The sequence below is a fragment of the Pauljensenia sp. UMB6358 genome (assembly GCF_030216865.1).
Classification (GTDB): Bacteria; Actinomycetota; Actinomycetes; order Actinomycetales; family Actinomycetaceae; genus Pauljensenia; species Pauljensenia turicensis_A.
In genome coordinates this window covers 1-115,343 of record NZ_JASOMS010000006.1, presented here as the reverse complement: position 1 = coordinate 115,343, position 115,343 = coordinate 1, and the positions used below count along the sequence as shown (strand labels likewise).

Below are 115,343 nucleotides of genomic sequence, written 5' to 3'. Positions count from 1 at the left end.
GAATACCCTCTGGCCGTTGCCCGTGAGCGCGCCCTGACCGGTGCTTGGTATGAGATCTTCCCGCGTTCAGCCGGTGCGTTCCAGCGTGAAGATGGATCGTGGGTGTCGGGAACTCTAAAGCAGGCTTCCTACGAGCTCGACCGCATTGCTGAAATGGGCTTCGATGTCGTCTATCTGACACCTATTCACCCGATCGGCACGACAAATCGTAAGGGTAAGAACAATACACTGGTCGCCTACGAGGGCGATCCGGGTTCTCCCTACGGCATTGGGTCTCCCGATGGTGGACACGATGCGATTCACCCCGAGCTGGGCGATTTCAATGATTTCGACGATTTCGTTGAGCGCGCGTTAGAGCTTGGACTTGAAGTCGCCCTCGACTTCGCGTTGCAGTGCTCCCCCGATCACCCGTGGGTCACCGAACACCCCGAATGGTTCACAACCCGCGCCGACGGTTCGATTGCATTCGCGGAGAATCCGCCGAAGAAGTACCAGGACATCTATCCGCTGAACTTCGACAACGACTATGACGGCATCTACGAGGCCATTCGTGATGTCCTCGAAGTGTGGATTGAGCACGGCGTGACGATCTTCCGCGTTGATAACCCGCACACGAAGCCGGTGCGTTTCTGGCAGGAAATCATCGCTGACGTTCACGATACGCACCCGGAGATTGTTTTCCTCGCTGAGGCATTTACTCGCCCCGCGATGATGCGCACTTTGGGCGCAGTCGGATTCGATCAGTCCTACACGTACTTTGCCTGGCGTACTGAAAAGCAGGAGATCGAAGAGTATCTGACCGAGGTTTCGACGCAAACCGCTCACCTGATGCGTCCGAGCTTTTGGCCGACCACTCACGATATTTTGACCCCGCAGATGACGACGGGCGGTACCGCGATCTTTGCGATTCGTGCAATGCTCGCCGCTCTTGGCGCTCCGAACTGGGGGATTTACTCGGGCTACGAGTTCGTTGAGAATGTTCAGCGTCCCGGCTTTGAAGAGCAGAACGATAACGAGAAGTATGAGTTCCGCCCGCGTAACTGGGAAGATGCTGAGCCTCTTGGCATTACGCGCTTGTTCACCCTGTTGAATGCTGCTCGCGCGAAGCACCCTGCCCTGCGTCAGCTTCACCAGCTTCGGATTCACCCGACCTCTCACCCAGAGATCATGTGTTTCTCCAAGCAGGTTTCCGGAGTATTCACCGAGTCCGGGAACACGGACACGGTGATCTGCATCGTGTCGCTCAATCCTCATGAAGGTGTGTCAGGCACCGTGCACATTGATCTGAACGACCTGGGAATTCAAACCGCCGGTGGTCATTTCCGCGTTGTCGACGAGCTTGATGGCACCACCTACACCTGGGGATCCGAAGGCTGGGTTGATCTTTCCCCCGTTACTCGTCTTGGTCATGTGTTCTCTGTTGAGCCCACAACTGACCTCGAACCTTGGACCAACCGACACTGACATCGAGAAAGGACGGCTCTCACGGTGTCTTATGGCGAATTTTAGTGTCGCCCATCTCACAAAGATGCCGATGACGTGCGAGAATGTGGACATGACTAATGACTTGACCCCCATCCCCGTGGATCTAGCGACGCTCGATGCCGTTGGCAACGGCGCTCACTACAATCCTCACTCTGTCCTCGGCGCACATATTGGTGATTCATCAGTCACCATCCGCTCCGTTCATCACCTTGCTGATGCAGTCGACATTGTCACCGCAACCGCAGCGTACCCCGCGACCCATGAACACGCCGGCGTGTGGGTTGGCGTCCTTCCCGGTGAAGAAGTCCCCGACTATCGCGTTCGCGTCACCTACGGTGATCAGATCACGACTCTCGACGACCCCTACCACTACCTGCCAACGCTCGGCGAGATGGACACCTACCTCATCTCCGAAGGCCGTCATGAGCAGCTCTGGAAGGTTCTTGGCGCGCACGTTAAGCACTACAGCGGCGACATGGGCGACGTCGACGGTGTTGCCTTCGCCGTGTGGGCACCGAACGCACGCGCTGTCCGCGTTGTCGGCGACTTCAACTTCTGGGACGGCACCGCAACCGCGATGCGTTCCCTTGGCTCGTCCGGCGTCTGGGAAATCTTCGTCCCCGGCGTCAAGGTAGGCGCACGCTACAAGTTCGAAATCCAAGGTCCCGGTGGCAACTGGTTCCAGAAGGCTGACCCCCTGGCACGCGCCACCGAAATACCGCCGGCAACCGCCTCCGTCGTCACCGACTACTACCACGAGTGGACCGACGAAAAGTGGATGACTGACCGCGCCGAGCGCAACGTCCATGAAGGCCCGATGTCGATTTACGAGGTCCATGCTGGATCGTGGAAGCAGGGTCTGGGCTACCGCGGACTGGCTGACGAGCTTGTCCCCTACGTCAAGGAAATGGGCTTCACGCACGTTGAGTTCATGCCTCTGGCGGAGCACCCCTTCGGCGGGTCGTGGGGCTACCAGGTGACCTCGTACTACGCACCCACCTCGCGTTTCGGCACACCCGACGATTTCCGCTACCTTGTCGACGAATTCCACAAGGCCGGAATTGGCGTCATTCTCGACTGGGTTCCCGCCCACTTCCCAAAGGACGACTGGGCGCTTGCTCGTTTCGACGGCACTCCCCTGTATGAGGATCCGGATCCGTTGCGTGGCGAGCATCCTGACTGGGGAACCTACGTCTTCAACTTCGGTCGTCGCGAGGTCCGCAACTTCCTGGTTGCGAACGCCCTATACTGGCTCGAAGACTTCCACATTGACGGTCTGCGCGTCGACGCTGTCGCCTCGATGCTCTACCTCGACTACTCGCGTAAGGACGGCCAGTGGCGTCCAAACCAGTACGGTGGCCGCGAGAACCTTGAAGCGATTGAATTCCTGCAGGAAGCCAACGCGACTGCCTACCGCACGCATCCTGGCATTGTCATGGTCGCGGAAGAATCAACCGCATGGCCGGGCGTGACCGCACCGACCAGTGGTGGTGGCCTGGGCTTTGGCATGAAGTGGAACATGGGCTGGATGAACGACACCCTCCACTACATGGCAGAAGACCCGGTGAACAGGCGCTGGCACCACGGCGAACTCACATTCTCGCTGGTCTACGCATTCTCTGAGAACTACGTGCTACCGATCTCCCACGATGAAGTTGTTCACGGCAAGGGCACCGTCGTCGAGAAGATGCCCGGTGACGACTGGCAGCGTTTCGCTGGCACCAAGGCGCTGTACGCCTACCAGTGGTCGCATCCCGGCAAGCAACTCCTGTTCATGGGTCAAGAGATCGCCCAGCGCCAGGAATGGAACGAGTCCTACTCGCTCGACTGGTGGATCACCGACTTCGAAGGCCACGCTGGCGTTCAAGCGCTGGTCTCCCGACTCAACCACCTGTACGCCCACAATCCTGCTTTCTGGGATGACGACTACACGGGCTTCGAGTGGATCGATGCGTCCGACGGGGATCACAACCTCATCACCTACCTGCGTAAGGGCAAGCGCGAAGGCACCGAACAGCCGGTCGTCGTCTGCGCAGCAAACTTCGCTGGTAACCCGCATGAGGGCTACCGAGTGGGACTGCCCTTCGGCGGTGAATGGACTGAAATCCTCAACACCGACTCCGAAGAATTCGCAGGCTCCGGCGTGACCAACCCAGGTGTGATCATCGCAGAACCGATCCCGTGGAACGGCCGCCCGTTCTCAGTCGAGCTGCGTATTCCGCCGCTCGGTGGACTCTGGCTGGCACCCGTCACGCCTGACACAAAGCACTGACACCTTCAGGGCGGACTCATTCATCGAACGAATGTCGATAGAATGAGTCCGCGTTTTGTGTTGCCCCCGCAAGGGCAGACACACATGCACCGCGCGCCATCAACCGATGCTCCCCATCCGTCAAAGGAGACTACACAGTGAACACCTCGACCTCGCACCTGTCGTGGCCCGCAGATGAGGACCTCCTTGCCGGGCTCCACGCATGGATGCAGGACCGCCGTTGGTTTCCACTGAAAGGTGACGCAGCACCGACACTTGATGAACTCAGCATCCACGCCGATGTTGCATTGGGCGACACGATTCGTGATCTGTTGATCAGCGCGAAACGCCCCGACGCTCTCGACGAGGCCCCCGTTCTGATCCACGTCCCCTTGGCCCTAGCACCCGCTTCAGACCTTGATTCCTTTGCTGTCGCCGGCGAAATCCTCGGATCGCATGGTTTCGTCATGGAAAGTACCCCCGAGGTCGCATTCATTGACGGTCCGCACCATCCAGATTTCTGGCGGGCGTGGGCGAGGCTTGCCCACACCCAGGGATCGTTCCTTGACGATGAGGGCATCGCTGCGATCGAAAGACGCGCCAATAGCGGACGAGTCATGACCGGTGAGCAGTCGAATACGAACGTCGTCATGCGTAGCGGTGAAGGTGATCCTTATGCTGATGACATCGTCATCAAGCTTTTCCGCGTCCTCGCCGCAGGTCGCAACCCCGATGTCGAGGTGTCTGTTGCATTGGCAAAGGACGGGTGGGATCGCGTCCGCACACCCGTCGCATGGTCCACACTCACTTGGAACGACGCTCTAACGGGCGAAACCATCCTGACCGACTCCGCGGTAGCCTGCACCTTCATTCCAGCCGCTGACGACGGTTTTGAACTCTTCTGCGACTATGCCACCCGTGACAACCCAGCGAATGGAACAGTTCGTAGCTCCGCAAGAGCACTAGCATTCACTCTCGGTCAAACGACCGCCCAGATGCACTCCCATATGGCCGCCTCCCTGGGTACATCCGCCCCTGTTCCCCCATCAGAGCTTGCCCACTCCCTGCGATCGCGCGCCTCGTGGGCGCTGGCAGAAGTCGCCTTCCTTGCAGAACGCATCCAGAATTTCGAAGAGAAAGTCGACCGCGTCTACGCGCGCCTCGAGGCTCTCGATCGCCTCGATGAAGCAACACGCATCCACGGCGACTACCACCTGGGGCAGGTCCTCCACGAAAAGGATCTTCCCACAGGCGTAGAACCACGCTGGTTTGTTCTCGACTTCGAAGGCGAGCCCCTGCGTCCGCTTGCCGAACGCTCAATGCCTGACCAACCCATGCGCGATGTTGCCGGCATGCTCCGTTCCTTCGACTACGCGGCAGCCGTCGGAAAAGCCACCGACGAAACATGGCGAACCGACATGCGCACCGCTTTCATCGATGGATACCGCGATTCATTCGGTGACATGAACGAGGCAGACAAAGAACGTAAGCGTGCACTGATCGTGGCCCTCGAACTCGACAAGGCTCTCTACGAAGCCGTGTACGAAGCACGAAACCGCCCCGACTGGATTGACATTCCAGTACGAGCCATCGAAGCTCTCATCACTGAAGACTAAAAGCGCCATCCCTGCGTCAACCACTGCGGGGCGGGCATCACCACGATGCCCGCCCCGCAGAGTCTAAGAAAATCTTACTTTCTACGTCGCTCACACAAGCACGAGCGTCGACAAAATCATGCGCGCCTTCATGACGTCGGGAGAGTTACCGGCGACGCGGAACAGATCCAGCAAGCGCAACCGCGCTGCATCCTTTGCTTCCGTGTCATCGGCCGTCGCAATGATCTTCAGCAACAGGTCAAACGCACCTTCATGATCACCGGACGCAAAGAGAGCATCAGCATGGGCCGCCGGATCAGACGCATCAGCTGAAGCACTCCGCGCAGCAACACGCACACGCGCCAAGTGAGCCTTCGCGGCCTCGTCCTTCGGATTCAGATCCAGGACCTTCTCCCACAAAGCGATCGCTTCATCCAGCTGTCCTGCTTCTTCGGCGCCAAGAGGAGCCTCGTGTGCAGGCGGAATCGGAGTAGCCGTATCCTCTTCGGACACCGCAATACGACCGTTAATCCCCATCTGAGCGCCAGCATCCAACACCTGATCAATGATCGGGCGCACCTGATCCTTCGGCGCAATTCCCTGGAACAACGGAAGCGGACGCTGATTCATCAACGCCATAACGGCGGGTACACCCTGAATCTGGAACGCCTGCGCAATGTGAGGCGACGCATCAACATCGCCAGTCGCCAACTGGAAACGACCCGCATAGTCGCGAGCAAGATCCTCCATCGAAGCAACAAACGGCTTCGACTCCAATTGTGACGACGAATACATGACAATGATCACCGGAACGGTCGCTGAATTCGCCATCAGATCTTGGAAGTTCTCTTCACTGACCTGCACAACCAGTGGCACATTCAACCCCACCTGAGCCTCAGGTGAGCCCGTTTCCTGGCCAGAAACCTGAGCGGAAGCTAAAGCCCCCAGCTCCACTGCCCCATGGGAGTCAGCAGGCATCATGCTCGATTCATTCGGCATTGTTCCTCCAATGCATTTCATACATACGTCGGCGGTAGTACCAATCAAGCGCCCCTCGAAGTGTGAGAACTCTAGTTACCGGGGTTCGTTGATTCGTCCATCGTCACGGATTCAAGAACACGTTCAGCGCCGATAATACGCGCGACACCGCCTTGTTCGCTCGACGGAATGTTCATCATCACGGTCGCCACGTAGGTTGCAACCGCAGTGCCCTTGACCGAATCATCATCTCCTGCGTTCATGGTTGCCGTCTGGCCCCCCAGTCGCATCGTCGAGCCGGCAACCGTACGAGAGTACGTCAACGTGTACGAGAATGTCGTAGCGACAAGAGCCGAACCATCTTCCAGTACAACGCCCGTCACCGGGTTCTCCGTCAGTCTTGCCGACGCAGTCACATTACCGGCAGCTGCCAGCGAGGAATTCAACGACGATGCCGCATCAAGGTACTTGGACGTGAACTCGTCCGAAGCGAAGTGTTCATTCGAAGACAAAGATGCGTTCAGCATGTCCACATACGCTTGCGCAGCGTCACCGGGTGTCATGACAAACCCCTCGGTGTCATTCGTTACGTATGCCGACCCCTTCGTCACCGCAGGGGTGGTCAGCGAAGTTCCCCCGAGCATACGCGCCCACGCAACCAGCGAGTATTTGCTACGAGCATCGTTCTGCACGAGCATCTCGATGACGGGCAACTGCGACGTGTCGGCTTGGCGGATATTCACGATGGCACGAGGCCACTGCAACGAGTTTGTCACTGCTGTCGTCTGAGGAGTCAGGTCAAGCTGGGTAACAGCCTCACCGGACGCAACAGAGTAAGCGTATTGGGCTTTACGCATACGAGCTGCGCCACCGGAAATACGGCCGTCAAAGACGTCACCATTGAGCGCTTCATCAGCACTGTTCAACGTTTCTTGAACCTCTGCCAGCGCTGACGAAATCCGCTCTTGATCAAGGTTCGGCGAAACGGAGGCCGACTGGTTGGTGTCAGAAACAGTCAGTTCTCCCCCGCCACATCCAGCCAGGCCAAGCGTCGCTACAAGAGCAGTCGAAAAGACGAGAGTGCGTCGTTTCATTGCAATCTCCTTCGTCAATTCTTCTTCAACCAGCGAGACATGAGCTTCGTCCACGAGTCACTTCCGCTACGGGAAGCAGACGAGGATTCTTCAGACTCTGATCCCGCAGACTCATCAGAATCGGTCTGGTGCACAATCGGAATCAGGCCGGTGTGGAACTCGCGTCCATCAATCACGATCTTCTCTTCGCCCTTCTCACGGGCTTCGCGCAGTGCGCGACGGCTTGGAAGTGTGACGCCGGGGCGGATGCTCGACAGATCGATGATGCCGGTATCGGTTGAGACCTTCTCGGGCGGATCCTGGTCTTCGGTGCCCGCCCATTCACCGTGGCGACCAGCCACCGGCTTCACAGTCTCTTCTGCTTCGGGGACTTCTTCTGAGGTGTTGTCTTCGCCCCCAGCTGAATCTTCAGATTCAGCTTGAGCAACCTGCTCACTGTCGCCGGAAACAGGGTCACCATCGATGGTCACATCATCGAAAGTGGTTGCGTCACTGGTTTCTTCAGTGGTTTCGCCGCCGTTTAGTCGGTCATCCGTCGCCCATTCGTCGATTGCCTGAGCTACTGCCTCTTCAGAATCGCTGACCTTGTCTGTAGCTTCAGTATCTGCGACTTGGAGGGCGTCATCAGAAGTGTCCTGTTGCGCAGACTCTTCGTTTTCCTCGGTGGAAGCGTCCTGAATAGAAGCTTCTTCGGCCTTCTTTGCATCGGCTAGGGCGCTCACCGCATTAACGTCAATTGCTTGAGTCTCGGTCGAGTCAGCGCTACGACGCTCTTCCAGCGCCTTCGCGCGCTCAGCACGATGACGAAGAAGCTGGTAACGGCTCAGGAATGCCACACCTGCGATCAACGCAAACAAGATCGCAAGAATAAAGGAAACAATCGCAAGAGTATTCACACTACGGGTTGCCCACGTCAGTGTCAGGGTCGTATCAGAAGCACCCGACGTAGAGACTGCCAGCACCGAAAGACCAGCGGAAACATCATCTAAAGACACGGATACCGTGCCCTCACCCGTCACGGAGTGCAACCACATATCAGACTTGGATGCGTCGGCAACCAACTGAGCAGGCTCAGTCCCCACCTGAGATTGAGTAGCACCAGACTGTGCACCAGACTGTGCACCTGACTGAGCACCGGAGTGCGCCGTATCCGAGCCAGACTGAGCACCAGACTGTGCACTCGACTGACCGGTATCACCAGCAACGCCTTCGTGCTGATTCACCTTCAGGACACTACGATCCGAGGTCAGACCAACAACTTCGGTGTAGGGATCGTTCCCGATCCAACCGAGGACGTCACCGGGAGTGCCGACACCCAGTGTCAGCTCAGCGCCCGATTTTGACGTCGCCGTCACGACAACGTTCTTGTCAAGCAACGGCAGAACGCGGTCACGCGTCATGATGATCGCCGTTGGCGACTCAATAGACGACGACAGTTCCTTTGGTGGCTGAAAAATGGTCAGAGCAAGGACACCAATGATCACAAAAACCAGTGCGATCGCGCCAGCGGTGGTAGCAGCGGCGTACGCCTTGATTCGGTTCACGCGTTGCCTCCTCGGTTATGAAGTAAAGACTCTAACCGTTCAACGATACGAGGAAACGCACGAACAGGCACATGAAATTCACTATCTCGTGACAAATAACATGAGATTAAAGGGCACTTCCCTACTCCTATGCCACTTCCTAGTTCGGACGCAGTCCCCTGTTCCAACAATCCGTGTGCCAATGACGCCTACCATCGAGTCCCTGTGGCAGACCATAGGGAGCTTCTTCTGGCCATGCAACAACGTGTGCTGCCCCAACACGCACCGGGCGCAAACACCCCGGGCATGTATATTCCTTCGAAGATGACGAGACGCGACGAACCTGATAATCACTACCATCAGGCCCAGTTTCCGTATGAGGCATCGACGAAAGCCGTGTCATATCAAGCTCACGGTGAGGCTCACTCCATCGCCGTTTCATTGAACGCCGTGCCATGGCCCTACTTCTCCATTCGCTTCGTCATCATGGCGATAGATGTCAGCGCGCGTTCGACGACATCAGAACAGACGTGACTCAGGATCATCGAAGCCACGCATAGCGTCATAATCGAGCACAACACAGCGGATGCCACGATCCTCGGCCAGAGTACGAGCCTGCTTCGAAATCTCCTGGGCGGCAAAAATGCCCGACACATTCTTCAGCAACGGATCGCGCGACAAAAGCGAAAGGTAGCGAGTCAACTGCTCAACACCATCGATACCGCCACGACGTTTCACTTCAATAGCAACGTGCTCACCCTGCGGATTCTTCACCATCAAATCAACGGGGCCGATCGGAGTTTCAAACTCACGGCGAACGAAAGTCCAGCCTTCACCCAAGACTTCAGGAACCTGCTCTGCCAGCAACTCCTGAAGATGTGTCTCAACACCGTCCTTCACAAGACCGGGGTCTTCGCCCAAATCAACATTCACATCCGAGACGATGTCGTGAATCGAGATGACAAGACGGTCATCTTTCTTATCTGCTTGGACAGTCCACACTTCAGTAACGCCGTCGACTTCCTCATCACTTTCAGGCACTTCCACAGTGACCGTGCACGGGGCATTCATCCAATTCAGAGGCTTATATGATCCACCATCCGAGTGGATCAAAATTGAACCATCCGCCTTGAGCATGATGACGCGCGTGGCGGGGTCAAGGTGGGCTGACAGACGACCGGAATAATCAACGGTGCACGTTGCAATGAGGACTCGCACGCCCCAGAGCCTAACAGGTGAAGGCACTCGATCTTTACTATCAACGCCTCAGACGTGGCAAGATGCTCAAATTTCAAAGCTGAGAAGCAGGAAGCAGACAACCGAGTAGCAGTGTATGAAAGGAACTCAGACCTGAGGCGGACCGGATTCAACCCACGAGACAAGCGCATTGTATGTTTCCTTTGACAATGCGATCTCATAGCGCTTCTCGTTGGAGAGCAGGCGAATCTCAACAAGTTCGCCATCTTTAGAATGCGGGTTCGCCGCAGAGATCTGAAGTCCTCGACGCTTCACGGAATACACGGGCTTATTCGTCAAGCCAACCAAGCGATACCACGACAGCGATTCAACGTCGTAGAGTCCCAGTCCCGCGGTCCATCCCGAGTGCTGATCGGGACGTGAGAATGACCGGAATGCGCCAAGCTTGTTTTCCAAGTGACGCGCACGCACGTTAATGATCAGCAAGACAGGCAGACCAATAACCACAACACATACCACGAGCCACAGCACAATGGCGAAAAGCGAAGTCATAAAGCACCTCCGATCAAAAGTATGAAAGTGCCCCCGCTCGGATTCGCCCGAACGGGGGCTCCTTATCAGGAAATCGTACCGTGATCAGCGACCACGGTCACAAAATCAGAGTCAATGGACGCAAATCCGCTGTCAACGGTGAACGTCTGGACACCTTCCTTGGTCGTCACCAGCACAGTGCCTGCATTCAGCATGGCAAGCATGGGCTGACGACCCGGAAGAATACCCAGCTGTCCATCAACCACGGGGATCTGGACGGACGTACCAACGCCGTGCCAGAGACGTCCCTCGTGGGAGACAATTTCGACTTGGAGTACCTTGTCGGCCATCAGGCGTCCTCGCCGAGCTCGCGCCAGCGGCGCTCGAGGTCCTCGATGCCGCCGATGTTGAAGAACGCCTGCTCCGGAACCTTGTCGTAGTAGCCCTCGGCGATGCGCTTGAAGGCCTCGATGGTCTCCGACAGCGGGACCGTCGAACCGGGGACGCCCGTGAACTTCTCCGCCATATAGGTGTTCTGGGAGAGGAACTGCTCGATGCGCCGGGCGCGCGAGACCGTGACCTTGTCCTCCTCGGAGAGCTCGTCGACGCCGAGGATCGCGATGATGTCCTGGAGCTCCTTGTTCTTCTGGAGGATCGCCTTGACGTGCGTCGCCGTGTCGTAGTGCTCACGACCCACGAGGGCCGGATCGAGGATTCGCGAGGTCGAGGCGAGCGGATCCACGGCCGGGTAGATGCCCTTCGAGGCGATCTCTCGGGAGAGCTCCGTCGTCGCGTCGAGGTGCGCGAAGGTCGTGGCCGGGGCCGGGTCGGTGTAGTCGTCGGCAGGCACGTAAATGGCCTGCAACGACGTAATCGAGTGACCGCCCGCCGAGGTGATGCGCTCCTGCAACTGGCCCATCTCATCCGCGAGGTTCGGCTGGTAGCCGACCGCCGAGGGCATGCGCCCGAGGAGGGTGGAGACCTCGGAGCCCGCCTGGGTGAAGCGGAAGATGTTGTCGATGAACAGAAGCACGTCCTGGTGCTGCACGTCGCGGAAGTACTCAGCCATCGTCAGACCGGTGAGTGCGATACGCAGACGCGTCCCCGGCGGCTCGTCCATCTGGCCGAACACGAGGGCGGTCTTGTCGAAGACGCCGGCCTCGCCCATCTCGCGGATGAGGTCGTTGCCCTCTCGGGTGCGCTCGCCGACGCCCGCGAAGACGGACACGCCGCCGTGGTCCTGCGCGACTCGCTGGATCATCTCCTGGATGAGGACGGTCTTGCCGACGCCCGCGCCGCCGAACAGGCCGATCTTGCCACCCTGGACGTAGGGGGTCAGAAGGTCGATAACCTTGATGCCCGTTTCGAACATCTTGGTTCGGGCTTCAAGCTGATCGAATGCCGGAGGCTGGCGGTGAATTGGCCAACGCTCAGTGATTTCGAGTTGCTCGCCTTCCTTCAGATTCAGCGGTTCGCCGGTCACGTTGAACACGTGGCCCTTGGTGATATCGCCGACGGGAACCGAGATCGGTGCACCCGTGTCAGTGACAACAGCACCACGAACTAGGCCATCGGTCGGCTTCAGCGCGATGGTACGAACAAGGTTGTCACCGAGGTGCTGCGCGACCTCGAGGGTCATGGTGAAGGATCCTTCACCCTCGCCCTGTCCGGCAAGGTCAACATCAACCTTCAGTGCGTTGTACAGCGGAGGAATGCTGTCTGGCGGGAACTCGACGTCAACGACGGGGCCGACGACGCGAGCGACGCGACCTTCCGCTTTGTGTTCTTCCTGGCTCATAGTTCTTCTCCGTGTTCTGGGGCTCAGCCCGCGACCAATGCGTCGGCCCCGCCCACGATCTCACTGATCTCCTGGGTGATGTCCGCCTGACGGGCCGAGTTGGCCAGGCGCGTGTACTTGGTGATGAGCTCTTCAGCGTTATCGGTTGCGGTGTGCATTGCGCGCTGACGCGACGCAAGCTCAGAGGCAGCCGACTGCAGGAGCACATTATGAATACGACCTTCCACATACAGCGGAAGGATCGCATCGAGTACGGCTTCCGGAGATGGGATAAATTCGTATTCGGGGAACGTCGATGATGGATCGTCGTAGTAACCGCGTTCTTCCCCGCGTTCTTGGTCCGATTCGGGAGCATCAACAACAGAAAGCGGAAGCATCTGTCGGACCTCGGGAACCTGACTCATCACGGACACGAAACGCGTGTATACCAGGTGAACTTCTGAAACACCCGTCATCAGAGTACCGTCCAAGAAACGGGAGAGAAGTTCGGTTGCGATCTCACGAGTTGTTTCAAGAGTCGGCGAATCAGATTCGCCTTCCCATGAACGTTCGATGGCGACTCCACGGAATCGGAAATACGAGCGTGCACGACGACCGAAGGTATAGATGATGGGTTCTTTGCCCTCGTCCTTCAGGCGAGTAATCAGACGTTCCGATTCACGAAGAATCGTCGCCGCATAGGCACCCGCCATGCCACGGTCGGAAGCAATGACAAGAACAGCCACGCGAGGAGTATTGTGACGTTCACGCGTCAGTGCGTGATCCAAATCCGTGTGGATCGCGACTGCTGCAACTGCCTGCGTCAATGCCTTTTCGTACGGGCCAAGGCCCGAAGCCGCGCGACGCGCAGCACCGATCCTTGACGCTGCGATCATTTCCATCGCGCGGAAGACCTTCGCCAGCGTTTGCGTTGAGGCAATCCGCTGCTTGTAGATCCTCTGCTGACCACCCATGGATCAGGCCTTCTCGTTCGAGGGACGCTGACGGGTGATTTCTTCGCGAGTCTGAGCTGCTTCCACCTCGGAGTCATCCAGATTGGCAACGCCTCGACCGGCGCTGACCCACTGATCATGGAATGCCTTCACCTGGGATTCCAGTTCAGCTTCTGTTTCGCTTTCCAACAGACCGGTTGATTCGATCGTGCCCAGAACTGAAGAGTTCACGCGCAGGTGATCCAGCAGGGAGCGCTCGAAGGAAAGAACCGCGTCGACCTCAAGATCATCCAAGTAGCCATGCGTACCAGTCCAGATCGAAGCGACCTGCTCTGCAGTCGAATACGGCGATGCTTGCGGTTGCTTCAGAAGCTCCATCAGACGCTCACCGCGAGTCAGCTGCTGGCGGGTTGCTGGATCAAGGTCGGAAGCGAACATGGCGAATGCAGCCATCGAACGATACTGAGCGAGTGTCAGCTTCAGCGTGCCAGCAACCTTCTTCATTGCCTTCACCTGCGCGTCGCCACCAACTCGAGAAACCGAGATACCGACGTCAACGGCCGGGCGCTGATTCGAGTTGAACAGATCGGACTGCAGGAAGATCTGACCATCGGTAATCGAAATGACGTTGGTCGGAATGTAGGCAGACACGTCGTTTGCCTTGGTTTCAATGATCGGAAGCCCCGTCATTGAACCCGCACCGAGCTCATCGGAGAGCTTCGCACAACGTTCAAGGAGACGAGAGTGCAAGTAGAAAACGTCACCGGGGTATGCCTCACGCCCTGGCGGACGACGCAGAAGAAGGGAAACCGCTCGGTAGGCTTCAGCCTGCTTGGAGAGGTCATCGAAGATGATCAGAACGTGCTTGCCCTGATACATCCAGTGCTGGCCAAGTGCAGAACCCGTGTAGGGGGCCATGTACTTGTAGCCTGCGGGGTCGGAAGCCGGGGAGGCAACGATGGTCGTGTATTCGAGTGCACCGGCATCTTCCAGAGTTGAACGCACAGAAGCGATCGTCGAGCCCTTCTGACCGATAGCAACGTAGATGCATCGCACCTGCTTGTTCGGATCGCCGGATTTCCAGTTTTCGCGCTGGTTCAGGATCGTGTCCAGAGCAATCGCGGTCTTACCGGTCTTGCGGTCACCGATGATCAGCTGTCGCTGTCCGCGACCAATCGGGATCATTGAGTCGATTGCCTTCAGGCCGGTCTGCAACGGTTCGTGAACCGACTTACGCATCATGACACCGGGGGCCTGCAGTTCGAGTGCGCGTCGGCCATCAACATCGGTGATCTCGCCCAAGCCATCGATCGGGCGACCCAGCGGGTCAACCGTACGCCCAAGGTAGCCATCACCAACCGGGACAGAAAGAACTTCACCCGTTCGGTGAACAACTTGGCCTTCTTCGATGCCACCGAAGTCACCGAGGATAACGGCACCGATTTCGCGTTGTTCAAGGTTCATTGCCAGGCCAAGTGTGCCATCGGAGAAGCGGAGAAGCTCATTGGCCATTGTGCCCGGCAAGCCTTCGATGTGAGCGATACCGTCGGCGGTCTCGGTGACGTGGCCAACCTCTTCGGTGGCTACTTCACTGGGACGGTAGGACTGCATGAAGGAGTCCAATGCGCCACGGATCTCCTCGGGACTGATAGACAGGTCAGTCATGAGTAATTCCTTCTGTAAACGTTTCTAATCGGTAGTGGTGGCTGTTAGGAAGCCAGAGCCTGTTTCATATCTGAGATACGAGTCGAGAGGCTGGCATCGATCGATGTTGTCTGTGCACGTATTTTGAAGCCACCGACAAGACCGGGAACGACCGAGATAGCAAGCGAAATCTCTGAGTTGAAGCGCTTTTCCAAGAGCGAACGCAAGCGAGAAACCTGCTCTGGCGACATTTCGACCGCGCTTTGAACTGTGACAAGCCGCCTGTTTTGGATGACAGCTGACCATTCGGCGAAGCGCCGAAGGTTCACCAGAAGGCGCCCACGACGAGAACGACCGACGGCACGACGTAGCAAACGCATCGTCCACACTGAAAGCTTCGATTCAAAAATCGCGGTGGCTAGATCACCACGTTCATGGGATGTGCCTAGCGAAGCATCGGAAAGCTTCAAGCGGAGTTCACGGTTGCCTTCAAGGAAATGGCGTACTTCAAAGAGCTCGGATTCGACTCTATCGAGGCTCGAAGCACGATTCGCATCTGAAAGAACTGCGAGGATACCAAGGACCTCCGTGGCATCGGCAAAACTATCGAGATTCGACCAGTGTTCACGCACCATCATTTGAAGAACGCTGAGTGAAGCGTCCGTTGTAAGGTGCGAGCTCAGCAAAGTGCGAACCAGCTGGGCTTTGTCGTCACCACTACGTGATGGATCAGTGAATGCACGAATAACCCGCGGTTCTTTCTTCACGAGGTCAGTGATGGAGAAGAAGTCCTCTCCCACTGCACGCGCGTCGACACCGCTCTGGGCTAGTGCGTCTTCGAGTTGCGTTGCATATGCAACGCGAGAGAGTCGACCGAGTTCACTCATCGATTCGTACGCTCGCTTTCACGGAGAGTATCCGCCTCAAGATCGTCAAGGAAACGATCGACGACACGGCTGGTCAGTGCGGTGTCGCTCAGATGTTCACCAACGATCTTTTCTGCCAACTCGGTTGCCAGAAGACCAACGTCAGAGCGCAGGGAGATCTCAGCTGCCTGCTTTTCAGCAAGAATCTGACGTTGCGCGTTCTCGAGGATACGGGTTGCTTCGTTCTGTGCTTCCACCCGCGCGTCAGCAATGATGCCCTGTGCTTCTTGGGAAGCCTTTTCACGAATCTCGTGAGCCTCGATATTCGCCTGCTTCAGCACGTCTTCACGATCGCGTGTTACACGCGCCTGGTCTTCCTTTGCCTTTTCGGCAAAAGCAAGGCCCTCTTCGATCTTCGCTTGGCGTTCGTCCATTGCAGCGTAAAGACGCGGAAGAGCAAACTTACCAACGAGGAGGAGGACGATGAGTAGAACAAACGCCGACCAGAAGATCTCGTAGAGTGGAGGAAGAATGACGGCGAGGCCACCTACTTCCTCACTCGCGGCGATTACCTGGTGCATAGCGATGGTCACTTAACGATGAGCGGAAGAACGAAGCCGATGAGACCGAGTGCCTCGACCATGCCGGCGCCGATAATCATATTGGTGAACAGACGGCCACCAACCTCAGGCTGACGAGCGGTGGATTCCTGGGTCTTTCCGACCAGGAGACCAATGCCGATGCCAGGGCCAAGGGTTGCAAGACCGTAGCCGATGTAGGCAAATGCTGCGGTTGTCATAGTGTTCTTCCTTTTGTATTGGACGCCAAGAGGCGCGGTTGGGCTCAGTGAGCTTCGATGGACAGTTTGATGTAAACGGCGGAAAGGATCGTGAAGATGTACGCCTGAAGGAACGCAACGAAAACCTCGAAGGCCGTCATGACAAACATTGCTGCGCCGGTCAGCACGCCGAGGGAGCTCATTGCGTTGAGCTCGTGCAGAAGGATTGCGGTACCGAAGTAGGTCATACCCAAGAGCAGGTGACCAGCAATCATGTTCGCCAAAAGTCGCAACATCAGTGTGGATGGGCGAACAATGAACGTCGAGAGGAACTCAATCGGCGTGATCAGCAGGTACATTGCCTTCGGCAATCCCGGCGGGAAAAGCTGGGACTTAAAGTAGTGGCCAATGCCTTGGGCCTTGATACCGCTTCCGACGAAGGTCACGTAAGAGATGATGGCGAACACCATCGGAACAGCAACGACCGAGGATGCTGCAATGTTGATGCCGGGAATAACGCCGGCAAGGTTCATGGCCAAGACGCCAAAAAATGCAAACCCGATGAATCCTGCGAAGCGACGACCGTTCTTGTTCCCAAGCATTTCAAGCGCAACATTTGCGCGAATAAAATCGGCGAGGAATTCAACGGCCATCTGACCGCGACCTGGAACGAGCTTCGGCTTACGGGCAACACCGACCAGTGCAAGGCAGAGAACAAGCGCCATGATCACGCGGGCAAGAGTCAAGCGTGAGAACTCAAAAAGAGTTCCTTCCCCGAAAATTGCGCTCGGGAAAAAATCCTCAAGTCCGGGTTGATGGGGGTGCTGTGTAAAAGCGGGAATTGCCGTAACAACGATAACGATGACGAGAATGACAAGAAGCGTCCAATACCAGACCGGTTTTGCGGTGCTTGCTCGACGGCTCGTCGAGGGCGATGACGTGGACAGGGTGTCCTCCCGGGTAGGTTACTCGACTTTGACAGGCATTTTCACCGTTGATGAAGCGGTCTGACCATCGTATCAGCAGCGTGAGCTTTGATTCATCTTTAAACATGAACTCACCAGATTGGTATGGCTCACGTTTTCCAAATGGGAACGAACGAGCGTTCAGAGGAGCAGTTCACACACGCAGTCGAAAGCCAGTCACGAGGTTCTTTCTGAGCCTCGTGAACCTTCGCACAACTAGTCGACGTTGAACTGGCGCATTCGCACCAGCGCCACCAACTCGAACAATTGGGAGCCGACGATCGCGATCAAAGCGCAGGTAGCGGGAAAACGCACCGGCTGGGCAAAAGCGGTCGGTAGATAGACGAACAGAGCGATTGCGCCGATGCGACCGATGTACGAAAAGGCAATCCACGCCAGAGGATTGCGGGCGGGCTGGGCGAGCTCCAGAAGCGACCTCACATGAATGCCAATAACTGACGCGATCACGCCGATAGCAAGGAGGATTGAGAGGATTTGCGCTCCCCCCGCGTACCCCAGCGCCCCTACAAGGAGGATCGCCACCACTGCGGTCACGATTTCAAGACGCGCAAGCTTTGCCACGGTCGAAGCAAAGAAAGCGGGACGAGAATCGTCTACTCCTTCGTTTTCCTTCGGTTCGTGATTGTGGGAGGAAGTCGTCATTACAGGGTAGTTCTCTCAAAAGTGGGCGACGGGTATTCAGCGTGCGCTGTAGCGGGCACTAGGGAATTCGCGCAGTGTCAGCCCGACAGCAACAGCCAAGAATGGGCTGGTAATCAGCAGAATGATCTTCCAGTCGACCACAAGCAGACAGACTGCGGGAATACACACTAGGGCTGTCCACATCCACATGATCGCGACGACCGTACGGTGCGAGTGTCCTCGCATGATCAGACGATCATGGAAGTGGGATCGGTCGGCGTGGAATGGGCTCTTGCCTCGAAGCATTCGCCTGATCGACGTGACAATCAAGTCAAGAATCGGGATGAAAATGACCGACAAGGGCAGAACAATCGGGAGCACCCCGACGAAAACCTGTTGCGTTCCCAGCAGTGATGGGTTAATTTGCCCAGTCATGATGATGCCGGCTGCAGCCAAAACAAGACCGAGTGTCTCCGCTCCCCCGCCCATCATGATTGACGATGGGTGGAAGTTGAACCAGAGGAAGCCGACACATACGCCTACCAGCGTGATCGTAATCAACGAGGCCGTCGTCGCATACGATGTTGCGCCGACGATGCGGGTCACCGAATAGGAATAGACGAAGAATGCCGCCGCCCCGATAGCGATAATCCCCGCTGCTAGCCCATCAAGACCATCAATGAAATTGACGGCGTTAATGATGCCGACGACAAGGAACACTGTCACGATCAAAGACAGGCGCGATGACCCGATGGTGATGCCGAAGATCGGGAAAGATACCAGCTGAACACCGTTAAACGCCATGATTCCGGTGATCAGAATCTGCCCGGACAGTTTCGCCATCCAGTCCAGTTCGATGACATCGTCGATAACTCCAAGGATGCACATTCCGAGAGTGGCAAAAAGGACTGCCCAGGGAATACTGGTTGCATACAGGGGACTCATGTAGGGAATCCTCGACGCCAATAAAAGCGTCACGACAAGACCGACCGTCATCGCGATTCCACCAAGGCGAGGAATCGGGTCCTTCTGGATATCGCGGGAACGCAGCTTGGGAACAATCCCCCACGCAATGCACGCACACCTGACAATGGGAGTCATCAAAACGGTGACTCCCATGGCGACGAGCATGAGCAGAAGATAGACCTTCATCGGTCGGGGGTTCCAGGCCTTTCAGTGTGAACCGGTTGCGATCACTTTGATGTGTTCGCGGGTTCGATGGTGGTTCCAGCGGTAAGCGATAACTGTTCTAAGGATAGTGTGCCCAGACGGATTGCCCGTACCCCACCCTTCGTGAAGTCGAGGATTGTTGAGGGTGTCGAGCCGGGAGTCGGGCCACCGTCAACGTAGAGCGGAACCTGCGTCCCAAAGTAGTCCACTGCTTCGCCAACGCTTGTTGCCGGTGGATTTCCTGTGGTGTTTGCGCTGGTCAAAGCCAGTGGGCCGACCGTATCCAACAGCGTGCGGATGCGGGGCTCGTTCGGCATACGCACGCCGATTGTTCCCCCGGTTTCACCCAGATCCCAGCCAAGATCGGGGCGTGCCCGCAGGATCAGAGTCAATCCGCCCGGCCAGTATTCATCTGTCAACCGGTATGCAGCCTCGGGGATATCGACGCAAAGAGTTTCGATTGATTCGCGACCCGGAACGACAACGGGCGGCGGCATTTGGCGACCTCGTCCCTTGGCTGCAAGAACGCGAGCCACTGCGTCAGGATTACTCGCATCGCACCCGATTCCGTACACGGTGTCTGTCGGGATGATGATCAGCTGACCGCTTTTGACAGCGGTTGTCGCTTCCTTCAGGTCTGAGCTATCCCATGTGGGGGTGCAAGAAATGATTCGCGTAGTCACATCGGCATTGTGCCACGTCTGGTAACAAGATAGCGATCACGACCCGTCAGATCGGGCATGGTCTGAGGGTGCGTGAAGCCTGCCCGTTGTGCAGCGGTACGCATCAGTTCTGATTGACTCGGCGAGTGTTCAACAATCACCCAACCGCCGGGCTTCAGCAAGGTGGCGCTGCGCGCGAGGATCGCAGATGGAATCTGCATGCCACTCTCTCCCAGCCCGTAGAGTGCCATATCCGGGTCTCGCTGGGCTTCTGCCTGCGTCGGAGCCTCGTTAAAAGGAACGTAAGGCGGGTTCGAGACAACAATGTCGACACTGCCGTCAAGGTCAGCCAAAGTGGCCGGGTCAGTTGCGTCACCGTTCACGAGGCCAATGCGCCCGCCACCGTATTTTTCACAATTTTCCCTGGCGCATTGGAATGCCACCGGCGACAGTTCGACGGCGAAAACATCGCTTTTGGGGATTTCGTGTGCGAGCGAGCAGGCGATTGCACCAGATCCGGTACACAGATCGACGAGGCGCACGCTGTCACGAGTTTTCAGGATCTCGCGCGCCTGATCGATCGCCTGGCCCGCAACGACTTCGGTTTCTGGACGGCACACGAAGACACCTGGCATTGCACGCAACGTCAGACCACGGAAGAACATGCGCTCAGTGATGTGTTGCAGTGGAACACGTTTCATTCGTCGTTCAACCCCATCAATAAAGCGATGAACGATCGCTGGGGCGATGGGCTCACGGATTAACCACAGTGATTCCACATCCGCCGCCCATTCCAGAAGTTCGCGCGCCTCGGAAGCTGGAGCGGCCTCGTCGATCTGTGAAAGCTGGGCGCGTGCGAAGGCAAGAGCGTCGCGGACGGTGGAAATCTCGGCAGTCATTGGACGATCGGTGAAATGGTCGCGAGAGACTCTCAGGCGCTGGCAGAGGCGAGTCGCTCGGCTTCATCGGCTTCGATCAGCGAAGCGATGACGGGCTCAAGTTCGCCGGCAAGCACGCGATCAAGATTGTGCGCTTTGTAGCCGGTGCGGTGTTCAGCGATGCGGTTTTCTGGGAAGTTGTAGGTGCGTACGCGCTCGGAACGATCAACGGTGCGAACCTGGCTGAGGCGCTGGGCCGATGCTTCAGCTTCGCGCTTCGCACGAGCTTCGGCTGCCAAACGGGACGCCAAGACGCGCAGGGCTGCTTCCTTGTTCTGTAGCTGCGATTTTTCGTTCTGCATCGAGACCACGATGCCCGACGGAATGTGGGTGATGCGGACAGCGGAATCCGTGGTGTTCACCGACTGGCCACCGGGACCCGAGGAACGGTAGACGTCAATGCGCAGGTCGTTCGGGTCGATGACAATCTCAGTGTCATCTTCAATTTCGGGCATGACGAAGACGCCGACTGCGGAGGTGTGAATACGACCCTGCGACTCGGTGACGGGCACGCGTTGCACGCGGTGAACTCCGCCCTCGAACTTTAAGTGAGCCCACACGCCTTCTTCTGGGGTCACGGTTCCCTTGGCGCGAATTGCCAGCGTGATATCTTTGTAGCCACCGAGTTCAGTGTCCGTTGAAGAGAGTTCTTGGACGCTCCAGCCCTTCGATTCGGCGTAGCGCGCGTACATGCGAGCGAGGTCGGATGCGAAAAGAGCGGATTCTTCACCGCCCTCCCCTGCTTTAATTTCGAGGATGACGTCGAGGGCATCCTCACTGTCGCGCGGTGCGAGGATTTTCAGTAGCGCGTCGTAGGCGTCTTGCGCCTCATTTTCGAGGCCTGGAATCTCGTCAGCGAACGATGGATCTTCCGTGGCCAGTTCACGGGCAGCCTCAAGGTCATCTCGGGTGCTCGAGAGTCGATCAGCAGCAGCCTTGATGCGAGACAGCTCAGCGAAACGCCTTCCCACGCGACGCATCTTCGCAGGGTTGGACAGAGTATCCGGCGCCGACATCTCCTGTTCGACGCTTTCGTACTCGCTCAAGAGTGCTTCAAGGGCACTCAGACCTTCACTGGTCTCGTTATCGACTGTCATGGACTTCCTTTAAAGCTGAGTGGCCAGATACGCCTCGGCGCCGGGCGCTTAACGCTCCCGGCGCCGATCAAAACGCAACGTACGCTTGCCTCATTTGGAGGGGCGAACACGCTTTCCGTAACGTGCCTCGAACTTAGCGACGCGACCGCCGGTGTCGAGGATCTTCTGCTTGCCGGTGTAGAACGGGTGGCAAGCGGAGCAGACGTCCACGCGCATCTCACCGGTGGTGAGGGTGGAACGGGTGTGGAAGCTGTTACCGCACGTGCAAGTCACGAGGGTATCCACGTATTCGGGGTGGATGTCCTTCTTCATGGAGTATCTCCTGGGTTCGTTGGTGCCCCGGGTCCGGATCCGCAGATCTTCCCACATCTGGTGGCAAGTATCCTTCCGCCTTGGAGTATCCAATTGGAGTATCCAATTGGAGTATCCAAACGGTGGCGAACCGGTGAACCGATGGCCGACGGCGTCAATTGTGCCACTTTCGGCGCTCTTACGTCTATGTGGCAGGGCCCTCATATGCGTGAAACGCGCGACCTTTTGACGCGCGTTTCACGTCAGGGGGTTCTCAGTCAGCACTGGGAGTGGTCTTTTGGACCATCATCAGGAACTCAGCGTTCGACTGGGTTTCCTTGAGCTTTTCAAGGATCAGTTCCAGACCGGACTGCTGATCCAGCGTGCCAATCACGCGACGAAGCTTCCACATGATGCGAAGTTCTTCAGGCTGGAACAGCATTTCTTCACGGCGGGTACCGGACGCATTGACGTCGATCGCTGGGAAGATACGACGGTCTGCCAGCTGACGCGACAGACGCAGTTCCATATTGCCGGTGCCCTTAAACTCTTCGAAAATGACCTCGTCCATCTTCGAACCGGTCTCAACCAGAGCCGACGCGATGATGGTAAGCGAGCCGCCTTCCTTGAGATTACGGGCGCCACCGAAGAACTTCTTCGGCGGGTACAGGGCGGATGCGTCAACGCCACCCGACAGGATACGGCCGGAAGCCGGTGCGGCTAGGTTGTAGGCGCGCGACAGTCGCGTGATCGAGTCAAGAAGAACGACAACATCCTGGCCGAGTTCAACCAGACGCTTTGCGCGCTCTATGGCAAGTTCGGCGACGATCGTGTGATCCGATGCGGGGCGGTCGAAGGTCGAGGCAATGACCTCCCCCTTGACGATCGAACGCATATCCGTCACTTCTTCCGGACGTTCGTCAACCAGGACGACCATCAGGTGAACCTCGGGATTGTTGATCTCGATAGCCTTCGCGATCTGCTGGATGACCATCGTCTTACCGGCCTTCGGTGGCGAAACGATCAGGCCACGCTGGCCTTTACCGATCGGAGCGACCAAGTCGATAACGCGTGGCGTGTATGCCTTTGCGGACGTTTCGAGGCGTAGTTGCTCATTCGGGTAAACCGGGGTGAGCTTGGAGAACTCGCGACGAGCCTGCGCTTCCTCGATCGACATGCCGTTCACGGAGTCAACGCGAACCAGAGCGTTGTACTTCTGACGCTGCCGTTCACCTTCACGGGGCTGCCGAACGGCACCTGCAACGGCATCGCCCGCACGCAGACCCCAACGGCGAACGTTGCCAAGGGTGACATACACATCGTTCGGACCGGGAAGATAACCAGAAGTGCGAACAAATGCGTGATTGTCCTGAATATCCAAGATGCCAGCGATCGGAGCAAACTGTTCGTCTTCGCGCACCTGTTCTTCGCGGTCGCCACGATCATTGCGGTCACGGTTACGACGATTATAGCGATCGTTGCGGTTGTTGCGATCACGGCGACGGTTGTTGCGATCACGGCGGTTACGACCGCGCTCTTCGCCTTCTTCCCCTTCGGGAAGCTCAATGGCGTCCAGGGACGGAGCCTTGACGGAAGCGTTTTCTTCCGCTTCGGGCTTCTCACCGCCCTTCTTGGGAGCCGGCAGTTCAATAGTCGCCGGTTCGGTTGGTCCGGCGGTCGCGACGCGACGACGACGTGACTTGCGCTGGGGCTGTTCAGCGTCGTCATTCTTCGTTCCCTGATCCGGGGTTCCCTGGTCCTGGGCAGGTGCCTGGGTAGCAGGCGCAACCTGCTCATGTGAAACTTCAGCGGTAGCCGCACGACGCGTACCACGGGCACGGCGCGTGGGGGCCTCGTCAGATGAAGCGGAAGCCTTCTTAGCTGGCGCAGACGAGGAAGAAAGAGCTTCGATCAGGTCGGCCTTACGCATCTTTGACGTACCCTTGAGACCTTGGCTGGAAGCTAGCGCCTGGAGTTCAGCCAGCTTCATGCCCCGCAATGCAGACTGTGTCTTGGGGGCGGCTTGTTCGTTTGTCACGAATGAATCCTCACTGGATATGGAATGCTCTTTTCGAGCAAATGGGGATCTCCCTTTAAAACGGGAGGAATACGTTGCGATAACGCTGATCGCGTGACGTAAGGGATGAGCCACCAAAACGTGGCGGGCCGTAAGACCCGCTTCAAGTGTACCAACCGTTTGTCTCTATAGGCACCACAACGTTAAAGTCGCGCGTTTGTGCGCATAAAGTCACACGAGACTGAAAGAAAACAAAGAAAACAGAACTGAAGGATAATCAGTAGAGCTTCGCCAGTCGCCCGCGAGTAATCGCCGCACCTTTGCTTGGCACGTCAAGAGCCATGACCTTCCAGCCCGCTGATCTGGCGTCCGCGCAGATTTCGTCCGGCACCGTCTCCACGGCCAGAACCGTCGGTCCAGCACCAGAAACTGTGGCCGCGATGCCGGCATTGCGCAACCAATCCACCAGCGCAAGCGAAGGCTCCATGGCTTCGCGTCGGTATTCCTGGTGCAAAACATCCGCCGTGGCATCCATCAGCAGATCATGGAACGAGGCCTGCCCCACCGAACGAGCCTGTCCTGAAAGGAGCGCAGAAAGAAGAGCGGCTCGGGCAACATTGAAGCGCGCATCTGTATGGGCGACCACTTGCGGAAGAGCGGAACGGGCCTTTTCGGTTGCCAATTTAAAGTCAGGTATAAAGACGACGGGGGCAATGGCGTGAGGAACCGAGAGTGAAACTGCACCCGGCCGGCCGTTATCGACCCACGCGATGGTTGCTCCACCAGCGATTGCTGGCGCAACGTTGTCGGGGTGTCCTTCCAATTCGGTACCGATCATGAGGACTTCTTCGTCCGTCAGGACATCCTCGCGCCCGATAAGCGCGCGAGCAAGAAGAATTCCCGCAACGATCGCACTGGCCGATGAACCCATTCCGCGCGAATGAGGGATGCGGTTTGTGCAACGCATTTTCACGCCAACCTGCGGTGCGCCCGCACGATCGAGCGCTAAGCGCATCGCTTGGACGACAAGATTGTCTTCACCGGTTGCAACATTCCCTGCGCCCTCACCTTCAACGGTGACGCTTGTGTGGACTCCGGAGGTTGCGTGAACTGCAACTTCGTCCCAAAGGTTCAGCGCCAGCCCCAGCGAATCGAATCCTGGGCCAAGGTTCGCGCTGGTTGCGGGGACGCAGACGGCAACGAATTCTTCGGTGATTCTCATGTCACTCCCCTTCGACGCGAATCGCGCTGGTGACTTCACGAACCGCGGGCGAGTGCGACAGGGCGTGTGCGACTGCCGCCAGATCCGCTTCGCGGGCAAGGTGGGTTGTCGCCACGATCACGCAGGCACCCGGCTCCTTGTCGTCGCGCTGATGCACAGACTGGATGGAGACGCCGTGGCGAGCGAATATTCCGGCAACATCGGAAAGTACACCAAGGCGATCCTCTACCTGCATACGAATCTGGTAGCGAGTGAAGGCCATGCCCGGGTCAAGAATCGGCAGGTGAGCGTAGACGGACTCACGGGGTGCGTGTCCGCCGAATGCGCGGTGGTGGGCAGCAGCGACGAGGTCCGAAAGAACAGCGGACGCGGTGGGAGCACCACCTGCACCCTGACCGTAGAACATCAGACGGCCTGCTGCTTCACCTTCGATGAGGATGGCGTTGAATGCTCCATCGACACTGGCCAGAGGCGAATCGAGCGGGACGAGCGCGGGGTGGACGCGCATGGCAACGCCGTCTTTACCGTCTTCTCCAACACAACGCTCAGCGATGGCAAGAAGCTTGATCGTACGACCGAAGAAGGCAGCTTCTTCCATATCTTCTGCCGTGATCTTGGTGATGCCCTCAACGGCAACGTCATCGATTCCGACGCGCGTATGGAAAGCCAACGAGGCCAGAATTGAACACTTTGCCGCCGCATCGAAACCGTCAACATCTGAGCTGGGATCGGCTTCGGCAAAACCGAGCTCCTGGGCTTGATTCAACGCTTCCTCATAGGACAGGCCGCGCGACGCCATCGCATCGAGGATGAAATTGGTCGTGCCATTGACGATGCCCATCACCTTGGTGATGCGGTCACCCGCAAGCGATTCGCGCAGGCCGTAAACGACGGGAACTGCGCCCGCAACCGAGGCCTCGTAGTAGAGGTCTGCGCCGGTTTCAGCCGCAGCGGCATACAGCTCTGGACCGTGAGTAGCAAGAAGGGCCTTGTTGCCGGTCACCACGGAAATGCCCTGTTTGAGTGCTCGGATGACATAGGTTCGGGCTGGCTCAATACCGCCGATCAATTCAACGACAATGTCGTGGCCATCGATGGCTTCTTCGGGATGGGTCGTCAGAAGTGCAGGATCCACATCGTAGTCACGAGGCGCATCAAGCCTGCGGACCGCTACCTTGTTCACGCGTATACGCGCACCTGAACGAGCTTCAAAATCGTCGGCCTGCTCTGTGAGCATTCGGATAACCTGTGATCCGACGGTACCTGCACCGAGAACACCGACTTTCAGTTCGGGGCTACGCTCTTCCACCGAGAAACTCCTTGACCACTCACGCACGTGTTTGCGCTGTTGGTAATGAGCATAGGCATAGATAGGACTCAATACATACGCGCGTCCATTTCTTTGAGAGAGAACAATAGTCGAGCGCAACCTCGTGCTTAAAGAACATCACACCCACACTTAGGACTAACGTCCCCCTCGAAAATGTTTATTGTTAACAATTGTGCACGTTGTGATAACCCGCACCTGTGACAAATGACCTCTGTATGGAAACCCTAACTATGTAGGTACACAATTGTTACAAGGTACCTACCGGTACACATTCGAGAATCATCTAATGCAGTGCGGTACAACGATCGGCCGCAAGCATTTATTGAGAAGAGGAACGATGACAGAGCAGACCGCTCCCAGCATCCCCACACAAGAGGCTTGGACCGATTTCAAAACTGGAAATTGGGACAAAGAAATCGACGTCCGCGACTTCATCCAGCGTAACTACACGCCGTACGAGGGCGATGCCTCCTTCCTCGCAGGTCCCACCGAAAAGACCCTCCGCGTCTGGGACACCCTCGAAAAGGAGTACCTTTCCGAGGAACGCAAGGTCCGCATCCTCGACGTCGACACCCACACCCCCGCCGACATCGACGCCTTCAAGCCCGGTTTCATCTCCTCCGACGACGACGTTATCGTCGGCCTGCAGACGGACGCCCCCCTCAAGCGCGCGATGATGCCCAACGGTGGCTGGCGCATGGTCGAGACCGCCATCAAGGAGGCCGGTAAGGAGGTCGACCCCGAGGTCAAGAAGATCTTCACCCAGTACCGCAAGACCCACAATGACGCGGTCTTCGACATCTACACGCCGCGGATCCGAGCCGCCCGCTCCTCGCACATCATCACTGGCCTGCCGGACGCCTACGGTCGCGGTCGCATCATCGGCGACTACCGCCGCGTCGCCCTCTACGGCGTCGATCAGCTCATCGAGTGGAAGCAACAGGACAAGGACCGCTACGCAGACCAGCCTTTCTCCGAGCACTGGGCACGCTACCGCGAGGAGCACTCCGAGCAGATCAAGGCGCTCAAGAAGCTGAAGAAGATGGCGGCCGACTACGGCTTCGACATCTCCGGGCCCGCGAAAACCGCGAAGGAAGCGGTCCAGTGGACCTACTTCGGCTACCTCGCCTCTGTGAAGTCGCAGGACGGCGCCGCGATGTCGATCGGTCGCCTCTCCGCCTTCTTCGACGTCTACTTCGAGCGCGACCTCGCCGCCGGTCTCATCACCGAATCCGACGCACAGGAGATCATCGACGCCCTCGTCATCAAGCTCCGCATCACGCGCTTCCTTCGCACGATTGATTACGACCAGATCTTCTCGGGAGACCCCTACTGGGCAACCTGGTCAGACGCAGGCTTCGGCGACGACGGTCGCACGCTGGTCACCAAGACCTCATTCCGCCTGTTGCAGACCCTGCGTAACCTAGGCCCCGCCCCCGAACCGAATATCACGATCTTCTGGGACGAAAACCTGCCCAAGGGCTACAAGGAATTCTGCGCAGCGATCTCGATCGAAACCTCGTCCATCCAATATGAGTCCGACCCGCAGATCCGCCAACACTGGGGCGACGACGCCGCCATCGCATGTTGCGTCTCCCCGATGAAGGTCGGCAAGCAGATGCAGTTCTTCGGCGCACGCGTCAACGCTGCAAAGGCCCTGCTCTACGCCATCAACGGTGGTCGCGACGAAATGAGTGGCAAGCAGGTCGTTGAAGGCTACGAGCCCATCACCGGCGACGAACCACTGAAGTTCGACGAGGTCTGGGCCAAGTACGAAGAGATGCTCGACTGGGTTGTCGGCACCTACGTTGAAGCCCTCAACATTATCCACTACTGCCACGACCGCTACGCATACGAAGCAGTCGAGATGGCACTGCACGATTCCGAAATCATCCGCACCATGGGGTGCGGTATCGCAGGCCTGTCGATCGTTGCTGACTCGCTGGCAGCCATCAAGTACGCAAAGGTCACGCCGATCCGCGACGAAACCGGACTGGTTGTCGACTACACAACCGAAGGCGAATTCCCGACCTACGGCAACGATGACGACCGCGCCGATGAGATCGCCGCAACCGTCGTCCACACCGTCATGGACAAGATCCGTCAGATCCCGATGTACCGCGACGCAATCCCGACGCAGTCCGTCCTGACGATCACCTCGAACGTCGTCTACGGCAAGGCAACCGGCGCATTTCCATCCGGTCACCGCGCAGGCACCCCGTTCGCACCGGGCGCAAACCCGGAGAACGGCATCGACACCCACGGCATGGTTGCTTCCATGCTGTCGGTCGGTAAGCTCGACTACAACGATGCGCTCGACGGTATCTCGCTGACGAACACCATCACCCCGTCCGGCCTTGGCCGTACAAAGGCCGAGCAGATCGACAACCTTGTCGGAATCCTCGATGCAGGCTTCGTCCCGGACGATACCTGTGAAATGATTTCCAGTAACTAATCATTCTTACCGGGAGCGGGGCACTACCAAGCCCCGCTCCCGAGACCAGACAACACCCATAAGGAGAAAATCATCATGGCAACCAAGACCTACGAAGAGCGCCTCGCAGACATGAAGGCAGCCCGTGAAGAGCGCGGCGAGTCCGACGGCCTGTACCACGCCAACATCAACGTTCTTGATCGTTCCACCCTGGAAGACGCAATCGAGCACCCCGAGAAGTACCCGAACCTGACCGTTCGCGTTTCCGGCTACGCCGTTAACTTCGTGAAGCTCACCCGCGAGCAGCAGCTTGACGTTCTCTCGCGTACCTTCCACCACTCGGCCTGATATCCGCTTTACGCTGGCGTAAAACAGATTCAGCACCTTCCGGTTCGGGGCGCGGGGTTCTTCCTGCGCCCCGAATTGCGTCGACGCCCTTAACAATTGCGCACTCACAATGAACAGAGCATGAACGTGCGCCTCGTTCCCTTTCATTCACGATCAGGACACCATGACTGAGCTTTCCCACACCGCCCCCGTAGGCGATGGATCTTCAATCGTTCCCACCGGACCCATTGATTCCCACTCGAAGCTCCGCGATCAAGACTTCCAAGCACCGACCGGTCGCGTGGGCGGTCAAGGAGTCGCAGGCCTGGGTGAGCTGAGCGAGATGGAACGCACGGAGCGCCTGCACAAGATGCATGACGGCACGCTGGGATCCGTTCACTCGTGGGAGCTTGTGACCGCTGTCGATGGTCCGGGAACGCGTCTGACGATTTTCCTTAACGGATGCGGGCTCCGCTGCCTGTACTGCCACAATCCCGACACGTTCTTCATGAAGAATGGAACGCCCGTTGAGATCGACGAGATCCTCGGCCGTATCCATCGCTACCGTAAGATTTTCCGCACGACGGGTGGCGGTATCACCCTGTCCGGTGGCGAAGCCATGATGCAGCCGGAGTTTGTTCGTCGTATCTTGGCCGGAGCGAAAGCAATGGGGGTTCACACCTGTTTGGATACGTCGGGGTTCCTTGGCGCGAACTGCGATGACGCGATGCTCGACGATCTGGATTTGGTTCTGCTGGACGTGAAGTCCGGTATCCCTGAGCTCTATAAGAAGGTCACGACCGGCGACCTTCAGCCGACCGTTGACTTCGGTGATCGCCTGGCGGCGCGTGGCACGACACGCGTGTGGATTCGTTTTGTCTTGGTGCCGGGATTAACTGATGACAAGGACAATATCGAAGCGATAGGAAACATCATCACGAGGTGGCGCAATGTCATCGACCGCGTTGAGGTCCTCCCCTTCCATCAGATGGGTCAGGATAAGTGGGATTCACTGGGCTTGGATTATCAGTTGCGTGACACAAAGCCACCCTCGCCTGAGGCGACCGAGGAAGTTCGTGATTACTTCCGCTTACTGGGCTTCGAGGTTCACTGACGCTCAGTCGCTGTTCGTCCTATCGACGAGGCCCCACTTGAGTCTCTTTACTCTATGCGCCACGCACTTTGCGGGTATTTTTTCGTGAAAGGGGCGGGTGCTATCAATGAGTAGCACCCGCCCCCCACGTTTATTCAGGTCGGAAGTCTCACCGGTCTTGGCACATTCGCCACGAGACGTCACGGGGTCTGACGCGATCGGCTAAGCGCCCCCAGTGAAACCAGAAGACCGAGTCAGTTGGTTGCAACAAAAGCGTCGAGCTCACCCAGCAGGCGTGCACGCTCTGCGTCGGAAACCCAAGCGATTTCAAGAGAATTACGTGCCAGCTGAACAAGCATGTCCTTGGTGAAGCCTGCCTGGTCGGCAAGAGCGTAGAAATTGTCGGCAACGTAGCCACCGAAGTAGGCCGGGTCATCAGAGTTGATGGTGACCTTCACGCCACGTTCAAGGAGAGTCTTCACTTCCTTGTCCTTCATATCGTGGTTGTTCGCGGTGACGAACGAGTTCGATAGCGGGCAGGAGGTCAAGCCAATGCCCCTATCTGCGACCAGCTGAACCAGCGCATCGTCTTCCACGATGTTCGTGCCATGGTCAAGGCGCTCGGCACCGAGCTCAGTCAGCGCACGACGGATATTGTCGATAGAGCCAACCTGATCAATGTCGCAGTGCATCGTGACATGCAGACCGTTGTCCTTCGCCATCGCGAAGACCTCGGCGAACTTCTCCGGTGGATTATCGCGCTCGTCAGAATCTAGGCCAACGGCGAAGAACTTGTCCTTGTGTGGCAGTGCTGCTTCAAGGGTTTCTCGCGCGGATTCTGCGCTCATATCACGCAGGAAGCAGAGAATCAGGTCAGCGGAGAGTCCGTCTTCGCGTGCCTTCTCAACAGCCTTGTAGTAGCCGTTGATGACAGTTTCAATCGCAATACCACGCGTGGTGTGAGCCTGGGGATCGAAGAAGCACTCAGCGCGACGAACACCGTTCGCCTTGGCTCGCGCAAAGTAAGCGGAGGCCAGAGCCTCGAAGTCCTCTTCATCCTGCAGGACATTCATCGCCGGGTAATAGACGGCGAGGAACGAGGTCAGGTCGGTGAAGTTGTAGCTGGCCTGAACTTCCTCGATGGTCGACTGACCGATATCGACGCCGTGCTTGGTAGCAAGAGCAAGCTTAAGATCGGGTTCAAGCGTGCCCTCAAGGTGGAGATGCAGTTCTGCCTTGGGCAGGCCAGCAACGAATTCACGCGTGACGGTGGTGGTCACGATTCCTCCTTGGTAAAAGTTGTGCGACGAAAGTGTCACCCGCCCATTGTGTCACGACCGAATGACGAACATCTAGCCACTGAACAAATCGGTAGAGTGCCAGTTCGTGCCTCGTCAATTTCCTTCCCCACTTTGTCACTTTTCGCAACTAAGCTTGATTGCATAAGCGTGCTAGTCCACGCATTCACCAACCGTCAGGAGCACCCATGCCTACCCGTCACGCGTCCGGTTACGAAATCTTTCTTTCTTCTGGAGAATATGAGGCTCGGATTGTTACCGTCGGCGCCGGACTCGCCTCACTCACGTACGCAGGGCGCGACTTAGTCGTCGCCCATGACGCGGATGAAATTCCCGAAGGCTACTTGGGGAAAACGCTGATGCCCTGGCCGAACCGTATTGCTGGAGGAACATACACATGGGAAGACATCACCTACACGGTTGACGTGAATGAACCTGCAACCGGCTCAGCATTGCACGGTCTGATGACCTGGGTTGACTGGACGATTATTCACGCTGATTCTGACTCAGCAACACTGGGAGCATTCATCGCTCCCCGCTATGGCTACCCGTGGCCGATTGAAGCGTGGGTAACCTACGCGCTCAGCGCCTGCCGTGGTCTGACCGTCACTCTAGTGGCAAAAAACGTCGGCTCCACACCCGCCCCATATGGTGTTTCGTCCCACCCCTACCTGTCACTCGATGGCAAGAAGAATGATGGATACGAGGTTACGATTCCAGCCTCTGAAATCATCCGGGTCGATCAGAACATGGTTCCTGTTGAAATGGTCCCGGTAGATGATCTTGAGCGTGATTTCCGCACTCCGCGCCTACTTGGCTCACAATCTGTTGACCATGCTTTCACCGGTTTGCCCGAAGGTGAATGGACCGTTCAACTGCGTGATCCAGAAACCGGATTGACGGTTCAATTGAAGGCTGACACCCCGTGGGTTCAGGCGTTCACTGCTGATTCCATGGGACGAACCGGCATCGCTGTTGAGCCAATGACCTGCCCCCCGAATGCCTTTAATTCAGGCAAGGATCTCATTGTGCTTGCCCCTGGCCAATCCCACACGATGACCTTCACGATCATCGGTTCGATCGAAAGCTGAGGCTTTAACCCATACACGTACTGCTGGCCGACGGTATTCACTGTCGGTCAGCAGTACATACGCTCGAGTTACAGGCGTCCAAGCGTCGCGCTTAAGAGTGTCGCTCCCACGGCTCCAGCCGTCGACGAGCGAAGAACATTCGCGCCAAGACCAACCAAAGACGCCCCAGCGTCTTGAAGCCAGTTCACTTCTTCGCTCTTCATTCCGCCTTCTGGGCCAACCACCAGCGTCAAACTTGACGCTGTGGTGAATGACGTGGGATCACTGGCAATGATTGAGCTCAGCGATTCGGTTGCTTCCTCGTGGCAAATTAAAACTTTGCCCCCGGCTTCTCTCTTTGCCTCAACCCATGTGGCGAGCGCTTTTGAGTTGACAACGTCGCCGACGCTGGGGATCCACGCTCGCCGCGCCTGCTTAGCGGCCGCACGAACGACGGATTCCCACTTCGCTTTACCTTTTGAGGCTTTTGAACCGTTCCACCGGACAACCGAATACTCAGATTGCCAGGGAATCACTTGATCAATCCCGATTTCGGTGCAGGCTTCAATTGCCTGTTCGTCTCGTCCAGCCTTTGCAAGCCCCTGAACAAGAATCAGTTGGGGCGTCGCCTGAGGTTCGATCACACGCTGATCGACACGAAGATCAAGACCTTTCTTCGAGGTGGAGAGAACCTCGCACGTGAGCCTCGTTCCGTGGCCATCTATCAGGTCGATCCACTCACCTACTCCGATGCGCCGAACGATGGCCGCGTGATGGCCTTCAGTTCCTTCAAGCGAGACTGTCTCGCCTGCATCCAACTCGCAGGGGACTAGGTCGCCCTCGTAAATGAAAACGGGACGTGTCATTGGCCGGTGAACGCTTCGCGGATCTTGTCGAACATTGACGAGGGACGACGGTCAGGTTCGATACGCGTCTCTTTGCGAAGATTCGCAAGCTGCTCAAGAAGGTCACGCGAACGATCATCAAGCTTCTTCGGGATCTCAACATTCACGTGGACGTGCAAGTCACCGCGACCAGAACGCTGCAAACGACTGACGCCCAAGTTCTTCAGTTCAATATCAGCATTCGGCTGAGTACCAGCCGGGATCTCGACGTGTTGCGCACCGTCGAACGTATCGAGGTCAAACTTCGTGCCCAAGGCCGCCGTTGTCATCGGGATCGTGATCCACGTGTGCAAGTCATCGCCTTGGCGGACGAAAACATCATCCGCTTTCTCGTTGATCTCAAGATAGAGATCACCATTCGGGCCGCCACCGGGGCCAACTTCAGCCTCGGAACCAACCCTGATACGAGTTCCTTCGTCTACACCGGCGGGAATATCAACCGTAATCGTACGACGCGAACGAACACGCCCCTGACCGGCACATTCATGGCAGGGCGATGCAATAATCGTGCCATACCCCTGACAGGTCGGACAGGCTCCACGCGACTGCATACGACCAAACATCGTGTTCTGGACGCGCGTCACCGAGCCCGTTCCATTACACGTCCCGCACCGTGTGGGCTCAGTATCCGGAGCACACATCGAACCATGGCACGAATCGCACAGAATATATGTTCCGTATGAAACTTCCTTCTTCGCGCCGAAAACAGCGTCCTGCAAGGAAATCTCCACGCCGATCAGCTGGTCGGAACCACGACGAACGCGAGGCGCAGGCCCGGAAGCTTGACCGGAGAAACCAGAGAACATCGCATCAAAGATGTCAGAAAGCCCGCCACCAGCACCACCAAATGGTGAACCGCCACCCCGCAAGGCATCAGGCCCTCCAAGGTCGTACATTTGACGCTTCTGGGGATCTAAGAGCGTTTCGTAGGCGACAGAAAGCTCTTTGAAAGCCTCTTCTGACTCAGGCCCAGCGTAGTCAGGGTGTAGCAGACGTGCTTTCTTGCGATACGCCTTCTTAATCTCGTCGACAGTCGCATCCTTTGATACGCCAAGGACCTCGTAGTAGTCGTTCACTCGTATTCGTTCCTTATGTTCTTTCGTGTGATCACCGCATCGGCGGTGAAAGCTCATGGGAGGTGATCTAGCGATTCAAGTACCGCGAAAGATAGGCAGCAACAGCCCTGACCGAAGCCATCGTTCGCGCATAATCCATGCGAGTCGGGCCAACAATACCAAGGTGAGCACGCGTATCACCACTACGTGGAGGCGCATGGTACGTGGAAGCCACAACCGATGCTTCAGCAAGCGCGTCATGTTCATTTTCCGCACCGATCGAAACATGAACATCATCATCAAGCTGCAGTTCAGAGAACAGGCGCATCAATACCACCTGCTCTTCCAAAGCGTCTAAGACCGGCGCAATATCATGGAAGTCAACCGCTCCCCTAGCAAGATTCGACATACCAGCCATGACGATCTTCGATTCACCACTGGGGCGAAGGAGACGCGCAATGCTCTGGGCAAGAGCATCTGCCACATCATGCAAACGCATTTCAAGAAGCGCCTTCAGGGCCTCGACGCTAGCAAGAATCTCATCGGGGCCAAGAGCTGAAAAAACAGCGTTGAGCTTCTCGCGAAGAACCGCAATATCTCCGCTAGTCAACTGCGTACGAAGCTCAATAGTGTCCTGAGAAACGCGTCCGGAATCGGTCACGACAATGACCAGCACGTTGGTCGCAGCAAGATCAACGATCTCTACCCGCTTCAACGTCTGCAACGCCAACATCGGATACTCAACAACAGCCACCTGATGCGTTACTTGCGCCAGCAGACGCACGGTCCGAACAACCACATCGTCCAGGTTCGAAGAGTCCTCAAGGAAATGCTCAACAGCACTGCGCTCCGGGTCACTCATCGGTTTCAACGCGGACAGGGAATCAACAAAAAGTCGGTAGCCCTTATCCGTGGGAACACGACCAGCACTGGTATGAGGCTGATAGATCAAACCGGCTTCTTCCAACAGAGCCATGTCATTACGAATCGTCGCAGAAGAAACACCTAAATCGTGCGACTGAGCAATCACCTTCGAACCCACGGGTTCACGGGTGTGCACGTATTCAGTGACGATCGCTCGAAGAACGCCGAGCCGACGATCGTCGTTCATGTGTCCTCCGTTCCAAGCGAAAACTGACGCGGAGTACCACACGCCATCGAAGCCGTGATGTGAAGGATCGGTTTCGACACGAATCTGGCACTCGCTCTATCTGAGTGCCAATTCTACTCCCTGCCCATCAAAGCACCCAGCCGAAGTAACGAGCACAACGTTGGCACTACCTCTTCACAACGGGCACTACTCAAGCAAAGTCTTTGCTGACGGTCCCGGCCTCGTCACTACGAAACAATGAACGGCGGTGGAAATATCCCCCAACTGCGCAGACGCTAACGAGTACCGGGTTCAGTGACAAAATCAATCAGCTCTTCAACACGCCCCAACAGAGCCGGCTCAACGTCCTTATAATTGCGGACCTGGGCGAGAATTCGCTTCCACCCCATCGCAATATCCGCTTGATTTGCATGCGACCACCCCAGCGCATCGAGAGTGCCATGCTTAATATCCGTACCTCTCGGAATATCCGGCCAGCGAGTCAGCCCCAGGCGAGCAGGTTTCACGGCCTGCCAAATATCCACAAACGGGTGACCAACAACTAGCACACCGCTAGACCAACGCGACTGAACACGCTGGGCAATCCGCGATTCTTTCGACCCCTCTACAAGGTGATCGACCAGAATACCGGCGCGAACTTCATCAGACGGTCCGAAGACTTCCAGGATCTCTTCAAGATGATCCACGCCCTCAAGCAACTGGACGACTACTCCCGCTTCTGCCAGATCATCGCCCCACACGTGTTGGACGAGCTCCGCATCGTGGCGACCCTCAACCCAGATCCGCGACTGCTTCGCTATCTTCGGTCCCCCCTTCGGCCCAGCAATCGAACCCGAGTTCGTCACCGCACGCCCACCATGGGTAGTCAGCTGAGGCTTGAGTATGGGCACATCAGATTCTTGTCGACGAGGTGGCACAAGCATAACGGGACGACCCTCCAGCCAGAAACCGCCACCGAGTGGGAAGGAACGGACTAAGCCTCGCCGATCTTCTAATTCAACGACGTGCATGCCACCCGATTTTTCAACGCGAATAACAGCACCCACCCAGCCTGTTGCCACGTCCTCTAACACCATGCCCAGTTCAACCGGGATTTCCTGCGAACGCGGGCGAAGCGCATGTGGCCCATCACGGTGAGGGTCGGAGCTCAAAATATCCGTGCCATACGGGTCAAACGAAGTCGAATATGGGTCGAAGCGGTTTTCTTGGGACATCACTCGACCACACTAAGCAAGATTGCGGGGCAGCGTCTGCCCGAAACGCCGCCGTTGATGACCAGACGGACACGTACGCGACTGTCCCCCCTCCGCTGATCACCCCTACCAGTTCGGTTATACGAGGCGACAGAATCGGGCTCCCCGCCAAGAAAACGGCGCCTTACACGACACACCCCACCACAGCGCCCCGCCCGAAACGCAGGTGCCCGGCACCCCCAATGGGGCACCGGGCACCTCAGTGCACAATCGCACCAGAACGCGTGAGTTCGCGTTGATCAGTTCAGCGTGTCCTTGCGGGTCTTGGAGTACAAGAAGCCGATCACACCAGCGAAAACGACCAAGCCGAGCCACTGAGCAACTCCCGCGAACGAGTCAGGCATGAACGCAAGTGGTGCGTCCTTACCGGAGAAGCCGACGATACCGGCGTAAACGACGCCCCAGAGGGATTCACCGACGATCAAACCGGTGGCAACCAGGGTACCCATGCGCCTTGCCTTCTCGGGATCCTTCTGCTTAACGGCCCACTTGTCGTGGATCATGCCGAGTAGCGCACCGATCGGGATAGTCAGGGTGATCGAGATCGGCAGGTACATGCCCATGCCGACAGCCAGACCGGGGAGCGACATCTTCTTGGTGGTCTTCTTCAGGACCTCGTCAATGATGATGACGACGATGCCGATCAGTGCGCCGATGCCCAACAGGTCCCAGTTCAAGTCTCCGCCGAAGACGCCCTTGATCAAATCAGAGATCAGAGAGGCCTGCGGAGCTGCAAGAGCGTTTTCGCCAGCGCCCGGAGCTCCCTGGAAACCGAAAGCATTTCCCATCAGGTTCAGAACCGGCGGAATGATGATCGCGCCGAAGAGAACGCCGATGACCAGAGCAACCTGCTGCTTCCACGGGGTTGCACCCACCAGCTGACCGGTCTTCAGATCCTGCAAGTTGTCGTTCGAAATCGTGGAGATACCGAAAACAACGGCTGCAGTGAACAACGTGTAGGCAACCAGGGCGGACAGTTCGTCACCGGATGCGGTGCCGTGAATAGCCTTCACAACCAGGGCAGCTGCGATAGCGACGATGATGCCGACACCGGAAATCGGCGAGTTGGAGGCACCAATCAGACCCGCCATGTAACCGCAGACGGACGCAACAGCAAGCCCCGTGATCAGGATAAACAGGATCGAAATGATGATCAGGCCCAACGAGTTGTGTGCAATGGCGGTGTCTTTTAAGAACAGCCAGAGCAGAACACCGATCGGGAGCATCACCGCAAGGGTCACGCCGATAACGATCTTGCCGGACAGGTCCTGCTCGGTCAGCGGGACAGTTTCGCCCGACTCGCGCTTCGCGGTCGATGCAAGCGAATCCTTAATACCGATGACGATGGGGCCGATCAGCTTGATCAGCGTCCACACTGCTGCAACAGCAATCGCGCCGGCGCCGATCAACCGGACTTCAGAACGGAAGACGGTACCAACCGTGTCAGCCAGAGCCGAGGGATCAACAATTCCCCAGGTCCGCCACGGTAGCAAGACGATGTACGAAATCGCCAGGCCGACGATCATTGCGATACCCACACCAATGCCAACCAGGTGGCCAACACCGATCAGGGCCAGCGAGAACGAAGCCGAAGCCATGGTGCCACCCGCTCCGAACTTGAAAGCGGTGCCGATTTCGGTCCCGAGAACCTTCATCGAACCGAGGATGGCAAAACCAGCTGATGACAGACCGCCCCAGATAATGGCGAGCAAACCACGCTTGGATTCTTCGGCACCTTCGTTGGTGTCGCCAACCTTCAGGACCTCGGCAGCTGCGACGCCTTCGGGGTACGGGAGATCAGAGTGCGTGACCAGTGCGCGACGTAGCGGGATCGAATACATAACGCCGAGAATGCCACCGAGAGCGATGACGAAGACCGACTGCCAGTATGGGAAACCCTGCCACCAACCGACCATGACTAGGCCAGGGAGAACGAAGATGATCGCGGACAGTGTGCCTGCCGCGGACGCGATCGTTTGAACGATGTTGTTTTCTTGGACCGTATGGTCTTTGAAGTAACGCAGAATTGCCATCGAAATGACGGCCGCGGGGATGGAGGTTGCGAAGGTCAGGCCCGCCTTCAGGCCGAGGTACACGTTCGCTGCGGTGAAGATGATGGTGATGATGCCACCGATAATGACGCCTCGCAGGGTCAGTTCCTTCACCGACGTCCCCGTCGATTGTGTTGTCTGGGACATATAACCGGACTCTCTACTTAATAGACTGTGCCGATGGGAGTTTACCACCGCACTATTTCTCAGCAAATTCGGCAAAAGTTTGTCATTGTTGCAGTTCACGTAGATGCTCAGCCTCTCGTTTCGCCGACGAGGCAACGCGATGGGACTGCAGGCTGGATTTGAATGGAAAAGCGGGTGATACCGGATCGCTCCGGTATCACCCGCCTCTTGAAAGACTCAGTGCCTTCTATGAAACTCAGTGTTCGCCATGCTCCAAGGCTTCGGCTTCCATGGCTTCTTCGTAGGTCACGTGGATGGTGCCATGTGCGTGCTCCGGCGGAGCGTAGATCGAGTAGACGCGAAGGGGCTCATCACCGATTGCGGTGACGTTGTGCCAAGAGCCAGCCGGAACGAAAATGGCATCATCGTCTGAGGCTTCGGCCTCGAAGGACAGATTATCCTTGGTCGGCCCCATCTGCACCAGGCCTCGCCCGCCTTCGATGCGGAGGAACTGGTCGTGGTCTTCGTGAATTTCCAGGCCGATGTCGTGTCCGGGCTGGATGCACATGACGGTGAGCTGCAAGTTCTTACCAGTCCACAGAGTGGTGCGGTAGTTGGTGTTTTCCATCGTCGCATCTTCGATGTTGACGACGTACGGGTTGGGTCCCATGTCTTGGCTCATTGCGCCCTCCTATTGACGGATCATCTGCGGCCAGTAATGACCGCGCTCCCTTTCAAGAATAGAGGCACCCCTGTAGGGGTGCAGTGGCAACGAGAGATGAAGGTTAGAATCCCATGAGTTCGCGGGTCACATAATCGGCAAGAAGTCGCCCTTTCAGGGTCAGAACGACCCGCCCTTTCAGCGCATGTCCTGCGTCGATCAGCTGGTCTGCGATCAAGCCTGGCAACGCGTGGATATTGATGACATCCGAGACGCGTATGCCTTCGGAGGTGCGCACGGCGAGCATGATTTTCTCCAGTGCTCGAGCATCGGATTCAAGTATTTCGCCCGCGAGCGCCGGAGAAACTCCCGCTTGCACGCGCCCCGCGTAGGCGGTCGGGTGTTTGACGTTCCACCAGCGGTAACGTCCCACGTGCGAGTGCGCGCCGGGCCCTAGCCCCCACCAGTCCCAGTCACGCCAATAGGCCAGGTTATGTCGACTTGCGTGGCGCAGTTCGGTCGGTTCCACGCCAGCTTCGTTTACGTCCGGGCGCGCAAAATTCGAGATTTCGTACCATTTGAAGCCCGCGTCACTAAGGACCTGGTCAGCGAGTTCGTACTTGGTTGCTTCGTCGTCCGGGTCCGGCATGGGCAACTCACCGCGAGCGACCTGCGCACCCATTTTTGTGCCCTCTTCGATCACCAGCGCATACGCACTAATGTGATCCGTTTCCAGGGCGACCGCAGCATCCAACGACCGATGCCAATCATCGATGCTCTCCCCCGGCGCCCCATAGATCAGGTCGACGGACACGTCCAAGCCAGCATCGCGCGCGGCTTGGACGACAGAGGAGACTTTCTGGGGATTGTGCGTGCGGTCCAACGTTGCAAGCACCTGAGGTACTGCTGACTGCATTCCGAAAGAAACCCGAGTGACACCCGCCTCTTTTAGCTTGAGCAGCCCCTTGACGTCGATTGAATCGGGGTTCGCTTCAATCGTGAGCTCGGCTTGGTGTGCGATCCCAAAATGATTTCGCAGGCTATCGAGGATGCGTGCCAGTTCGTCGGTGTCAAGAAGAGTGGGCGTTCCACCACCGATGAAGACAGTTTCGGCTGGTCGCGGTTCAAATCCGGCATTCACGAGGTCGCGCATACCGAATTGTGCTTCGGCTTCAATTGAGCGCGCGTATGAGCCCGGCTCTGCCCCCACGCCGAACCCTGTTGTGTACGTGTTGAAGTCGCAGTATCCGCATCGAACCGTGCAGAATGGCACATGCACGTAGAGCGAAAGCGGACGCCCTTGGTCGACTTCAGCTAATGCTGGCTCAAGATGGCCATCTTTTGGCCATTCAATTCCATCGGGTTGGACCGGAGGCAACAGCCAGCTCCTTATTCCGCCTGATCGGAAGTATTTTCACCCTGGGTCGTACGCGCATTCGTGGTTTCACGAGGCAAACGAACTCCGACAACGTCGTGGGCAACGCGACCTTCGTTAAGGCCTCGGGTTTCGAAGTGCGTGACAATGCGACCTGCAAAGCGAGGGGCAAAACCACCGCGAGTCGGTTGTTCATCGGCTTCGTCGGGGCGCTCGCCTTCGTAGGGATTAGCCAGCAACGGGCATCCCTCTACTACGTCGCGCATCTGCCAGGCGTAGTCGTCCCAATCGGTTGCAAGTCGCCAGATACCGCCGTCAGCGAGGATTCGGGCAACCTCGAGCGCAAACTTGGGGGACACAAGACGACGCTTATGGTGACGCGACTTCCTCCACGGATCGGGGAAGAATGTCCACACCTCGTCTGCGACTGAGTCAGCGAAAACAATCGGGAACGCCTGCTGAGCATCGGCTTCGATCACACGAATATTCGTTGCTCCAGCTTCAACGGCTTTGGAGATCAGCTTCGCAATACCGGGCACCCACACTTCAAACGCCAAGTAATCACGTTCGGGGTGTGTGCGAGCCGCTTCAACGATCTGTTCACCCGTGCCCGATCCGATTTCAACGGTCAGAGGGGCCTTGCGAGCGAAAAGTTGAACCGGATCCAAGCGAAAAGTATCGGCGACAGTCGTATGGCCGATCCCTCGCTCAGGTTCGATCACATACTTCGACGCGTGAGCATCCCAGGTTCGCTGGAGATTCAGCGGGAGCTCACGACTACGACGTGTAAACGACTTGGTCCGCGCGAAGAAGACTTCCCCTTCGGGAGCCTCTCCTGGGCGATAGCTGGGGCGATCCGCCACAATCACTTCTTTCCGGTTGGAACATCCGATGTCAGAGCTGCGATGAAGGCTTCCTGTGGCACGTCCACGCGACCGATGGACTTCATGCGCTTCTTGCCTTCCTTCTGCTTTTCGAGCAGCTTGCGCTTACGCGTAATGTCACCGCCGTAGCATTTAGCCAGCATGTCCTTACGCAATGCCTTGATCGTTTCGCGAGCGATAACTCGTGCACCTACTGCCGCTTGAACAGGGATTTCGAACTGCTGGCGGGGGATCAGCTCCTTCAGACGCTTCGTCATCCGCTGACCGTACGCATATGCAGCATCGCGGTGAACAATCGCGCTGAACGCGTCAACGCGGTCACCGTTGAGCAAAATATCGACCTTCACCAGATCGGCACTCTGCTCGCCCTTCTCCTGGTAATCGAGCGAGGCGTATCCGCGAGTGCGCGACTTCAACTGATCGAAGAAGTCGAACACGATTTCTGCCAGAGGCAAGGTGTAGTGGAGCTCGACGCGGTCTTCGGACAGGTACTCCATGCCCTTCATGGTTCCGCGACGATCCTGGCAGAGTTCCATGATCGTGCCGGTGAAATCAGTCGGCGTCAGGATTGTTGCTTCAACAAGAGGCTCGCGAACCTCAGAGATCTTCCCTTCGGGGAACATCGCCGGGTTTTCAACGATGATCTCGCTCCCGTCTTCTGCAACGACCGTGTAGACAACGTTCGGCGCTGTTGCGATCAAGTCGAGTCCGAATTCGCGTTCCAATCGCTCCCGGATAATTTCGAGGTGCAACAGGCCCAAGAAGCCACAACGGAACCCAAAGCCGAGGGCTGCCGACGATTCAGGTTCGAAGGTGAGCGCTGCGTCATTGAGCTGAAGACGTTCAAGGGCATCTCGCAGATCAGGGAAGTCCGAACCGTCAACCGGGTAGATACCGGAGAAGACCATCGGACGCGGATCCTTGTATCCGGACAGCGGTTCCTCAGCGCCTCGAACGTTCAATGTCACCGTGTCACCGACGCGCGACTGACGCACGTCTTTCACGCCCGTGATGAGGTAGCCTACTTCGCCGGCGGCAATACCTTCGCTGGGCATCGGTTCTGGCGAAATCACACCGATTTCAAGCAGTTCGTGGGTCGCGCCGGTCGACATCATCTTGACGCGCTGGCGCGTGGACAGGGCACCATCAACGACACGAACATAGGTCACCACACCGCGGTAGGTGTCGTAGACGGAGTCGAAAATCATGGCTCGGGTTGCACCGTCTGGGTTGCCATTCGGAGCGGGAACGACTTCGACGATACGATCCAGCAACTCGGCAACGCCTTCACCGGTCTTACCCGACACTTTCAGGACCTCGGATTCATCGCAACCAATCAGCTGAGCAACCTCGGCAGCATACTTTTCAGGCTGAGCACCGGGCAGATCGATCTTGTTCAAAACGGGAATGATCGCAAGATCGTTTTCCAGAGCGAGGTAAAGATTCGCCAGAGTCTGTGCTTCAATACCCTGCGCAGCATCAATCAGAAGAACCGCGCCTTCACACGCTGCAAGCGATCGAGAGACCTCGTAGGTGAAGTCAACATGACCGGGCGTATCGATCATATTGAGCGCGTACGCCTGGCCATCTCGTGTCCACGGCATACGAACAGCCTGAGACTTAATGGTGATGCCACGCTCACGCTCAATATCCATACGATCGAGGTACTGAGCGCGCATATCACGCTGCTCAACAATGCCGGTCAACTGCAACATGCGGTCAGCAAGCGTGGATTTACCGTGGTCAATGTGCGCGATGATGCAGAAGTTTCGCAGGCGTGACTGCTCGGTGTGAGCAGGACGAATCGTTTCCACTTGTGCGGGCGTAGGGATTGGCACGGTACCTCCAATAGATATTCCCCTTTATCGTCCCATTAACGCGCCCCCAAGTGCCAACTATGAGCGCGCGACCTCGCGCACATCACGTTCTTCCGTGTAAAAGAACTGTGTCGCATCCCTACTCTTCACCTTCCATGACAACGATCTGACGATAGCTTTCACTAATCTGGCGGAAGGTTTCGATCTCTTCTTCTTCCAATTCTTCGGGGGGATCATTGACAAGCATCTCTGAGAGGTCGATAACCGCCTGCGAATCATCCATATCAATCGACGCAGCAAGAAGAACACAATGAATCTCAAGTGTCAGCGGATTATGTGCTCCAAGAACCTCTACGCAGTCGGTGAACGTCTGTTTCCACTCTTTCATCGCCTGTTTTCTGCGTCCAAGCAAGAATTTTGTTCGAGCAATTTCCCCGCGCAGGCGAAGAGTTCTTCCATCTTCAAGCCCCCACTTCTTCTTTGAGATCCCATGCAGACTTCTATAGATTTTTAGTGCAGAGTCGTACTTATCAGCCAGCACCAAGGCTTCAGCCAAGTTGTCTTGCGCGGCCATCGCCAGCGAGTCGTCTTCGGCCAAGCGCGTCCCCATATCGCGCACAACGCGCCGATAAATTGAAACGGCCTTTGTAAAGTCACCCCTAGCTTTAGCGGGCATCGCGGAATTTGTTCGCACCGCCCACGCAAGTTCGCTGTGGTTCCCCATGACATGCTCAACATCGCGAATCAGAATCCGGTAGTTCTTATCGATATTTTGATAGTTTCCCAGCGTCACCTGCCAGTAAAGCTCAGAATTACGGGCAACCAACACATCCTCATCCAACGGTCCCAGGTTGCCCATTCCGATCTCGGTGGCGATACGTGCCACGCGAAGACAGTCGGTTGCTTGGTCATTGAGCGCATACCAATCAACAAGTGCGCGAGCAATCGTCAACCGCTCGTGCACATCAACTGATTCATCCTTGACCAGCTCCTCAATCTTTGCGATTACCTCGCCCGAGTCTGATTGGAGAGCCTCTTCCATACGCTCGCGCACACGCATGTGTGGAAAAACCATTCCGGTCCCACCCCAGTCAGGCGCATGCGAATCGGCGGGATTCCCTGCCTCGTCGATAGGGGTGGCAGACGTGCACTGAAGTGCCATGATCGCGTTCCTCCTTGTACGCATTGGTCAGTGGTGCACCCACTGTCTACCTTCGACGACAAGTGCGCCACCTTCCCGGTGACACATTGTGGATAACTCAGGGGGTGTGCACTGTGTGGATAACTTCGCGCCCGCCATCACGCGGAAGTCGGAATCCTCGTGTCACACTTGACCGCAGAAAACAGTAAGGAAGGACCTCACGCGGCACAGGAAGCACCTAACGGCAGGTACTGGCTGGATATCGGATCGGGCGCATGGGACACATCAGGTCGCCCATCCGAGGTTCGCTTGGACCGAGCTCTTGTCGTGAGCCCCAGCGCTATCAGGCGTGAGGGCGCCACTGTGCCTCGCGACACGTGGGAAATGATGCTTCAAGCGCTCAAGAAGCACCCATAAGCGTGTTTAGTGAGCGCATTCACGCCCACTTTCCGCTAAGAAAATAGCGTTCGACGTATCGCGCTGGTAACGTTGTTAGTCGGACTCCCGGCCTGGTCGGGCAGGGGGTCTGGTCCGAGCCGTTTGCGGATGTCCCCACGTCCCAGTCCCGGTTCTGACACAGCCCTCACCGACCCTGTAATCACTTCAAGCAAGGAGTTTTCCGACTGTGGCGAATATTAAGTCTCAGATCAAGCGGATCCGCACCAACGAGAAGCGTCGTCTTCGTAACCAGTCTGTGAAGTCCGAGCTCAAGACGCTCGTTCGCAAGACCCGCGAAGCTGTTGAAGCAGGAGACAAAGAGCTCGCAATCGAGTCCCTCAAGACTGCTTCCCGCAAGCTGGATAAAGCCGTTTCCAAGGGCGTTATCCACAAGAACCAGGCCGCTAACCGCAAGTCCAAGCTTGCAAAGCGAGTTTCTTCGCTCGGCTGATCGCTCATTCTTCACCTTTGGGGTCGCATCCACGTGAGATGCGACCCCAAAGTGTTTGTGTACGGCGTGTTCATCAGGCAACGGACGGACGTGTTGGGTAACCCGTTCGCCCCGCGAACTTGAGCGTTTAACGCCTTCGACGCAACCGACAGATCGTCGTAATGGCCTTTTCAACTGCGTAGCGCGGGTCTCGGGACAAGCCTTTTGTTTCACTGTCTGCACGTCCAAGCGCTTGGATAGCATCTGCGAGCGAACGATCGTTCCACCCCCGCAACTGGCTACGCACGATATCCACCTGCCACTGTTGCATTCCCACGTTGACTCCGCGTCCGCTTGATGAGGCAGATACTTTCACCATCTGTCGGATCTTGATTGCCAGGGCAGCGACAAGCTGTTGAGGTTCAACACCCGTAGCGAACGCGTGCCGTACAAGGGTGAGGGCTCGCGCTGTTTCACCAGCGATGGCCGCATCGGCTACTTCGAATCTGCTTGCTTCAATGCGTCCCGCGTGATAACGATGCACGTCCTCTAGCGTGATTGTGCCGTCGCAGTCAGAGAGAAGCTGGGCAACTGCGGCCGCCATTTCGCGCAGGTCGGAGCCAAGCGCGTCAACGATCGCTTGCATCGCATCACGATCCATCTGACGGTGAGCACGGCGAACATCAGAGCGGATCAGCTCAAGCTTGTCCCGGTCAGATTTAATGATTTCTGCGGAGATAACGGGGAATTTAGCTTTTGCGATAGCGTCGGTGACCTTTTTTCCCTTCGCGTTTCCGCCGGGGTGAACCAGAAGAAGCCACACATCGAAGGCAGGGGCCGCAATATAGGTCAAGAGGTCGTTGGCAAGAGCGTCGCTCATCGTTTCAAGGTCACGAATGATCACCAGTCGGCTTTCACCAAACAGTGACGGCGAGGTAATCATGTCCAGTTGACCCGTCTGATAGGTGGCAGCGTTCAGGTCTGTGCGTTCAAGGTTTGGATCTACAGAACGCGCCTGCGAGCGCAGAGAATCAAGAGCGCGATCGATCAGCAGCCCTTCTTTGCCCTTAATCAAGACAATAGGAGCCAGTTCAATAGCAACCGGAGCTGGCGGTTTATTTCCCCGACTAGCCATTGATTACCTCTCTTTCTTCGCACGCCCTATAAGTCTGACACGTTCCATGTACACATGCGTTTGCACTCGACGTAGTAGGGGGATGACGAGCGCACGCTTCCAGTAGAGCACCAGTGCCGCGCTCACAATGCTAGCGACGATCACGTCACGCGACGAAAGCTGATGACTAGCCCCTGGAAGGTGTGCAAAGAAGAAAGCAACGTTCGTAATCCACCGCGTGAAGAACGCTGATCCTTGCGCGCACGCGTGAGCGAGCCGAGGAGAGACTCCAAGCAGGCATGTTGCCGCGATCGCCAGCAATGTCGCCGGCGCAACCGCTACCGAGGCCATAACATTCGCAGGTATGCCGTATACCGGGACGCGTGGGTTGGCAAGAAGCAGGATGGGGAAAGTCATCGCATAGCAACTGACTGGGATTGCCAAGTAGTCAATCGCGACGCCAATTGTTTTGCCGATGAGTGTGTCCGAACGGATTTTTCTGCGCCGATAATCGAGGATGTGCCGAGCGATCACAACCATTCCAAAGGTCGCCGCTACGGAGAGTGAAAAACCGAAGTTACTTGCGACCCACGGGTTGAACAGGATTGATCCGATGGTGACTGCGCTTAACGTCGTCACCCCCTGTTTTCCCCTACCGCTAGCCTCTGCCCCAATCCCCAACGCCGAGGTGAGTACCGCTCGCATTACTGCAGGCGTTGCCCCAACTATTGCAACCACAATGGTCAGAACTACTACGATTCCGAACAGACGAAAACGTGTGCGGCCTCGTAGGACGAGGGCGGCAACTCCCATGATGATCGCCAAGTGCGAGCCGGAGACTGCAGTTAAATGCAATAGTGAGGTCCGGCGAAAAGCTTCCTTCAGTTCTTTCGTCATTGCAGAGTCATTACCGATTGCCATTCCCGGAACCAAAGCTTGCGCTTGAGGTTCCAAGTCAGCAACCAGATCGACGAGGCCGGTGCGAATTCTTCGCACCGTAGCTCGCCACCCTTGTGGCCTAGCAACACATTTCAGTTTCGAGGTGTGAATGATTCCTGCCCAAGGAAGATGCGCGCTGAACTCAGTGTCGATCACTCCCCTGGTTTCAACTGTGTCCCCACGATAGAGAGTGGGCCAGTGGCTTCCTGTTAGTCGCACTTTAATAGGGCGAGTTGGTCGCATCCCTTGTGTGCCCGCGCCTGTCACGCGAAGGGAAACGATCTGCGAATCTGACGAGAACTTCCCTGAGACTTCAGATGGATCATCTTCTAGCTCGCCACGTATCGTGATCAGCGATCCGGTTTGAGCCGCTTGAAAGACCTCGGTGCGCCGTGCACTGTTGTGAGCGACCGCCCCCAAACACACGGCCACAACAGTGGCAAAACAGACCAGTGCTAGCAGGGCTCGCAGGGAACCAAATGGGATCAGGGTGTGACGCCCTTGGCGTGGATGAACCGCATTCAACGATGCCAGCATCCACACGCACCCCAGGCTTGTAGCACCAGCAACAGCAGCTATGGCCGTGTTGCTGTCCGTTTTCGTTCCGAAGAGGGCACCGCACCAGACTGCCACCGCCACGGGGGCAAGACGCCAATCATGCATTGCCGGTGGCGGTTTCATTGACACGCCCGAGAACGGATCTTCTCTAGTAGTGCTGGTCCTATCCCCGGCACCGCATCAACGTCATCCACCGATTGGAACGGACCGGATTGGTCTCGGAACTCTTTGATTCGCCGGGCAAGTGCCGGACCAACGCCATCTAACTGCTCGAGAGCACCAACATCGGCCGTATTCAGGTCAATACATGAGCTCCCAGTTGTTGATGCGGTCGGTGACGAGGAATCAGAAGGGGTGTGTGCGACCTCGCCCACCCGAGGAATCACAATATGTTCCCCGTCCACCAGTGGGCGCGCTAGATTTACTTGTTCAACATCGGCATCTTCTGCCACTCCGCCCGCTTCTTCGAGTGCGTCAGCGACCCGTTTGCCCATTTCTAGGGTCAATAGGGACGGCGAATTGACCGCTCCCGTCACATAAACGGTGACCTGTTCTCTGTTCTGTTGAGGTGCCGGAAGCGACGTGGGTTGGCTGGCGGATGACGCTACCCGAATCGACTGCCCAGACTCAGTGCTGGCGTAGTCTTCACTGTCATTCATCTGTTTCGCCGACGATGCCGTGGTTGTTTTCCACACACCGATCCCCGCAACAAGAAGAACAACGACTCCCAGTAGCACCATCGATTGAACCGACGGGAGCAGACGCACCTTCCACTCGGGACGCGGCTCATCGAGCGGATCCTCATCTTCAGGCTCAAACACTGCCTCGGTCAGACGAGCGACATTCAGACGATTCGTGACATTCATGCGCACACACTAAGAAGCAACACCTCCTCGCGCACCTACGCAATAAGAAAACTGTGGATAACTCATCCGGCTATCAACAGGTTGGCTTGAGTCACGCCACCCGGCCTCGTCCCCCTTGAGGATGAAAGGTAGAACGTCGAGTTCAGACATTCCCCGAAACGCCTTTGGCGTTGAACGAGGTTCTGACGCATCGTGGTACCGGACAAGCATGTGTCACGGTTCTCAATGAATCAGGTCGCCCAACTCCGGTTGCGCCGACGTCCATGTGGGCACCGCTTGCGTCATGAGACCGGCACGCGCTGACTTTTGAGAAGGACTCCAAATCAGACAGGCGCGCACACTACGGCCTATCCCAACTAAGCTAAGGGGTTAAGGAACACAGCAGTGGCGAGCATCTCGCTTCATCCACTGCGGGATGCTCCTTCATCAAGCAGAGCCTGAAAGAGGAATCGACATGCGCATCGGATTTATTGGAGCCGGTTCAATGGTCGCCGCAATTGCACGCGGTGCGGTTGCGGCCGGAATGAACGGAGCTGATTTCCTTTTCACTGACGCGAATGGTGTCCATGCTCCGGCGCTTGCCCGCGAAGTTGGTGGGCAGGTTGCTTCATCCAATGGGTCGCTCGCTCATCAGGTTGACTTGCTTGTCCTTGGGGTGAAACCTCATATTCAGTCTGAAGTGATCGAACAGATCGCTCATATCGTTCGCGAGCGTCCAGATATGGCCGTTGTTTCTTTGGCTGCCGGTCGCACCCTTGATTCGATGCTCCACGATTTCGGCGCAGCGGTTCCCTTGATCCGCGTGATGCCGAATGTCAACGCACAGGTTGGCCAGTCAATGAGCGCAATCTGCTCTCAGGATGCAACCGAGGCTCAGCTTGGAGCAACCGAACGCCTGCTCGGCGCTGTCGGGCGTACCGTGCGAATCAGCGAGAAAGAATTCCCTGCGTTCATGGCGTTGGCAAGTTGCTCGCCCGCGTGGGTTTTCCAGATTATTGAGACGCTTGCCCGAGCCGGCGTGAAACATGGGCTGACGAAGTCTTCTGCCACCTTGATTGCCGCCCAGGCTGTTGCTGGCTCAGCGGACCTGCTTCTTGCAAGCCAAGAACGCGGTGTGAATGCTGCCCAGCTTATTGATTCGGTCTGCTCGCCCAATGGCACCACGATTGCCGGTCTGCTGGCCGCTGAAAACGCCGGTCTGTCCCCCGCACTTGTGACAGCTGTCGACGCTGCTATTGCACGCGATCAGGAAGTGTCTTCCTGATCTTTGTCTATCCGGCGCGTCATCGCTCCCAGTTGCGCGAACCCGACCAAGAAAACCCCATCTCCCCATGAATGCTGTTGTCCTCTGATTGCGGATTTCACACTCGCGTGACTGGCTACGAAGGAGACTTCGTAGCCAGCCTTTATTGTGTTTCATTGACGAGGTTCCTCCCCGGGCCTCGTTGATTGATCGCCAGGAGGCAAAGGTCGCGAATACCCGATGCGCACGTTTGGTTTTCCCCTTGAAACCCCACTACTCTAGTGGGGTACATGTCCACGACTCGGATGGAGAATATTGATATGGGTGGCCGTCTTTCGACCCCGACTTCTGCTGTAGCACCGACGGTTCCTGACCGTGTTGGCGCTGAAGGTTTGGAACACAAGTGGGGTGAGAGCTGGGAGAACGCAGGTACCTACGATTTCGATCGTACGGCAACGCGCGAGCAGGTGTACTCGATTGACACCCCGCCACCCACGGTTTCGGGTTCTCTTCACGTTGGACACGTGTTCTCGTACACCCACACTGACGTTATTGCGCGTTACCAGCGCATGATGGGTAAGTCCGTTTTCTACCCGATGGGTTGGGATGACAACGGTCTACCGACTGAGCGTCGCGTGCAGAACTACTTTGGTGTTCGCGTTGATCCGACCCTCCCCTACGATCCTGACTTTGTTCCCCCACATGAGGGTGGCGAAGGTAAGTCGATCAAGGCTCGTGATCAGAAGCCGATTTCGCGTAAGAATTTCGTTGAACTCTGCGAACGTCTGACGGTTGAAGATGAGGCTCAGTTCGAGGCGCTGTGGCGCTACCTTGGTCTGTCCGTGGATTGGAAGCAGCATTACCAGACGATCGGTAAGCGCGCCCGCAAGGTCGCTCAGGCTGCATTCCTCCGCAACTTGGCTCGCGGTGAGGCCTACCAGAGCGAAGCTCCCGGTCTTTGGGACATTACATTCCAGACCGCTGTTGCTCAGGCTGAGCTTGAGTCGCGTGAGTACCCGGGCTTCTACCACCGTCTGGCGTTCCACCTCACAGATGCTGATGCTGCCGCGAAGGCTGTCGCTGCCGGTGCTCCCGTGGAGAACGGCGTGGATGTCTGCATCGAGACAACTCGTCCAGAGTTGCTCGGCGCGTGTGTTGCCCTTGTTGCTCACCCGGATGATGAGCGTTACAAGCCGTTGTTCGGAACGACCGTTGCCTCCCCCGTCTTCGGTGTTGAGGTTCCTGTTCTTCCTCATCCGCAGGCCGAGATGGATAAGGGCGCTGGTATCGCCATGTGCTGTACCTTCGGTGACACCACGGATATTGACTGGTGGCGTGACCTCGACCTTCCTCTGCGCGCGATCCTACGTAAGGACGGCCGTATCATCGCTGAGACGCCCAAGTGGATCACGTCCACTGAAGGTATCGCAGCATTCGAGGCGATCGCCGGTAAGACGACGTTCTCCGCACGCGAGACCCTGGTTGCGATGCTCGCCGAGTCCGGCGAGATGCGCGGTGAGCCGACGAAGACGATGCGTCAGACGAACTTCTTCGAGAAGGGCGATAAGCCACTCGAAATCGTGACCTCGCGCCAGTGGTACATCCGTAACGGTGGCAAGCCGTGGACGAACCCGGCGTCGGGTAAGGATCTGAACGAAGAGCTGGTTGCTCGCGGTCGCGAGCTGGCATTCCATCCCGACTTCATGCGTGTACGCTACGAAAACTGGGTGACTGGCCTGAACAATGACTGGTTGGTTTCGCGCCAGCGTTTCTTCGGTGTTCCGTTCCCGCTGTGGTACAAGGTGAACGAGGCCGGCGAGGTCGATTACAACCAGATCATTACGCCGGCCGAAGACGAACTGCCCGTCGATCCTTCGTCTGATGTTCCGACTGGATACACCGAAGCCCAGCGTGGCGTTGCCGGCGGTTTCGTGGGAGAACTGGACATCATGGACACGTGGGCAACGTCGTCCCTGTCCCCGCAGCTGGCATGTGGTTGGCTCGAGGACGAGGATCTGTTCAGCCGTACGTACCCGATGGATCTGCGCCCTCAGGGTCAGGACATCATTCGTACCTGGCTGTTCTCGACCGTTGTTCGCGCAAACCTCGAGTTCGGAGAACTTCCGTGGAAGCACGCTGGTATCTCGGGCTGGATCCTTGATCCTGATCATAAGAAGATGTCGAAGTCCAAGGGCAACGTGGTCACCCCGATGGGTCTGCTTGAAAAGTACGGTTCGGATGCGGTTCGCTACTGGGCAACGTCCGCTCGACTGGGCTTGGATGCGATCTTCGACGAAGCGCAGATGAAGATCGGTCGTCGTCTGGCAATCAAGGTTCTGAACGCTTCGAAATTTGCTCTGACCATGGGTGGTGAGGGCGCAGCGATCGATCTGGATCCGGCGCAGGTGACGGTGCCACTGGATCGTTCGGTTCTGGCGACGCTGGCCTCCGTCATCGACGAGGCCTCGGCTGCTCTGGCGTCCTACGAGCACTCTCGCGCGCTCGAGGTCACGGAGTCGTTCTTCTGGACGTTCTGCGACGACTACCTGGAGCTGGTCAAGGAGCGCGCCTACAACCGTGATGGCGCGTGGGACGAGGCCTCGGCCGTATCCGCCCGTGCGGCTCTGGCGATCGTTATCGACAACGTCGTGCGTCTGCTCGCCCCCTACCTGCCGTACGTGACGGAAGAGGTGTGGAGCTGGTACCGCGAGGGCAGCGTGCACACCGCTCCGTGGCCGGTCGTAGCTGACCTGGCTGGCGTCGAGGGCAATCCCTCAGTGCTCGAAGCCGCCTCTTCTGCTCTGATCGCACTGCGTCGCGTGAAGTCTGAAGCGAAGGTGTCGCCGCGTACGCCGTTCCTAGCGGTGACGGTGTGCGCCCCGCAGGCTCAGGTCGAGGCTCTGAAGTCCGTGAAGGGTGACCTGGAGGCCGCGTCAAAGGCCGTGGATGCCCTGACCGTGACCGCCTCCGATGACGCTGAGGCCACCGAGGCCGTCGTCGAGTCCTTCAAGCTGGGCGAGGCTCCTGCCAAACGCAAGGGCTGAGCGTTAGGCTGCTGGGGCCTCCGTGGGAAACCACGGAGGCCCCTCGTTTTACCCAGTATTGAAAGACGGGGCTAATGTCCGAAAGACACAGGTCTCAACAGCACTGATCTGCACGTTTACGACCTAGGGTGAAGCCATAGCACTCAAGAGGCTCAATGGGTTCCTGGCGGCCATCCCACACTCCGACAACCGCGCTCGGATGGTAGAGGTGGCGGACTGGGGTGTTCACAACTCCCCGGAACTGGAGCTACGCATCGCGTGGAACCAGCCGATGTTCACTCACCACAGCACGTATATCATTCGCGCTGAACTGGGATTGAATAGAACGAGCGATGCTCTCGCCTGATCCTGTCCCGCAAGGCTCGGCGACAGTTCAGAGAACTTCGACGCTCCCTCTCCCCCGTTCTACGGGCGCGTAGGATAGGGGGGGAAACAGTAGGAGCGCCGCTGGCCCCGTCCCGCAGCACACACCGCCCAGCGACCAGGGAGCAGACATGACCGCCGAAGAAACCCCGGCCTCGTCCAACGACGACACGACGACGCAGGCGCAGACGACCACCAAAGCCCTTGAGTGGCACGCCCCCGTCCTGGTGCGCATCGACGACCACACGACGATCCCCCACCTGCTGAAAGAGCGCGTGCAGCGCAGTGCCACCCGCCCCCTCATCCTGCGCAAAATCGGTATCGGCGACACGTGGCGTTCCATCACGGCGCGCGACTTCTACGATGAGGTGCACGCGCTCGCCGCTGGCCTCATCGCGCGGGGCCTCGAACCCGGCGACCGCGTCGCGATTATGAGCCACACCCGCTACGAGTGGACGCTCCTCGACTTCGCGTGTTGGGCGGCCGGCCTCGTCCCCGTGCCCATCTACGAGACCAGCTCCATCGACCAGGTCGCCCACGTCCTCGTCGACGCGGACGTCAACCTCATCATCACCGAAACCGTGTCCATGGCAGAGATCGTGCGCGCGGCAGCAGAGCGAGAAAACCGGGACAGCACCCACGTGCTCTCCCTAGACTCCGAGGCCATCGAGACCCTCATCGCGGAGGGTTCGGCCACCCCGCGCGAGCGCGTCCTCGCCCGCTCGGAGGCCCTCACCAAGGACGACATCGCAACCATCGTCTACACGTCGGGCACGATGGGCACGCCCAAGGGCGCAGTCCTGTCCCATGAGAATTTCACGAACCTATGCCTGAACGCCCACTCGTGGATGCCGGAGATTGCCGCCGGCAAGGACTCGCGCCTGCTCCTCTTCCTACCGCTGGCCCACGTGTTCGCGCGCTTCCTGCAGGTCTTCCAGATCAGTGGCAACGGCGTGCTTGGCCACGCCTCTAACATCAAGAACCTGCTGAACGACCTGGCATCTTTCAAGCCGAGCTATCTCCTCGTCGTCCCGCGCGTCCTAGAAAAGATCTACAACTCGGCGGACACGAAGGCTTCCGGCCCCAAGCGCAAGATCTTCCGCTGGGCCGCCAAGATCGCGATCGCCTACTCGCGTGCCCTCGACACTGAGGAAGGCCCCAGCGCCTCCCTCAAGGCCCAGCACGCGCTGGCGAATAAGCTCGTCTACCAGCAGATCATCCGCCTGGTGGGCGGCAACGCAGACTACATCGTCTCGGGCGGCGCACCCCTGGCCACTTGGCTCGCCCACTTCTATCGCGGCGTCGGTATCCCCGTTCTAGAGGGCTACGGCCTGACAGAGACGGTCGGCCCGGTCTCTGTCAACACGCCCCACCTGTCCAAGATCGGCACCGTAGGCCCGGCTCTGCCGCCCATGTCCTTCAAGATCAGCGACGAGGGTGAGATCCTACTCAAGGGCCCAAGCATCTTCCAGTACTACCACAACGACCCCGAAGCAACGACCGCCTGCTTCACCGAAGACGGCTGGTTCCGCACGGGCGACCTGGGGTCCCTGGACCGCGACGGCTACGTGTCCATCACGGGCCGCGCGAAAGAGATCATCGTGACGGCGGGTGGCAAGAACGTCGCCCCGGCTGTCCTCGAAAACCCGATGCGCTCCCACCCGCTCATCTCCCAGGTCCTGGTCGTGGGCGACCAGAGGCCGTTCATCGCCGCGCTTATCACGCTGGACGCGGAGATGCTGCCCGATTGGCTCGCCACCCATTCGCTGCCCCCGATGAGCGTGGCGGAGGCAGCCACGAACGTCGAGGTCCTGGCCTCCCTAGAGAAGGCGGTGGCCTCGGCGAATAAGCACGTCTCGCGCGCCGAGTCGATCCGCAAGATCAAGGTCCTCACGACCGACTTCACGGAGGCAAACGGCCTGCTCACACCCTCGCTCAAGGTCAAGCGCCTGAAGGCCACGCATCGCCTTGCCTCCGTCATCGACGAGATCTACGGCGGTCCCGTGCAAAACTGACCTGCTCATGAACAAAGCCGTGGCCGGCTCGCTCCCCTCTCGGTGTCGGGGTTGGCGAGTCGGCCACGGCTTTCTTATGTGGGCAACCTACTGCGAGGCGAGCGCCGCTGTGGGTGGCGTGCGGGCCGCTCGGATCGCGGGGTAGAGCCCGGCGACGGCGCCGATGAGGAGAGTGGAGCCGAGGCCTGCGGCGATCACCCACCAGTGCAGGGTTGGCGGCCATCCGTACGCGTAACACATGCCCCAGGTGACACCGGCGCCGATGAGGCATCCGGCGAGTCCTCCGAGGAAGGACAGCAGCAGGGCTTCGGCCAGGAACTGCACGGTGACGTGTCCCCGCTTGGCGCCGAGCGAGCGGCGCAGGCCAATCTCCTTACGACGTTCCAGGACGGAAATGATCATCGTGTTGGCCACGCCGATGCCACCGACGAGCAGGGCGATCGAACCGACGCCGGCGAGCAGGGTCGTGAGCGTCTGGTCGGCCGCGTTTTGGGCGGCCAGTGCGTCGGAAGGGCGTGAGACCTTGAGGCCGGTGGCGCCCTGCGGGGCGAGCGTGGGTCCGAGGAGCTCGCGGACGTTCTCCACCTGGTCCTCGGAGGAGCGCTCATAGATCGTCGTGGGGGTCTTGCCCGCGCCGAAGTACGTGTCCGCGGCGGCAACGCCGATGAGGGCGGCGTTATCAAGTTCCTCGGCCAGGGGTGCTGGATCCATAATGCCCAAGACGGTGAACGACATGCCACCCAGCCACACCTGGGTGCCTGGCTCGACGACGCCGAGCAGCTGCGCGGCTTTCGAGCCCAGGACGACGCCCGGATACTTCGCGGTGGCATCGTTGAGCCACGTGCCCTTCTTCATGGTCCCGGATACGACATTCAGGAGGTTCGTGTCAGCCGCCATCGTGATGATGCCGCCGGTCGCGTTCGGGTCGGACAGGCGCGAGCGGTACACGGAGACGCCGCTCAGCGTCGACGTCGAAGCCGCGTCGGTGACGCCCGGGATCATGAGAGTGCGGCCCACGGCGTCCTCGGGCAGGATGAGGTCCGTCCCCGACAGGTCAGCGCCGCTGCGCGCCGTCAGCATGTTGGTACCCAGCGCCCGCAGCTGCTCTTGCAGGCGGGCCTGTGAGGATGCGGAGACGCCGACGACGCCGACCATGGCCGCGATGCCGATCGCGATGCCCAGGGCCGAGAGGACGGCACGCATAGGGCGAGCGCGCAGGCCCGTCAGGCCCAGGCGCGCGACGTCCGAGAGGCGCAGGGCGGAGCGACCGGTTTCTGAATTCTTCTCACTCTCCATGGCCACCTCCCGGGTGTGCGGAGTCGGAGACAATCTCGCCATCGCGGATGGCGATCTGCCTGGGCAGCGAGGCCGCCAGGTCGTTGTCGTGGGTGATCACGATGATGGTGGTGCCGGCCTCGTTGAGCTCGCGCAGGAGGGTGACGATGGACGCGCCCGAGCGCGAGTCGAGGTTGCCGGTGGGCTCGTCGGCCAGCAGCAGGGCCGGGTGCCCGATGATGGCACGAGCGATTGCGACGCGCTGGCGTTCACCGCCCGACATCTGGTGGGGCTTGTGGTCCATGCGGTGTCCGAGGCCCACGCGGGTCAGAGCCTCACGCGCGGCCTCGCGACGCTTGGCACGGGGCACGCCCCGATAGAGCAGTCCGTCTGCGACGTTGTCAAGGGCGCAGACGCCGGCCGTCAGGTGGAACTGCTGGAACACGAAACCGATCAGCGACGATCGCACTCCCGACAGCTCCGTGTCACGCAGGGAGGACACGTCTGTGCCGTTAATGCACACGCTGCCCGAGGTGGGGCGGTCGAGCGTTCCGATGAGGTTGAGCAGAGTGGATTTTCCGGAGCCGGACGGCCCGACGATGGCGACGAACTCTCCCTCGTCGACGGCCAGGGATACTCCGTTACAGGCATGCACGGGCGGGCTGCCGAAGGACCGGTGCACGTCGGTCAGTTGCAGGATGTGGCTCATCGGTTGGGCACCACCACGCGCTGGCCTTCGGCGATCTCGTCGCCGCTCACTTCGACGCGGTCTCCCGCGAACAGGCCGACGGTGACAGGGACCCGACGAATCTTGCCCGACTCATCCACGACCTCGACGCCGAACTGGTCGGCACTCAGGGCCACGAGCGCGCTGAGGGGCACGGACAGCACGTCCGTACGAGTCTCGGAGGTCAGGCCCAGGGAGACCGAGGCCTCCTGGAGCCCTTCGAGGGCGGAGGTGTCATCGGGGGTGACGGTGATCGGAATAATTCGTTCCTTGGTCGTCTCCTCGGATCCCTCCTCGCTGGCTTTTTCGCGCGGGGGTTCGACCGAGGTAATCGTTCCGGTCGTCGTGGTGGTGGAGCCGGGCAGGCGCACGGTCACTGAGTTTCCGACGACGCCGAGAGCCTGGTCGGAGAGCTTCAGGTTCGCGGAGATGACTTGACGCGAGGAAGAGGCCGTGAACAGTTCCGTCTCCATCGTCGCGTTGTCGCCGACACGGGCCTTCAGGGCACCAATACGCAGGTCCTCAGGTGCAAAGAGGACGGTGCCCAGCGGCAGTGAGCCGGTTTGGGGCAGGTTGAGGGCCTTTTGCCACCTCTGGATCGCCACGGTCGTGTTCCAGTCGAAGTGGGCATCGGGGGTAGCCTCGAAATAGCCGAGCTCGGACAGCGCGGTCTCCAGCTGGGTGACATCCTCGCCGTTGTCCATGCCTGCCTCAAACGTGCGCCAGGCGGGGGTAGAGCCGTGGAGCAGATACGTGTTGTCGCCACCGACCGTATACACGTGCGATCCCTGGGTGAGGGTCGTGCCGGGCGTGGGCAGGGAGGTGACAACGCCTTCGAAAGCACTCTTGAGGGTGTAGGAGTCGGCGTAGTGGAGGTTTCCCTGGACGGTGGTCTCCCCCGCCAGGTCTCCCTTCGTAATGGTCTCCGTCGCACCGTCAAAGGACTGGGGGGCTTGGGCGTCTGTGTTGGTGCCCGAGCAGGCGGACAGGGTCAGCGCGCCGATCGCCAGGATCGCGAGTGCCGCGGGGCGCAGGGTTTGCGAACGCTTCACTTGGCGGCCCCTGACTGTTGGAAGCACTTGTTGAGCACATCCTCGGGGATGTCCTTGACGCTGATGCCTTCGCCCGCCTGCGGGTCCTTGACGTCATATCCGGCCTCACGCAGGCACTGCGCTGCCTTGACCATTGACTCGCGCGCTGCGGGGTCGTTCGCAATGTTGTCCTCGCCGGTCAAGCCGGAGACCTTCATCATGCACTCGTTGAGGGCAGAGTCGAAGGCGGTGGAGTGATCGTTGAGCTGATCGGGCGTCAGGCCCGTGTCAGGCACGTCGAAGCCCTTGTCACGCATGCACTGAGCAAACAGCAGATTCGGGTCGTTGCTGGCCGCGTTGGTGGCCGTTCCGCTCTGGCTCTTGGTGCTGGACGCGGACGAGGTGGACGAGCCGGTCGATCCGCATGCGCTGAGGACCGTAGCCAGGGTGACGGCGACGACGGCAAGAGCGCGCATCTGCGTGCGATTCTTCATCAAAAAACTCCTTGAGGACTGCTTATCGGCAATGGTTCTCACTGCCTGAATAGATTACAGTCCACAACCCTGAAAGCTGCCTGAAAACTATCGGGGAGCCTGCGCAGAATTTCATCAGACAATCCTGAGAGGGCAAAACGAGACGGGGGACGCTCGCACATCCACCGTCTCTCAACAGATTCTCCTCCTCGTCGGGTGCTTATACGGTCAGTCTTCGCCCCCTCGGAGTGAGCCGTGTTTTTCTTGAGGATGGACAGGATCTCTACGTGCTTGGCCTCACTCAAGGCAACCTACCGGGTGCCCATCATCTCCCAACAATGCCATGCTTCGGTATTGAGTGGGTGCTCCCCTCGTCGTACTCGGCCTTGATGTCTTCGTGGTGGCGAATAACTTCCTTCACCATGAAGGCAAGGAACTTTTCAGCAAAGTCAGGGTCGAGGCCGGATTCTTCGGCGAGCGATCGCAGACGCGCAACCTGTCGTGCTTCACGTGCCGGGTCAGCCGGCGGAAGATCATGGAGAGCTTTGATGTGTCCGACTCGCTGGGTACAGCGGAAACGCTCAGCAAGAATATGGACGAGCGCAGCATCGATGTTGTCGATGGTTCCACGCGCGTCAGCCAGCTCGGCAGGGATGCCTGTTCCGATCAGGGCCTCCCCGGACGTGTGGGCGCTGATCTGCGTTTCTTCTGCCACTGGTTTTCCCATCCGGTTCAGGCGGTGCGAATCTGATGAGCGCGCTCGGCGTAGAGCTCAGGCTCACCTTCACCAAGAACGTACTCGCGCGTAATCACAACGCGCCCCACGTCGTCACGGCTGGGCAGCTCAAACATCAGGTCAGACAGTGTGTTCTCCATGATCGACGACAGGCCACGGGCACCGGTCTTACGCTCGTTCGCCAAGGCCGCGACCTCGAGCAACGCCTCGTGCGTGAACTCCAGATCAATGCCGTCAAGCTCGAAAAGATGCTGGTACTGGCGAACTAGGGAGTTCGTCGGCTCGGTCAGGACGCGGACGAGGTCTTCTTCGGTCAGTTCCTGCGTGGATGTCAGGATCGGCAGACGACCAATGAATTCTGGAATCATGCCGAACTTGTGCAGATCTTCAGGGGTGATCTCTTTGTACAGGTCACCCATTTCAGCAGCAGACTTCAGGTCTGAGCCAAAACCGGTGGAACGCTGACCCAAACGAGCCTTCACGATCTCTTCAATACCTGCGAAAGCCCCCGCTGCGATGAACAGGATGCCCGACGTGTCAATCTCAAGGAACTGCTGGTTCGGGTGCTTGCGTCCGCCCTGCGGCGGCACCGAAGCAACCGTGCCTTCAATAATCTTCAGCAGAGCCTGCTGGACACCTTCGCCGGAAACATCGCGTGTGATCGAGGCGTTCTCTCCTTTACGGCCAATCTTGTCGATTTCGTCGACGTAGATGATGCCCCGTTCAGCCTTTTTAATGTCACCATCCGCGGTCTGGATCAGACGAAGAAGAATATTCTCGACGTCCTCACCAACGTAGCCGGCTTCCGTCAGCGCAGTCGCGTCAACGATCGCGAAAGGAACGTCAAGCATACGCGCCAGCGAACGCGCCAAGTGAGTCTTGCCCGTACCCGTGGGGCCAAGCAACAGAATGTTCGACTTGGTCCCCTGCATATCTTCAGCATGCCCAGCGTCACGCGACTTCACACGCTTGTAGTGGTTGTAGACCGCGACAGACAGCGCACGCTTCGCACGATCCTGGCCGATCACCCACGAATTCAGGAAGTCGTTGATTTCAATTGGCTTCGGCAGGGGCAGCTCCGAGGTTTCTTCGGGAGCCTTGCCCAATTCCTCAGCGATGATTTCGTTGCAGAGGTCTATGCACTCGTCACAGATGTAGACACCGGAACCGCCGATGAGCTTGCGCACCTGCTTCTGACTCTTTCCACAGAACGAGCACTTGAGCAGTTCAGCTCCGTCGGTCAGTCGAGCCACGTTAGCCCTCCATCGATCAAAATTCATCACTACCGCGCGCCACCGGGACGTCACACGTAGATATGTTGGTTGCCACCTAGGATTGGCGTGCAAACGCTTCCGTTCAGCGTGTCTTCAGCCTATGTGAGGACAGGTAAGTCCGCCATTCGGCGCGCCATTTTCTCCCCACAGCGTAGCCACCTTCACGCTAGTGAGCGCCAGCGTTTTAGCTCTTGCGGGACTGAAGAACCTGGTCGATCAGGCCGTATTCTTTCGCCTGGGGAGCGGTCAGGATCTTGTCGCGCTCGATGTCACGGCGGACCTGCTCAACCGGGGTGCCCGAGTGATGCGCGAGCGTATCTTCCAGCCACGCGCGCATACGGTCGATCTCGTCAGCAACGATCTGGATATCGGATGCCTGCCCCTGCATGCCTTCCATGGCCGGCTGGTGGATCAGAACACGAGCATTCGGCAGTGCCAGGCGCTTGCCCGGTGAACCGGCCGCCAGCAGAACGGCTGCAGCCGATGCGGCCTGACCAAGGCACACGGTCTGGATCTGTGGCTTAATGTACTGCATCGTGTCGTAGATTGCGGTCAGCGCGGTGAAGGAACCACCGGGGCTGTTGATGTACATGGTGATCAGCGAATCTGGATCCTGGCTTTCCAGAACCAGAAGCTGCGCCATCACGTCATCAGCAGACGCGTCATCAACCTGCACGCCGAGGAACACAATGCGATCCTCGAACAGCTTGGCGTAGGGGTCCTGGCGCTTAAAACCGTAAGCGGTGCGCTCTTCGAAATTCGGCAGAACATAGCGAGCCTGTGGCATCTGACGGGCGATACCTTCAAAGTACGGGGTGGTGCTCATCAGTTTTCTCCATCCTGGCCGAGCGTGCTAATTTCCTGCGGGTTCACGATGACCTTGTCAACGAAGCCGTATTCCAGGGCCTCGTACGCCGAGAACCAATTGTCACGGTCCGCGTCCAGTTCGATCTGCTCAACGGACTTGCCGGTACGCTCAGCGGTGATCTCGGCGAGTTCCTTCTTCATCTTCAGAATCAGGTCCGCGTTAATACGAATCTCAGTGGCGCTACCACCGGCACCACCAAGAGGCTGGTGGAGCAGGACGCGAGTATGCGGGGTGATGAAGCGCTTGCCCGGCGCGCCTGCGGTCAGCAGGAACTGACCCATCGAAGCAGCCAAGCCCATTGCGACAGTGACAACATCAGGCTTGACGTACTGCATAGTGTCGTAAATTGCCATGCCTGCGGTCACCGACCCACCCGGGCTGTTGATGTACAGGTAGATGTCGCGGTCCGGATCTTCGGCGGCAAGCAGAAGCATCTGGGCGCAGATCGCGTTGGCGTTTTCATCACGGACCTCGCCGTTCAGCCAAATGATGCGTTCTGCAAGAAGTCGCTGGTACACGGAGTCGGACAGACCCATCGGCGATTGCACGCCGCCGCCTGCCATTACAGCCTGGTCGCTCACGAGGATTCTCCTTGGTCGAATAGATCCGCTTTCAGATCCCACTGGGTATAACTTATCGGTTTCACGCGGACAAGGCTCAGCCAATCCCCCTCTGTTCGCTGTAGGCGCAGTGCTCATAGCAGTATGAGGCCTCCCACATGCAATGTGGCCGGTACCCGAAAGTACCGGCCACATTCACTAGCGTGTGTTGCTAGCGCATGCTTGAATCAGGCTTCAGTGGTCTCTTCTGCCTCTTCAGCTTCTGCTTCTTCCTTTGCAACGTCGCCGAAGAACTCAGAGAGGTCAACGACCGTGCCTTCGGTGTCCTTGACGGTGACCTGACGCAGAGCCTCGATCATAGCCTTGGAACGTCCGAGGTCTGCGACAACTGCTGCCATCTGCTGCGAGGAGGAGAACAGCTGGTTGATGTCGATGCCGAGGTTCTGCGACATCTGGATCGCGTAGTCGATGAGTTCCTGCTGGGAAACCTGAACATCGAACTTCTTCGCGATTGCCTCGGAGAGGAGTTCAGAACGCAGTTCGCGCTCGACGGCCGCGCGCGCTTCCTTCTTTTCTTTCGGCTTGGCATCTTCGGAGACGCGGCGCGAAACCTCGTGCTCGATGACCTCTTCAGGAAGAAGAATCTCAACCTGTTCGAGGAGGTCGGTGATCAGGTTGTCGCGGGCCTGTAGCGCCTGCTGCGAGGTCTTTGACTGGCCGGCCTGCGTGCGCAGGTCTTCCATGAGCTCGTCGATGGTGTCGAATTCAGAAACCATCTGAGCGAAGTCGTCGTCCGCCTTCGGCAGTTCGCGCGCCTTCATGGACTTCACGGTGATGGTGATGTCTGCTTCTTCACCTTCGTGGTCGCCGCCCTTGAGGGTGGACGTGAAGGAAACCTCGTCGCCTGCCTTGGTGCCACGCAGAGCCTTGTCCTGACCATTGAGCATGTTGCCCGAGCCGATTTCGTAGGACACGTCTGCGACCGAGTCGACCTCTTCACCGTTGATGGTGGCAACCATGTCGATGGTTGCGTAATCGCCGGTCTTGGCCTTGCGGTTGATGGTCTTCAGAGTTGCGAAGCGAGAGCGGAGCTCGTCGAGTTCCTTCTGGACGTCTTCGTCGGTGACCTCGGTGGTGTCGACGGTGACAACGGTCTTCTCGTCGAATTCGGGGAGCTCGAAGTCCGGCACAACCGGGACCTCAGCGGTGAAGATCAGCTGTCCCCCCTGTTCGCCGGTGGTGTTCGGGATCTCGGTGACCTCGACCTGTGGCTGTTGCATCGGGCGGAGCGAATGCTCTGCGACTGCATCCGAGTAGTGACCCGGCAGGACCTCGTTGACGACCTGTTCGATGACGGCTGCGCGACCGAAACGCTGGTCGATGATGCGAGGTGGCACGTGGCCCTTACGGAAACCGGGGATGGAGACCTGCTGGGAGATATCCTTGTAGGCCTTGTTCATCTCATCGGACAGTTCCTCGTAGGGAACCTCAACGGTCAGGCGAACCTTGGTGGGTTCGAGAGTCTCAACGGTGCTCTTCACGTGCGTGCACTCCAAAACGTTTCAAATTTGCGGGAGCACCCAATTCGGGCGCATGACAACTCGCCTAGTTTACGACAGACCCGCGTCAATGTCCCTATCGAGACCAGGTTTATGGCTTAAATGCGCGCAACTCCACTAATCGAGGGCGACTCCACCTTCGAAGTTTCCAAGGAGTGATCCACAGACCAGTCATTCATCAGTCGTGCACAAACTCGAGGATCCCTAGGCTCTCACATACATAACCCCGACAATGCAGCTTTCGCCAGTGAAAGATCTGGGGTCTTCATTTCAGGCATACAGAAATTATCGCGAGGAGCATCCGTTGGGCGCGCCATTTCTCAGAAGGAGATCCACTCAATCCGTCCGCCTCGCCCTACTTAATCGCCAGAAGAAATCATGGACGCACGGCGTAGGCGTAGTACACCGACGAGGCCGAGGACAAGGAAGAGGCTCGCGGCTAGGAGCGCCCAGCTTGTGGCATCGCTAAAGCCCCTCGTCAGTGCTTCCACGGTGAGAGCAGTTTGATCACCAAGGGCGCTGTGATCGCCTTGAGCTCGCAGTTGCGCGATCATGACGCCGGCGGACGAGCGCGTTGCCTCGGCAATAGAATCGAATGCCTCCCCTGTCAGTCCGGCGTCTTCAAGCGCTTGAGGAAGAGCCATCGAGAGCGAAACGGAGAGCATGGCCCCCGCAACAGCAGTTCCCAAAGCCGAACCAATCTGCCTGACCGTACTCTGTGTCGCCGATCCTTGACCGGAGAATTGAACAGGAATATCCCGAAGTACCGTGCCCGTCAACTGCGCTGATGCAAGACCGAGTCCAAGACCATAGACGGTCAGAGGCAGGCCAATCCCCCATCCCGGGGTCGTCGGGCTCACAAGAAGTGCGAGAACCAGAATGCCTACCACTTCCAGAGCCAGTCCGATCAATACTGTCGCCGGAGCGCCGAACCTCGCCGCAAGATGTCGCGCAGACGCACCCGACAAGAACGCACCAACTGCCATCGCCGCAAGGACGAGCCCCGCGCCCATGATGTCCAAGCCAAGTGCGTTGATGAGATACAGGGGAAGAACAAAAATGATCGCGAATTCTCCCACTGCAACCATTCCGGCAGTCACGTTCCCCCACGCAAAGGTCGGCAGAAGGAAGAGGTCCAGGCGAAGAAGAGCTGTGCGCTGAACCTTCTCACGATGGCGTTCCCACATCACGAAGAGAGCCAGCGCAATCACTGCGACTCCCAAGGCAACGGGGACGGGAGAAAGCGCAGCAGTTGTCGGCCAATTCCACCCAAAGATGCTGAATTCACCCTTCGGAGTCCACCACCCAAGGTCAGGGCCCTCGATAACGGCAAAGACAAGAGCTCCGAAGCCAATCGCACTGAGCATGGCTCCATCAACATCGATGCCGGGACGCCCACTCTTCCCCCGAGTATTCGGCACGGTAAACAGTGCGGCGACGAATACCAGCGCGCCAATCGGAAGGTTGACCAGGAAGATCCACGGCCACGAGGCCCACTGAGTCAGCGCTCCACCCGCAAGTGGCCCAACTGCGGCAGCGCCGGAAATAACGGCACCCCAGACACCGAATGCCGCCGCCCTATATCGACCGCGGAATACCGCGTTTACCGTTGAAAGCGTCGAGGGCATGATGAAAGCCGCCCCCAATGCTTGGATCGCGCGCGACGAGATCAGAACCCCCGCGGTTTCGGATTGGGCAGCTACAAGACTCCCCGCTACGAACACGACGATACCGATCAGGAATACCTTTTTACGCCCCCACCTATCAGCCAAGTTGCCCGTCGAAAGCAGAAGCGCTGCGAGCAGGACTGCATAGAGACTGTTTACCCATTGCGCGTCGGTGATATTCAGCTGCAAGTCCCCAATAATGACAGGGAGAGCAACTCCGACGATTGTGCCGTCAAGGACAATGAGCCCCAGACCGATGGAGAGAACTGCTAGAGCCATCCAGTCACGGCGCGTGGGCGCTACTTCAGAATTCTGGTTTACTGCGCTCATACTTCAACGACCTTTGATGTGGATCAACGAACGAATGCCATATACACAATTATTATGACACTCTGTCAGATACTTTGCTGAGCGAAGCGCACATAAAAGAGGCGAAGCACCGAAGAGGGGCAATCTCACAGCGCTGAGGGCAAACTTTATCTGACCAAAGAAGGGAAACCTCACCCCCGCTACCCCGCCACCTCGCCACCCCGCCCTTTTAACGCCACCAAGACAACGGCGGGCAGGTAGTCGCGTTGGGGTTACCTGCCCACCCTGCTGGCCGGCAGCAGGCCGGATACGGACTTGCGAGGGGCGGATGTTAGGAGTTGGCGAGTTGGCAGACGCGAGAGCGAGACAAGCCCATACTGTAGCTAATATCTGCCAGAGAATAGTTGGCGTCTTTGAGTGCTCGTATTGCTTTTCGGGACGCTACGGAGGCTACTTTGGCGGATTCTTCAGCTGTTTTAGATGCTTCGATGGATTGTTTTACTTGGCGGATTGCTCTATCTCAGGGACGATAGTGATGTTCCAGGTGGAGTGATCGACGTTTTCTTCCATCGTGTCGAGGTAGTCGATTACTTGCTGGCGGGCTTTGGGAAGAGTGCGCACTTGTGTCCAGATGTCGTCCCCGTTCCACAGTTCCCAGCCACCACTCCAGCGGCGGGCGGTGATGGTTATCGTGTTCATTTTGTGTTCCTTTTGCTTGCTTCGATTGTTTTGAGCGCTTTGCGGGTCAGACCTGGGGAGATTTCGCGGGTTTGGGTGATGGAAACGCTGAAAGACCCGTTTGACCATATTTCGTGGTCACCTTTGCCTTGGCGTGAAGTGAAGCCTGCCTGTTTGAGGAGTGCGGTCAGTTTATGGCATCAGGATCCGTAAAATCCTGACGAGTACTGGAGTCGAATCCTATTCAGAACGGCAATTCAATGATCTCAAGGCTGTTGGGAAGCTACTTGATCGTACAGAAACCGGGAAAAAGTACATCCTGGTAACTGGTAGGCATACTGCTGTAATCAGAAATACAGGGAGCAGATACGAATATTTGGAGCTACAAAGCCCCTATCCAGACGAAAACAGTTGGCATGAGCTCACAAAAACAGAACTGCGAGAGCGTTTCGCCTGTAAAATGTCACATAGTTTCCGAGGTTTTAGGTACGAGGCTGACTCGACAATCGCGGAAATCACCACACTTGCTAGCAGTGATGGCTACGCTGAATTGATGGGCTACCTTAACACTGTGGAAACAGCGCAACGAAAGAGGTTGTTAGGTGCTGTTAAATGATGAGTTTGTCATCGACGACCCCGAAGTCGATGATCCTCATATGTGGACCGTAGAGCGCATCTCTGAAGATGGATCTTTTGAGATAGGCCCCCTGTATGTCACGTTCGATAAGAAAACAGTATTGAACCTGTGGACGGACTACCCGCAAAAGTTCACCCCAGAGCAGATTCAGATCATGCGAGAAGAAGAACCATACTGGTATGAGTTCTTCATGCCAAGGCTAGAAGAAGCTTGAGGGCTCTATTCAGACGTAGCACCAATACACATCGACATCAGTCAGGCCAAAAGCCGTGTACGACCACAAGCCGGTGCAGATTCATTTCAGCGTTCCCCAAGGAACTCGGGCGGTCAATCCGATGCGGATTGGTCAATACGGTGCAGCTGAGCGCGAAATCATTCTCCACCGCGGCCTGAAATACAGAATCGATCACGTGCAAGAAGATGAAATGGCGGATCAGATTCACGTCTTTGCTACGATTCTCGAGGAAAAAGAGTAGAATAATACCATGGAGCCGAAGAGGAAGAAGCCGCTCTCGAATGAGGAGCTGAACAGGCTCGTCGAAGAATCCGGATGGATCAACGGCGAGTGGCATTCTGCCGCTGCGGCAAGTCCAGCCGGCGAATCGTCCCTCCCGGAGGGTCGCTACCCATGCATGATTTTCCTCGTCGACGAGACGCCAGTCTCATGGGTTGACCTGATCCGCGATGGCAAGGTCGTCGCCATGATCGCCTGGTACGGAGACCCCGTCACCTACATCGACACGGACTGGATCTGCCTCAGCACGCGCGATGATGAGCTCCAGCACTACATGGATGAACTCGGGATCCGCGGGTTCACCATGACTGAGGCGCGCGACCACATCCTGGAGATCTGGGAGCACACCGAGATCCGCGCAGTCACCCTCGGAGAGTACAACGCGATCTACAAAGAACGGGTGAACAAGCTGAAGAAGCCCAAGCGTTAACAGCACCAACACCTTCAACACACAGAGAGAACCCCGAAGCCACTGAGGCTCCGGGGTTTCTTCATGCCGAGGCTAGAAGAAGCCTGAGCGACCAGAAGCTAACAAGCTACTCCCAACCCCTGTCACCGTTTTGGTGCCGGGGGTTTTCTTATACCCAAGTTTCCCTGACCACTGGGGTTCAGTGGGTTCATCATGGCCGACGGGCCTTGTACGGAGAGGACACACTATGGCAGACCAGCAGACCGAGCTATTCCCGATGGATTGATGAATTCACCACTTCCCGCGGCCTGCCGTCAGCGCCCCTCACAATCCGCACGGGAAAGTGAGGGCGTTTTTGCGTATCTGTCATCAATTGGTTGGCTTTGACCAGTTGCCGCGTCCTGGGCGGCGAGCGTTCCACTCGTCGACTGTTTCTACTTTCCAGCCCATTGTGCGCCTGCCTTCGAGTCCGATGTACACGTCGGGCTCTGGAAGCGTGTAGCGCCCTAGAGTGCCTACTTGTACGCCAATACGGCGGGCAAGGTCAGAGCGAGACAGATAGACGGGTGTCTGGTCTGTCATTTCTTATTCCTTCCCATGATGAATGCAATCAGGTAGATGACCCCTGCGACGACAAGCAACGTGCCTGCGATTGCTGCGTAGACCGTATAGCCTTCGACGGCAAGCCAGACAATGATGCATACGAGGGCGAGCAAGATCAGGATGTCCTTGATGTTGTTCATATTGTGTGGTGGAATTTTTCGTAGGGGCCGGTGGCCCGGAGTTGCTAGTGACATCTCCGGACCATCGGTCTCATTTGCGCTTGCTCCTCGATGCTGTGATCACCTTGGCGCTTGCCTTGATGATTTCAGCGATCCCGAAGAGAATTCCCAGTAATTCCTACGAAATCCGTTTCCTTCACCTCCTTCCTACACCCCCATAATACCACACTAGTAAAGTGTTGACAGGTGGAAAGAGGATACAAAGCAAGAAAATGACTAGAACTTAAAACTCTCCCCCAGCTTCCGCGCATTCGGCTTCCTCAGCTTCCTTCTGACGCTTACGGCGCTCAGCAGGTGTGATATACACCCCACAAACCATCTCTGACTTCGCAATCGCCATCGCGTTTTGGGCGTCTTTCAGATTGGAATACGAGCCGATTAGATATCGTTTGCCTTCAAAACTGAAGCGAACGCGATATTTTCCTCGGTATTCCTCGATTCCACGCGGTAAATGTGGCATTTCAGCTCATTGTTTGCGCCTGGTATCAATTTCAGCGGCTCTTGGTATCAGACGGGCTTGATACCAGCATGATACCAATTTCAGGTATCTAAACGGCTTTCACTCTCCCCCACACCACCCCACCACAAACGGCGCGATAGCAACAAAAACCCCCGATCCTCAACGAAAACCGGGGGTTATCAGAGCGGATGACGGGAATCGAACCCGCGTGATCTGCTTGGAAGGCAGAGGCTCTACCATTGAGCTACATCCGCAGACGCATCAAAGCGCGCATGGTCGATAGTAGCGGGTTTTCACTTCGATTGCGAAATTTAACCCTCTAGGCCTTATGATCTTCCATGTAGCATTTCGCTTCGGCGCCCTCAAACGCCGTTGCGTGTGTTTCGGGGTGTGGCGCAGCTTGGTAGCGCGCCTGCTTTGGGAGCAGGATGTCGCAGGTTCAAATCCTGTCACCCCGACAGTCAAAAAGAGGCCGTGACCCGCATAAAGGTCACGGCCTCTTTCACTTCAATGCTCATGAAGCAACGTATTTCAGAACGTTGCCGTATCGATCACGTAGCGGTAGCGCACCTTAGAGTCGACAACGTTGTTGTAGGCTTCGGTGATGTCTTCGCCACTGATGATCTGAACCTGCGGGGCGATTCCATGCTCGCCACAGAAGTCCAACATTTCCTGCGTTTCGGGGATGCCACCAATGTTGGAACCAGCAACGATTCGGTTACCGCCAATGACCGAACGCCACGGCAGGGTCAGCGGTGTCTCGGGCAGGCCGACGTTCACTAAGGAACCGAGCGGACGCAGTGTTGCAATCAGCCCCGCGTAATCAAGGTTCGCGGCGCTGACGGTGCAGATAATCAGGTCAAAGCTGGAAGCAAGCGACTCGACTGTCCCCTCTTCACTGGTGGCGTAGAAGTGCGTTGCGCCGAACCGACGCGCATCTTCTTCCTTCGAACGACCGTGCGAGATCACGGAGACCTCGGCACCCATGGCTGCCGCAATCTGGACCGCCATGTGCCCCAGTCCGCCCATGCCCACAATTGCGACCTTCTTGCCGGGGCCAGCTCCGAAACGCTTCAGTGGCGAATACGTCGTAATACCCGCGCACAGCAACGGAGCCGCTGCCTCAAACGGGATTTCATCCGGGATGCGGCACGCAAAGTTTTCCGACACCGTGAAGCCCTGGGAGTAACCTCCGGCAGTCGGATTTCCATCGGCATCCAAACATAGGTCCAGAGCGCTCCTGGAAGGCCGGCCTCGTCCCCCGTACAGAACTGTTCGTAGCCCGAGGTGCACATTTCACACGTGCCACACGAGTTGGTCAGGCAACCGACGCCGACCTTGTCGCCGACCTTGTACTTCGTGACGCCTTCGCCGACTTTGGCGACGATGCCGGCGATCTCGTGGCCGGGGACCAGAGGGTACTTCTTCGGGCCTCACTCGCCCCTGGCGCTGTGAATGTCGGAGTGGCAGACGCCGGCGTACTTGACCTCGAAGTAGATTTCGCCGGGGCCGGGTTCGCGCAGGTGAATGGTGGTTTTGTGGAAAATGCTGGCGGTGTCGTCGCACGCGTAGGCGAGAACGTCGGGCATGATGCCTCCAAAGATTGTGAGGTGGGTTCGCCGATTATCGGCATCGTTTCATTATCCGCGTTGGGTGCAATTCGCGCACGCCGACGACGGTGATGAAGTTGCTGGCGGCATGAGCACGGTGGACGTGGGTGGATTCAGTTGCCATAAGTGGATCATTCCACGATGCACGAGATCGCACCCCTGATGAGGGCTCAACGCCTATTTGGCGCGAATATCACGAAGCATTTCCGCTGAGCGCTCTGGGGATCCTCGTAGCTCGTCGCCTTACCAGCGACGAAGCGGCACCAACCGTAATCTGAAGGTCGCGGTGGCTGAACCAGGTTTGCCTTCGTCTTCACACACAAACGAGAAAAGATCATCAATCATTTCTCGCAATTCGCGGAGCGTGTGACCCTGCGTGTGGTAGGTCTGCCCAGCGTACGTTAAATGAGCGATCCACCAGCCACGATCACGAGCGACCTCAACGGTCATCATTTCCCCTCCAGTTCCTCGTAGGAAAAATACCACTGTAGTCCTCAGGCATTCGCGGAGCACCCCTTATTCCCCTTATGCCCCCGTCAGCGTAGGAAACTCCTTACGAAAACAAAATCCCGGAACCGCAAGGTTCCGGGATTCATCTGGGTGGCTGACGGGACTCGAACCCGCGACGTCCTGGACCACAACCAGGTGCTCTACCAACTGAACTACAGCCACCATTGAAGCGCTTAGCGCAACGGAGAAAACTCTAGCAAATAAGTCACCTCAAATGAAAATCGTACTGGGTACTAGCGCGTGTCATTCGCCACGTCGCCCCCAACAAGCGCAAAGCCACACCAAGCAAGGCGCCACGTCACCAACCGCACCCAACGCGACAAAACCGAGCTTTTAAACCCACATTCGTCGCACCAAGTGCACGTGGGAACAGAAAAGACTCAGCCAGGCACCGATGCAATATCGGAATCAGACCCTTGAGACCCTAACCACCTAGAATTAAACCAGTCCAACTTCCGGGGGCTAGTTCACCAACTGCCGGGGGCTAGTTCAGGCCTTCGCGGCGTCCTCACTCAAGCGAGATGCTCACCAGTGCGCACGCACCGAGATTGCGTCAGCAAAGTTTCCGAGCGCTTCCGGCGTCGCCCCCAGGTACAGGTCAGCGTCAACCAAAGACACTTCCATGACCAGGAACGAGCCCTTACCGTCCGGCACCAGGTCCACGCGGTTGAACAGGAACTGTTCGTCGCGTCCAATGCGTTCCTTCACGTATGCGTGCAGGTTACGGCGGATTTCTTCGCCCCACTGCCATGCGACAGAGTCGGCTGCCTGAGCGGTAACGACTGCTTCGTGCATGCTCGGGTCGGTGACGGATGCGGGGTGCAGCTGCGCACGCTTCACAACAGCGTGCGAGACCAGACCATTGAAGAACACCAGCGAAATCTCACCGTTGGTGTCGATTTCTTCAAGGTAGCGCTGAACCATGACCGCACGTCCCTCGCCCAACAACTGCTGGACCTGCGCGATGGCGGCTTGACGCTGCGGGGTGGAAAGAGTGGTGTATCGGCCGATATCACGCACGCCGGACGAAACGGCGGGCTTGACAATGAACTCACCAGAGGCCGGGAATCGTGTGTGGATCTGGTGCTTCGACAGATTCTGCTCAGGTTCCAGCCAAGTGGTGGGAATGGTGGGCAGACCGCGCTTCGCCAGCGAGCGCAGGTAGGTCTTATGCGTGTTCCACTCGAGAATGTCGGGGTGGTTCAGGATTCGCGGAACCTTCTTGGTCCATTCGAGGAAGGTGTCGCGTTGCAACGGGTAGTCGCTGACCGAACGAACGATAACCATTCCGGCTTCGTTCCAGTCCACGTCCGGGTCGTTCCAGACTTTAATGTGGGGGTCGCATCCGCGTTCCGCGAGAGCATCCAGCAACCCTTCCTCACCGTGGTAGAGGTTCGGCATTGCAGATGAGGTCACCAGCGTGACTTTGGGCTTGGTCGTCATAGTTCCAAAGATACCGAATCGGCGCATGCTTGTGGGAGTTAAGTCCTGAGAGCCAGCGCACGCCACAGTGGTCGTTTGTTCGCTCAGCAACGAGGCCGCCTCCACTTAGAAACCGTCTCACCACTACAGGGGCGGGGCACACTCGCGCCTAAGATCAAGGAGGGGCGTACTCAAATCTGGGTACGCCCCTTCCCGTTGTCATTATCGGTTCGACACTTATCGCAATCCGAGTTCCCGATCGAGCGCTTCTTCAAGAAGTGTGTCAATCAAGCTGGTGTAGTCGAGTCCTCCCTTTGCCCACATTTGCGGGAACATGGAGATCGGCGTGAATCCGGGCATGGTATTCACTTCGTTGATGATGACGGATCCGGTTTCTTCATTGTGGAAGAAGTCGACACGTGCCAGACCTTCGCATTCCAAAGCGTCGAACGCGCGGGCAGCCGTGTCGCGGATCTTCTTTTCGAATTCGGGCGCCACGTTTGCCGGGCACACGAGGCCGATGGCTTCGGTGTCGACGTATTTGAGTTCGTAGTCGTAGAACTCGCCTTCGGGGACCTCGATTTCGCCGAGGGGCGCGGTGCGCGGGTGTCCCGTGGCGGATCCGAGGACGCCGCATTCGATTTCGCGTCCAACGATTCCGGCTTCGACGATGACGCGCGGGTCAGCGTTTTGCGCTTCCTTCATGGCGACTGCAAGCTCGCCCGCGGAATCGACTTTGGTGATACCGATGGAGGAGCCTGCGCGACAGGGCTTCACGAACACAGGGTATCCAAGTGCGCTCACGCGGTCGGTGCATGCCTTGGGGTCTTCTGCCCATTGAAGAGCGGTGATGAGTTCCCACTGCCCCACGTCGATTCCGGCTGCGGCAAGCACGGTCTTCGTCAGGTGCTTGTCCATAGAGATTGCGCTGGAGGTGACGCCGCATCCGACGTAGCGGACGTTCGCCATCTCGAAGAGGCCCTGGATGGTGCCGTCTTCGCCGTAGGGTCCGTGCAACAGAGGCAGGACAACGTCAACATGTCCAAGGTCTTCAACGCCGGAGACATGAGAATCTAAAGCCGAGGGATCGCCTTCGTAGGTGACGTCAAGCAACGACCCAGAACCGGGAGCAAGAACAACGCGCGAGGCGCCGGCCGTCACGCTCTGGCCGTGTCCGTCTTTGAATTCCAACGCCGAAGGGTCATCGGCTACGCGCACCCATTCCCCATCGTGAGTAATACCGACGGGCAGAACATCCCACTTCTCGCGATCAATTGCGCGCAGAATTCCGGCCGCTGTCGCACACGAAACCTCGTGTTCACCTGAGCGTCCACCAAAAACGATGAGGACGCGACGCTTTTCAGTTTCAGTCATGCGTTAAGAGTATCGCCACCGCGCGCCCGTTCGACTACGCGGTGGCGGTGTGCCCGTTTACTCGCATTGCCGAAGCCGCGCTCGGCATATTTTCACGCTACACGTGAACGCCACCCGAACAAGGGCGCGAATAGGAACCTCAGAGTAACGAGATCTCCCAGCCATCCATCTTCTGCGGGCGCGCAAGGAGCATCTGCCCCATCTGTTCGATCGTGGCGTCACCGCTGACAACGGCTAGAACGGCTGCGCTGATCGGCATATCGATGCCCAGCGAATCAGCGACGGCAAGGATCGGCTCGGCAGAACGCACACCTTCAACAACGCCAGGTGACAACGCGAGGGCCTTGTCCAAACTCAAGCCCGTACCCATACGATGACCCAAGGAGAAGTTACGTGACAGGCGCGACGAACAGGTTGCCATCAGATCACCAATACCGGCGAGTCCAGCAAAGGTAGCGGGGTCTCCCCCAAGCGCTTGACCTAGGCGAGTCATCTCAGCAAGACCTCGTGTAATGAGAGTCGCGCGGGTATTGAGCCCCAGCCCCATCCCCTCTGCAGCGCCAATAGCCACGGCAATGACATTCTTCGTCGCGCCCGCGATCTCACAGCCAATAACGTCCGTCGAGACATACGGCCTAAAGTACGAGGTGTGACACGCCTTCGCAATATCGATAGCCAACTGCTGGTTCGTTGAGGCAACGACTGTGGCCGTCGGCTGATGCTCGGCGATTTCGCGCGACAGGTTCGGCCCGGAAATGATAGCAATACGATCTTGGCCTAGTCCCGAGGCTTGTTCGATAATCTCGTCGACGCGCAGATGACTTGCAAGCTCCAAGCCCTTCGCAAGAGACACGATCACAACATCATCACTCAAGCATGGGCGCGCAGCCTCCAGAGTCGAACGCACACCGGCAACCGGCACAGCGATAACGATCAGTTGAGCGCCGGTCACAACCTCTTCGATAGACGTCGACGCACTGATCTGATCCGACAGTTCAATACCGGGAAGATAGGTCGCGTTCTCACCCGAGTTGATGAAGTCAACCGTGGTAGCTTTACGACCCCACATTGTTACATTGAGCCCAGCATCCGCAAGAATCTGCGCAAAAGTAGTACCCCAAGCGCCGGCACCTAAAACCGCCGCGCGCGTAAACACACGTTCCTTACTCATATGTGAGACCCTACTAGCACCTCGACAATTATGGCGGTGAAGATTCAATGATGTCTCGTAAGCGTGTGATTGGCGTTGCCCTACTGGCATCCTGCGGTGTGATCTTGGGCGCGTGCGCACCTCAAGTCGACGACACTATGAGTGATGGATCGACACCACAACCGATGCCCTCACAATCTGGCCAGTCAGGCCAGTCGGGTGATGCCACCCCAGAATCTGGCCCTGACAAACAAGAACAGGGCACGCAGCCAATTAACGGCGACGCTTGGGTCAACGAGTTGGAAGACGCCCCGTCTCAACCTGGTAAAACCCCCGCGATCTTCCACGATATGCGTGTTGGCGAACACGACACTTTCTATCGCATTGTCGTTGAGTTCACCGGCGAGGCCACCCTGGGCTACCACCAATCGTGGGCCGACAAGCCGATCGAACAGGGACGCGGACAGGAATTGGACGTGGAAGGCGTCGCCTATCTTGATTTCGTCCTGACCGGAACATCAATGCCGATCATGGACGGACAACTCGAGCAGTATTATCAGGGGCCACGAAACCTGCAGGTTGGTCCCTTGGACGTACGCGAAGACGGAACCTTTGAAGATTCGACCCACATCGTGATCGGTATGGATCACGCGAGGAATTTCCAGCTCGGCTTCCTGACACATCCGCTTCGAGCAGTAATCGACATCCAGAAATAGCAAGCAGAGCTAATCCAGAAATAGCAAGCAGAGCGAGAGCCTCGGGAGAGCTTGTCTCCCCCAGCCTATTTGCCTGCCTTCTTCGCCTTCTTCGCCTTCTTCTCTTCGAGCTTCTTACCTTCTTTTTCCCACCACGGGCCGGCCTTCGTCTTCGCCTGCCACATACGAGTCGGAGGTTCAAGGCCGCGCAGTTGTGCCACTCCCTTGGTCAGCGCAGTGTGCATGCGCGAAGTCGCTTCTTTCACTGCCTCGTGATTATCTGCCCCTTGGTCACTCATCAGATCCGACAGGTCAACAGGAGGCATGATCTGGTAGCGAATCGTGCGCCCAGGGCGGAAATCAATCTTCGACGAGTATGGGCCCTTGACGAATTGAGCACCCCATTGGGCAATCGGAACCACCGACACACCGGTGTCCAACGCCAGGCGCGCAGCACCCGTCTTGAACGACATCGGCCATTGATCGGGGTCTTGAGTGAATGTGCCTTCCGGCCAGATAGCGACAATATCGCCGTCTTTCAGAGCCTCGGTGGCAGCTTCCAAAGACTGAGCGGGATTCACTTCGCGGTCAACGGGGATCAGCCCCATGCCCGCAAAAATTGTGCCCATCACCGGCACAGAGAACATCGACTTCTTCGCCAGAAAACGAATCTTCGTCTTGCGCTTCATATAGAACCAGCAGAGGCTCAGCGGATCAACGGCTGACAAATGGTTCACAATCAGCAAATACGGGCCGTTTTCCGGGATGTTTTCGGTACCCTGCGCATCAATCTTCACCCACGGTGTCATGATCGGACGCAGGACGTTCTGGGCGAAGCGGTAGACGCCAGTGATCTTCGTGCTCATGGATCGAAGTCTAACGTGAGAACAGGCACTCGCCGCGGAATGTCAGGGTGCTGTCCACCTGCGCCTTTGCGTCTAAGGTCGGCGAATGGGTGCAGGAGCGATCCGTCACGCCTTACGCCGACTACGTTCCTCAGACCAGAACGTCGACGATGTGCGGCGCCGAAGTCACGGTGAAGGGAATCTCGGCCACCTTATCGCCGTCCGCCATGGCAACCATGCCAACGGGCTGGGTAATTTCAATCGACGAGGCCGGCTCCACATGGATGACCTCATGCCCCTGCGAGCGGCCACCCACAACCTTCGTCAAGATCGGAAGAGCCTTCAACAACGGGATGTCTTCAACGTGGCACAGTTCCATGATCCCGTCGGTCATATCGGACTGAGGAACAAGGCGAACGCCACCACCCAATCGTCCAGAGTTAGAAACGGACGTGATCCACCCAGTAAGCTCGCGTTCTTGCCCATCAATCTTCAGCGTAATGGTGGAAGGACGATGGGTTGCGAGAGCAGCGAACGCTCCATAGCCGTATGCGATAGGACCAGACGTAAACATTGACTCGTTCGCCAATAGATTCGCCTTCGCATCCAAGCCCAAAGAGACCAGGCCCAAAACCAGGGAATGAACAGTTCCGTCTGGGGTGGTCACCCACATTCCGTCCATCGGGCGAATTCGCGAAGCAAATAGCTCGTCGCTTTCTTCGTTCACAAAACCCAATTCTGCCAACTGTTTCGCGCGAGCTGACGCATCGGGGCTGATCCCAAGAGCTCGACACAGATCATTGCCTCGTCCGCCAGGAATCGGCGCGAACAACGTGCCAGTTTCGTGGGCGCCTCGTGCGATCGCCGAAATGAAACCGTCACCACCCAGGGCGCCAATCACATCCTCGGTTGTTGCAGACGCAATCTGACAAGGGTCATCTGACGCTCTGGTGACGCTGACTCGGACCGCCCAACCACCGCCACGTAAAATGCGGACAACTTCGGGGCCGACGTTCACTGAACGACCACCGGCTGACATAGAAGAAATCAGCAGATGGATTGATCGCCTCTTCGCCGTAGTGTGCGCAGTCATTGATTCGCTTACTTCACGTAGTCGACGCGAGCATCCAGCTGGTGCAGCTTCTTCGTAAAGTGCTCATAGCCTCGAGCAATCACATCAATGCCAGCAACCGTAGACGTTCCCTGAGCGGCAAGCGCAGCAATCAGATGCGAGAAGCCACCGCGCAGATCAGGAACCTCGATGTCCGCACTATGCAGCGGAGTGGGGCCGGAAATAACAGCGGAGTGGAAGAAGTTACGCTGGCCGAAACGGCACGGTGTTCCGCCCAGGCACTCGCGGTAGACCTGAATATTTGCGCCCATCTTGCGCAGGGCCTTCGTGAACCCAAATCGGTTCTCATAGACAGTTTCGTGAACGATCGACAGGCCTTCAGCCTGAGTCAAAGCAACGACAAGAGGCTGTTGCCAGTCGGTCATAAAGCCCGGGTGTACGGCCGTTTCAAGGGCAATCGACTTCAGTTCGTCACCGGGATGGTAGAAGCGGATGCCGTCAGAGTCGATGTTGAACGCTCCACCAACCTTGCGGAAGGTGTTAAGGAAGGTCGTCATGTCGGGCTGGTGTGCGCCACGGACATAAATATCACCGCGGGTTGCCAGCGCAGCGGCGCCCCATGATGCAGCCTCAATACGGTCAGGAAGTGCGGTATGGCGGTAGCCCTTCAGCGTGGGCACGCCTTCGATGCGGATCGTGCGGTCCGTATCGACGGAGATGATGGCACCCATCTTCTGCAGGACGTTAATGAGATCCATGATCTCAGGCTCGATCGCCGCCCCCTTCAAGGTGGTAATACCTTCAGCACGAACAGCGGTCAAAAGGGTCTGCTCGGTGGCACCGACTGAAGGGAATGGAAGCTCAATAACCGCACCGTGCAAGCCCTCTGCGGGCTTCGTGATGTGGACGCCGTCAACACGCTTATCGACGTTCGCGCCAAACTTGCGCAGGCCTTCAAGGTGGAAGTCAATGGGGCGACCACCGATGTTGCACCCACCCAGTTCCGGGATGAAGGCTTCACCGAGCTGGTGCAACAACGGACCGCAGAACAGAATCGGGATGCGCGAAGCCCCGCCGAGGGAATCGATATCAGAGCGCGACGCAACCTGAACGTTCGTCGGGTCCAGCGTCATCACACCGGTTGTTTGGTCGAAATCAACAGTCACGCCGTGAAGGCGCAACAGGTCCGACACAACATCAACGTCGCGAATCAACGGCACGTTCGACAGCTGTGATGGAGATTCACCAAGAAGCGACGCAACCATCGCTTTGGGCACGAAGTTCTTGGCACCACGAACAGTGATTTCACCGGTTAGCGGGTGACCGCCTTCAACGCGAAGCACGGAGGGCATGAATCAGGCTCCTCAAAAAGATGAATAGTCTGCCTCAACTTTAAAGCACGGCGTGCCGTGAGCGTCTGCAAAGGAGAGTCACGTCTCCCACAGATTCACTCACGGCACAACACACTCAGATGAAACCGAGTTTCGAAGTATTCAGTGATCCGAACTCATTCAGCGAGCGGACGGCATTCCCAGTCCAACAGGACGAGCAGGAATGACCTCTTCCTTCGGAAGATACTTCGCCGGAAGCGTCTTCGGCTTGAAAGAAGGACGGCTGGTTTCGTAGGCGTCGATTGCGTCTTCGTCGCGGAGAGTGAGAGCAATATCGTCGAGGCCCTCCATCAGGCACCAGCGCACGTAGTCATCAATCTGGAAGGACGCGGTGACCGGACCGGCGGTCACCGTCTTGTTTTCAAGCGAAACAGTGACTTCTGTGCCCGGCTCGTTTTCGAGGATCTTCCACAGGGACTCACAGTCTTCTTGAGAGATCACGCCAGCAACAAGACCCTGCTTACCCGCATTGCCTCGGAAAATATCGGCAAACTTGGCAGACAGGACGACGCGAAAACCGTAGTCCTTCAACGCCCATACCGCGTGTTCACGCGACGAACCGGTACCGAAGTCGGGGCCGGCAATCAGGACAGAGCCAGAGCGGTACGCATCCTGGTTCAAAATGAACTCGGGATCGTTACGCCAAGCAGCGAAGAGAGCGTCTTCGAAGCCGCTGCGAGTAATGCGCTTCAAGTAGACGGCGGGAATGATCTGGTCGGTATCGACGTTCGAGCGACGAAGCGGAACACCAACACCGGTATGGGTCGTGAACTTCTCCATGAGTGTTATCTCCTTCTTCGTTTCTTACAGATCAGCGGGGCTGGACAGGGTGCCTCGAACCGCAGTTGCAGCGGCAACCAGCGGGGAAACCAGGTGGGTGCGACCACCCTTACCCTGGCGACCTTCGAAGTTACGGTTCGAGGTGGATGCTGAACGCTCCCCTTCCTTCAGCTTGTCGGGGTTCATTGCCAGGCACATCGAGCAACCGGCATTACGCCATTCGGCGCCGAAGTCGGTGAAGATCTTGTCCAGTCCTTCAGCTTCAGCCTGCAGGCGCACGCGAGCAGAGCCGGGCACGACCAGCATGCGCAGGCTGTCTGCCTTCTTACGACCCTTGATGACGGCTGCCGCTGCACGCAGATCCTCGATACGACCGTTCGTGCACGAGCCGAGGAAGACGGTATCGATCGGGATTTCACGCATCGGAGTGCCCGCCTCGAGCCCCATGTATTCAAGCGCACGCTGGGCTGCCATCTTGCCAGTCTCATCGGTGAAGTCATCCGGATTCGGGACAGTGGCTGAGAGCGGCACGCCCTGGCCGGGGTTTGTGCCCCAAGTGACAAATGGTTCAATATCGGCTGCTTCGAGGATGACCTCGTTATCGAAGACGGCATCATCGTCGGATCGCAGAGTCTTCCAGTATTCGACTGCGCGTTCCCATTCTTCCCCTTCGGGAGCGTGCGGACGTCCCTTGATGTATTCGAAGGTGGTTTCGTCGGGAGCAACCATGCCGGCGCGGGCGCCCGCTTCAATCGACATGTTGCAGATCGTCATGCGGCCTTCCATCGACAGCTCGCGGATTGCTTGGCCTCGATATTCCAGAACGTAGCCCTGGCCACCGCCGGTGCCGATCTTTGCGATGACAGCGAGGATGATGTCCTTCGCAGTCGACCCTGCAGGCAGGGAACCGTTGACGGTGATTGCCATGGTCTTGAACGGAGCCAGTGGCAGGGTCTGGGTTGCCAGAACGTGTTCGACCTGGCTGGTACCGATACCGAATGCGAGTGCGCCGAATGCACCGTGCGTCGAGGTGTGCGAGTCACCGCAGACAATTGTCATACCCGGCTGAGTGATACCCAGCTGCGGGCCGACAACGTGAACGATGCCCTGGTCGGCATCACCCAGCGAGTGCAGACGAATACCGAACTCTTCAGCGTTCGAACGCAGAGTGTGAATCTGTGTACGGCTGGTCTCATCAGCGATCGGCAGGTCGATATCGAGGGTCGGGGTATTGTGATCCTCGGTGGCGATCGTCTGATCGGGACGACGAACCTTTCGCCCTGCCAAGCGCAGCCCTTCGAAAGCCTGGGGACTGGTCACTTCGTGAACAAGGTGGAGGTCAATGTAAAGAAGGTCAGGGGCGCCACCTTCGCCCTTTTTCACAATATGGTCTTGCCAGACCTTTTCGGCCATTGTGCCGGTCATGTTTCCCCCTTGCGTGCGTTCAAAATAGTCCTGAACAGCGCTTACTTACAGGCAAACGGTCACCGAGCAACTTATTCGCTTGCTGTTTCCTTGTTCATCGTCTGCCGTTTCAGCATGCGAAGAGTTGCAGTCTCATTGGTTGAGATGGCAAACTTTTGAATATGGAGGATTCAACGACTAGTGGAGTCGGAGTTCTTGACAAGGCAGCACTCGTTCTCGGCGCGCTTGAAGCCGGACCTGCTACCTTGGCTCAACTCGTCTCCGCGACAGGTTTGGCCCGACCCACCGCGCACCGTCTAGCGGTTGCCCTTGAGTACCACCGCATGGTTGCTCGCGACATGCAGGGACGTTTTGTTCTCGGTCCCCGCCTCCAAGAACTCGCTTCGTCTGCTGGCGAAGACCGTCTGCTTGCGGCGTCGATGCCCGTCCTGAAGGCTCTTCGGGATCATACGAAGGAATCCTCACAGATCTTCCGTCGCCAAGGCGACTACCGTGTCTGCGTTGCCGCATCCGAACGTGAGATGGGTCTGCGCGACTCCATCCCGGTTGGCGCAACTCTATCGATGTCCGCCGGTAGCGCAGCACAGGTTCTGCTTGCATGGGAAGAACCCGACCGCCTCCACCGTGGTCTTTACGGAGCCTCTTTCAACGCAACGACGCTCTCTCAGGTTCGTCGTCGCGGGTGGGCACAGTCTGTCGGCGAACGCGAGCCGGGAGTCGCGTCAGTTTCCGCTCCGGTACGAGGCCCCTCGGGTCGAGTCCTCGCCGCCCTGTCGATTTCCGGTCCGATTGAACGCATGGGGCGCCAGCCCGGTCGCCAGCACGGCCCGTCCGTCGTCGCAGCGGCAAACCGCCTGTCTGACTTCCTGCGTAGTGTCGAAGACGGCGAGCTCTAGCCTCCTCTGCCGTCTTTAACCTCCAACGCATAAAAGTGTGAGCCCCAAGAAAACTCTTGGGGCTCACACTTTTGGCTATCGAGTCGTCAGCAGTCCGTTGTCGTGTTCAGACGCAGGACACCGTAGGTCCAACCGTGTCGGTGGTAGACGACGCACGGTTGCTTCGTTTCCTTGTCAATGAACAGGAAGAACGGGTGGCCAACCATTTCCATCTGGTTGAGTGCTTCATCAACCGTCATCGGTTCGGCTTCGTGAACCTTTTGACGAACCAGGATCGGAGTATCGCCAAGCTGCTCTTCGCGCGCTTCGCCAACCTTGAGGTCTTCCGCAGAGCGAAGTTTGAGCGGAGCGGCCTCTTCGATGGTATCTTCAACCGGCACGGGTTCTTCGAGGAACTCGACCTCATCCATCTCGTGAGAGTAGCGACGACGATGATCCTTGGCGCGGTCACGCAAGCGACGGAGGCGTTCGAAGAGTTTACCGGCCGCAATATCTACAGCTGCGTAGCGGTCGCCGGATTCTGCTTCTGCTCGAATGATTGGACCCTTGCCGTAGACCGTGAGCTCAATTCGCTCGGCGGTATCTGCTTGGCGAGGATTACGTTCGTGTGTCAGTTCCACGTCGACGCGCTGAGCGCGCGGGTAGAACAGGGTAATCTTCGAGACTTTCTCTTCGACGTACTCACGGAAGTTCGGGTGGATTTCCGCGTTGCGTGCGACGACAGTGATGTCCATTTTTCCTCCATGGGAAGCTGGCGAGCTTCGTTGCTCGCGGGGTTGAATGTCCGATTGCCTCATCGCATCGGACGGTGATCGTAGCTATCACCCCCAGTCACTGGGCAAAGACGCCATTCTTCGGGTCATCTTTGCTCTATCGGTTATACGCCTATCATACCCCTTTTTTCGTGAGCTGCGTCATAGAAAGGCTAAACTCGGGCACATACGCCGACCGCGTCAACCCGTCCAACAGCGCGCGCCACCTCACGGCATGTCGCTCCTGTTGTCAACACATCATCAACAATCACTACCGCCACATTGGCGGGAATACGAAGCCGCCGGCGCATGGATCCGGCTCGATCGAGACGGCGGCCTCGTCCCCCACGACCCGCTTGAGAGCGCACGCCAAACCGCAAACAAACTGCGCCAACCACCCGCGCTGGCCGTCCACTGACCTGCGCAAGCCCTAACGCAACACCCCGGGCAAAAGCGCCGGTCACATTCTTACCGTGAAGCACTCGTTTCCAGCTCGACGGCGCAGGAATCACCCACCACGGCTCATCGCCTGGAAGCGCAGTGGCAAGACAACGCCCCACACTTGCGCCCGCGTCATATAAGAAGTCGTCGCCACGAAAGGTCGGCGAATGTTTAGAGGCGATGATGATGTTCCTCAACTCGCCGTCATACCTTCCGATAAACGCCATCGGCACGGTGGCGCCACTTCCGTCATTATCACAGGGCGCGCATGGCATTCCCGTTTCGCTCTTCCCTAAGGTCACGAGACCGATCCGCTCTAATCGAGCGGATCGAAGCGCGATACTACGACAACGCGGACACACGACATGATCCCAGACCATACAACCCGCACATTGAGCAGGCATCAGTATTGACAGCAGGGACAAAACCGCGATGCGTAAACGCTGAAGAAACTCCATTTCTCCATCATGTGCCTCTGCTTCAAGGAGAGCGAACGGGGAATCTGCATTCTGTGGATAACCCGCCTCAATTGCTACGGTGTTTAACAATTGTTCACTTTGACGTGAAAACGAAACTGAAAACGAATCAGATATGCACTCTAGCCGGGGAATCGCACGTCGGCGAAAGTTGCGGGCATAGCCTGCCATAAAGCACCCGTTCGACACGTGACGCTACCCGAACGGACCTTCACACACACATTCGCCGTCGTCAGACCAGCACTGACTGCTAAGGCCTGATCTGGAACCTCGGACTGGGAAACAAAGCCACCAATCGCAACTTCATCGAGTTCCATATCGTCACTATCAGCCGACGATTCAGCCGAACGAACAACCACATAGGACGACGAACCAGCCCACGAAAGATCAGCAATCTGCCCGTGAATACCGAGAATCGCCTGACCGTCTTCAAGGCCTAATGGCACACCGCTACTATCTCGCGCAACCGCGAACATCCAAGCGGTCGCGTTCGACGGCGTTCCAGACAAAACAAGAGCTCGCGCGCCATCGGGCGAAATGGCAACGCGAAGCACGCTCACAACACCTGTTTCATTCATGGGAACACGTCCAACCTGGCCGTCGGGAGTCGTTGCAATGATCGGTCCGCTTGTTGAAGCGGGCGACCAGACCCAGCCGAAGCGGTCAATCGAAGGAGCCCCGGCCTCGTTCCCCGACCCCACGTCCACCGACGAATGCGCGCCTTGAGCACCCGAGGCGGACACGACCAGCGAATTTCCTTCGCGCCATGCCACAACATCGCGGTTAATCGGCGACACCGCCGGATACGACGCGGAAGACGCAGGAGAAATCGGCAAGTCAAACGGTGTCAGAGTAGAGCCCGCCAGCGATCCAATGCGGCCTGCCTGCAAAGCAATTCGCGTATCCAACGAATAGGAGGACAACGCCGGAGTCTCGACCCCTTCAAGAGAAACCCCGGAAAGACTCAGATCCACTGTGGAAATCTGCGAATCCTGAAGGAGGGTTTCCGTCACCTCCCACGCAAGAAGCTGACGCGGGGTTCCCTCGCCAACCGTGGGGGAGCTCAGATCCACTTTCGCGATCTGATCACTGATTTCAACCCCCTGAGCCGGGAACGTCGTTCCACCGGGAATCGCATTCATGACCGCCGCTTCGATCGTTTGGCTCGGCCCAGCGATCAGACCTGAGAGCAGATGCGAGGCAAGGCGACGCGAAGGATACCAACGAGGATCCGCAACCAAGGCATCCCCGGTCCTCGCTGGGAAATAGAGGTTCGCTTGTTCATAGGCAGCGCTGAACGCCGTTTGAGAAACGATGAACGCATCTTCGGGGGAATCGATGCGCCACTGCCCGCCCTCTTGGACCAGGTTGAACGTCGACGAGATCATGGAGTCTTCGCTCCGCGTCATCACGCCTTCACTGTTCACTGAGGCGACAGCGGGAACAGTCACCGTTGCTGTTAACGTTCCCGATCCCTCATCACCTTTAATTGAAATCGACGGCGACGAAGCAGTGTCATAGATCAGAGCCTCATCATCTGGTGCCCACACCTGCTGGGAAGCAGCCGTTAAAAACAAGCGCGCAGTCGCAAAATCATCATTCGTTCCCGCAGCGCTTGCAAGAAGAAAATCAGAAATCAACGTCTGCGGATCAGAATTCTTCAAAGGCCCATCAGCAGCAAATTCAACGGGATCAACGTCAGGAACAGACACCTCAAAGGGCGCTGGATCCGATGCCAGAGGCAACGCAATACAGCCGGCAAGGCCAAACATGAGGATTCCGGACAATAATCCGGACGCACATCGTCGCTTGAGGGCACACCTCATCATGTGGCTTCCTCCCACAATTCAAGAGGAGTCGACACTACGGTCCCACCCGCCGCCTTCGGCAGGGTCATCACGAACGAGGCTCCTTCGCCAATCTTTCCTGTCGCAACCAAAGTGCCCCCGTGAAGCGCCACGTCCTCTGCAGAAATGGACAGACCCAACCCGGTACCACCCGTTGTGCGTTTACGCGAAGAATCCGCGCGGAAGAAGCGGTCAAAAACGTGGGAGGCTGTTTCCTCACTCATACCGGCGCCATGGTCGCGCACCCTGACAGCAACGTCTGTTTGACTCTGAGCGACCGTAATATCAACCGGAGTTCCTTCAGCGAATTCAAGAGCATTCACGAGAAGATTGCGTAGCACGCGCTCGATACGACGCACATCAATCGGGCACGCACACCGTTCTTCGCCCGCGTGAAGTGCGACGGGTACACCCAGCCGATATGCCAGCTCAGTATTAGCTTCAATAACCCTGGCAACAACCGTCTTCAGGTCCGTCATTTCAGCTTCAAGATCGGCTGAGCGAGCATCGTAGCGTGAGATCTCAAGCAGATCGGTAAACAGTGAATCCATTCGTTCTGTCTGATCGTGGAGAAGTTCAGCCGATCGTTTCGCCGGAGCGGGTAGGGCATCCCGGTTATCCCAGATGACTGAATCCGCCATCTTGATTGTCGTCAAAGGCGTTCGAAGTTCGTGGGACACATCGGAAACGAAGCGCTGCTGAAGCTGTGAGAGCTCGTCGTATTCTTCGATCTTTAATTGTAAGGATTCAGCCATCAGGTTGAAGGCCCCCGACAGCTGAGCCATTTCGTCACTGCCCTTCACGTCAAGACGAACGTCCAGATCACCGGTAGCAAGTTTCTTCGCCGCATCTGCCGTTTTGCGAACGGGACGAAGCAACTGAAATAGCATCCAAAACGCGCCAACTGGCAGAGCAATCATCAAGGGAGTGGCGGCGACCAAAAGGACACGCATCACCATATTCACCTGGCGCTGATCGGAGGCAAGGGAATAGACGATGTACAGTTCGTGCGTTCCTGCTCGAGGAAGACGCACCGTCGTTCCGACAAGGATTCCCGGATCCACGTGATCGCCGTTGGCTGGGATGGCAACAGACTTCCACTGAGCCTGTCCCCCGTTTTGCACGGCATCGCGCATTTCGGTGTCGATCAACGCATCAACATTCGCGTCGACGATCTGGTTGATACGGAACGTCGATGTCGAGGTCTGAGAACGCAAGAGAATAACAGAAACAGCACCCGCACCACCGGCAGATGTCCGAATGTTCTGAACAACCTGACGGGCAGCTTCCTGAACCTGATCGGGAGTTGAAGCCGTTGACTGGTCGAAAACAACCTGGGCGCTTGAAAAACGCAGGGCTGCGTCTTCGAGGATCTGAGTTCGACGCGACTCAAATGCGGTATCTTTCAACTCAGCAGACACGAGCAGTCCGAAAACAGTGATCACTCCGAGGGCTGCAACCGTGATCGCTAAAGCCGAACGAAGTGATAGCGAGGCGCGGACCGCGCGCGCAGGCCCAGAGCGATAGACGGCTGTGTAGACACGCGAGTTCGTCCACTTACGCACACGTGAACGAAGGCTCTGAACCCACTTCTTCAGCCACGGGTACTTGTGATAAGGCGTGTCAGGCGAGCTGGCAACATCGCTGGTTGAAGCCACCGCGTCATCTTGAACGAGCTCCGAGTCAGTGTCGCTTGCCACGCCACGGTCAGGCGCCTGCGCCGGCACGGTAGCCGACTCCCCTCACCGTGATAACAACTTCAGGCTTTTCCGGATCTCGTTCGATCTTCGAACGCAGACGCTGGATATGAACATTCACAAGACGTGTGTCCGCCGCATGGCGGTACCCCCACACCTGCTCAAGAAGTTCTTCTCGACTAAACACCTTCCACGGTGCTCGCGCCAGCGCGACAAGAAGATCGAATTCAAGCGGGGTCAGCGAAATTGCTTCGCCCCCACGCATGACCTCGTGCCCAGGAACATCAATCTCGACGTCATTAATCGACAGCTTTTCGTCACCTGAGTCGTCACGCCCACGCAGACGTGCACGAATTCGAGCAACAAGCTCCTTCGGCTTAAACGGCTTTGCCACATAGTCGTCCGCACCTGCTTCCAGGCCAGCCACAACATCTGACGTATCCGTGCGAGCGGTCAGCATGACAATCGGAACATCCGACTCCAGACGAATCTGTCGGCAGACTTCAATTCCGTCGAGACCGGGCAGCATGAGATCCAAGAGGATCAAATCAGGATTCGACGCGCGGAAAGCCGCGAGCGCTCCGCTTCCATCTGAGCAGGTGGCGATAGCAAATCCTTCGGCTTCTAATACGATGCCAATCATCTCTGCAAGGGCGACGTCATCGTCGACTACTAGGATTCGCGAAGTCATATAACGATCGTGTCACGATCGAACGGTTTTTGTGACTCGACTCGCCAAATGGTTCAACGTTACCCCTTTTCGCTACCCTTTTCCCTTATCTTTTTATCGTCTCATGCCATACTTTTTTCATCTTCATTGATTGAAGTGACCTCCAGAGAGCCGTCATGACTGATTCAAACGACTTCCGCCACCTCCACGTGGGTTCATGGGGAGAACCGGATTCTCCGAACACTCCACAGTTCCACCCACAGGACAATGCCACTGTGTGTGCCTCTCAGGATCCTTCGTCCACCCAGGGATTCAATCAGCCTCCCCTTCAGGCAATGAACTCCACGCCAATGTCGCCCGGTTCTCCCTCCCCAGTTCAGCCCGGAATTATCCCCCTGCGCCCACTGGGCGTGGGTGACCTGTTTTCTGGAACGTTCGAGACTCTTTCAAAGAACCCGTTCATCTTGTTTATTCTTCCCGGAATCGTCACGATTGTTACTGGGATCATTACGCTCGTCACGATCTATTTCGCGTTACCGAATTTCACGTCGCTTGTTGATTTTGACGGTCGCATATCGACCGATGACCTGTCGACAATCGGGATGACGATGACGCTTCGTACTATTCCCTTCGTTCTGATTCTGCTTGGTCTAGCTGGCTTGTTCCCAGCGATCGTGGTTCCAAACGGTACGGCTGACGCGATCATCGGTAAGAAGCTATCCGCCGAAGATGCCTTCAAGCGCTTTAAGTCCAGACTGCTTGCCATGATCGGTTTAAACATTCTCTGGGCATTCCTCTTCACCCTGATCATCAGCGTTACGTTCACCGTATTCTCGCTGGTCGCCCTAGGCGTAAACTACGTCACCGACCGTAGCCACACTCAGATGATGATGGTTTTCTTGCTCTTCGGCTCAGTTGGAGCGATCACGACATTCCTTGTGTGCGTGTTCTTCCACGTTCGGTTCATTTTTGCTCAAACGGTATGCGCGGTAGAAAATCTCTCCCCATTTAAAGCGTTGCAACGCTCGTGGAAGCTCACACACGGCGTAGCGTTCAAGACTCTTGGACGCACCATCCTGATTGCAATGGTGATGGGCGCGATCGGAAGTATTTTCTCCGGAGTACTCTCCACATTCACTACGTTCACCATCAGTACCGATCCGCAGATGTATCTGACCGCAATTCCGTTAGCGGCAGTAGCATCCACGATCGTGCAGATGCTTGTCATGCCTCTTTCACAGACATACATCGCGTTGATGTACGTCGACGAACGTATCCGCAAAGAAAACTTCGCGTACACGTTGATGGAGCAGATTCGTCACTGAGCCTGCTGAGCGCGTCCGTTTAGTGTGAGTGCGGAGCGTCAGAATCAGAAATAACCGTGAACTGAGCCCTGCGTTTCGCATACGGAGACTGCGGGTCAAGAGGGCTTGAAGTATCAGGATCTTGGGACGTAAACGGACCTCGTTCGCAGGCCTCGTAAGTTCGCGGTCTGGAACTACGCGATGGCGAATCCGTTGCCTGAGAGGCGGACGAACGCGGAGGAACTCCAGCCTGCGATGCTTCGGATGACAAGGTAGGCGTCTTGGCGGCCTGGCGAACCGCGTCCACAAGGGCAAGCAGATCGTCGCCCGAAGGCGGAACCGAATCAAAGTGGGTAACAAGTCGGATGAGCTGCCAGTCCTGAGGCGGATTAAAGCGGTTCGCGTGGTCTTCGCACATGTCATACGCGTTGGGTTGCGCATATGTTGACAGTGGGCCGAGGACAGCCGTAGCGTCCGCATAGTCATAGGTCAACGTGGCAACTGCCGGACGCGAGCATCCTGGCTTAGAACAAAGACGAGCCGAAATCACCCCCATAGCCTACGCCAGGATTACCCATTCGGGGCGTTGGCACTCTGGCTAAGGCGAAGCACGTTAATGTTGTGGGGTGCCTAGTCGAATTCATCATCCTCGTCGCGATCCTCATGGTCGTGGTGGCAGGGGTCCCGTCTTTTTCCCGGGAACACCCGCATGGCGAACCAGGCGCGAAGCCTTCGATGAAATGATCGGCGCGCACATCGTAGAGCTCACTCGACGCTGGCCCGAAGTGGCAACAATCGAATTCGCTACCGAGGATGTTCCTCCGTCAAATCCAGCTCCGTGGGAATCTCACGCTGAAGTGCTTGCGCGCATTTTCCACGCTGATCGCAGGCGAGGTCTTCGAGACAGAATTGTCATCTATCGGCTTCCGATCGTTCTTCGCGCAGGCGATCAGGACATCGTGAAGATTACACGTCAGATTCTGGTCGACAGGATCTCGCACATCTTGGCGATTCCGCCGGATGAATTAGACGAATACCTGCGCTGACAGGTTGAAGACACACTGTCAGCCGAACACGTTGTCAGCGCGTCGGCTAATATGCGTGCCTTACCTAGTTGAAAACACACTGCCAGCCGGGACGCCGTCAGGGGCCGACGTGGACCCTAGCTTGTTGCGTTGCCAACCCTCCGGTGCCGACATTCCACGTTGCATGCACAACACCATTCGGAGTTGTTGCGCTGACAACGATGGAGGCGTAAATCTGCTGATCAGATGTCACCTTGCCGTCATCTCTAGGAAGATCAACGACGGTGGATGTGCCCGCAGGAACTTGGACTTCCCGACCAGCAACGCTGACCGTAGCATCTGAGGACGCATCCGTGAGAGGATTCACCAGTACCATCTGCGCAGTCACGTCGCTCACACCGGAGTTACTTTCCAGAGACGTTGCGCGCAGAGGCGTGGCACTCAGTTCCTTTGTTACCAGATCACTCAGGGTTGTTAGCCCTGGAATATCTGCCTTCGAGAGAGCGTTCGCAGTGGCGATACTCGACAGGATCGTCCACGTCTGATCCGTCTGCGCCCACTTTCCGCCATCCCACGATTGTTCAATGGCACTCACGACCGGCGCATCGGACGTGACCATAATGCCACTGGCGGCTGATGCGATACCCGTCAGTGGAATATCCAGAACGGTTTGGGCATCAATTTCCAGTTCTGTTCCTTCGACAACCTTTGACCCGTCCTCGCCGATCAAGGTGACCTGAATCGACGCGGGGTCTTCCCCGGGGACACCGATGCGGAGAAGAGACGCTGTTTCGCCACCAAGACCCGCGAACACTACTTGTGTCGCAGGTTTCGTCGACGCACTCCATGTGGCACCAGCGGGGATTTCGCCATCCAATCGGGAAGTTTGAGCCCACGCGGAGATGCCCACCGAATCGGACTCAATATGCAGGGCGATTCTCTCTTCGTCGGGGTACCAGCCCGAGGGCACGACGGTGATCGTTTTCCCAGCGGGCACGGTGAGCGTGTGCGGAGCATCGTCCAGCAATCCAATCGGCCCATAGCCGGTCACGGAAACGGTTGCTGGGGTTGCGCTGGGATTGGCCAGAGCAAGAACAACGTCATTACCCGCATACGTCGAGCCCGTAAGAATCCATTGATCGCCGCTGGGAAGTGAGCAGCCCGTGGCTGACAATCCCAGTAGTTCTCCGCCACCTTGGCCAGTGATGACAACACCTGTAGGAACGCCGATTTCTTCATTTGGCGCCCCTGAGGCAGTGATCGATCGGGCCAGTTCATCACCGTCTGTGGGGGCAAGAGTCGACCAGATGTGTCCTGCAGTCGTGGTGGCAGGAGTCGACGCGAATGGGTCAATGATTCCCGGTGGACATGCAAGCGTCACCGATGACGGGGCAGCCGTGATGACGGGTGTTTCAATCGTCGTGGGTTCTTCACCGGACAGGAACGTTGTAGCGCTAGTGGCAAGCCCCAAGAGTGCAAGTGCACCAAGGGAAGCGAGCAGTGCGACCGGTTTGTTCATGCGTTCAGTCATGAGCGACGCTTCCTCCACGGCATACCGGCCAAGAACGCGAATCCTAGAGCCACCAGTGATGCGATCATCCACGGGAGTTGCCACCAGCTTTGATGCCACACGTGAAGCTCTCCGTCGGTAACCCCACTAAATGCTTGCGCCCAGCCATTGGAGGCCAGCTGCGGGGTTAGCTCGGTTCCGTTCACTGTTGCTTTCCAGCTGGAATGCGCGCGTTCTGCCAGCTGCACTGTCGCATTCGTTCCGGTGTTTTCAACCGTTCCACGCGCATCAAGCAAGCCGGAGTCGAGGCTGGCGACGGTGTTGAGCGCATTCAGGGTCACCCGCGCAGGGGTACGGCCTTGCGGGCGGATACGCCACAGGTATCCCGCATCGGTTTCGCCAACGCGTTCAATGTCGGGGGCAGATGCCAGTGCTTGCACGAACTGCTGGACTTGTACAGAATCAGAGCGCACCAGAATCGAGTCGATTCCGTGTTCACCGATTGCCTGGACTGTAGAGGCGTCAGGGTAGGAAACGAGCGTGAGCACCAGCGTTTGAAGGTCTGCTGTTGCTGCGTCCGATGGTGCACCCGCGGTGGCCTCGTGGTAGGCGATCGCGCGGGTAAGCGCTGTTGAGTCGGTGAATGACGGTCCGTTTGCGCGCCATACGTTGGCATCAATGACGAAGAATGTTGCGTCTGCGTCCAGGACAAGGACGCGTCCTGCAGTTTCGGACGTTTGCGCCTGCTTGGACACTGCCGCGATCACATTCGGGTTGGCGACGACGTGGTCTGAAGTCAAGCGTTGAGTTTGCGTCAAGTCGCCGTCAGCGCCAAGCGCACGAATGTGAGTAAAAGCAGGAAGCACCCCACCGGCGACGATTCCGATTGTGCCGATGAAAGCGACCAGTTTCAGCCAGAACGGTGCTTTGGCGTCCCACGTCTTGACGTGAGAGGACGAAAGTGCGATGGCAACAAGCATGCCGACCGCGCCAAGCGAGAAGTAAGTGCCAGTCCAGATAGTTGTCGTGGCTGCTCCGCTCAGGCCTGCATCGAGTCTGGAGGCGAAGGGTGTCGACGCAAGAATCAGTGCACTGGTGAACACGATCAGTGGGACGACGCGGTTGCGACGGTGCGCGCTAAGCGTCGACGTGGTCATGACTGCGAAGGAGCATGCCACTCCCCCGATGATTAAGAATGCCGAAGGCGCGACCCAGATGCTCATTTCAAGAATCGACGAGGCCGTGCTTCCCAATCCGAGCACCGTGAACCACGAGGGCGCGGACGTGGAAGCAAAGGTTCCGCCCGAAGCATCCAGCAAGGCTCGCCAGCCTCCGGGACTGGTCAGGGCGAAAGCGTAGAGCGGAGTGATAAGAACAACCGAAGGAAGAAGAGCGAGCAGAGCGCGAACCCATGGCAGGCGCCGGGTTGCGGTAGCCACAATCAGTACGAAGAGCACTGCAAGAAGCCCGGAAGGAAGCGCTGCAACAAGGAAAGCCGAGGTCAACGCAAAGCGCGCTAACGCACCGGTTCGTTCTGACCTGAGCAGTTCCACGGTGCCTTGCGCTCCGGCAATTCGCAGAGGCTCTGGCGCAGTGAGAACGCGGAACCATTGGTCAACGGCAAGGGGAAGCAGGACGTGGAAGAGTGCCGGTCCGATACGCCCCTGCGAGGCGGCAAGGCTGAGGGACGGAAGGAATGCCCATGCGAGCGATCCCAGGGCACGCACTGCGATGGACTGAGTCAGACGACCGGTCAGGTGCCATGCGCTCAGGCAGGAAAGTGGCCCGGTGAGCATCGCAATGATGCCGATAACGGTAGTCGGTTCGATGCCGGCAAAAGAGAAAGGCCACGTAATAAGTGCGAAGGGAATCAACAGCGGATCGTTAGGGCCGGCCATCCCATCGCCACCGGGGATCCATGAAGCCCATGCTGCGTCCCAAAGATCGCTCCACGACGAAGGGAGAGTACGCCACGCGCCACCACTCACTGACGAGGTACGTCCCCACCAGAAGGCCACGCCGAGGGCGATCGTGGCGAGCATGATGGTCGCGAAAGCTACGCGTGAGCGCGAACGATACTGAGCGCGCGATGCGGTGACCAGCGGGTCTTCGTCTTTGTCTTGACCGATTGCCTGACGTCGTCTGCGCGCACTGTCACGCACCTGTCGACCGCTTACGTACAGCTCGCGAAGAACCTTGACGGGAACGATACGACTACGTGCTGCACGGTGACGCGCTAAGAGCAGGTGCGGGGTTATCGCAATCAGAGCCAACCATGCCCGCAATTCAGGCCAGAACAGTTCACCGCGACCGCTGACTAAGCGCCCAAAAGCACGCGCGGGCGACCAGAAGGCAAGCCAGAGCGCCAAGAATGGCAAAGTGAAGACTCGCACGCCCTTTGCCCAGTTATAGAGCTGGGCAAAGCGACGCTGGCCAAAACTCATATCGCGGGGGACGCGCGCGGAAATGGAGGAAGGCTGGTTGAACAGATCGAGAACGCGGGCATCGTCACTCGCTGTTGCAGGCTGGTCGTCTAAAGACTCTTCAGTGTTTTCGCTGAGCGCCAGTAGTGTCGGAGGAATGTACGAGGTACGAAGGTGGCGAATCCTCGCTTTGGGCGCTACAACAACGCGATAGCCGGCAAGGTGCAACCGGCGGGAGAAATCGAGGCCTTCTCCGAACGGACCGAGAGCAGTGTCAAATCCTCCCACTGCGTTCCAGGCAACGGTGGAGACGAGCATTCCCGCAGTGCCGACGCCCAGGACATCAGAGGTTGAGTCGTATTGTCCTTGGTCGATTTCGCCACGGAGAATTCCGTCAGCTCGACGCGCGCTGGACGTTGCCTGAATACCGCATTCAATGATGTGGGACCCATCGGAGCACATTTGTTTTGGACCGACGGCACCGATGGTGCGTGAGCGGTCTGCATGTGCCCAGAGGGCATTCAAGCAGTCTGGTTCAGGAATGGAATCGGAGTGAAGGACCCACGCCCACGCGTAGGTGTTCAGAGCAGCGTCTTTATCGGCGAACGCCCGGTTGAGAGCCTGCGAAATGTTCTTGGCGCGGGGCGCGCTGATTCTGTGGGCCGTGGGAGCAATGCGACCAATGAGCCCAGCAATTTCAGTGTCTGACGCTGGAGAACAATCAATAACATAGGTTGCACCAGGCTTCATTGTCTGGGCTTGAACAGCAACGAGGACGTCGCTGAGGATTTCCGTGGCCTCGTGAGCAACAACGAGAGCTACGAGAGAGGAGCTCACTGGAGAGTCATCTTTCAGATAGCGAGGCGACGCATACGACGGCGTTCGCGCTCTGACAGCCCGCCCCAAATACCGAATCGCTCGTCGTGTTCGAGAGCGTACTGCAAGCATTCTTCACGAACTTCGCAGGACTGGCAGACAGCTTTCGCTTCGCGTGTTGACCCGCCCTTTTCGGGGAAGAAGGCTTCCGGGTCGGTCTGAGCGCAGAGTGCGTGCTCTTGCCATGCAAGAGGACCGTCAATCGACGCGTAGAAGTCAGCATCGAGTGCTTCAGACCAAGAAATCGGTCCGTCACCGAGAATGTTCCACACGTGAATATCTCCTTGCAGTTTTACATCAATATAAGAATTACACGCGTGTCATCTTCATAAGTCAAGCCCGAGGGAGTAATTGAGAAATCCTTGCCTGTCAGTTGCGAGAAGTGAACTATTGTGGTTAGCCAGTATTTGTGCGCCTCAAGCAGGTTTTCGGCAGGAATCCGGCATTGTTATTCGATGAGCTTGGAGAACATCTGTCCACTACGATTCCACTTATGACCACTTTCCCGCAACTCATTTCGCTTCTGGCAACACGTCCATCCCCGCAAATGACGATCTATTCGCAAGAACGCGTTGAGTTCAACGGACCGGTCATTGCCCGCTGGTTCGCGAAGGTCGCCAATCTTCTGGGAAGCGACCTTGCTCCGAACCTGTTTGATGGCCCCTTTGGCTTCGAAACTCCTTCGACCGTCTCTTCTGACTCCAACAATGAGACGCGCCAAACACTGTGCCTCGCCGTGGGCCCGTGGCAGAAGCTCGTGTGGAGCGTTCCCGCGCTTGCTATGGGATTGAAGCTCTGCAGTGATTCAGCAACGCTAGGTGTTTCCGACATCCTTGTGACAGATTCGGTTGACGAGGCCTCACGCGACGCGCTGAAGCGCGGCGCGTGGGTGTTAGCCCAACCACGCACCTACCTCACGTTTTCGTGGAATGGAGAGCCCCTGCCTGATGGAGTGCTCGATGCACTCATGGAGGTCGGCGCTCAAAGCGACGCACTCGAAGTACCCATTCCACAGCGGGCACCCACATCCGTTGAAGAAGCGTGTGGCATCACCCACCTGCTTGAACCAGCCACCGCGTCTTCTGAATCGCAACGCATTGCCCTTTATCAGTTGGATCATTGCGCCCCCATCGCAGTCACGCACTGGTTAAGTGGGCGCAGCCTCGTACTTATTGATCCGAAACTGTATTCCGAGCAAGAGGCACAACGAATCGCTGAGTCAGAAGGCGCATCGCTCCTTCACGACGGCGCGCACTGAACGCGACCGAACAATCGGCGACTACCACACGCCCAATACGTGTGCGAGCGCCAGCTGGAAACCTTCACGAGGCTTGCGTCGAATCTGACGCCAACGACGAGCGAACTTCAGACGCCCAGAAACAGACGTGTCCTCAAGCTCGCCGATCAATGTACTCAGATCCGCCATCACCTGATCGTCGTATAGTGCCACCTGACGCACAGCGCGCGCGACCGCCAAGAACTGACCACGATAGAAACCGCTACGCAGACGCGCAAAACGGTCGGCATACGCTCCCAATCCCCTATTCGCGCCCTGCACATTCGCTTCATGCTGACGATAATCCAGGGTCGGCGTCGCACTCACAATCCACTTGGCACCAATCGCACGCGAAATCGCATACACGTACCAATCGTGGACACCGATGGCAGAGTAGTCCAAAAGCTCGAGAGCATCACGAAGTTTTTCATGGAATTCCGGCGTAAAAACATAGGTCGACCCCGGTCCGGCAGCCTCAAAAATGTGGTCCCACCGTTGCATGGCACCCGCTTTATCAATCAGAGTCTTCTTCCCCGACTGATCGAAGCTCGTGACATTCGAGGATGTCACATCCGCATGTTCAGCTTCAAGAATCGCAATCTGTCTGGACAACTTATCCAGATGCCACACATCATCTTGATCCGTAAACGCAACATACGAACCATCCGGACGATGCGTCATGAACAGATGAAGGAAATTCCCCGTCACACCCGGCGTACCGTCGCGAGGCGGAAGAAGGCGAATACGTCGATCCTGACCAGCGCGCTGTGCAACGTGTTCAACAGTGCCGTCTGTTGACCCGTCATCAGAAACGAGCAACGTTACGTCGACTCCCCTCTGATCAAGGATTGAATCGATCTGTTCGTCAATCCACGTCCGACCGTTGTAGGTCGCCATTAAGACCGTGACGCGCGGGTTTTCACCCAACGCGCCACGTGCGTGGCTATCCACGAATCAGTGACCTTCAGCCGCGTACTTCGCTTCGACGGCTTCCTTCAGCGGCGCCCACCATGCTTCGTTATCGGTGTACCACTTGATCGTGTCGGCAAGACCCGAGCGGAAGTCCGTAAAGTGGGGCTCCCACCCAAGTTCTTCGCGGAGCTTCGTGTTATCGATCGCGTAGCGCAGGTCGTGGCCAGGGCGATCGGCGACATGATCGAAATCGTCTGCCGGGTAGCCCATCAGTTCGTTCAGGATCGTGACAACATCATGGTTGTTCGTTTCACCGTCAGCGCCGATCAGGTATGTTTCGCCGATACGACCCTTCATCAGGATGTCCCAGACCGCCGTGTTGTGGTCGCGAACATGGATCCAGTCGCGAACGTTCAGACCATCGCCGTACAGGCGCGGACGGACACCGCGCAGACGGTTCGTGACCATGCGAGGAATGAACTTCTCGATGTGCTGGTAGGGACCGTAGTTGTTCGAGCAGTTCGAAATCGTTGCTTCCACACCGAACGAACGCACCCACGCGCGAACCAGATGGTCCGAGCCGGCCTTCGATGCCGAGTAGGGCGACGAGGGGTTGTAAGGGGTGGTCGGCGTGAACTTAGCGGGATCGTCCAGTTCCAGATCGCCGTAGACCTCGTCGGTTGAAATGTGGTGGAAACGAACCTTGTGGCGTCGGACTGCTTCAAGCAGGGTGAACGTACCAACCAGGTTCGTCTGAATGAACGGCGACGGATCGTTCAGAGAGTTGTCATTGTGCGACTCGGCAGCAAAGTGCACGACAGCATCAGCTTTCGCAACGACTGAATCGACAAGATCAGCATCCGCAATGTCGCCTTCAATGACGCTCAGACGTTTCGCCATGTCCTCGGACACGTCGGTCAACGAGCCACGGTTGCCTGCGTAGGTGAACGCATCAAGAACAACAACATCCACATCCGGATGGTCTTCAAGAAGAGTGTGGACAAAGTTGGCTCCGATGAAACCAGCACCACCAGTAACGACGATTCGCACGATAAACTCCTAACGAATGAACAGTTAAGGGTAATTATGCCGTACGAGGACAGTGAATGAACCTCAGACGCACCATCAATAGGAAAGAGAAGCCGAGGGAGGCACATTTCTTGATGCCGTGCCTGCGAGTAAAAGAAGCCCCGGCCCCGCGGGGAGAAACACGCCCTCCCCTGATCCCCATCAGCAAGATGTGCATCTCAGGAATCAAAGCTCCGCAGAAGATCACGACCGAACGCCCAGATACCCCGCGAATACTTCGAGTAGTTGCCTTTAGACGCCTCCCCCATAAGCGATGGGATCCGAGAAAGATGCCCTTTGGGCATGAGTGAACGAGCCTGCTGATGCTTCACAGCTTCTTCAAGGCGGTGTCGTTGTTCGGCTGTGCCACGCTGTGTTGTATTGACGAAGTGGGATGCGCTGAGGGCTCGCGTCAAGCGCCGCGCATCATCATCAGAGTCTGCTGAAATCTTGCGTTTGATCTGAACAAATAACGGTTCTTTTTTCGCGCCGATTTGGTTGTTCTCATGCTGGCGATAGTCCGTCAGAGCTTCTGGAAGAAGAACCAGCTGACAATCGAAAGCGGCAATGAACCCAAGCCACTCGTCGTGGATCCAGCCGTCAGGAACCGGCATAATACTGCGCGCGAATTCCCCCTTCACCGCAGCCGTTGCGCCCGTAACAAGGTTCCGCTTGAGTAGTACCGCGAGCGCATCGCCATCGACGAGGTTCCGTTTCTCCCACGCGCTGACGTTGAGCTCTTCAAGAAGCGCCGATCCCTTTGGATTCCCCTCAGCGTCGACAAGGCGGGCATCAGAATGAACGAGCTCTTTGTCGTCAAGAGTTTCAACTAGTTTCTCAACTTTGTCCTGATGCCAGACATCATCCTGATCGCACAAAATAATGACGTCACCGGTCGTCGCGCTGATTGCATCAGCAAAGTTACTCCTGACGCCAAGGCCGGGATTATGACGCCGGACCATGAGGTCGATGTTTGTTCCAGCAACACGCTCTTCAACAATCTGAACTGTGTTGTCACTAGAAGCGTCATCGCCCAGAACAATTTCATCCACCGGCATGGATTGAGCCAGAATCGACTCAATCTGCTGAGCGATAAATCGTTCGCCGTTATACGTACACAGGGCGACGCTGATGCGCGGAGAATCAATCATTGAAAGTAATTGTTGGCATCATCGCAATCGGCCCCGTACCTGCATAAGGCCCAGCAACGATCAAGTCCCACGCGTTGTGGCGATGATTGATGGTCCTCCCAAGTCCATCTGCAATCCCCGCATGAAGGCGATACATTCCATCCCCAAGAGGAAGATTAGGAATCGAGAATGTGACTCGATTCTGACCCGTAACTGAAGGCATCACCGATTTTGAGGCATTGGTATCAAATGTAAACAAGTGCTGACCAAGATTGGTCTCGAATGTAATACCAACCAGCCAGTCATCCATTTTCTCTTCAGTGGTGAAAACCATCTGGACTTTCATATCATCGCCAGTATTCAGGCGATGAACACGATTACCGTGTGCGTCCTCAATATAAACATCATCGAGACGGACTTTGCCAAACAAGTAATCTGAAGGATCGCTTTCCTTCTGTTCCCTATCGGCAAGCTCAAATGCTTCACGAAGAGCATGAACTGCTTCTTGCGTATTACCGTCAAAAACAACGTGTCCATGATCGAGAACAACACCGCGGTCACAGACCGCATTCACTTGATCTGCTGAGTGCGAGACAAGAAGAATCGTTCGTCCTTCACGTTGAAATTCGGAAATCTTATCCATGCACTTTCGTTGGAATGGCTCATCACCAACCGCAAGGACTTCATCAACAAGAAGAATGTCCGGATCCGAGTGAACCGCAACTGCAAAGGCTAGGCGCACATACATTCCGGAGGAATAGAACTTCACCTGAGTGTCGATGAAGCGTTCGATTCCAGAAAAGGCAACGATCTCATCGAACTGTCGTTCAGTCTCCACGCGAGTCATGCCAAGAACTGATGCATTGAGAAAGACGTTCTCTCTACCAGTTAAATCCTGATGGAAGCCAGCTCCAAGCTCAAGTAAAGCCGCCATGCGCCCACGTGTAGTCACCGTTCCTATCGTCGGACGAATGATCGAGCCCATGATTTTAAGCAGTGTAGATTTACCAGAACCGTTGTGTCCCATCAGACCGACTGTTTGATTCATTGGGATCGACAAAGAAACGTCTTCCAACGCATTAAACTCTTCGATATGAGCTTTTGAAGAATGGACGACTCGATCCTTTATCGACATATCTCGATGGATCTTAAAAGATTTTGACACATTATCTACACGGATAACATCTGGATAAGTCTTAGCCATTATCACAGCTCCTGTGCGAAGTTACCTTCGAGACGCACAAACACGCGGTGCGCTCCGAAAAGAAGAAGAATTCCGACAATCAAAGCAATTGTCATGCGGAGAATCATATGAGTGGGATAGGGAGCATCGACTCCTGCCGCCCACATTGTCCTTTGGAACCCAAGAATTGCTAGGGTAATTGGATTAGCCAGGTACAGTTCAAGAATCCATCCGGAAACTGTGTTTGCTACGAAAGAATAGGAATAGACAATAGGGGAAGCCCAGAATCCTAGAAATGTAATCACTTCAATCAGATGTTGAACATCACGCAAGTAAACATTTATTGCTGAGAGAAATAAGCCTCCAGCCAAGCCGTAAACGATAAGGAGAAGAAGGGCTAGCGGAAAGAATACGAGTAAATGCAGATGCGGGAATTGAAAAGTACATACGACAGCAATCAGGAGGATGATGAACTGAGTTAAGAAGTTAACAAGCGCATTTCCTGCAACAGATAGTGGGAATACCTCACGTGGAAGGTAAACCTTCTTTACAAGCCCGGAATTTGCGACAATTGATCCGGTTCCTCCATTAATGATGTCAGCGAATAGCGTCCATGCTGTCAATCCGGAGAAGACGAAGATAGCAAACTGCGGGATACCTCGCGCTGCTCCAAGAAAATGACCAATAACGATGAAGTAGATCAGCAATTGTGCCAGTGGCTTCACTAGCGACCAGGCAAAACCGAAAGTTGAGTCCTTGTATTTTGCTTTAAGCTCTCGTCTGACAAGGTAACCGAACAGTTCTCGACGTCGCCACAGATCTCGGACAGCCGTCCGCGTACCTTTGATAATTCCCGTCTTGTCCCCGAGCTCTTTAAGAGGTTCTTGAACCAGGCGTGCTTCCCGATCAGCAACGATCTTGTCGAGTGTTTCTGGTGTCATCCCTGATAATTCGGCTCCTGATTCAGAGGGGCTATGAAACTCTGAGTTCGCTCTTGTAGTCACTTCACTCTCCCCCTCATTCTCCATAGCGCTTCAACGCTGAACGCACTCCTCGACGTACGCCTCGCCAGCGCTGGACATGATAGGCCGGGTTCACAAGCAATCCGTGAAGCTTGCGTTTGGTTGTAACCTCGCGATCACGAACTAAACGAACAGCATCCCGAAGCACTCCACCAACAACAAGCTTTGCGACTGTAGGAATCGACGGAAGGGCTACATCAATCCCGACTTCGCGAAGGCCCTGCGTTTCTTCGAACATACGATCGTCGTATTCTAAGATCGTCATCTCGTTAGAGTGCCAAACGACAGCTCGCGGAGCGTACGCCTTAATATAGCCAGCATCAATGACATCTCGGCCAAGCAACTGATCCTCGGCATACGAAACATCGCGGTAAGGAATCTCGCCTGTGAGAACTGAACGACGAGCTGCCGAATTCACGTCGGAATAGAAGGTCACCGCATTACGCACGCCCTCGTCCTGAATGAAATCATCGTCGTAGAACAAGGTTGTACCGTGCATCGGCCCAAAACTGGCAAAGGTGTTTTTCACGTCGTAGCGCAGCAATGGGAATGCATCTGCACGAGGCACTTGAGAACCCATAACTGCAACAATGCGCTCGCTAATATCAAAGGGAGCAGTGATCTCATGAAGCCAGCGATCAGATGCTGGAGTCGCATCGTGAGTCAGGTAGACAACATAGCGCCCCTTAGCCAAGTGGGCACCAAGGTTGCGTGTTTTTCCATGACCAAACTCGCTATTCGGGATCTGATGAAGCCTGACCCACGGATTCTTCGCGATGATGTCGAGCGTCGAGTCTGTGGATCCCGAATCAATGACGAGCGTTTCAAACGTGCCACCATAGCGCTGAGCATGAACCGCATTAAGAATTTCCTCAAGGTGTTGCTCACCGTTATAGGTCAGAATGACGACTGTTGCGTCGAATTCATATTCTTTTTCAGAAGCCATGTTCACAAATCTCCTGCCACGTACGTTGAATACCGACCTCAAGTTCAGTCATTTCGAACGGTCCGAACTCGTTTTGGATGCGTGTCGTGTCAAGAACGCTACCGTGGACATAGGTGCTGGGAACGTCACGGTATTCGATAACAGGATGCCTACCCGTCACGTTGACCATCGCGTCGACAAGTTCGTTCACCGTAGTGCCACGTCCCGAACCAACGTTGTATACCGGCTGGCTTGGGCCCGTCGAAATCATCGTAGCGACGATATTCGCGAAATCTTTGACATAGATGTAGTCACGGAACATCGTTCCGTCTCCCATCACTGTCAGAGGCTTATTGTTCAGAATATTCCTCAAGAAAATCGGAATAATTCCCTGGCGCTTATGCGGGTTTTGACGAGTCCCATACGGGTTCGAAATACGGAAACTCGTTGAACGCAAACCATATTTCCGTTCAAAGAAACGCATGTAGTTTTCGATGGCAAGCTTTCCAATGCCATAGGGAGAAACTGGAAGCGTCAGATCCTCTTCGGAAAAGTTTTCTTGATCGCGGTCTCCGTAGATCGTGCCACCTGAAGAAGCAAAGTAGACATGCTCAACTCCCTCGTCAGCACAGATCTGGAACAACTCAACCGAGCCAAGAATGTTCGTGCGAATATCCACGATCGGGTCATTTTCTGCTGTTGCAGGATCCGTCGTCGACAGCATGTGAACAACAATCTGCTTGCCGCGAACCGCCCGTCGAAGATCAGCTATGTTCAGAAAATTTCCATCAACGATATCAACGCCTTCCGAGGCCCAATGGGTAGTCCCCGAAAACATGTCGAATACGGTGACACGATGCTCACGCACTACGAGAGCATCCACGAGGTGGGATCCAAGAAAACCGTTTCCGCCAATGACGAGAATGTTAGCCACGCATTGCCTCCTCGAAGGCGGTGACAAATTGAGCCCCCGCATCGTCCCATGAGAAATCCGAAACGGACGAGGCTGCCTCGCAAGATTTTTCAATCTGCTGAGAATCATCGAGAATTTCAACGATTCTATGCGCCAATGCCTTTGGCGACAGTGGCGTGTATGCGATATGCGGATTAGCTGAAACCAGACGGTTATTCTCTGCGTCATTTACGACCGGGATCGTTCCACACGAAAGCAATTCAAGTGGGAGCAACGACATGTTCGTCAGTGACATCACCAGAGCGGCCGCACATTTGTTGTAGAGAGGACTCAAATCACTGATACTCATCGCACCATGATCGATAAAGTCGAATGGCACATCCCAACCACCGAGAGGCCATCCTGCCATGTGAATCGTTGTTAGAGGACGTAGCCGTTTCACTTCAGCAAGAGTCATGACCCCCAGCTCAAACCCTCGACGAGCCGTCACTGGTCGCGCATAGAAGAACACATCTGATCGGCGCTGTTCATTCGTTCGCTTATAGAGTGAAAAATCTGCCGCAAAATCGAAGGGATGTGTTTTCATTCCGTAGTCAGTGGAAAGCTTCTTTGCAAGCCAGCGTCCAGCAGTGAAAGCTTCAAAGCCGAAGCGGTACGTATTTTCGGCAAGCACGGATTCGGAGCCAACAGAGTAGAACGACGGCTCGAAGTCCTGCACAAAGTAGTATCTGCGCGCATTCGAACGGTCGAGGTACGAGGGGTATGCCGTCTCCCAACCGGTGGAGAAGATCGCGTCGACTTCTTCGCCGACTCCAGCCGATGGCGAATACACCTCGATTGAAGCATTCAACTGAGGATAAGCAACCGAATCACGAAGTATCTTTTGGATGCCCTTGATGTTGATCGGCAGGGGGTTAGAGGAATAGAGAAAGATCTTGACCGTATGTCCGGCTTGTTCCAAGAAAGAAAGGAAACGGAATATATTCTGGTGTCCACCTGAATGCTCTCCGGGGGGAGACATAATCCAGGCGGTCGTAAATGGGCCGTCTCCGACCGATCGAGGCTCTTGTTTCCACTGCGGAGCTACTGTCCAGTCAGCAACCGCCGCGTCCTCGAACTTCACCAACGAAGCATTCCTTCGTCCGCTGAGCCCACCCGCATTTTTGGGAGAGGATAAGTGAGTGCCCACTCCAAGGAAGAGGCGCCCTACTGTCAGTCGTGCGCCGTTACGTTTGTAATACGAGGCGCCCAGCTTTGAATAGTTCGCGAGCTTCTTCATTCCATTCATACGCGTCAGTGTATATGTCCGAGGCCTTGATACAGGGCAGTACATACACAGGTCTGCCAGTTCCCCATCACACGACGTTGACGGGAAACTGACAGATCAGATCACTTCAACAGGTCCAGCAGGTACTGCCCGTAACCGGACTTCACCAGCGGTTCAGCGCGCTGACGCAGTCCTTCATCATCAATGAAGCCCATACGCCAAGCCACTTCTTCAGGAGCTCCAACCTTCATCCCCTGGCGTGCTTCCACTGTACGAACGAAGTTCGTTGCATCAGCAAGGGAATCAAATGTTCCAGTATCGAGCCAAGCAGTACCTCGAGGGAGAACCTCAACTTGAAGCTTTCCTGCTTCAAGGTAAACCTTGTTCACATCCGTGATTTCGTATTCACCGCGTGCGGAAGGCTTGAGATTCTTCGCGATCTCTACGACGTTATTGTCGTAGAAGTACAGACCAGGAACCGCATAGTTCGACTTCGGATGAGCAGGCTTTTCTTCAATAGAAATTGCGGTGTAGTTATCATCGAATTCAACGACACCGTACGCGGTTGGATCTGCCACATGGTAGGCGAACACTGCACCACCATCAGGATCCACATGACGGCGAAGCTTCGTGCCCATACCGGGACCGTAGAAGATGTTGTCACCAAGAACGAGAGCCGCGGGGTCAGTTCCAACATGATCAGCACCAAGGACAAATGCCTGGGCAAGTCCGTTCGGCACTTCTTGAACAGCATACGAGATATTGACACCAAGCTGTGAGCCATCGCCCAGCAGGCGGTGGAAAGCTTCGGCATCATGAGGTGTCGTAATGACAAGGACGTCTTGGATACCTGCAAGCATCAGCGTTGACAACGGATAGTAGATCATCGGTTTGTCATACACCGGGACAAGCTGTTTTGACGTTCCCAATGTAATTGGATTCAATCGGGTTCCTGATCCGCCGGCAAGGATAATGCCCTTCATCGTTCCTCCGCAGGTTGAGTGCGCGCACTGATCGACTTACTTGTGCACCTTGACGCTCATTATGCCAAGATTTTTTTCTAATGTTACGCATCACACTCACACATGTACCAGAGTGCAACTGAGGAATATCACCGCTTGCTTCAGCGATAAACAGCCCACTATCACCTAAACTCGTTCCAGTACTAGTTTCCACTCAGCGCCAGCCATGGATGTAGGAGCACGATTCACGATGACGACAGCGACAGGAAAAGCTCTTGGCATTGAGGAAACCCCTATTCCCGGCTTCCTGCGCATTGATCTCACCGTGCATGGAGACAACCGTGGCTGGTTTAAAGAAAACTGGCAACGAGAGAAGATGCTTGCTCTTGGGTTACCTGACTTTGGCCCCGTGCAGAACAACATTTCTTTCAACGATGAAGTTGGCGTAACACGCGGTATTCACGCTGAGCCGTGGGACAAGTTTGTTTCGGTCGCAACCGGCCGAGTCTTCGGCGCGTGGGTAGATCTGCGCGAAGGTCCTTCGTTCGGAACGGTTTACACGACTGAAATTGACCCCTCGGTTGCAGTGTTCGTTCCCCGTGGCGTGGGCAATTCATACCAGACTTTGGAGCCAAATACTGCATACACCTATCTGGTGAATGACCATTGGTCTGCCGACGCAAAATACACCTTCTTGAACCTCAACGATGAAACTGTCGCAATTGATTGGCCAATTCCGTTGGAGGACGCGATTCTGTCCGATAAGGACAAGGCTCATCCCAAACTCGCAGATGTTATCCCTTTCCCCTCCCCGGATACGCGACGTGTTTTGGTAACCGGAGCAAATGGTCAGCTTGGACGCGAACTCCTCAAGCAGCTCCCCGAAGCTGGCTACAGCGTGACAGGTGTCGATCTACCACAATTTGATATTGCTGACGATGTCACCATGGACACGGTCGACTGGTCGCGATACGACATCATTATCAATGCAGCAGCTTGGACAGACGTCGACGGAGCAGAAACACCTGAAGGGCGCCCGCTTGCTTGGCGGGCCAACGCTCTTGGGCCTGCGAATCTCTCTCGAATCGCAAGCAAACACCACTTGACGGTGGTGCATATTTCTTCCGAATACACTTTCGATGGTTCAGCGGAGTTTCACACAGAGACCGAGAATCCAAGCCCTCTAAGCGTGTATGGTCAGTCGAAAGCTGGTGGCGATGCAGCAATTGTCACCACTGCCCAGCACTACTTGGTTCGGACCAGCTGGGTTGTTGGCGATGGAAAGAACTTCATTAAGACGATGAAGGGTCTTGCTGATGAAGGTGTTAATCCCACCGTTGTCAACGACCAAAAAGGGCGTCTTACTTTTACTACCGACCTAGCAGGTGGAATTATTCACCTTCTGTCAACTAACGCCGAATACGGAACATACAATCTTTCTGGCGAAGGTCCCGTTGTCTCATGGTGTGACATCGCGAAAAGAGTTTTCGAATTAGTCGGTCGTTCGCCAGACGACGTTACCCCCGTAACAACCGTTGAGTATTACGCAGGAAAAGAACAGATTGCTCCCCGTCCTCTCAACTCGACGCTTGATTTGACGAAGCTTGAACAGACAGGCTTCACACCACGAAACTCGATGCAGGTTCTTACAAAGACTCTCAGCTGAGAGCAACTTACCCGTTATGACCGCCCTGGATACCAAACCAAGCGAAGGCACTCGCACCATCATGAACATGAAACTGTATCGGGATGCTTCTGAGGCGCCACTGTGGGTACGAACTATTCTTTTGGCTCTTATCTTTACGGCGCTCTCAGCGCTCGTCGGTTATCGCTATATTTCGGAGCATAGTGCGATCTCCCCGCAAGACGAGTACGTATATATCGACGCTGTTGATAAAGCAATGCACGGCGAAGTTACTCGTCAATACTCTGAAACGGACGAATACGCGCGTTCGCTCATTACATGCGTAGGCATCGAGATTTACGGCCCGCAAGGTCCTGCCTGTGGTGACACCAATGCGCCCTCTGAAGATTATCCCTTTAAAGGCTATTCAACCGCTTCAGTTCACTCACCTCTCTATTTCTTTATCACTGCTTTCTTGACGAAGATTCTTCTCTTCCTCGCCCCCGGCAAGCAGATGTATTTGTTAGCCAAGTTCACCGGTACTCTATGGCTCGGGCTGGGATTAACTGCGACATGGCGCCTTGCACGATACCTCGGCGGTTCACGCCTTATCACGGCATCAGTGACCGCCCTTATGCTTGCAAGTCCCGCGATCAGGTGGGCGAACTTCTATGTCACCCCTGACTCGTTCAGTTTGCTCGCAGGTTCATTCATCTTCTTATCTACGCTGAAAATGGTCCGCAAAGAATGGACTTCGATTCCCCTCATCGTTGCTTCGATTTTTTTTGGTCTGATTAAGTTCCAGATGCTCTTTGCAACGGGTGCAGCACTGCTGTTTATCCTCATCTATTTCATACGCGTTAAAGAGGAACGTTCTTCACTCAAGCGACCAATTCTTCTTGCATTATTGGCCCTACTTTTGGGCCTTGTCGCTCAATTTGCTTACCAGCATTACAGGAGCCTCACTGCAATCCACATCAGAGAAGATTATTCAATCGATGCCCATGTTCCCTTCTCGCCGACTTTTGCGGTCGAGCAACTAGATAATTTCCTTACCTACCTTTACATGGGCCCTGTATCACTCAATGGAGGCTTACTCAGCGCAGTCGGGCTCCCTTATGCTTTCACAACGTTATCTTCCTTGCTTCTAGTTTCAGGTCTCGTTGGAGCAGCTCTCTTCGCTGTTAACACTGAAGTACTTAACCAATCATTCGCGCTTGCCCTATTGTTGGCCTCAATCTTCGTAGCCCCCGCGTTCTACATCTACCTGAACCTCACAATGGGTGTCGGGTTTGACCTTGCTCCGCGATATGGTGCCGCTCTTCTACCGGCTCTTGCGATAGGTCTACCCGTGACAGTAAAGTCCAAGAGTTCTTCGGTTCTAGTGGCAGTATTCGCCGTGTTTGCACTCGCGTTTGCTCTGATTGCAAACAGTATTGTCTAGGTCGATACATCCACTATGCACTCGACACCGATGAACAGAAAGTAACAGATAATGGCTGAAGCAAAATCACGAATCTTGGTCATCGTTCCGGCATGGAACGAAGAAGCAGTCATCGGACCTGTGCTTGAAGAACTTCGTAGCGAAGTCGGCTCGATGGCTGATATAGCTGTTGTCTCTGACGGCTCCGGCGATCGCACAGCAGCAATTGCCAAAGAACACGGCGCGATAGTTCTTGATCTGCCAATCAACCTCGGTGTCGGAGGAGCGATGAGGACAGGTTATTCCTATGCTCAACGCAACAACTACGACTATGCTGTTCAGCTCGATGCAGACGGGCAACACGACCCCAAGGAGATCTCGAATCTCTTGGCATCCGCGAAGAAAACGGATGCCGATGTTGTGATCGGCGCACGCTTCGCAGGAAAAGGCGACTACACCGTTCGAGGCCCCCGTCATTGGGCAATGAAAGTTCTCTCCACAATCCTTTCGAGAGTATGCGAAACAAAATTGACTGACACAACGTCGGGCTTCAAACTAAGCAACCGAAAAGCTATCGCTTTGTTTGCACGGAACTATCCGGCTGAGTACCTGGGTGACACAATCGAAGCACTTGTCATCGCAAAACGTCACGGTTTATCGATTCGGCAGGTCCCCGTAGAAATGCGTCCCCGTGCTGGAGGAGAACCCTCACATAATCCTCTTAAAGCTGCTCGATTCCTGATTCGCGCGTTCATTGCACTGTCCGTTGCCTTGACACGCCCCTCTGTTGGCTGACGAGTGAGAGAAACTGGAGATCAGAAATGACATCAACATACTGGCTCGGCATCCTTTTCGCGCTCGTCATCTTTTACGCAATCTTCATCAAGATGCGCAATGCTGGAATGAAGGAACGCTACGCGACGTGGTGGTTCGTCATTGCAATCGGGGTATTGATCGTTTCCTTGTTCCCGCAGGCACTGAGCTTTGTTGCTCATCTCTTGGGAGTTCAGGTTCCTTTGAACCTCGCTCTAGTAACCGGCGCGGTCGTTTTTATGCTTCTTACGCTCCGAATGAGTGTTGATCTTTCCCATGCCAGCGAAGAACGACGAAAGCTCACTGAAGAAATCGCAATCCTCAACTACGAGCTCGACATCATTAAATCCCAGCAAGCTGGAAAGCAATCAGATCACTAAAGTCACTCAACGTGTTATCTCGGAGAGCTAAGACCTCACTGGCAACGTGACGAGCACCAATCTTTCCGCTATCAAGAACTCTAGATCAGTCAGGTACGCTCAAAACATGAATTTGCAGTTCCTAAGAGACTCCGTGCGTGCCACGGCACTTTTTCTGTTTTCTTTGATCGCAGTTGCTCTATTCGGAATGGTCGTAAAGACTGGCATCGCCTTGGTATTCTGGACAGCCATCATCGTTGCGCTTGTCCTTATTGGTGCCGTCATCTATCGGAACTACCAGACACTGAATCGTCGGTCTTTCTTCACCGCACTCGCAATTCTTCTTCCCTCTCTTGTCGGTGTCGCTTCAGTCGTCTATTTGCTCTCGTACTATGACGGTGGCGTTCCGGTTCAGTTCACGCGTAACGATATGGTGATGAATACCATCGAAGCGCTGACAATCCACCAGAACGGCGGACTAGGCTCCGGCGATGAGGTCAAACCTGTCTTCCTTACTGCGGTTATCACCTCAATTTTCTATGGGCCAGGTACTTCCTTCAGCCCACTTCTGACGATGTTGTATGGCAATATCGTTGCGGGTCTCGTTGTATGTTGTCTCGCCAGTATGTTTACCGGCTGGTTGACGTGGGCGTTGTTGTCACACGCTCCATGGCCTCTACGTACAGCTGCCGTGTTTGTTATCGGATGGGTCCCCTTTACTCGTAATATTTTTGGCGCGGTTGAATTTGATGGCTACCTCAACATCCCAGTTATCTATTTGATCTTGATCCTTTCGTGGATTACCTATCGGACCCTCCGTCCTGCCCAAGCACTCATCTGGCTTCCTGTGCTACTGGTCGCCACTCTTGCTACGTGGTCTCCGGCTTCCCTGATGCCCGGCCTGTTGCTACTAATGGCACTTGTACGTTGTCTGCATAATCTTCCCGCACATCGCCCAACGTCACGAGAGTTGATTTGGATCGCACTGACTTGGCTCTGCGTTGCAGTATTCTTCTTCGCTTGGTCACTCCCAGCACTCCGCGTCGACGGTGATTACCTCTCTGCTGGTCCCGGCTATTTTGCTGGTGAGATAAGCGACCACCTTACAATTGCCAGCATTCTTCTGCTTCTCCTGCTCTTCGTTTTCGCTGCTGCCCTTCCCCGGCATCGCTCGCCCGAGGCAATGGGACTTGGCGCCTTTGCAGTTGGCAGTTGGCTCGCGATCTTCTTCCTCCTCTTACTGCGAGAATCTGGCGATTCTCGCTGGGGCTACTATCCCCTGAAGATGATGTGGATCTCAACGATCACATTTGCAACCATCATGACGATTGAAGCGCTCCGCCAAGCGTTTACCCCTCGATCAGCATCTGACCGACGCTCCTACGCATGGTGGCGAGGGCGTTGTGTTCAAGCCGCCTTCTTTGCCCTGTCGGTAGTCATCATGGGCGTAGGCTCTCTTCTCCCATTTGAACATTTCGGTCGGGGTGGGACTCTCTTCCCCACGCTGCCTCGCTACGCAACAATGCCCACCGATAAAGACCACAAAATGCCGACCCCTGAGGAAAAGAAACTGTACGACCAATTGGTTGAAGTTTTTGACGAAAACCAGGGCGCTCCTGTCGTGTTCATTCGTCACGCGTCCAACCTCGCATTCGATGGTGATCGAAATCGGTACCTTATTCAATTCTCAGCGCCTACCAGTTATGATGTGCGTATTCACGCATACCGCGAATGGCACGGCGACTACTACGGAATGCTCTGCCCGCTCCTACGCGCTTGGGATAAAGAAGCGACTGTTATTACGTCCACTGAGGGCTACAAAACTACGCGCGAACAGATTGACTACTGTGGTCTATCGGATCGCGTCAAGCTCATCACCCTCGACAACTGATTCAGTCTTGTCTTTAGCTCTTGAGGAATCCATGCTTGATAAGCTACGAAAGACCTTCGTCCAAAAAGATCTCAGTTCTCGAGATAACTCGCTGAATTTTCTACGTTTGCTCTTCGCTCTACTCGTCGTCTTCTCCCACGCGCAGATTCTCACCGCTACAGGTGATGGTGTCGTTGTTCTAGGACAACACCTCGGAAGCTGGGCAGTTGTTGGATTCTTTGGAATTTCGGGTTACCTCATTACCGGAGCCCGAGTCCGAAGCGATGCGGGAAAATATCTGATTAACCGCGTCGCCCGCATCTATCCTGCATTCCTTGTAGCACTAGCATTCGTCGCTTTCGTGCTCGCTCCTATTGCCCACGTGATTGAAAAGGGCACTATTGACGGATATTTTGGTTCTTCCCCTACCCCACTTGACTACGTCTATAGCAATATCCTGCTGAAGGTCAGCTACTACCACATCGGTACAACCCTGTCAGATCATCCGCTTACGGCGTGGAATGGGTCGCTGTGGACGCTCTCATATGAATTCTGGTGCTACATCATCATCGGCGTATTCATGTCCTGGGCATTTATGCGCAAGCATGTCTGGCCAACTGCCGTTCTATTCGCAGTTTCAGTGTTGGCCCACGCTGGTATTGGACGCCTCAATCCCTACATCGATAGCAACTACGATTTGGGACTACTCATTTTCATGCTTCCCTATTTCTTGGGCGGTGCGCTGATTTTCCAGCTGAAAGACACTCTTCCAATGCGTGGTCGCTATGCACTGATCGCTGCTATCGCTTCAGTTGGCATCATCTATGCCCTGCCAGACTTCGGTAAGCAACTCGCCTCTCCACTCATGGCATACTTCGTTCTCTACCTAGGTACGATCGTGCCATCACCACGTTGGGTGAAAACACATGATATTTCGTACGGGATCTACGTATTCCACTTCCCCATCATTCAGTTCCTGATCACTCTTCACCTAGACAAACTCGGATTCATTCCATTCTTGATTGTCGCTGCACTTATCACGATGACACTGGCGACTCTCAGCTGGTTTGGAGTCGAACGTGCTGCGATGCGGTGGGCACGTGGAAAATCACCATGGGGTGGCCTAAAGAAGACTTCTTCTATTTCTCCGGTGCCAGCGAGTGAACACACAACCGAAGACAGCTCTGTTGTACGTTAGAATCTGCTTTCCCTCACCGGGAATCTAGCTCGAAACCACAGCTGAGATTCCAAAAGGGTACTCAGATCATTAGACTCGCCTTATGGGATCTCATCGCATTCGCTCTGTTGCGTCACTGTGCTTCGCGCTGACACTGCTACCTTCAATGGCACTTTCTTCCAGCGCTGCACCAACTCCAGCCTCCCAGGACGGATGGTCACTCCAGGACAATAGTTGGGTGTTCACCCGTTCGGGACACATTCTGCAGGGCTGGTTCCAAGATCGCGGTTCTTGGTATTGGGCTGACTCAGAAGGTCGAGCCGTCCTTGGATGGAAGCAGATCAATTCTTCGTGGTACTACTTCAGTTCCTCGAACGCGATGACTACTGGCTGGCAGTCCATCGGTGGCAAATGGTATTACTTTGCCACCAGTGGCGCCATGCAAACTGGGTGGCTCCACAATGGAAACACGTGGTACTACCTCGACTCTTCCGGAGCAATGGCCACCGGCTGGACCCTCGTCAACAACACCTGGTACCACTTCACCCAGAGCGGCGAAATGAAAACCGGCTGGGTCCACAATGGAAACACGTGGTACTACCTCGACTCTTCCGGAGCAATGGCCACCGGCTGGACCCTCGTCAACAACACC

The 115,343-nt window shown here is 56.6% G+C and carries 103 protein-coding genes, 3 tRNA genes and 4 pseudogenes (1 of these 110 running past the window's edge); 29 read left to right on the top strand and 81 right to left on the bottom strand.

From position 1 onward, the window contains the following. The 3 genes from QP381_RS05860 to QP381_RS05850 all read left to right on the top strand — a co-directional run. On the top strand, nucleotides 1-1,464 hold the 3' portion of the coding sequence (locus tag QP381_RS05860) for an alpha-1,4-glucan--maltose-1-phosphate maltosyltransferase (RefSeq protein ID WP_179369748.1). 585 nt of this gene lie to the left of the window's left edge; 1,464 of the gene's 2,049 nt are visible here — the last part of the coding sequence; the start codon falls outside the window, past its left edge; it ends in the stop codon at nucleotides 1,462-1,464. 91 nt (nucleotides 1,465-1,555) lie between these two features. Further along, complete coding sequence (gene glgB, locus QP381_RS05855) at nucleotides 1,556-3,757, top strand: 1,4-alpha-glucan branching protein GlgB (RefSeq protein WP_285068069.1); 2,202 nt, start codon at nucleotides 1,556-1,558, stop codon at nucleotides 3,755-3,757. 137 nt (nucleotides 3,758-3,894) lie between these two features. Further along, on the top strand, nucleotides 3,895-5,352 hold the full coding sequence (locus tag QP381_RS05850) for a phosphotransferase (protein WP_285068068.1): 1,458 nt from the start codon (nucleotides 3,895-3,897) through the stop codon (nucleotides 5,350-5,352). Between the two features lie 90 nt (nucleotides 5,353-5,442). Here QP381_RS05850 and QP381_RS05845 read toward each other — a convergent pair whose 3' ends face one another. The 23 genes from QP381_RS05845 to QP381_RS05735 all read right to left on the bottom strand — a co-directional run bounded on the left by QP381_RS05845 (nucleotide 5,443) and on the right by QP381_RS05735 (nucleotide 26,985). Further along, the gene (locus QP381_RS05845) at nucleotides 5,443-6,330 is read right to left on the bottom strand and encodes a tetratricopeptide repeat protein (protein WP_179369751.1); all 888 of its coding nucleotides are present in this window, start codon (nucleotides 6,328-6,330) and stop codon (nucleotides 5,443-5,445) included. Between the two features lie 71 nt (nucleotides 6,331-6,401). Then, nucleotides 6,402-7,457 carry a hypothetical protein gene (locus tag QP381_RS05840; RefSeq protein ID WP_285068067.1) on the bottom strand — a complete coding sequence of 352 codons (1,056 nt, stop codon included), beginning with the start codon at nucleotides 7,455-7,457 and terminating at the stop codon, nucleotides 6,402-6,404. Further along, on the bottom strand, nucleotides 7,418-8,947 hold the full coding sequence (locus QP381_RS05835; protein WP_285068066.1) for a hypothetical protein: 1,530 nt from the start codon (nucleotides 8,945-8,947) through the stop codon (nucleotides 7,418-7,420). The genes QP381_RS05840 and QP381_RS05835 overlap by 40 nt, the downstream gene beginning before the upstream one ends. Before the next feature lie 139 nt (nucleotides 8,948-9,086). Next, on the bottom strand, nucleotides 9,087-9,329 hold the full coding sequence (locus tag QP381_RS05830; RefSeq protein WP_103632060.1) for a hypothetical protein: 243 nt from the start codon (nucleotides 9,327-9,329) through the stop codon (nucleotides 9,087-9,089). A gap of 116 nt (nucleotides 9,330-9,445) precedes the next feature. Beyond that, entirely contained in the window at nucleotides 9,446-10,144 is a 699-nt protein-coding gene (nucS, locus tag QP381_RS05825; protein ID WP_103631921.1) for an endonuclease NucS, read from the bottom strand. Between the two features lie 126 nt (nucleotides 10,145-10,270). After that, complete coding sequence (locus QP381_RS05820; RefSeq protein WP_103631922.1) at nucleotides 10,271-10,675, bottom strand: DUF2550 family protein; 405 nt, start codon at nucleotides 10,673-10,675, stop codon at nucleotides 10,271-10,273. 65 nt (nucleotides 10,676-10,740) lie between these two features. Next, entirely contained in the window at nucleotides 10,741-11,004 is a 264-nt protein-coding gene (locus QP381_RS05815) for a F0F1 ATP synthase subunit epsilon (protein ID WP_103631923.1), read from the bottom strand. Continuing rightward, a complete protein-coding gene (gene atpD, locus QP381_RS05810; RefSeq protein ID WP_103631924.1) occupies nucleotides 11,004-12,452 on the bottom strand; it encodes a F0F1 ATP synthase subunit beta in 1,449 nt (482 codons plus the stop codon). The genes QP381_RS05815 and atpD overlap by 1 nt, the downstream gene beginning before the upstream one ends. Before the next feature lie 23 nt (nucleotides 12,453-12,475). After that, nucleotides 12,476-13,405 (bottom strand): F0F1 ATP synthase subunit gamma, encoded by a 930-nt coding sequence (locus tag QP381_RS05805; protein ID WP_103631925.1) that lies wholly within the window; start codon nucleotides 13,403-13,405, stop codon nucleotides 12,476-12,478. 3 nt (nucleotides 13,406-13,408) lie between these two features. Further along, nucleotides 13,409-15,049, bottom strand: a complete 1,641-nt coding sequence (atpA, locus tag QP381_RS05800) for a F0F1 ATP synthase subunit alpha (protein WP_103631926.1) — start codon at nucleotides 15,047-15,049, stop codon at nucleotides 13,409-13,411. A gap of 44 nt (nucleotides 15,050-15,093) precedes the next feature. Next, nucleotides 15,094-15,915, bottom strand: a complete 822-nt coding sequence (gene atpH / locus QP381_RS05795) for an ATP synthase F1 subunit delta (RefSeq protein ID WP_179369756.1) — start codon at nucleotides 15,913-15,915, stop codon at nucleotides 15,094-15,096. Next, complete coding sequence (locus QP381_RS05790) at nucleotides 15,912-16,475, bottom strand: F0F1 ATP synthase subunit B (RefSeq protein ID WP_103631928.1); 564 nt, start codon at nucleotides 16,473-16,475, stop codon at nucleotides 15,912-15,914. The genes atpH and QP381_RS05790 overlap by 4 nt, the downstream gene beginning before the upstream one ends. An 8-nt stretch (nucleotides 16,476-16,483) precedes the next feature. Further along, nucleotides 16,484-16,693 (bottom strand): ATP synthase F0 subunit C, encoded by a 210-nt coding sequence (gene atpE / locus QP381_RS05785; RefSeq protein ID WP_006681264.1) that lies wholly within the window; start codon nucleotides 16,691-16,693, stop codon nucleotides 16,484-16,486. Between the two features lie 44 nt (nucleotides 16,694-16,737). Further along, complete coding sequence (atpB, locus tag QP381_RS05780; protein WP_219585870.1) at nucleotides 16,738-17,619, bottom strand: F0F1 ATP synthase subunit A; 882 nt, start codon at nucleotides 17,617-17,619, stop codon at nucleotides 16,738-16,740. Nucleotides 17,620-17,853: 234 nt separating this feature from the next. After that, on the bottom strand, nucleotides 17,854-18,300 hold the full coding sequence (locus QP381_RS05775) for a hypothetical protein (RefSeq protein ID WP_103631930.1): 447 nt from the start codon (nucleotides 18,298-18,300) through the stop codon (nucleotides 17,854-17,856). 36 nt (nucleotides 18,301-18,336) lie between these two features. Next, complete coding sequence (locus tag QP381_RS05770) at nucleotides 18,337-19,431, bottom strand: glycosyltransferase family 4 protein (protein WP_103631931.1); 1,095 nt, start codon at nucleotides 19,429-19,431, stop codon at nucleotides 18,337-18,339. 41 nt (nucleotides 19,432-19,472) lie between these two features. After that, nucleotides 19,473-20,132, bottom strand: a complete 660-nt coding sequence (locus tag QP381_RS05765; RefSeq protein ID WP_285068065.1) for an L-threonylcarbamoyladenylate synthase — start codon at nucleotides 20,130-20,132, stop codon at nucleotides 19,473-19,475. Beyond that, entirely contained in the window at nucleotides 20,129-21,010 is an 882-nt protein-coding gene (gene prmC, locus QP381_RS05760) for a peptide chain release factor N(5)-glutamine methyltransferase (protein WP_219585211.1), read from the bottom strand. The genes QP381_RS05765 and prmC overlap by 4 nt, the downstream gene beginning before the upstream one ends. A 32-nt stretch (nucleotides 21,011-21,042) precedes the next feature. Continuing rightward, nucleotides 21,043-22,146, bottom strand: a complete 1,104-nt coding sequence (prfA, locus tag QP381_RS05755) for a peptide chain release factor 1 (RefSeq protein ID WP_219585212.1) — start codon at nucleotides 22,144-22,146, stop codon at nucleotides 21,043-21,045. Nucleotides 22,147-22,236: 90 nt separating this feature from the next. Continuing rightward, the gene (gene rpmE / locus QP381_RS05750; protein ID WP_006681271.1) at nucleotides 22,237-22,458 is read right to left on the bottom strand and encodes a 50S ribosomal protein L31; all 222 of its coding nucleotides are present in this window, start codon (nucleotides 22,456-22,458) and stop codon (nucleotides 22,237-22,239) included. Nucleotides 22,459-22,711: 253 nt separating this feature from the next. Then, nucleotides 22,712-24,475, bottom strand: coding sequence for a transcription termination factor Rho (rho, locus tag QP381_RS05745; RefSeq protein ID WP_285068064.1), 1,764 nt, complete (start codon nucleotides 24,473-24,475; stop codon nucleotides 22,712-22,714). A gap of 256 nt (nucleotides 24,476-24,731) precedes the next feature. Beyond that, nucleotides 24,732-25,676: a homoserine kinase gene (gene thrB / locus QP381_RS05740; protein WP_285068063.1), complete on the bottom strand. Its 945-nt coding sequence runs from the start codon at nucleotides 25,674-25,676 to the stop codon at nucleotides 24,732-24,734. A 1-nt stretch (nucleotide 25,677) separates the two neighbouring features. After that, nucleotides 25,678-26,985, bottom strand: coding sequence for a homoserine dehydrogenase (locus QP381_RS05735; RefSeq protein ID WP_219585214.1), 1,308 nt, complete (start codon nucleotides 26,983-26,985; stop codon nucleotides 25,678-25,680). Nucleotides 26,986-27,343: 358 nt separating this feature from the next. Between QP381_RS05735 and pflB the strand changes: the two genes are divergently transcribed. The 3 genes from pflB (at nucleotide 27,344) to pflA (ending at nucleotide 30,881) form a co-directional block, all read left to right on the top strand. Further along, nucleotides 27,344-29,461, top strand: a complete 2,118-nt coding sequence (gene pflB, locus QP381_RS05730) for a formate C-acetyltransferase (protein WP_219585215.1) — start codon at nucleotides 27,344-27,346, stop codon at nucleotides 29,459-29,461. A gap of 75 nt (nucleotides 29,462-29,536) precedes the next feature. After that, a complete protein-coding gene (gene grcA2 / locus QP381_RS05725; RefSeq protein WP_179369766.1) occupies nucleotides 29,537-29,788 on the top strand; it encodes an autonomous glycyl radical cofactor GrcA2 in 252 nt (83 codons plus the stop codon). A gap of 163 nt (nucleotides 29,789-29,951) precedes the next feature. Beyond that, nucleotides 29,952-30,881, top strand: coding sequence for a pyruvate formate-lyase-activating protein (gene pflA, locus QP381_RS05720; protein ID WP_285068062.1), 930 nt, complete (start codon nucleotides 29,952-29,954; stop codon nucleotides 30,879-30,881). A 233-nt stretch (nucleotides 30,882-31,114) separates the two neighbouring features. Here pflA and add read toward each other — a convergent pair whose 3' ends face one another. Further along, entirely contained in the window at nucleotides 31,115-32,140 is a 1,026-nt protein-coding gene (gene add, locus QP381_RS05715) for an adenosine deaminase (protein ID WP_285068061.1), read from the bottom strand. Between the two features lie 206 nt (nucleotides 32,141-32,346). Between add and QP381_RS05710 the strand changes: the two genes are divergently transcribed. Further along, nucleotides 32,347-33,249: an aldose-1-epimerase gene (locus QP381_RS05710; RefSeq protein WP_285068060.1), complete on the top strand. Its 903-nt coding sequence runs from the start codon at nucleotides 32,347-32,349 to the stop codon at nucleotides 33,247-33,249. Between the two features lie 68 nt (nucleotides 33,250-33,317). Here QP381_RS05710 and QP381_RS05705 read toward each other — a convergent pair whose 3' ends face one another. The 5 genes from QP381_RS05705 to QP381_RS05685 all read right to left on the bottom strand — a co-directional run bounded on the left by QP381_RS05705 (nucleotide 33,318) and on the right by QP381_RS05685 (nucleotide 39,750). Continuing rightward, complete coding sequence (locus QP381_RS05705) at nucleotides 33,318-34,094, bottom strand: 16S rRNA (uracil(1498)-N(3))-methyltransferase (RefSeq protein WP_285068059.1); 777 nt, start codon at nucleotides 34,092-34,094, stop codon at nucleotides 33,318-33,320. Further along, nucleotides 34,091-35,209, bottom strand: coding sequence for a molecular chaperone DnaJ (gene dnaJ, locus QP381_RS05700; protein ID WP_285068058.1), 1,119 nt, complete (start codon nucleotides 35,207-35,209; stop codon nucleotides 34,091-34,093). Before dnaJ ends, QP381_RS05705 begins: the two co-directional genes overlap by 4 nt. 67 nt (nucleotides 35,210-35,276) lie before the next feature. Beyond that, the gene (hrcA, locus tag QP381_RS05695; protein WP_285068057.1) at nucleotides 35,277-36,299 is read right to left on the bottom strand and encodes a heat-inducible transcriptional repressor HrcA; all 1,023 of its coding nucleotides are present in this window, start codon (nucleotides 36,297-36,299) and stop codon (nucleotides 35,277-35,279) included. Between the two features lie 275 nt (nucleotides 36,300-36,574). Next, complete coding sequence (locus QP381_RS05690; protein ID WP_442953404.1) at nucleotides 36,575-37,375, bottom strand: DUF3097 family protein; 801 nt, start codon at nucleotides 37,373-37,375, stop codon at nucleotides 36,575-36,577. 416 nt (nucleotides 37,376-37,791) lie between these two features. Continuing rightward, complete coding sequence (locus QP381_RS05685; protein WP_285068056.1) at nucleotides 37,792-39,750, bottom strand: OPT family oligopeptide transporter; 1,959 nt, start codon at nucleotides 39,748-39,750, stop codon at nucleotides 37,792-37,794. Between the two features lie 33 nt (nucleotides 39,751-39,783). On the opposite strand from QP381_RS05685, the gene QP381_RS05680 reads away from it, so the two are divergent. Next, nucleotides 39,784-39,912 carry a hypothetical protein gene (locus tag QP381_RS05680; RefSeq protein ID WP_285068055.1) on the top strand — a complete coding sequence of 43 codons (129 nt, stop codon included), beginning with the start codon at nucleotides 39,784-39,786 and terminating at the stop codon, nucleotides 39,910-39,912. Nucleotides 39,913-39,985: 73 nt separating this feature from the next. On the opposite strand, the gene QP381_RS05675 is transcribed toward QP381_RS05680, so the two are convergent. The 5 genes from QP381_RS05675 to QP381_RS05655 all read right to left on the bottom strand — a co-directional run bounded on the left by QP381_RS05675 (nucleotide 39,986) and on the right by QP381_RS05655 (nucleotide 45,628). Continuing rightward, the gene (locus tag QP381_RS05675; RefSeq protein WP_006681285.1) at nucleotides 39,986-40,411 is read right to left on the bottom strand and encodes a cupin domain-containing protein; all 426 of its coding nucleotides are present in this window, start codon (nucleotides 40,409-40,411) and stop codon (nucleotides 39,986-39,988) included. A gap of 103 nt (nucleotides 40,412-40,514) precedes the next feature. Then, nucleotides 40,515-41,768 (bottom strand): radical SAM family heme chaperone HemW, encoded by a 1,254-nt coding sequence (gene hemW, locus QP381_RS05670; protein WP_285068054.1) that lies wholly within the window; start codon nucleotides 41,766-41,768, stop codon nucleotides 40,515-40,517. 11 nt (nucleotides 41,769-41,779) lie between these two features. Continuing rightward, complete coding sequence (gene trmB / locus QP381_RS05665; RefSeq protein WP_006681287.1) at nucleotides 41,780-42,634, bottom strand: tRNA (guanosine(46)-N7)-methyltransferase TrmB; 855 nt, start codon at nucleotides 42,632-42,634, stop codon at nucleotides 41,780-41,782. Further along, a complete protein-coding gene (gene lepA, locus QP381_RS05660) occupies nucleotides 42,631-44,487 on the bottom strand; it encodes a translation elongation factor 4 (protein ID WP_006681288.1) in 1,857 nt (618 codons plus the stop codon). The genes trmB and lepA overlap by 4 nt, the downstream gene beginning before the upstream one ends. 118 nt (nucleotides 44,488-44,605) lie before the next feature. Next, complete coding sequence (locus QP381_RS05655) at nucleotides 44,606-45,628, bottom strand: tetratricopeptide repeat protein (RefSeq protein ID WP_103631950.1); 1,023 nt, start codon at nucleotides 45,626-45,628, stop codon at nucleotides 44,606-44,608. Between the two features lie 604 nt (nucleotides 45,629-46,232). Here QP381_RS05655 and rpsT point away from each other — a divergent pair. After that, a complete protein-coding gene (rpsT, locus tag QP381_RS05650; protein ID WP_006681291.1) occupies nucleotides 46,233-46,496 on the top strand; it encodes a 30S ribosomal protein S20 in 264 nt (87 codons plus the stop codon). Between the two features lie 127 nt (nucleotides 46,497-46,623). Here the strand turns inward: rpsT and holA are convergent, their stop codons facing one another. The 3 genes from holA to QP381_RS05635 are packed head-to-tail and all read right to left on the bottom strand — an operon-like array spanning nucleotide 46,624 to nucleotide 49,952. After that, nucleotides 46,624-47,610: a DNA polymerase III subunit delta gene (gene holA / locus QP381_RS05645; protein WP_285068053.1), complete on the bottom strand. Its 987-nt coding sequence runs from the start codon at nucleotides 47,608-47,610 to the stop codon at nucleotides 46,624-46,626. A 3-nt stretch (nucleotides 47,611-47,613) separates the two neighbouring features. After that, on the bottom strand, nucleotides 47,614-49,209 hold the full coding sequence (locus QP381_RS05640; protein WP_285068052.1) for a ComEC/Rec2 family competence protein: 1,596 nt from the start codon (nucleotides 49,207-49,209) through the stop codon (nucleotides 47,614-47,616). After that, complete coding sequence (locus QP381_RS05635; RefSeq protein WP_219585226.1) at nucleotides 49,206-49,952, bottom strand: helix-hairpin-helix domain-containing protein; 747 nt, start codon at nucleotides 49,950-49,952, stop codon at nucleotides 49,206-49,208. The genes QP381_RS05640 and QP381_RS05635 overlap by 4 nt, the downstream gene beginning before the upstream one ends. Nucleotides 49,953-50,095: 143 nt before the next feature. Here QP381_RS05635 and QP381_RS05630 point away from each other — a divergent pair. The 4 genes and pseudogenes from QP381_RS05630 to QP381_RS05615 all read left to right on the top strand — a co-directional run. Then, nucleotides 50,096-50,239 (top strand): annotated as a pseudogene (locus tag QP381_RS05630) (helicase HerA-like domain-containing protein); the annotation flags it as partial. Between the two features lie 167 nt (nucleotides 50,240-50,406). Further along, a complete protein-coding gene (gene proC, locus QP381_RS05625) occupies nucleotides 50,407-51,216 on the top strand; it encodes a pyrroline-5-carboxylate reductase (protein WP_285068051.1) in 810 nt (269 codons plus the stop codon). Nucleotides 51,217-51,515: 299 nt separating this feature from the next. Continuing rightward, nucleotides 51,516-54,239: a valine--tRNA ligase gene (gene valS, locus QP381_RS05620; RefSeq protein ID WP_285068081.1), complete on the top strand. Its 2,724-nt coding sequence runs from the start codon at nucleotides 51,516-51,518 to the stop codon at nucleotides 54,237-54,239. A gap of 494 nt (nucleotides 54,240-54,733) precedes the next feature. Further along, nucleotides 54,734-56,617 (top strand): AMP-dependent synthetase/ligase, encoded by a 1,884-nt coding sequence (locus QP381_RS05615; protein ID WP_006681297.1) that lies wholly within the window; start codon nucleotides 54,734-54,736, stop codon nucleotides 56,615-56,617. A gap of 87 nt (nucleotides 56,618-56,704) precedes the next feature. Here the strand turns inward: QP381_RS05615 and QP381_RS05610 are convergent, their stop codons facing one another. The 11 genes from QP381_RS05610 to QP381_RS05560 form a co-directional block, all read right to left on the bottom strand. Continuing rightward, entirely contained in the window at nucleotides 56,705-57,913 is a 1,209-nt protein-coding gene (locus QP381_RS05610; protein ID WP_006681298.1) for an ABC transporter permease, read from the bottom strand. Beyond that, complete coding sequence (locus tag QP381_RS05605) at nucleotides 57,903-58,601, bottom strand: ABC transporter ATP-binding protein (RefSeq protein WP_006681299.1); 699 nt, start codon at nucleotides 58,599-58,601, stop codon at nucleotides 57,903-57,905. The genes QP381_RS05610 and QP381_RS05605 overlap by 11 nt, the downstream gene beginning before the upstream one ends. Further along, a complete protein-coding gene (locus QP381_RS05600) occupies nucleotides 58,598-59,671 on the bottom strand; it encodes a peptidoglycan-binding protein (protein WP_181002091.1) in 1,074 nt (357 codons plus the stop codon). Before QP381_RS05600 ends, QP381_RS05605 begins: the two co-directional genes overlap by 4 nt. After that, nucleotides 59,668-60,144, bottom strand: a complete 477-nt coding sequence (locus QP381_RS05595; protein ID WP_103631957.1) for a hypothetical protein — start codon at nucleotides 60,142-60,144, stop codon at nucleotides 59,668-59,670. The genes QP381_RS05600 and QP381_RS05595 overlap by 4 nt, the downstream gene beginning before the upstream one ends. A 304-nt stretch (nucleotides 60,145-60,448) precedes the next feature. Continuing rightward, complete coding sequence (locus tag QP381_RS05590) at nucleotides 60,449-60,838, bottom strand: chorismate mutase (RefSeq protein ID WP_103631958.1); 390 nt, start codon at nucleotides 60,836-60,838, stop codon at nucleotides 60,449-60,451. 17 nt (nucleotides 60,839-60,855) lie between these two features. Next, nucleotides 60,856-62,112, bottom strand: a complete 1,257-nt coding sequence (gene clpX / locus QP381_RS05585) for an ATP-dependent Clp protease ATP-binding subunit ClpX (protein WP_006681303.1) — start codon at nucleotides 62,110-62,112, stop codon at nucleotides 60,856-60,858. Nucleotides 62,113-62,317: 205 nt separating this feature from the next. Beyond that, on the bottom strand, nucleotides 62,318-62,959 hold the full coding sequence (locus QP381_RS05580; protein WP_103631959.1) for an ATP-dependent Clp protease proteolytic subunit: 642 nt from the start codon (nucleotides 62,957-62,959) through the stop codon (nucleotides 62,318-62,320). Next, nucleotides 62,959-63,564 (bottom strand): ATP-dependent Clp protease proteolytic subunit, encoded by a 606-nt coding sequence (locus QP381_RS05575; RefSeq protein ID WP_040318567.1) that lies wholly within the window; start codon nucleotides 63,562-63,564, stop codon nucleotides 62,959-62,961. The genes QP381_RS05580 and QP381_RS05575 overlap by 1 nt, the downstream gene beginning before the upstream one ends. 224 nt (nucleotides 63,565-63,788) lie before the next feature. Beyond that, complete coding sequence (tig, locus tag QP381_RS05570; protein ID WP_006681306.1) at nucleotides 63,789-65,102, bottom strand: trigger factor; 1,314 nt, start codon at nucleotides 65,100-65,102, stop codon at nucleotides 63,789-63,791. A gap of 377 nt (nucleotides 65,103-65,479) precedes the next feature. Continuing rightward, the gene (locus tag QP381_RS05565) at nucleotides 65,480-67,117 is read right to left on the bottom strand and encodes an MFS transporter (protein WP_285068050.1); all 1,638 of its coding nucleotides are present in this window, start codon (nucleotides 67,115-67,117) and stop codon (nucleotides 65,480-65,482) included. 477 nt (nucleotides 67,118-67,594) lie between these two features. Continuing rightward, nucleotides 67,595-67,795 (bottom strand): hypothetical protein, encoded by a 201-nt coding sequence (locus QP381_RS05560; RefSeq protein ID WP_103631961.1) that lies wholly within the window; start codon nucleotides 67,793-67,795, stop codon nucleotides 67,595-67,597. A gap of 581 nt (nucleotides 67,796-68,376) precedes the next feature. Here QP381_RS05560 and QP381_RS05555 point away from each other — a divergent pair. The 3 genes and pseudogenes from QP381_RS05555 (at nucleotide 68,377) to QP381_RS05545 (ending at nucleotide 69,355) form a co-directional block, all read left to right on the top strand. Continuing rightward, nucleotides 68,377-68,625, top strand: coding sequence for a DUF7675 family protein (locus QP381_RS05555; RefSeq protein WP_103631963.1), 249 nt, complete (start codon nucleotides 68,377-68,379; stop codon nucleotides 68,623-68,625). Between the two features lie 34 nt (nucleotides 68,626-68,659). Beyond that, nucleotides 68,660-68,887, top strand: a pseudogene (locus QP381_RS05550) (ADP-ribosyltransferase); the annotation flags it as partial. A gap of 9 nt (nucleotides 68,888-68,896) precedes the next feature. Further along, nucleotides 68,897-69,355 (top strand): hypothetical protein, encoded by a 459-nt coding sequence (locus QP381_RS05545; RefSeq protein WP_006681892.1) that lies wholly within the window; start codon nucleotides 68,897-68,899, stop codon nucleotides 69,353-69,355. A gap of 348 nt (nucleotides 69,356-69,703) precedes the next feature. On the opposite strand, the gene QP381_RS05540 is transcribed toward QP381_RS05545, so the two are convergent. From QP381_RS05540 to QP381_RS05525, 4 genes are all read right to left on the bottom strand, one after another. Next, complete coding sequence (locus QP381_RS05540) at nucleotides 69,704-69,916, bottom strand: helix-turn-helix transcriptional regulator (protein WP_103631965.1); 213 nt, start codon at nucleotides 69,914-69,916, stop codon at nucleotides 69,704-69,706. Further along, the gene (locus tag QP381_RS05535) at nucleotides 69,913-70,077 is read right to left on the bottom strand and encodes a hypothetical protein (RefSeq protein WP_285068049.1); all 165 of its coding nucleotides are present in this window, start codon (nucleotides 70,075-70,077) and stop codon (nucleotides 69,913-69,915) included. The genes QP381_RS05540 and QP381_RS05535 overlap by 4 nt, the downstream gene beginning before the upstream one ends. 262 nt (nucleotides 70,078-70,339) lie before the next feature. Next, nucleotides 70,340-70,576, bottom strand: coding sequence for a hypothetical protein (locus QP381_RS05530; RefSeq protein WP_103631967.1), 237 nt, complete (start codon nucleotides 70,574-70,576; stop codon nucleotides 70,340-70,342). Between the two features lie 183 nt (nucleotides 70,577-70,759). Further along, nucleotides 70,760-70,830, bottom strand: a tRNA-Gly gene (locus QP381_RS05525). Between the two features lie 130 nt (nucleotides 70,831-70,960). On the opposite strand from QP381_RS05525, the gene QP381_RS05520 reads away from it, so the two are divergent. Further along, nucleotides 70,961-71,034 (top strand) — tRNA-Pro (locus tag QP381_RS05520). 73 nt (nucleotides 71,035-71,107) lie between these two features. On the opposite strand, the pseudogene QP381_RS05515 reads toward QP381_RS05520, so the two are convergent. From QP381_RS05515 to QP381_RS05490, 6 genes and pseudogenes are all read right to left on the bottom strand, one after another. Then, a pseudogene (locus tag QP381_RS05515) lies at nucleotides 71,108-72,165 on the bottom strand (NAD(P)-dependent alcohol dehydrogenase). A gap of 264 nt (nucleotides 72,166-72,429) precedes the next feature. Further along, nucleotides 72,430-72,639, bottom strand: a complete 210-nt coding sequence (locus QP381_RS05510) for a hypothetical protein (protein WP_006681315.1) — start codon at nucleotides 72,637-72,639, stop codon at nucleotides 72,430-72,432. 146 nt (nucleotides 72,640-72,785) lie between these two features. Next, a tRNA-His gene (locus QP381_RS05505) sits at nucleotides 72,786-72,858 on the bottom strand. A gap of 363 nt (nucleotides 72,859-73,221) precedes the next feature. Then, complete coding sequence (locus QP381_RS05500; RefSeq protein WP_040318568.1) at nucleotides 73,222-74,139, bottom strand: ATP-grasp domain-containing protein; 918 nt, start codon at nucleotides 74,137-74,139, stop codon at nucleotides 73,222-73,224. A gap of 216 nt (nucleotides 74,140-74,355) precedes the next feature. Further along, the gene (locus QP381_RS05495; protein WP_006681317.1) at nucleotides 74,356-75,492 is read right to left on the bottom strand and encodes a D-alanine--D-alanine ligase family protein; all 1,137 of its coding nucleotides are present in this window, start codon (nucleotides 75,490-75,492) and stop codon (nucleotides 74,356-74,358) included. 139 nt (nucleotides 75,493-75,631) lie between these two features. Beyond that, nucleotides 75,632-76,663: an NAD(P)H-dependent glycerol-3-phosphate dehydrogenase gene (locus tag QP381_RS05490; RefSeq protein ID WP_285068048.1), complete on the bottom strand. Its 1,032-nt coding sequence runs from the start codon at nucleotides 76,661-76,663 to the stop codon at nucleotides 75,632-75,634. Between the two features lie 50 nt (nucleotides 76,664-76,713). Here QP381_RS05490 and QP381_RS05485 point away from each other — a divergent pair, with 50 nt between their 5' ends. Further along, nucleotides 76,714-77,358, top strand: coding sequence for an AMIN-like domain-containing (lipo)protein (locus QP381_RS05485; RefSeq protein ID WP_285068047.1), 645 nt, complete (start codon nucleotides 76,714-76,716; stop codon nucleotides 77,356-77,358). A 65-nt stretch (nucleotides 77,359-77,423) separates the two neighbouring features. Here QP381_RS05485 and QP381_RS05480 read toward each other — a convergent pair whose 3' ends face one another. From QP381_RS05480 to leuC, 5 genes are all read right to left on the bottom strand, one after another. After that, nucleotides 77,424-78,203 carry a lysophospholipid acyltransferase family protein gene (locus QP381_RS05480; RefSeq protein ID WP_285068046.1) on the bottom strand — a complete coding sequence of 260 codons (780 nt, stop codon included), beginning with the start codon at nucleotides 78,201-78,203 and terminating at the stop codon, nucleotides 77,424-77,426. A gap of 130 nt (nucleotides 78,204-78,333) precedes the next feature. Beyond that, a complete protein-coding gene (locus tag QP381_RS05475; protein ID WP_285068045.1) occupies nucleotides 78,334-79,275 on the bottom strand; it encodes a diacylglycerol/lipid kinase family protein in 942 nt (313 codons plus the stop codon). Between the two features lie 8 nt (nucleotides 79,276-79,283). Then, nucleotides 79,284-80,606: a UDP-N-acetylglucosamine 1-carboxyvinyltransferase gene (gene murA, locus QP381_RS05470; RefSeq protein WP_285068044.1), complete on the bottom strand. Its 1,323-nt coding sequence runs from the start codon at nucleotides 80,604-80,606 to the stop codon at nucleotides 79,284-79,286. 159 nt (nucleotides 80,607-80,765) lie between these two features. Then, a complete protein-coding gene (gene leuD, locus QP381_RS05465; RefSeq protein WP_006681323.1) occupies nucleotides 80,766-81,425 on the bottom strand; it encodes a 3-isopropylmalate dehydratase small subunit in 660 nt (219 codons plus the stop codon). Nucleotides 81,426-81,449: 24 nt separating this feature from the next. Continuing rightward, nucleotides 81,450-82,850 (bottom strand): 3-isopropylmalate dehydratase large subunit, encoded by a 1,401-nt coding sequence (gene leuC / locus QP381_RS05460; protein ID WP_219585304.1) that lies wholly within the window; start codon nucleotides 82,848-82,850, stop codon nucleotides 81,450-81,452. A gap of 161 nt (nucleotides 82,851-83,011) precedes the next feature. Between leuC and QP381_RS05455 the strand changes: the two genes are divergently transcribed. Continuing rightward, a complete protein-coding gene (locus QP381_RS05455) occupies nucleotides 83,012-83,746 on the top strand; it encodes an IclR family transcriptional regulator (RefSeq protein ID WP_006681325.1) in 735 nt (244 codons plus the stop codon). 86 nt (nucleotides 83,747-83,832) lie between these two features. On the opposite strand, the gene hpf is transcribed toward QP381_RS05455, so the two are convergent. The 5 genes from hpf to mtrA all read right to left on the bottom strand — a co-directional run bounded on the left by hpf (nucleotide 83,833) and on the right by mtrA (nucleotide 89,650). Further along, nucleotides 83,833-84,480: a ribosome hibernation-promoting factor, HPF/YfiA family gene (hpf, locus tag QP381_RS05450; protein ID WP_285068043.1), complete on the bottom strand. Its 648-nt coding sequence runs from the start codon at nucleotides 84,478-84,480 to the stop codon at nucleotides 83,833-83,835. Between the two features lie 191 nt (nucleotides 84,481-84,671). Beyond that, entirely contained in the window at nucleotides 84,672-85,166 is a 495-nt protein-coding gene (locus tag QP381_RS05445; RefSeq protein ID WP_285068042.1) for a ComF family protein, read from the bottom strand. Between the two features lie 371 nt (nucleotides 85,167-85,537). Beyond that, entirely contained in the window at nucleotides 85,538-87,244 is a 1,707-nt protein-coding gene (locus QP381_RS05440; protein WP_285068041.1) for a GerMN domain-containing protein, read from the bottom strand. Further along, nucleotides 87,241-88,989: an MtrAB system histidine kinase MtrB gene (gene mtrB, locus QP381_RS05435; protein ID WP_285068040.1), complete on the bottom strand. Its 1,749-nt coding sequence runs from the start codon at nucleotides 88,987-88,989 to the stop codon at nucleotides 87,241-87,243. Before mtrB ends, QP381_RS05440 begins: the two co-directional genes overlap by 4 nt. Then, nucleotides 88,970-89,650 carry an MtrAB system response regulator MtrA gene (gene mtrA, locus QP381_RS05430; protein ID WP_285068039.1) on the bottom strand — a complete coding sequence of 227 codons (681 nt, stop codon included), beginning with the start codon at nucleotides 89,648-89,650 and terminating at the stop codon, nucleotides 88,970-88,972. The genes mtrB and mtrA overlap by 20 nt, the downstream gene beginning before the upstream one ends. A gap of 155 nt (nucleotides 89,651-89,805) precedes the next feature. Here mtrA and QP381_RS05425 point away from each other — a divergent pair, with 155 nt between their 5' ends. Then, the gene (locus tag QP381_RS05425) at nucleotides 89,806-90,954 is read left to right on the top strand and encodes a hypothetical protein (RefSeq protein ID WP_285068038.1); all 1,149 of its coding nucleotides are present in this window, start codon (nucleotides 89,806-89,808) and stop codon (nucleotides 90,952-90,954) included. Nucleotides 90,955-90,973: 19 nt separating this feature from the next. On the opposite strand, the gene QP381_RS05420 is transcribed toward QP381_RS05425, so the two are convergent. Further along, a complete protein-coding gene (locus QP381_RS05420) occupies nucleotides 90,974-91,483 on the bottom strand; it encodes a DUF3499 domain-containing protein (protein WP_285068037.1) in 510 nt (169 codons plus the stop codon). Between the two features lie 76 nt (nucleotides 91,484-91,559). Here QP381_RS05420 and QP381_RS05415 point away from each other — a divergent pair, with 76 nt between their 5' ends. Beyond that, nucleotides 91,560-91,979 carry a metallopeptidase family protein gene (locus QP381_RS05415; protein ID WP_257878415.1) on the top strand — a complete coding sequence of 140 codons (420 nt, stop codon included), beginning with the start codon at nucleotides 91,560-91,562 and terminating at the stop codon, nucleotides 91,977-91,979. 97 nt (nucleotides 91,980-92,076) lie between these two features. Here the strand turns inward: QP381_RS05415 and QP381_RS05410 are convergent, their stop codons facing one another. From QP381_RS05410 to QP381_RS05400, 3 genes are read right to left on the bottom strand one after another with little or no spacing between them, the layout of a single operon-like run. Next, nucleotides 92,077-93,489, bottom strand: coding sequence for a DUF5719 family protein (locus QP381_RS05410; protein ID WP_285068036.1), 1,413 nt, complete (start codon nucleotides 93,487-93,489; stop codon nucleotides 92,077-92,079). Continuing rightward, nucleotides 93,486-96,728 (bottom strand): glycosyltransferase family 2 protein, encoded by a 3,243-nt coding sequence (locus QP381_RS05405; RefSeq protein ID WP_285068035.1) that lies wholly within the window; start codon nucleotides 96,726-96,728, stop codon nucleotides 93,486-93,488. The genes QP381_RS05410 and QP381_RS05405 overlap by 4 nt, the downstream gene beginning before the upstream one ends. Before the next feature lie 14 nt (nucleotides 96,729-96,742). Further along, on the bottom strand, nucleotides 96,743-97,039 hold the full coding sequence (locus QP381_RS05400) for a WhiB family transcriptional regulator (RefSeq protein ID WP_006681336.1): 297 nt from the start codon (nucleotides 97,037-97,039) through the stop codon (nucleotides 96,743-96,745). Between the two features lie 221 nt (nucleotides 97,040-97,260). Between QP381_RS05400 and QP381_RS05395 the strand changes: the two genes are divergently transcribed. Further along, the gene (locus QP381_RS05395; RefSeq protein ID WP_285068034.1) at nucleotides 97,261-98,025 is read left to right on the top strand and encodes a hypothetical protein; all 765 of its coding nucleotides are present in this window, start codon (nucleotides 97,261-97,263) and stop codon (nucleotides 98,023-98,025) included. 21 nt (nucleotides 98,026-98,046) lie between these two features. On the opposite strand, the gene QP381_RS05390 is transcribed toward QP381_RS05395, so the two are convergent. From QP381_RS05390 to rfbA, 9 genes are all read right to left on the bottom strand, one after another. Further along, nucleotides 98,047-98,994, bottom strand: a complete 948-nt coding sequence (locus QP381_RS05390) for a glycosyltransferase (RefSeq protein WP_285068033.1) — start codon at nucleotides 98,992-98,994, stop codon at nucleotides 98,047-98,049. Nucleotides 98,995-98,997: 3 nt separating this feature from the next. After that, nucleotides 98,998-100,005, bottom strand: a complete 1,008-nt coding sequence (gene rfbB, locus QP381_RS05385) for a dTDP-glucose 4,6-dehydratase (protein WP_103631986.1) — start codon at nucleotides 100,003-100,005, stop codon at nucleotides 98,998-99,000. Between the two features lie 197 nt (nucleotides 100,006-100,202). Beyond that, nucleotides 100,203-101,174 (bottom strand): glycosyltransferase family 2 protein, encoded by a 972-nt coding sequence (locus QP381_RS05380; protein WP_103631987.1) that lies wholly within the window; start codon nucleotides 101,172-101,174, stop codon nucleotides 100,203-100,205. Next, a complete protein-coding gene (locus tag QP381_RS05375) occupies nucleotides 101,167-102,357 on the bottom strand; it encodes an ABC transporter ATP-binding protein (RefSeq protein ID WP_006681341.1) in 1,191 nt (396 codons plus the stop codon). Before QP381_RS05375 ends, QP381_RS05380 begins: the two co-directional genes overlap by 8 nt. A 2-nt stretch (nucleotides 102,358-102,359) precedes the next feature. Continuing rightward, the gene (locus QP381_RS05370; protein WP_219810862.1) at nucleotides 102,360-103,340 is read right to left on the bottom strand and encodes an ABC transporter permease; all 981 of its coding nucleotides are present in this window, start codon (nucleotides 103,338-103,340) and stop codon (nucleotides 102,360-102,362) included. A gap of 13 nt (nucleotides 103,341-103,353) precedes the next feature. Continuing rightward, nucleotides 103,354-104,304, bottom strand: coding sequence for a glycosyltransferase family 2 protein (locus QP381_RS05365; RefSeq protein WP_006681343.1), 951 nt, complete (start codon nucleotides 104,302-104,304; stop codon nucleotides 103,354-103,356). Continuing rightward, a complete protein-coding gene (locus tag QP381_RS05360) occupies nucleotides 104,294-105,217 on the bottom strand; it encodes an NAD-dependent epimerase/dehydratase family protein (protein ID WP_006681344.1) in 924 nt (307 codons plus the stop codon). The genes QP381_RS05365 and QP381_RS05360 overlap by 11 nt, the downstream gene beginning before the upstream one ends. Continuing rightward, nucleotides 105,210-106,484, bottom strand: a complete 1,275-nt coding sequence (locus QP381_RS05355) for a rhamnosyltransferase WsaF family glycosyltransferase (RefSeq protein ID WP_103631988.1) — start codon at nucleotides 106,482-106,484, stop codon at nucleotides 105,210-105,212. The genes QP381_RS05360 and QP381_RS05355 overlap by 8 nt, the downstream gene beginning before the upstream one ends. Before the next feature lie 101 nt (nucleotides 106,485-106,585). Further along, the gene (gene rfbA, locus QP381_RS05350) at nucleotides 106,586-107,446 is read right to left on the bottom strand and encodes a glucose-1-phosphate thymidylyltransferase RfbA (RefSeq protein ID WP_006681346.1); all 861 of its coding nucleotides are present in this window, start codon (nucleotides 107,444-107,446) and stop codon (nucleotides 106,586-106,588) included. Between the two features lie 229 nt (nucleotides 107,447-107,675). Here rfbA and QP381_RS05345 point away from each other — a divergent pair, with 229 nt between their 5' ends. The 7 genes and pseudogenes from QP381_RS05345 to QP381_RS05315 all read left to right on the top strand — a co-directional run. Next, on the top strand, nucleotides 107,676-109,091 hold the full coding sequence (locus QP381_RS05345; protein WP_006681347.1) for a sugar nucleotide-binding protein: 1,416 nt from the start codon (nucleotides 107,676-107,678) through the stop codon (nucleotides 109,089-109,091). A 16-nt stretch (nucleotides 109,092-109,107) separates the two neighbouring features. After that, nucleotides 109,108-110,493 (top strand): hypothetical protein, encoded by a 1,386-nt coding sequence (locus tag QP381_RS05340; RefSeq protein WP_006681348.1) that lies wholly within the window; start codon nucleotides 109,108-109,110, stop codon nucleotides 110,491-110,493. A 51-nt stretch (nucleotides 110,494-110,544) separates the two neighbouring features. Continuing rightward, the gene (locus QP381_RS05335; RefSeq protein ID WP_006681349.1) at nucleotides 110,545-111,267 is read left to right on the top strand and encodes a glycosyltransferase family 2 protein; all 723 of its coding nucleotides are present in this window, start codon (nucleotides 110,545-110,547) and stop codon (nucleotides 111,265-111,267) included. A gap of 26 nt (nucleotides 111,268-111,293) precedes the next feature. Continuing rightward, nucleotides 111,294-111,665 carry a DUF2304 domain-containing protein gene (locus QP381_RS05330; protein ID WP_006681350.1) on the top strand — a complete coding sequence of 124 codons (372 nt, stop codon included), beginning with the start codon at nucleotides 111,294-111,296 and terminating at the stop codon, nucleotides 111,663-111,665. A 106-nt stretch (nucleotides 111,666-111,771) separates the two neighbouring features. Next, nucleotides 111,772-113,535, top strand: coding sequence for a hypothetical protein (locus QP381_RS05325; RefSeq protein WP_103631992.1), 1,764 nt, complete (start codon nucleotides 111,772-111,774; stop codon nucleotides 113,533-113,535). Between the two features lie 31 nt (nucleotides 113,536-113,566). Further along, nucleotides 113,567-114,712: an acyltransferase family protein gene (locus tag QP381_RS05320; RefSeq protein ID WP_006681352.1), complete on the top strand. Its 1,146-nt coding sequence runs from the start codon at nucleotides 113,567-113,569 to the stop codon at nucleotides 114,710-114,712. A gap of 217 nt (nucleotides 114,713-114,929) precedes the next feature. Beyond that, nucleotides 114,930-115,343, top strand: a pseudogene (locus QP381_RS05315) (S8 family serine peptidase); the annotation flags it as partial.

What these genes read in the sequence shown, in the direction of transcription:
- glgB (WP_285068069.1), top strand. Translation starts at nt 1,556, where the DNA reads ATGACTAATGACTTGACCCCCATCCCCGTGGATCTAGCGACGCTCGAT.
- QP381_RS05845 (WP_179369751.1), bottom strand. Translation starts at nt 6,330, where the DNA reads ATGCCGAATGAATCGAGCATGATGCCTGCTGACTCCCATGGGGCAGTG.
- QP381_RS05830 (WP_103632060.1), bottom strand. Translation starts at nt 9,329, where the DNA reads ATGACACGGCTTTCGTCGATGCCTCATACGGAAACTGGGCCTGATGGT.
- QP381_RS05820 (WP_103631922.1), bottom strand. Translation starts at nt 10,675, where the DNA reads ATGACTTCGCTTTTCGCCATTGTGCTGTGGCTCGTGGTATGTGTTGTG.
- QP381_RS05815 (WP_103631923.1), bottom strand. Translation starts at nt 11,004, where the DNA reads ATGGCCGACAAGGTACTCCAAGTCGAAATTGTCTCCCACGAGGGACGT.
- atpD (WP_103631924.1), bottom strand. Translation starts at nt 12,452, where the DNA reads ATGAGCCAGGAAGAACACAAAGCGGAAGGTCGCGTCGCTCGCGTCGTC.
- QP381_RS05805 (WP_103631925.1), bottom strand. Translation starts at nt 13,405, where the DNA reads ATGGGTGGTCAGCAGAGGATCTACAAGCAGCGGATTGCCTCAACGCAA.
- atpA (WP_103631926.1), bottom strand. Translation starts at nt 15,049, where the DNA reads ATGACTGACCTGTCTATCAGTCCCGAGGAGATCCGTGGCGCATTGGAC.
- atpH (WP_179369756.1), bottom strand. Translation starts at nt 15,915, where the DNA reads ATGAGTGAACTCGGTCGACTCTCTCGCGTTGCATATGCAACGCAACTC.
- QP381_RS05790 (WP_103631928.1), bottom strand. Translation starts at nt 16,475, where the DNA reads ATGCACCAGGTAATCGCCGCGAGTGAGGAAGTAGGTGGCCTCGCCGTC.
- atpE (WP_006681264.1), bottom strand. Translation starts at nt 16,693, where the DNA reads ATGACAACCGCAGCATTTGCCTACATCGGCTACGGTCTTGCAACCCTT.
- QP381_RS05775 (WP_103631930.1), bottom strand. Translation starts at nt 18,300, where the DNA reads ATGACGACTTCCTCCCACAATCACGAACCGAAGGAAAACGAAGGAGTA.
- QP381_RS05770 (WP_103631931.1), bottom strand. Translation starts at nt 19,431, where the DNA reads ATGAAGGTCTATCTTCTGCTCATGCTCGTCGCCATGGGAGTCACCGTT.
- prmC (WP_219585211.1), bottom strand. Translation starts at nt 21,010, where the DNA reads ATGACTGCCGAGATTTCCACCGTCCGCGACGCTCTTGCCTTCGCACGC.
- prfA (WP_219585212.1), bottom strand. Translation starts at nt 22,146, where the DNA reads ATGACAGTCGATAACGAGACCAGTGAAGGTCTGAGTGCCCTTGAAGCA.
- rpmE (WP_006681271.1), bottom strand. Translation starts at nt 22,458, where the DNA reads ATGAAGAAGGACATCCACCCCGAATACGTGGATACCCTCGTGACTTGC.
- thrB (WP_285068063.1), bottom strand. Translation starts at nt 25,676, where the DNA reads ATGAGAATCACCGAAGAATTCGTTGCCGTCTGCGTCCCCGCAACCAGC.
- pflB (WP_219585215.1), top strand. Translation starts at nt 27,344, where the DNA reads ATGACAGAGCAGACCGCTCCCAGCATCCCCACACAAGAGGCTTGGACC.
- grcA2 (WP_179369766.1), top strand. Translation starts at nt 29,537, where the DNA reads ATGGCAACCAAGACCTACGAAGAGCGCCTCGCAGACATGAAGGCAGCC.
- pflA (WP_285068062.1), top strand. Translation starts at nt 29,952, where the DNA reads ATGACTGAGCTTTCCCACACCGCCCCCGTAGGCGATGGATCTTCAATC.
- QP381_RS05710 (WP_285068060.1), top strand. Translation starts at nt 32,347, where the DNA reads ATGCCTACCCGTCACGCGTCCGGTTACGAAATCTTTCTTTCTTCTGGA.
- QP381_RS05705 (WP_285068059.1), bottom strand. Translation starts at nt 34,094, where the DNA reads ATGACACGTCCCGTTTTCATTTACGAGGGCGACCTAGTCCCCTGCGAG.
- hrcA (WP_285068057.1), bottom strand. Translation starts at nt 36,299, where the DNA reads ATGAACGACGATCGTCGGCTCGGCGTTCTTCGAGCGATCGTCACTGAA.
- QP381_RS05690 (WP_442953404.1), bottom strand. Translation starts at nt 37,375, where the DNA reads ATGGTGTTAGAGGACGTGGCAACAGGCTGGGTGGGTGCTGTTATTCGC.
- QP381_RS05685 (WP_285068056.1), bottom strand. Translation starts at nt 39,750, where the DNA reads ATGTCCCAGACAACACAATCGACGGGGACGTCGGTGAAGGAACTGACC.
- QP381_RS05680 (WP_285068055.1), top strand. Translation starts at nt 39,784, where the DNA reads ATGGGAGTTTACCACCGCACTATTTCTCAGCAAATTCGGCAAAAGTTT.
- QP381_RS05675 (WP_006681285.1), bottom strand. Translation starts at nt 40,411, where the DNA reads ATGAGCCAAGACATGGGACCCAACCCGTACGTCGTCAACATCGAAGAT.
- QP381_RS05655 (WP_103631950.1), bottom strand. Translation starts at nt 45,628, where the DNA reads ATGGCACTTCAGTGCACGTCTGCCACCCCTATCGACGAGGCAGGGAAT.
- holA (WP_285068053.1), bottom strand. Translation starts at nt 47,610, where the DNA reads ATGGCTAGTCGGGGAAATAAACCGCCAGCTCCGGTTGCTATTGAACTG.
- QP381_RS05640 (WP_285068052.1), bottom strand. Translation starts at nt 49,209, where the DNA reads ATGAAACCGCCACCGGCAATGCATGATTGGCGTCTTGCCCCCGTGGCG.
- QP381_RS05635 (WP_219585226.1), bottom strand. Translation starts at nt 49,952, where the DNA reads ATGAATGTCACGAATCGTCTGAATGTCGCTCGTCTGACCGAGGCAGTG.
- proC (WP_285068051.1), top strand. Translation starts at nt 50,407, where the DNA reads ATGCGCATCGGATTTATTGGAGCCGGTTCAATGGTCGCCGCAATTGCA.
- valS (WP_285068081.1), top strand. Translation starts at nt 51,516, where the DNA reads ATGGGTGGCCGTCTTTCGACCCCGACTTCTGCTGTAGCACCGACGGTT.
- QP381_RS05615 (WP_006681297.1), top strand. Translation starts at nt 54,734, where the DNA reads ATGACCGCCGAAGAAACCCCGGCCTCGTCCAACGACGACACGACGACG.
- QP381_RS05610 (WP_006681298.1), bottom strand. Translation starts at nt 57,913, where the DNA reads ATGGAGAGTGAGAAGAATTCAGAAACCGGTCGCTCCGCCCTGCGCCTC.
- QP381_RS05605 (WP_006681299.1), bottom strand. Translation starts at nt 58,601, where the DNA reads ATGAGCCACATCCTGCAACTGACCGACGTGCACCGGTCCTTCGGCAGC.
- QP381_RS05595 (WP_103631957.1), bottom strand. Translation starts at nt 60,144, where the DNA reads ATGAAGAATCGCACGCAGATGCGCGCTCTTGCCGTCGTCGCCGTCACC.
- QP381_RS05580 (WP_103631959.1), bottom strand. Translation starts at nt 62,959, where the DNA reads ATGAGCACCACCCCGTACTTTGAAGGTATCGCCCGTCAGATGCCACAG.
- QP381_RS05575 (WP_040318567.1), bottom strand. Translation starts at nt 63,564, where the DNA reads ATGGCAGGCGGCGGCGTGCAATCGCCGATGGGTCTGTCCGACTCCGTG.
- QP381_RS05565 (WP_285068050.1), bottom strand. Translation starts at nt 67,117, where the DNA reads ATGAGCGCAGTAAACCAGAATTCTGAAGTAGCGCCCACGCGCCGTGAC.
- QP381_RS05560 (WP_103631961.1), bottom strand. Translation starts at nt 67,795, where the DNA reads ATGAACACGATAACCATCACCGCCCGCCGCTGGAGTGGTGGCTGGGAA.
- QP381_RS05545 (WP_006681892.1), top strand. Translation starts at nt 68,897, where the DNA reads ATGGAGCCGAAGAGGAAGAAGCCGCTCTCGAATGAGGAGCTGAACAGG.
- QP381_RS05540 (WP_103631965.1), bottom strand. Translation starts at nt 69,916, where the DNA reads ATGACAGACCAGACACCCGTCTATCTGTCTCGCTCTGACCTTGCCCGC.
- QP381_RS05535 (WP_285068049.1), bottom strand. Translation starts at nt 70,077, where the DNA reads ATGAACAACATCAAGGACATCCTGATCTTGCTCGCCCTCGTATGCATC.
- QP381_RS05530 (WP_103631967.1), bottom strand. Translation starts at nt 70,576, where the DNA reads ATGCCACATTTACCGCGTGGAATCGAGGAATACCGAGGAAAATATCGC.
- QP381_RS05510 (WP_006681315.1), bottom strand. Translation starts at nt 72,639, where the DNA reads ATGATGACCGTTGAGGTCGCTCGTGATCGTGGCTGGTGGATCGCTCAT.
- QP381_RS05500 (WP_040318568.1), bottom strand. Translation starts at nt 74,139, where the DNA reads ATGACGACCAAGCCCAAAGTCACGCTGGTGACCTCATCTGCAATGCCG.
- QP381_RS05495 (WP_006681317.1), bottom strand. Translation starts at nt 75,492, where the DNA reads ATGACTGAAACTGAAAAGCGTCGCGTCCTCATCGTTTTTGGTGGACGC.
- QP381_RS05490 (WP_285068048.1), bottom strand. Translation starts at nt 76,663, where the DNA reads ATGAGTAAGGAACGTGTGTTTACGCGCGCGGCGGTTTTAGGTGCCGGC.
- QP381_RS05485 (WP_285068047.1), top strand. Translation starts at nt 76,714, where the DNA reads ATGTCTCGTAAGCGTGTGATTGGCGTTGCCCTACTGGCATCCTGCGGT.
- QP381_RS05480 (WP_285068046.1), bottom strand. Translation starts at nt 78,203, where the DNA reads ATGAGCACGAAGATCACTGGCGTCTACCGCTTCGCCCAGAACGTCCTG.
- QP381_RS05475 (WP_285068045.1), bottom strand. Translation starts at nt 79,275, where the DNA reads ATGACTGCGCACACTACGGCGAAGAGGCGATCAATCCATCTGCTGATT.
- murA (WP_285068044.1), bottom strand. Translation starts at nt 80,606, where the DNA reads ATGCCCTCCGTGCTTCGCGTTGAAGGCGGTCACCCGCTAACCGGTGAA.
- leuD (WP_006681323.1), bottom strand. Translation starts at nt 81,425, where the DNA reads ATGGAGAAGTTCACGACCCATACCGGTGTTGGTGTTCCGCTTCGTCGC.
- leuC (WP_219585304.1), bottom strand. Translation starts at nt 82,850, where the DNA reads ATGACCGGCACAATGGCCGAAAAGGTCTGGCAAGACCATATTGTGAAA.
- QP381_RS05455 (WP_006681325.1), top strand. Translation starts at nt 83,012, where the DNA reads ATGGAGGATTCAACGACTAGTGGAGTCGGAGTTCTTGACAAGGCAGCA.
- hpf (WP_285068043.1), bottom strand. Translation starts at nt 84,480, where the DNA reads ATGGACATCACTGTCGTCGCACGCAACGCGGAAATCCACCCGAACTTC.
- QP381_RS05445 (WP_285068042.1), bottom strand. Translation starts at nt 85,166, where the DNA reads ATGGCGTTTATCGGAAGGTATGACGGCGAGTTGAGGAACATCATCATC.
- QP381_RS05440 (WP_285068041.1), bottom strand. Translation starts at nt 87,244, where the DNA reads ATGATGAGGTGTGCCCTCAAGCGACGATGTGCGTCCGGATTATTGTCC.
- mtrA (WP_285068039.1), bottom strand. Translation starts at nt 89,650, where the DNA reads ATGACTTCGCGAATCCTAGTAGTCGACGATGACGTCGCCCTTGCAGAG.
- QP381_RS05425 (WP_285068038.1), top strand. Translation starts at nt 89,806, where the DNA reads ATGACTGATTCAAACGACTTCCGCCACCTCCACGTGGGTTCATGGGGA.
- QP381_RS05410 (WP_285068036.1), bottom strand. Translation starts at nt 93,489, where the DNA reads ATGACTGAACGCATGAACAAACCGGTCGCACTGCTCGCTTCCCTTGGT.
- QP381_RS05395 (WP_285068034.1), top strand. Translation starts at nt 97,261, where the DNA reads ATGACCACTTTCCCGCAACTCATTTCGCTTCTGGCAACACGTCCATCC.
- QP381_RS05380 (WP_103631987.1), bottom strand. Translation starts at nt 101,174, where the DNA reads ATGATTGATTCTCCGCGCATCAGCGTCGCCCTGTGTACGTATAACGGC.
- QP381_RS05375 (WP_006681341.1), bottom strand. Translation starts at nt 102,357, where the DNA reads ATGGCTAAGACTTATCCAGATGTTATCCGTGTAGATAATGTGTCAAAA.
- QP381_RS05365 (WP_006681343.1), bottom strand. Translation starts at nt 104,304, where the DNA reads ATGGCTTCTGAAAAAGAATATGAATTCGACGCAACAGTCGTCATTCTG.
- QP381_RS05355 (WP_103631988.1), bottom strand. Translation starts at nt 106,484, where the DNA reads ATGAATGGAATGAAGAAGCTCGCGAACTATTCAAAGCTGGGCGCCTCG.
- rfbA (WP_006681346.1), bottom strand. Translation starts at nt 107,446, where the DNA reads ATGAAGGGCATTATCCTTGCCGGCGGATCAGGAACCCGATTGAATCCA.
- QP381_RS05345 (WP_006681347.1), top strand. Translation starts at nt 107,676, where the DNA reads ATGACGACAGCGACAGGAAAAGCTCTTGGCATTGAGGAAACCCCTATT.
- QP381_RS05340 (WP_006681348.1), top strand. Translation starts at nt 109,108, where the DNA reads ATGACCGCCCTGGATACCAAACCAAGCGAAGGCACTCGCACCATCATG.
- QP381_RS05335 (WP_006681349.1), top strand. Translation starts at nt 110,545, where the DNA reads ATGGCTGAAGCAAAATCACGAATCTTGGTCATCGTTCCGGCATGGAAC.
- QP381_RS05330 (WP_006681350.1), top strand. Translation starts at nt 111,294, where the DNA reads ATGACATCAACATACTGGCTCGGCATCCTTTTCGCGCTCGTCATCTTT.
- QP381_RS05325 (WP_103631992.1), top strand. Translation starts at nt 111,772, where the DNA reads ATGAATTTGCAGTTCCTAAGAGACTCCGTGCGTGCCACGGCACTTTTT.
- QP381_RS05320 (WP_006681352.1), top strand. Translation starts at nt 113,567, where the DNA reads ATGCTTGATAAGCTACGAAAGACCTTCGTCCAAAAAGATCTCAGTTCT.